Origin of the sequence: Mesorhizobium sp. M7A.F.Ca.US.011.01.1.1 (genome assembly GCF_003998295.1) — a bacterium.
Classification (GTDB): domain Bacteria; phylum Pseudomonadota; class Alphaproteobacteria; order Rhizobiales; family Rhizobiaceae; genus Mesorhizobium.
The window spans coordinates 276,505-391,109 of record NZ_RZRT01000002.1 but is presented as its reverse complement, the minus strand read 5'-3'; the positions used below and the strand labels follow the sequence as shown (position 1 = coordinate 391,109).

General features: G+C 63.2%; 101 protein-coding genes and 1 pseudogene (2 of these 102 only partly in view). 56 read left to right on the top strand and 46 right to left on the bottom strand.

The genetic code is table 11. From position 1 onward, the window contains the following. A protein-coding gene (gene mutS, locus EOA13_RS04385; RefSeq protein ID WP_127289974.1) for a DNA mismatch repair protein MutS crosses the window boundary here: on the top strand, positions 1-2,216 show its 3' portion. It extends 514 nt beyond the left edge of the window; only the last 2,216 of its 2,730 coding nucleotides appear in the window; its start codon lies beyond the left edge, outside the window; the stop codon is at positions 2,214-2,216. Here the strand turns inward: mutS and EOA13_RS04380 are convergent, their stop codons facing one another. The 3 genes from EOA13_RS04380 to EOA13_RS04370 form a co-directional block, all read right to left on the bottom strand. Beyond that, positions 2,217-3,062: an aldo/keto reductase gene (locus EOA13_RS04380; RefSeq protein WP_127289972.1), complete on the bottom strand. Its 846-nt coding sequence runs from the start codon at positions 3,060-3,062 to the stop codon at positions 2,217-2,219. A gap of 84 nt (positions 3,063-3,146) precedes the next feature. Next, positions 3,147-3,539: a DUF305 domain-containing protein gene (locus EOA13_RS04375; protein WP_023811639.1), complete on the bottom strand. Its 393-nt coding sequence runs from the start codon at positions 3,537-3,539 to the stop codon at positions 3,147-3,149. Between the two features lie 43 nt (positions 3,540-3,582). Beyond that, on the bottom strand, positions 3,583-6,087 hold the full coding sequence (locus EOA13_RS04370; RefSeq protein WP_127289970.1) for a heavy metal translocating P-type ATPase: 2,505 nt from the start codon (positions 6,085-6,087) through the stop codon (positions 3,583-3,585). Positions 6,088-6,274: 187 nt separating this feature from the next. On the opposite strand from EOA13_RS04370, the gene EOA13_RS04365 reads away from it, so the two are divergent. From EOA13_RS04365 to murJ, 3 genes are all read left to right on the top strand, one after another. Next, complete coding sequence (locus EOA13_RS04365; RefSeq protein ID WP_127290117.1) at positions 6,275-7,093, top strand: glycosyltransferase family 25 protein; 819 nt, start codon at positions 6,275-6,277, stop codon at positions 7,091-7,093. Positions 7,094-7,172: 79 nt separating this feature from the next. Continuing rightward, a complete protein-coding gene (locus EOA13_RS04360; protein WP_127289968.1) occupies positions 7,173-9,974 on the top strand; it encodes a [protein-PII] uridylyltransferase in 2,802 nt (933 codons plus the stop codon). Positions 9,975-10,020: 46 nt separating this feature from the next. Next, positions 10,021-11,619 carry a murein biosynthesis integral membrane protein MurJ gene (murJ, locus tag EOA13_RS04355; protein ID WP_127289966.1) on the top strand — a complete coding sequence of 533 codons (1,599 nt, stop codon included), beginning with the start codon at positions 10,021-10,023 and terminating at the stop codon, positions 11,617-11,619. 61 nt (positions 11,620-11,680) lie between these two features. Here murJ and EOA13_RS04350 read toward each other — a convergent pair whose 3' ends face one another. Continuing rightward, entirely contained in the window at positions 11,681-11,878 is a 198-nt protein-coding gene (locus EOA13_RS04350; protein ID WP_127289964.1) for a hypothetical protein, read from the bottom strand. 547 nt (positions 11,879-12,425) lie between these two features. Here EOA13_RS04350 and trpS point away from each other — a divergent pair. From trpS to EOA13_RS04335, 3 genes are all read left to right on the top strand, one after another. Next, positions 12,426-13,493, top strand: coding sequence for a tryptophan--tRNA ligase (gene trpS / locus EOA13_RS04345; protein WP_027039719.1), 1,068 nt, complete (start codon positions 12,426-12,428; stop codon positions 13,491-13,493). Between the two features lie 93 nt (positions 13,494-13,586). Further along, positions 13,587-14,078, top strand: coding sequence for a universal stress protein (locus EOA13_RS04340; RefSeq protein WP_013528063.1), 492 nt, complete (start codon positions 13,587-13,589; stop codon positions 14,076-14,078). 156 nt (positions 14,079-14,234) lie between these two features. Then, positions 14,235-14,804, top strand: coding sequence for a NifU family protein (locus tag EOA13_RS04335; RefSeq protein ID WP_023811631.1), 570 nt, complete (start codon positions 14,235-14,237; stop codon positions 14,802-14,804). A gap of 113 nt (positions 14,805-14,917) precedes the next feature. On the opposite strand, the gene EOA13_RS04330 is transcribed toward EOA13_RS04335, so the two are convergent. After that, complete coding sequence (locus EOA13_RS04330; protein WP_127289962.1) at positions 14,918-15,535, bottom strand: L,D-transpeptidase; 618 nt, start codon at positions 15,533-15,535, stop codon at positions 14,918-14,920. A 226-nt stretch (positions 15,536-15,761) separates the two neighbouring features. Between EOA13_RS04330 and cueR the strand changes: the two genes are divergently transcribed. Then, positions 15,762-16,184, top strand: coding sequence for a Cu(I)-responsive transcriptional regulator (gene cueR / locus EOA13_RS04325; protein WP_127289960.1), 423 nt, complete (start codon positions 15,762-15,764; stop codon positions 16,182-16,184). A 57-nt stretch (positions 16,185-16,241) separates the two neighbouring features. Beyond that, positions 16,242-16,673, top strand: coding sequence for an OsmC family protein (locus EOA13_RS04320; protein WP_127289958.1), 432 nt, complete (start codon positions 16,242-16,244; stop codon positions 16,671-16,673). Positions 16,674-16,818: 145 nt separating this feature from the next. Here EOA13_RS04320 and EOA13_RS37835 read toward each other — a convergent pair whose 3' ends face one another. Then, positions 16,819-17,037, bottom strand: a complete 219-nt coding sequence (locus EOA13_RS37835; RefSeq protein ID WP_164779968.1) for a hypothetical protein — start codon at positions 17,035-17,037, stop codon at positions 16,819-16,821. A 587-nt stretch (positions 17,038-17,624) separates the two neighbouring features. Between EOA13_RS37835 and EOA13_RS04310 the strand changes: the two genes are divergently transcribed. From EOA13_RS04310 to EOA13_RS04300, 3 genes are all read left to right on the top strand, one after another. After that, the gene (locus EOA13_RS04310; protein ID WP_127289954.1) at positions 17,625-17,957 is read left to right on the top strand and encodes an SMR family transporter; all 333 of its coding nucleotides are present in this window, start codon (positions 17,625-17,627) and stop codon (positions 17,955-17,957) included. A 325-nt stretch (positions 17,958-18,282) separates the two neighbouring features. Beyond that, on the top strand, positions 18,283-18,471 hold the full coding sequence (locus EOA13_RS04305) for a hypothetical protein (RefSeq protein ID WP_127289952.1): 189 nt from the start codon (positions 18,283-18,285) through the stop codon (positions 18,469-18,471). 89 nt (positions 18,472-18,560) lie between these two features. After that, on the top strand, positions 18,561-19,061 hold the full coding sequence (locus EOA13_RS04300; protein WP_023811626.1) for an MmcB family DNA repair protein: 501 nt from the start codon (positions 18,561-18,563) through the stop codon (positions 19,059-19,061). 25 nt (positions 19,062-19,086) lie between these two features. On the opposite strand, the gene nhaA is transcribed toward EOA13_RS04300, so the two are convergent. From nhaA to EOA13_RS04275, 5 genes are all read right to left on the bottom strand, one after another. Continuing rightward, a complete protein-coding gene (nhaA, locus tag EOA13_RS04295) occupies positions 19,087-20,283 on the bottom strand; it encodes a Na+/H+ antiporter NhaA (protein ID WP_127289950.1) in 1,197 nt (398 codons plus the stop codon). A 63-nt stretch (positions 20,284-20,346) separates the two neighbouring features. Then, positions 20,347-20,910 carry an ActR/PrrA/RegA family redox response regulator transcription factor gene (locus tag EOA13_RS04290; RefSeq protein WP_013528072.1) on the bottom strand — a complete coding sequence of 188 codons (564 nt, stop codon included), beginning with the start codon at positions 20,908-20,910 and terminating at the stop codon, positions 20,347-20,349. 85 nt (positions 20,911-20,995) lie between these two features. Next, positions 20,996-22,327, bottom strand: coding sequence for an ActS/PrrB/RegB family redox-sensitive histidine kinase (locus EOA13_RS04285; protein WP_127289948.1), 1,332 nt, complete (start codon positions 22,325-22,327; stop codon positions 20,996-20,998). Positions 22,328-22,443: 116 nt separating this feature from the next. Then, positions 22,444-25,026: an ATP-dependent helicase HrpB gene (gene hrpB, locus EOA13_RS04280; protein WP_127289946.1), complete on the bottom strand. Its 2,583-nt coding sequence runs from the start codon at positions 25,024-25,026 to the stop codon at positions 22,444-22,446. Positions 25,027-25,073: 47 nt separating this feature from the next. Beyond that, a complete protein-coding gene (locus EOA13_RS04275) occupies positions 25,074-25,964 on the bottom strand; it encodes a DMT family transporter (RefSeq protein ID WP_127289944.1) in 891 nt (296 codons plus the stop codon). Between the two features lie 27 nt (positions 25,965-25,991). Between EOA13_RS04275 and EOA13_RS04270 the strand changes: the two genes are divergently transcribed. From EOA13_RS04270 to EOA13_RS04200, 15 genes are all read left to right on the top strand, one after another. Next, positions 25,992-26,681, top strand: coding sequence for a PIG-L deacetylase family protein (locus EOA13_RS04270; RefSeq protein WP_127289942.1), 690 nt, complete (start codon positions 25,992-25,994; stop codon positions 26,679-26,681). A gap of 276 nt (positions 26,682-26,957) precedes the next feature. Continuing rightward, positions 26,958-28,289, top strand: coding sequence for an ABC transporter substrate-binding protein (locus EOA13_RS04265; protein WP_127289940.1), 1,332 nt, complete (start codon positions 26,958-26,960; stop codon positions 28,287-28,289). A gap of 110 nt (positions 28,290-28,399) precedes the next feature. After that, on the top strand, positions 28,400-29,347 hold the full coding sequence (locus EOA13_RS04260; RefSeq protein WP_127289938.1) for a sugar ABC transporter permease: 948 nt from the start codon (positions 28,400-28,402) through the stop codon (positions 29,345-29,347). Continuing rightward, a complete protein-coding gene (locus EOA13_RS04255) occupies positions 29,344-30,294 on the top strand; it encodes a carbohydrate ABC transporter permease (RefSeq protein ID WP_013528079.1) in 951 nt (316 codons plus the stop codon). The genes EOA13_RS04260 and EOA13_RS04255 overlap by 4 nt, the downstream gene beginning before the upstream one ends. A gap of 343 nt (positions 30,295-30,637) precedes the next feature. Further along, the gene (locus EOA13_RS04250) at positions 30,638-30,841 is read left to right on the top strand and encodes a hypothetical protein (protein WP_127289936.1); all 204 of its coding nucleotides are present in this window, start codon (positions 30,638-30,640) and stop codon (positions 30,839-30,841) included. A 2-nt stretch (positions 30,842-30,843) separates the two neighbouring features. After that, positions 30,844-31,956, top strand: a complete 1,113-nt coding sequence (locus EOA13_RS04245) for an ABC transporter ATP-binding protein (protein ID WP_127289934.1) — start codon at positions 30,844-30,846, stop codon at positions 31,954-31,956. After that, positions 31,949-32,962 (top strand): ABC transporter ATP-binding protein, encoded by a 1,014-nt coding sequence (locus EOA13_RS04240; protein WP_127289932.1) that lies wholly within the window; start codon positions 31,949-31,951, stop codon positions 32,960-32,962. Before EOA13_RS04245 ends, EOA13_RS04240 begins: the two co-directional genes overlap by 8 nt. 55 nt (positions 32,963-33,017) lie before the next feature. Continuing rightward, the gene (locus EOA13_RS04235; protein ID WP_127289930.1) at positions 33,018-34,661 is read left to right on the top strand and encodes a dihydroxyacetone kinase subunit DhaK; all 1,644 of its coding nucleotides are present in this window, start codon (positions 33,018-33,020) and stop codon (positions 34,659-34,661) included. Between the two features lie 72 nt (positions 34,662-34,733). Beyond that, positions 34,734-35,336, top strand: a complete 603-nt coding sequence (gene dhaL / locus EOA13_RS04230) for a dihydroxyacetone kinase subunit DhaL (protein WP_127289928.1) — start codon at positions 34,734-34,736, stop codon at positions 35,334-35,336. Continuing rightward, positions 35,333-35,722, top strand: coding sequence for a dihydroxyacetone kinase phosphoryl donor subunit DhaM (gene dhaM, locus EOA13_RS04225; protein WP_127289926.1), 390 nt, complete (start codon positions 35,333-35,335; stop codon positions 35,720-35,722). The genes dhaL and dhaM overlap by 4 nt, the downstream gene beginning before the upstream one ends. A 22-nt stretch (positions 35,723-35,744) precedes the next feature. Next, entirely contained in the window at positions 35,745-36,047 is a 303-nt protein-coding gene (locus EOA13_RS04220) for an HPr family phosphocarrier protein (protein ID WP_127289924.1), read from the top strand. Further along, positions 36,031-37,617 (top strand): phosphoenolpyruvate--protein phosphotransferase, encoded by a 1,587-nt coding sequence (ptsP, locus tag EOA13_RS04215; RefSeq protein ID WP_127289922.1) that lies wholly within the window; start codon positions 36,031-36,033, stop codon positions 37,615-37,617. Before EOA13_RS04220 ends, ptsP begins: the two co-directional genes overlap by 17 nt. A gap of 11 nt (positions 37,618-37,628) precedes the next feature. Further along, a complete protein-coding gene (locus EOA13_RS04210) occupies positions 37,629-38,051 on the top strand; it encodes a hypothetical protein (protein WP_127289920.1) in 423 nt (140 codons plus the stop codon). Positions 38,052-38,140: 89 nt separating this feature from the next. After that, positions 38,141-39,127 (top strand): dihydroxyacetone kinase subunit DhaK, encoded by a 987-nt coding sequence (dhaK, locus tag EOA13_RS04205; protein ID WP_127289918.1) that lies wholly within the window; start codon positions 38,141-38,143, stop codon positions 39,125-39,127. Between the two features lie 63 nt (positions 39,128-39,190). Then, positions 39,191-40,210 (top strand): nucleotidyltransferase family protein, encoded by a 1,020-nt coding sequence (locus EOA13_RS04200; protein ID WP_127289916.1) that lies wholly within the window; start codon positions 39,191-39,193, stop codon positions 40,208-40,210. Between the two features lie 7 nt (positions 40,211-40,217). On the opposite strand, the gene EOA13_RS04195 is transcribed toward EOA13_RS04200, so the two are convergent. The 4 genes from EOA13_RS04195 to EOA13_RS04180 all read right to left on the bottom strand — a co-directional run bounded on the left by EOA13_RS04195 (position 40,218) and on the right by EOA13_RS04180 (position 43,138). Then, entirely contained in the window at positions 40,218-41,195 is a 978-nt protein-coding gene (locus EOA13_RS04195; protein WP_127289914.1) for a serine kinase, read from the bottom strand. Continuing rightward, positions 41,192-41,626: a lasso peptide biosynthesis B2 protein gene (locus EOA13_RS04190; protein WP_127289912.1), complete on the bottom strand. Its 435-nt coding sequence runs from the start codon at positions 41,624-41,626 to the stop codon at positions 41,192-41,194. The genes EOA13_RS04195 and EOA13_RS04190 overlap by 4 nt, the downstream gene beginning before the upstream one ends. Next, positions 41,626-42,111: a PqqD family protein gene (locus tag EOA13_RS38520; RefSeq protein WP_245490296.1), complete on the bottom strand. Its 486-nt coding sequence runs from the start codon at positions 42,109-42,111 to the stop codon at positions 41,626-41,628. Before EOA13_RS38520 ends, EOA13_RS04190 begins: the two co-directional genes overlap by 1 nt. A 244-nt stretch (positions 42,112-42,355) precedes the next feature. Continuing rightward, entirely contained in the window at positions 42,356-43,138 is a 783-nt protein-coding gene (locus EOA13_RS04180; RefSeq protein ID WP_031213397.1) for a DUF2259 domain-containing protein, read from the bottom strand. Between the two features lie 210 nt (positions 43,139-43,348). Here EOA13_RS04180 and EOA13_RS04175 point away from each other — a divergent pair, with 210 nt between their 5' ends. The 3 genes from EOA13_RS04175 (at position 43,349) to EOA13_RS04165 (ending at position 47,461) form a co-directional block, all read left to right on the top strand. After that, complete coding sequence (locus tag EOA13_RS04175; RefSeq protein WP_127289910.1) at positions 43,349-45,256, top strand: propionyl-CoA synthetase; 1,908 nt, start codon at positions 43,349-43,351, stop codon at positions 45,254-45,256. Positions 45,257-45,371: 115 nt separating this feature from the next. Beyond that, positions 45,372-46,454 (top strand): acyltransferase, encoded by a 1,083-nt coding sequence (locus tag EOA13_RS04170; RefSeq protein ID WP_127289908.1) that lies wholly within the window; start codon positions 45,372-45,374, stop codon positions 46,452-46,454. Positions 46,455-46,702: 248 nt separating this feature from the next. Then, a complete protein-coding gene (locus EOA13_RS04165; protein WP_127289906.1) occupies positions 46,703-47,461 on the top strand; it encodes a metallophosphoesterase family protein in 759 nt (252 codons plus the stop codon). 74 nt (positions 47,462-47,535) lie between these two features. On the opposite strand, the gene EOA13_RS04160 is transcribed toward EOA13_RS04165, so the two are convergent. From EOA13_RS04160 to EOA13_RS04135, 6 genes are all read right to left on the bottom strand, one after another. Then, positions 47,536-49,923, bottom strand: a complete 2,388-nt coding sequence (locus tag EOA13_RS04160) for a polysaccharide biosynthesis tyrosine autokinase (protein WP_127289904.1) — start codon at positions 49,921-49,923, stop codon at positions 47,536-47,538. A gap of 226 nt (positions 49,924-50,149) precedes the next feature. After that, complete coding sequence (locus EOA13_RS04155; protein ID WP_013528099.1) at positions 50,150-51,046, bottom strand: UTP--glucose-1-phosphate uridylyltransferase; 897 nt, start codon at positions 51,044-51,046, stop codon at positions 50,150-50,152. A 74-nt stretch (positions 51,047-51,120) separates the two neighbouring features. Beyond that, entirely contained in the window at positions 51,121-52,089 is a 969-nt protein-coding gene (locus tag EOA13_RS04150) for a glycosyltransferase family 2 protein (protein WP_127289902.1), read from the bottom strand. After that, entirely contained in the window at positions 52,079-53,029 is a 951-nt protein-coding gene (locus EOA13_RS04145) for a glycosyltransferase family 2 protein (protein ID WP_127289900.1), read from the bottom strand. The genes EOA13_RS04150 and EOA13_RS04145 overlap by 11 nt, the downstream gene beginning before the upstream one ends. Continuing rightward, positions 53,029-54,024 carry a glycosyltransferase family 2 protein gene (locus tag EOA13_RS04140; protein WP_127289898.1) on the bottom strand — a complete coding sequence of 332 codons (996 nt, stop codon included), beginning with the start codon at positions 54,022-54,024 and terminating at the stop codon, positions 53,029-53,031. The genes EOA13_RS04145 and EOA13_RS04140 overlap by 1 nt, the downstream gene beginning before the upstream one ends. A gap of 40 nt (positions 54,025-54,064) precedes the next feature. After that, a complete protein-coding gene (locus tag EOA13_RS04135) occupies positions 54,065-55,237 on the bottom strand; it encodes a glycosyltransferase (RefSeq protein ID WP_127289896.1) in 1,173 nt (390 codons plus the stop codon). Between the two features lie 184 nt (positions 55,238-55,421). Here EOA13_RS04135 and EOA13_RS04130 point away from each other — a divergent pair, with 184 nt between their 5' ends. After that, positions 55,422-56,918: a lipopolysaccharide biosynthesis protein gene (locus EOA13_RS04130; protein ID WP_127289894.1), complete on the top strand. Its 1,497-nt coding sequence runs from the start codon at positions 55,422-55,424 to the stop codon at positions 56,916-56,918. Positions 56,919-56,970: 52 nt separating this feature from the next. Next, on the top strand, positions 56,971-57,993 hold the full coding sequence (locus EOA13_RS04125; protein WP_127289892.1) for a phosphoribosyltransferase family protein: 1,023 nt from the start codon (positions 56,971-56,973) through the stop codon (positions 57,991-57,993). A gap of 18 nt (positions 57,994-58,011) precedes the next feature. Here the strand turns inward: EOA13_RS04125 and EOA13_RS04120 are convergent, their stop codons facing one another. From EOA13_RS04120 to EOA13_RS04085, 8 genes are all read right to left on the bottom strand, one after another. Further along, on the bottom strand, positions 58,012-59,091 hold the full coding sequence (locus EOA13_RS04120; RefSeq protein WP_023811595.1) for a glycosyltransferase: 1,080 nt from the start codon (positions 59,089-59,091) through the stop codon (positions 58,012-58,014). Between the two features lie 75 nt (positions 59,092-59,166). Further along, positions 59,167-59,616, bottom strand: coding sequence for a hypothetical protein (locus EOA13_RS04115; RefSeq protein ID WP_023811594.1), 450 nt, complete (start codon positions 59,614-59,616; stop codon positions 59,167-59,169). 13 nt (positions 59,617-59,629) lie between these two features. Then, complete coding sequence (locus EOA13_RS04110; protein WP_127289890.1) at positions 59,630-61,072, bottom strand: GMC family oxidoreductase; 1,443 nt, start codon at positions 61,070-61,072, stop codon at positions 59,630-59,632. A gap of 92 nt (positions 61,073-61,164) precedes the next feature. Further along, complete coding sequence (locus tag EOA13_RS04105; protein ID WP_127289888.1) at positions 61,165-62,496, bottom strand: UDP-glucose/GDP-mannose dehydrogenase family protein; 1,332 nt, start codon at positions 62,494-62,496, stop codon at positions 61,165-61,167. A 67-nt stretch (positions 62,497-62,563) separates the two neighbouring features. After that, positions 62,564-63,421, bottom strand: a complete 858-nt coding sequence (locus EOA13_RS04100; protein WP_127289886.1) for a family 16 glycosylhydrolase — start codon at positions 63,419-63,421, stop codon at positions 62,564-62,566. Between the two features lie 148 nt (positions 63,422-63,569). Further along, a complete protein-coding gene (locus EOA13_RS04095; RefSeq protein ID WP_023811590.1) occupies positions 63,570-63,965 on the bottom strand; it encodes a hypothetical protein in 396 nt (131 codons plus the stop codon). A gap of 284 nt (positions 63,966-64,249) precedes the next feature. Beyond that, entirely contained in the window at positions 64,250-65,272 is a 1,023-nt protein-coding gene (locus tag EOA13_RS04090) for a glycosyltransferase (RefSeq protein WP_127289884.1), read from the bottom strand. 95 nt (positions 65,273-65,367) lie between these two features. Beyond that, positions 65,368-66,498 carry a nucleotidyltransferase family protein gene (locus EOA13_RS04085; protein ID WP_127289882.1) on the bottom strand — a complete coding sequence of 377 codons (1,131 nt, stop codon included), beginning with the start codon at positions 66,496-66,498 and terminating at the stop codon, positions 65,368-65,370. A gap of 513 nt (positions 66,499-67,011) precedes the next feature. On the opposite strand from EOA13_RS04085, the gene EOA13_RS04080 reads away from it, so the two are divergent. The 6 genes from EOA13_RS04080 (at position 67,012) to EOA13_RS04055 (ending at position 72,932) form a co-directional block, all read left to right on the top strand. Continuing rightward, positions 67,012-67,164 carry a lasso peptide gene (locus EOA13_RS04080; protein WP_013891488.1) on the top strand — a complete coding sequence of 51 codons (153 nt, stop codon included), beginning with the start codon at positions 67,012-67,014 and terminating at the stop codon, positions 67,162-67,164. Between the two features lie 136 nt (positions 67,165-67,300). Then, entirely contained in the window at positions 67,301-67,615 is a 315-nt protein-coding gene (locus EOA13_RS04075) for a PqqD family protein (RefSeq protein ID WP_127289880.1), read from the top strand. Next, a complete protein-coding gene (locus tag EOA13_RS04070) occupies positions 67,599-68,177 on the top strand; it encodes a lasso peptide biosynthesis B2 protein (protein WP_127289878.1) in 579 nt (192 codons plus the stop codon). Before EOA13_RS04075 ends, EOA13_RS04070 begins: the two co-directional genes overlap by 17 nt. Then, positions 68,174-70,096, top strand: a complete 1,923-nt coding sequence (locus EOA13_RS04065; protein ID WP_127289876.1) for a lasso peptide isopeptide bond-forming cyclase — start codon at positions 68,174-68,176, stop codon at positions 70,094-70,096. The genes EOA13_RS04070 and EOA13_RS04065 overlap by 4 nt, the downstream gene beginning before the upstream one ends. Beyond that, positions 70,093-71,079 carry a serine kinase gene (locus tag EOA13_RS04060; RefSeq protein ID WP_127289874.1) on the top strand — a complete coding sequence of 329 codons (987 nt, stop codon included), beginning with the start codon at positions 70,093-70,095 and terminating at the stop codon, positions 71,077-71,079. Before EOA13_RS04065 ends, EOA13_RS04060 begins: the two co-directional genes overlap by 4 nt. 8 nt (positions 71,080-71,087) lie before the next feature. Continuing rightward, on the top strand, positions 71,088-72,932 hold the full coding sequence (locus EOA13_RS04055) for an ABC transporter ATP-binding protein (RefSeq protein WP_127289873.1): 1,845 nt from the start codon (positions 71,088-71,090) through the stop codon (positions 72,930-72,932). Between the two features lie 90 nt (positions 72,933-73,022). Here the strand turns inward: EOA13_RS04055 and EOA13_RS04050 are convergent, their stop codons facing one another. After that, positions 73,023-73,298: a hypothetical protein gene (locus tag EOA13_RS04050; RefSeq protein ID WP_023811582.1), complete on the bottom strand. Its 276-nt coding sequence runs from the start codon at positions 73,296-73,298 to the stop codon at positions 73,023-73,025. A gap of 601 nt (positions 73,299-73,899) precedes the next feature. On the opposite strand from EOA13_RS04050, the gene EOA13_RS04045 reads away from it, so the two are divergent. After that, positions 73,900-74,577, top strand: a complete 678-nt coding sequence (locus EOA13_RS04045) for a sugar transferase (protein WP_023811581.1) — start codon at positions 73,900-73,902, stop codon at positions 74,575-74,577. Between the two features lie 100 nt (positions 74,578-74,677). Beyond that, on the top strand, positions 74,678-75,946 hold the full coding sequence (locus EOA13_RS04040) for a polysaccharide biosynthesis/export family protein (protein ID WP_164779980.1): 1,269 nt from the start codon (positions 74,678-74,680) through the stop codon (positions 75,944-75,946). 355 nt (positions 75,947-76,301) lie between these two features. Here EOA13_RS04040 and EOA13_RS04035 read toward each other — a convergent pair whose 3' ends face one another. The 5 genes from EOA13_RS04035 to EOA13_RS04015 form a co-directional block, all read right to left on the bottom strand. Next, complete coding sequence (locus tag EOA13_RS04035; protein WP_127289871.1) at positions 76,302-77,615, bottom strand: O-antigen ligase; 1,314 nt, start codon at positions 77,613-77,615, stop codon at positions 76,302-76,304. Between the two features lie 201 nt (positions 77,616-77,816). Then, positions 77,817-78,644, bottom strand: a complete 828-nt coding sequence (locus tag EOA13_RS04030) for an SDR family NAD(P)-dependent oxidoreductase (RefSeq protein ID WP_127289869.1) — start codon at positions 78,642-78,644, stop codon at positions 77,817-77,819. Between the two features lie 88 nt (positions 78,645-78,732). Further along, positions 78,733-79,227: an acetone carboxylase subunit gamma gene (locus EOA13_RS04025; RefSeq protein ID WP_127289867.1), complete on the bottom strand. Its 495-nt coding sequence runs from the start codon at positions 79,225-79,227 to the stop codon at positions 78,733-78,735. After that, on the bottom strand, positions 79,224-81,428 hold the full coding sequence (locus tag EOA13_RS04020) for a hydantoinase B/oxoprolinase family protein (protein WP_127289865.1): 2,205 nt from the start codon (positions 81,426-81,428) through the stop codon (positions 79,224-79,226). Before EOA13_RS04020 ends, EOA13_RS04025 begins: the two co-directional genes overlap by 4 nt. Before the next feature lie 13 nt (positions 81,429-81,441). Next, complete coding sequence (locus tag EOA13_RS04015; RefSeq protein ID WP_127290115.1) at positions 81,442-83,571, bottom strand: hydantoinase/oxoprolinase family protein; 2,130 nt, start codon at positions 83,569-83,571, stop codon at positions 81,442-81,444. Between the two features lie 141 nt (positions 83,572-83,712). Here EOA13_RS04015 and EOA13_RS04010 point away from each other — a divergent pair, with 141 nt between their 5' ends. After that, positions 83,713-84,492, top strand: a complete 780-nt coding sequence (locus tag EOA13_RS04010) for a LuxR C-terminal-related transcriptional regulator (RefSeq protein ID WP_127289863.1) — start codon at positions 83,713-83,715, stop codon at positions 84,490-84,492. 46 nt (positions 84,493-84,538) lie between these two features. Here EOA13_RS04010 and EOA13_RS04005 read toward each other — a convergent pair whose 3' ends face one another. Together EOA13_RS04005 and EOA13_RS04000 are read right to left on the bottom strand one after the other, a co-directional pair. Continuing rightward, positions 84,539-84,838 carry a type II toxin-antitoxin system RelE/ParE family toxin gene (locus tag EOA13_RS04005; protein WP_127289861.1) on the bottom strand — a complete coding sequence of 100 codons (300 nt, stop codon included), beginning with the start codon at positions 84,836-84,838 and terminating at the stop codon, positions 84,539-84,541. Beyond that, a complete protein-coding gene (locus tag EOA13_RS04000; RefSeq protein ID WP_127289859.1) occupies positions 84,835-85,116 on the bottom strand; it encodes a type II toxin-antitoxin system ParD family antitoxin in 282 nt (93 codons plus the stop codon). Before EOA13_RS04000 ends, EOA13_RS04005 begins: the two co-directional genes overlap by 4 nt. Positions 85,117-85,461: 345 nt before the next feature. On the opposite strand from EOA13_RS04000, the gene EOA13_RS03995 reads away from it, so the two are divergent. The 3 genes from EOA13_RS03995 to EOA13_RS03985 all read left to right on the top strand — a co-directional run bounded on the left by EOA13_RS03995 (position 85,462) and on the right by EOA13_RS03985 (position 90,632). Next, the gene (locus EOA13_RS03995; protein ID WP_127289857.1) at positions 85,462-87,636 is read left to right on the top strand and encodes an alpha-ketoacid dehydrogenase subunit alpha/beta; all 2,175 of its coding nucleotides are present in this window, start codon (positions 85,462-85,464) and stop codon (positions 87,634-87,636) included. 85 nt (positions 87,637-87,721) lie between these two features. Then, entirely contained in the window at positions 87,722-89,284 is a 1,563-nt protein-coding gene (locus EOA13_RS03990) for an ABC transporter substrate-binding protein (protein WP_164779979.1), read from the top strand. A gap of 118 nt (positions 89,285-89,402) precedes the next feature. Continuing rightward, the gene (locus EOA13_RS03985; RefSeq protein ID WP_127289853.1) at positions 89,403-90,632 is read left to right on the top strand and encodes an aminotransferase class III-fold pyridoxal phosphate-dependent enzyme; all 1,230 of its coding nucleotides are present in this window, start codon (positions 89,403-89,405) and stop codon (positions 90,630-90,632) included. A gap of 34 nt (positions 90,633-90,666) precedes the next feature. On the opposite strand, the gene EOA13_RS03980 is transcribed toward EOA13_RS03985, so the two are convergent. Beyond that, positions 90,667-91,404: a GntR family transcriptional regulator gene (locus tag EOA13_RS03980; protein ID WP_127289852.1), complete on the bottom strand. Its 738-nt coding sequence runs from the start codon at positions 91,402-91,404 to the stop codon at positions 90,667-90,669. A 131-nt stretch (positions 91,405-91,535) separates the two neighbouring features. On the opposite strand from EOA13_RS03980, the gene otnK reads away from it, so the two are divergent. Together otnK and EOA13_RS03970 are read left to right on the top strand one after the other, a co-directional pair. Beyond that, the gene (otnK, locus tag EOA13_RS03975; protein WP_127289851.1) at positions 91,536-92,912 is read left to right on the top strand and encodes a 3-oxo-tetronate kinase; all 1,377 of its coding nucleotides are present in this window, start codon (positions 91,536-91,538) and stop codon (positions 92,910-92,912) included. Then, positions 92,912-93,550, top strand: coding sequence for a class II aldolase/adducin family protein (locus EOA13_RS03970; RefSeq protein WP_127289850.1), 639 nt, complete (start codon positions 92,912-92,914; stop codon positions 93,548-93,550). Before otnK ends, EOA13_RS03970 begins: the two co-directional genes overlap by 1 nt. Before the next feature lie 143 nt (positions 93,551-93,693). Here the strand turns inward: EOA13_RS03970 and EOA13_RS03965 are convergent, their stop codons facing one another. The 5 genes from EOA13_RS03965 to EOA13_RS03945 are packed head-to-tail and all read right to left on the bottom strand — an operon-like array spanning position 93,694 to position 98,968. After that, positions 93,694-94,965 carry a CaiB/BaiF CoA-transferase family protein gene (locus EOA13_RS03965; RefSeq protein ID WP_127289849.1) on the bottom strand — a complete coding sequence of 424 codons (1,272 nt, stop codon included), beginning with the start codon at positions 94,963-94,965 and terminating at the stop codon, positions 93,694-93,696. 39 nt (positions 94,966-95,004) lie between these two features. After that, a complete protein-coding gene (locus EOA13_RS03960; protein ID WP_127289848.1) occupies positions 95,005-96,036 on the bottom strand; it encodes an oligopeptide/dipeptide ABC transporter ATP-binding protein in 1,032 nt (343 codons plus the stop codon). Next, entirely contained in the window at positions 96,033-97,109 is a 1,077-nt protein-coding gene (locus EOA13_RS03955) for an ABC transporter ATP-binding protein (RefSeq protein WP_127289847.1), read from the bottom strand. The genes EOA13_RS03960 and EOA13_RS03955 overlap by 4 nt, the downstream gene beginning before the upstream one ends. 3 nt (positions 97,110-97,112) lie before the next feature. Beyond that, positions 97,113-97,955, bottom strand: a complete 843-nt coding sequence (locus EOA13_RS03950) for an ABC transporter permease (RefSeq protein ID WP_127289846.1) — start codon at positions 97,953-97,955, stop codon at positions 97,113-97,115. Beyond that, the gene (locus EOA13_RS03945) at positions 97,955-98,968 is read right to left on the bottom strand and encodes an ABC transporter permease (RefSeq protein ID WP_127289845.1); all 1,014 of its coding nucleotides are present in this window, start codon (positions 98,966-98,968) and stop codon (positions 97,955-97,957) included. Before EOA13_RS03945 ends, EOA13_RS03950 begins: the two co-directional genes overlap by 1 nt. A gap of 185 nt (positions 98,969-99,153) precedes the next feature. On the opposite strand from EOA13_RS03945, the gene EOA13_RS03940 reads away from it, so the two are divergent. The 5 genes from EOA13_RS03940 to EOA13_RS03920 all read left to right on the top strand — a co-directional run bounded on the left by EOA13_RS03940 (position 99,154) and on the right by EOA13_RS03920 (position 105,333). After that, positions 99,154-99,963 (top strand): IclR family transcriptional regulator, encoded by an 810-nt coding sequence (locus EOA13_RS03940; protein ID WP_127289844.1) that lies wholly within the window; start codon positions 99,154-99,156, stop codon positions 99,961-99,963. A 131-nt stretch (positions 99,964-100,094) separates the two neighbouring features. Beyond that, on the top strand, positions 100,095-100,847 hold the full coding sequence (locus EOA13_RS03935; RefSeq protein ID WP_127289843.1) for an SDR family NAD(P)-dependent oxidoreductase: 753 nt from the start codon (positions 100,095-100,097) through the stop codon (positions 100,845-100,847). Positions 100,848-101,059: 212 nt separating this feature from the next. Beyond that, the gene (locus EOA13_RS03930) at positions 101,060-102,409 is read left to right on the top strand and encodes a glucoamylase family protein (RefSeq protein WP_127290114.1); all 1,350 of its coding nucleotides are present in this window, start codon (positions 101,060-101,062) and stop codon (positions 102,407-102,409) included. Further along, a complete protein-coding gene (locus EOA13_RS03925) occupies positions 102,399-103,931 on the top strand; it encodes a mercuric reductase (RefSeq protein ID WP_127289842.1) in 1,533 nt (510 codons plus the stop codon). The genes EOA13_RS03930 and EOA13_RS03925 overlap by 11 nt, the downstream gene beginning before the upstream one ends. 331 nt (positions 103,932-104,262) lie before the next feature. Next, positions 104,263-105,333, top strand: a complete 1,071-nt coding sequence (locus EOA13_RS03920; protein ID WP_245490294.1) for a glycosyltransferase family 4 protein — start codon at positions 104,263-104,265, stop codon at positions 105,331-105,333. Between the two features lie 99 nt (positions 105,334-105,432). Here the strand turns inward: EOA13_RS03920 and EOA13_RS03915 are convergent, their stop codons facing one another. The 3 genes from EOA13_RS03915 to EOA13_RS03905 form a co-directional block, all read right to left on the bottom strand. After that, positions 105,433-106,407: a hypothetical protein gene (locus tag EOA13_RS03915; protein WP_127289841.1), complete on the bottom strand. Its 975-nt coding sequence runs from the start codon at positions 106,405-106,407 to the stop codon at positions 105,433-105,435. A 235-nt stretch (positions 106,408-106,642) separates the two neighbouring features. Continuing rightward, positions 106,643-107,218 (bottom strand): DUF1349 domain-containing protein, encoded by a 576-nt coding sequence (locus tag EOA13_RS03910; RefSeq protein WP_127289840.1) that lies wholly within the window; start codon positions 107,216-107,218, stop codon positions 106,643-106,645. A gap of 64 nt (positions 107,219-107,282) precedes the next feature. Continuing rightward, positions 107,283-108,722, bottom strand: a complete 1,440-nt coding sequence (locus tag EOA13_RS03905) for an aldehyde dehydrogenase family protein (RefSeq protein ID WP_127289839.1) — start codon at positions 108,720-108,722, stop codon at positions 107,283-107,285. 268 nt (positions 108,723-108,990) lie between these two features. On the opposite strand from EOA13_RS03905, the gene EOA13_RS03900 reads away from it, so the two are divergent. The 5 genes and pseudogenes from EOA13_RS03900 to EOA13_RS03880 all read left to right on the top strand — a co-directional run. Further along, positions 108,991-109,650: a TetR/AcrR family transcriptional regulator gene (locus EOA13_RS03900; protein WP_164779967.1), complete on the top strand. Its 660-nt coding sequence runs from the start codon at positions 108,991-108,993 to the stop codon at positions 109,648-109,650. A gap of 211 nt (positions 109,651-109,861) precedes the next feature. Continuing rightward, positions 109,862-112,272, top strand: a pseudogene (locus EOA13_RS03895) (FAD-dependent oxidoreductase). Between the two features lie 82 nt (positions 112,273-112,354). Next, complete coding sequence (locus tag EOA13_RS03890; protein WP_127289837.1) at positions 112,355-113,608, top strand: sarcosine oxidase subunit beta family protein; 1,254 nt, start codon at positions 112,355-112,357, stop codon at positions 113,606-113,608. Positions 113,609-113,616: 8 nt separating this feature from the next. Then, on the top strand, positions 113,617-113,883 hold the full coding sequence (locus EOA13_RS03885; RefSeq protein WP_127289836.1) for a sarcosine oxidase subunit delta: 267 nt from the start codon (positions 113,617-113,619) through the stop codon (positions 113,881-113,883). Further along, on the top strand, positions 113,880-114,605 hold the beginning of the coding sequence (locus EOA13_RS03880; protein ID WP_127289835.1) for a sarcosine oxidase subunit alpha family protein. It continues 2,160 nt past the right edge of the window; only the first 726 of its 2,886 coding nucleotides appear in the window; its start codon is at positions 113,880-113,882; the stop codon falls past the right edge of the window. The genes EOA13_RS03885 and EOA13_RS03880 overlap by 4 nt, the downstream gene beginning before the upstream one ends.

Genomic DNA, 114,605 nt, shown 5'->3' with positions numbered 1-114,605 from the left:
TCGACATCTCGACTGGCGCCTTCCGCGTCACTGACACCACCGCCGACCGGCTGCTGGCCGACATCTTCCGTGTCGATCCGCGCGAGCTGATCGTCGCCGAGCCGGTGTTCCATGATCCGGAGCTGAAGCCGGTGTTCGACGTGCTCGGCCGCGTCGCCAGCCCGCAGCCGCCGTCGCTGTTCGATTCGGCGTCGGCCACGGGGCGCATCGCCCGTTTCTTCGACGTGGCGACACCGGACAGCTTTGGCGCCTTCTCGCGCGCCGAGCTGTCGGCGATCTCAGGCGCCATCGCTTATGTCGAAAAGACGCAAAAGGCCGAGCGGCCACCGCTGTCGCGGCCCGAGCGCGAGGAGCAGGGTTCGACCCTGTTCATCGATCCGGCGACGCGCGGCAACCTCGAACTGCTGCGCACGCTGTCGGGCAGCCGCGAAGGCTCGCTGTTCAAGGCGATCGACCGGACGGTGACGGGCGGCGGTGCAAGGCTGCTCGCCGACAGGCTGATGGCGCCTCTGACCGACCCTGCCGCGATCGACGCCAGACTGGATTCGGTGTCGTTCTTCCGTTCCGAGACGCGGCTCTGCCAGGCGGTACGGTCGAGCCTGAAGAGCGTCGCTGACATGCCGCGCGCGCTGTCCAGACTGGCGCTCAACCGCGGCGGCCCGCGCGATCTCGGCGCGCTGCGCGCCGGTTTCGAGGCGGCGGGCGCGATCGCCGAAATCTTTGCCACGACCGCCCTGCCCCTGGAACTCGCGGCCGCACTCGCCGCCATCCATGCGCTGCCTCAGGCGCTGGCTCAGCATTTGACGCAGGCGCTTGGCGAGGAACTGCCGCTACTCAAGCGCGACGGCGGCTTCGTTCGCGGCGGCTATCACGCCGAACTCGACGAGATGCGGGCGCTGCGCGACGAATCGCGAAAGGTCATCGCCGGGCTGGAGCGCTCGCTGATCGACGAGACCGGCATCCGCTCGCTGAAGATCCGCCACAACAATGTGCTCGGCTACTACATCGAGGTGACCGCCAACCATCATGCGATCATGACCGGCAGCGACGGCGCCAAGGCGCGCTTCATCCACCGCCAGACCATGGCGAACGCCATGCGTTTCACGACGACCGAGCTTGCCGAACTCGAGACCAAGATCGCCAATGCCGCCGACCGGGCGCTCAGCATCGAGCTGGCCGCCTTCGAAACGCTGACGGCGGAAGCGGTCGGCGAGGCGGAAAAGATCCGCACTGGGGCCGATGCGCTGGCCGTGCTCGACGTATCGGCGGCGCTCGCGCTTTTGTCGGAAAGCGAAGCCTGGTGCCGGCCGGTGGTGGATTCCGGCCTTGCCTTCGAGATTGCTGACGGGCGGCATCCGGTGGTCGAGCAGGCGCTGCGCCGTTCGGGCGAAGGCCCATTCGTCGCCAATGATTGCGATTTGTCGCCGGAGGGTAGCTCCAAGAACGGCGCCATCTGGCTTTTGACCGGCCCGAACATGGGCGGCAAGTCGACTTTCCTGCGGCAGAACGCGCTGATCGCCATCCTCGCCCAGACCGGCTCGTTCGTGCCGGCGACGTCAGCCCATATCGGCGTCGTCGACCGGCTGTTTTCGCGCGTCGGCGCTTCCGACGATCTGGCGCGCGGCCGCTCGACCTTCATGGTCGAGATGGTCGAGACGGCGGCGATCCTCAACCAGGCCGGCGAGCGCGCACTGGTGATCCTCGACGAGATCGGCCGCGGCACCGCGACCTTCGACGGCCTGTCGATCGCCTGGGCGGCGGTCGAATACCTGCACGAGAAGAACCGCTGCCGGGCGATCTTCGCCACCCATTTCCATGAAATGACCTCGCTCGCCGGCAAGCTGGCGCGGCTCCACAACGTCACCATGCGGGTCAAGGAATGGGAAAACGACGTCGTCTTCCTGCACGAGGTCGGCAAGGGTGCCGCCGACCGCTCTTACGGCGTGCAGGTGGCGCGGCTGGCCGGCCTGCCGGAGGCGGTGGTCGACCGGGCTAAGGAAGTGCTGCATCAGCTCGAAGAAGGCGAAGTCTCCGGCAAGACCAACCGGCTGGTGGATGACCTGCCGCTGTTTTCGGTGGCGGTGAAGCGCGAAGCGCCAAAGCCGGCGAAAAACGATGCGCTCGGCGACGCGCTCGGCGCGATCAATCCCGACGAGATGACGCCGCGCGAGGCGCTGGAAGCGCTCTACCGGCTAAAAGGGTTGGCGGGGACGTAGTCAGATCATCTCCAACCCGCGCTTGCGCGCTGGCGGCGGGAAGGCGCGGTCGAGATCGGCGAGATCCTCGCCGGTAAGCTTGATGTCGAGCGCGGCGACATTCTGGCGGACGTGCTCCTGGCTGCTTGCCTTCGGGATGGCGATGACGCCCTCCTGGTGCATCACCCAGGCCAGGGCGATCTGTGCCGCCGTGGCGTTGTGGCGGGCGGCAATGGCTTCCAGCCTGGCATTGCGCGCCAGCGCGCCCTGCTCGACCGGCGAATAGGCCATTAGCGGAATGCCGCGCTGCCGGCTCCACGGCGCCAGGTCGAATTCGAGGCCGCGCCGGACCAGATTGTAGAGCACCTGGTTGGTCTGGACATTGCCGCCATCCGACAAGCCGATCAGCTCTTCCATCTCGTCGGTGTCGAAATTGCTGACGCCCCAGTGGCGGATCTTGCCAGCCTTTTTCAGGGCCTCGAAGGCCGCGACCGTTTCCGCCAGCGGCACGCTGCCCGGCCAATGCAGCAGATAGAGATCGATGCGGTCGGTGCGCAGGCGTTTCAGGCTGTTTTCGCAGGCGCGCTGCACGCCCGCGCGCGAAGCGTTCGATGGCAGAACTTTCGAAACCAGGAAGGTCTCGTCGCGGCGCCCGGCAATAGCCTCGGCCACCACCTCCTCGGCGCCACCGCTGGCATACATTTCGGCGGTGTCGATCAGCGTGATGCCGAGGTCGAGGCCGAGCTTGAGGGCATTCACCTCATCGGCACGGCGACTGATATCCTCGCCCATCTTCCATGTGCCCTGGCCAAGCACCTGAACGGCTTCGCCTGAGGGCAGTTTGGTGGTTCTGATGGTCGGCGGCATGGCGGGCTCCATTTGGGCCGATCGCATCACAGGCTGGACGAGAAATCCAGAGGCGTTCTCGCCGCGCTGGCGATGGCTGAAGACTTACTTCACCGGATGGGCGGCGAGCCAGGCCTGCATCTGCTTGATCTCGGCTTCCTGCGCGGCGATGACGCCTTCGGCCAGCTTGCGGATTTCCGGATCCTTGCCGTTGGCAAGCTCGACCTTGGCCATGTCGATGGCACCCTGATGGTGCGGGATCATGCCCTTGACGAAATCGACATCGGCATTGCCGGTATATTCAGATGCCATCATGTCGGCATGCATCTTGTCCATCGCTGCCTTGTAGCCCTCGGTCGAGGGGCTGGTCGCGTCCGTCGCCATGGCGCCCATGTCGTGTTTCATCTCCTCACTTTGCGCCGGAACACTTTCGAGGAAGACGGCAACCAGCATTCCGGCCGCCATCAGCAGCAGCACGAGTTTTTTGGCCAAGGTCATTCATGGTCTCCTGTTGAGTGGGTTTCGTATTTGGGGGCTTGGATCAGAGTTTCAATGTTCTCAGCCGCAATGCGTTGGCGATCACCGACACCGAAGACAGGCTCATCGCCGCCGCCGCCAGCATCGGCGACAGAAGCGTGCCGGTGAGCGGATAGAGCACGCCGGCGGCGACCGGCACGCCCAGCACATTGTAGAGGAAGGCAAAGAACAGATTCTGACGGATGTTGCGGATCGTCGCCTGCGCCAGCGTGCGGGCGCGCACGATACCGTTGAGGTCGCCCTTGACCAGAGTGATACCGGCGCTTTCGACGGCGACATCGGCGCCGGTGCCCATGGCGATGCCGACATCGGCGGCGGCAAGGGCCGGTGCGTCATTGACGCCGTCGCCGGCCATGGCAACGCCGGCGCCTTTTGCGCGCAGTTCCTCGACAAGGGCTGCCTTCTGTTCCGGCAGCAGGCCGGCGCGGACCTCGTCGATGCCGAGGCTTCTGGCGATCGCGTTGGCCGTGCGTTCATTGTCGCCGGTTGCCATGATGATCCGCAAGCCGCTTTCATGCAGCGCCTTGATCGCCTCGGCCGTCGTTGCCTTGATAGGGTCGGCGACGGCGACGATGCCGGCCAGTTTTTTGTCGACAGCGACGAACATCGCCGTCTTGCCTTCGAGTTGCAACGCCTCGGCCTTGGCCGAGATGGATGCGATGTCGACGCCAAGGTCGGCCATCATCGCGGTATTGCCGAGCGCGACCGTCTTTCCCGAGACCGAACCGGACACGCCCTTGCCGGTGACCGCCTCGAAGGCGCTGGCCTCGGCAACTGTCACGCCGCGCGTAGCGGCGCCGTCGACGATGGCTTCAGCCAGCGGATGCTCCGACCCCTTCTCCAGACCGGCGGCAAGCGCCAGCAATTCGTCTTCGGAGAAGCCGTTTGCCGCAACGACATCGGTCAGTTTCGGCCGGCCTTCGGTCAGCGTCCCCGTCTTGTCGACGATCAGCGTGTCGACGGAAGCGAAGCGTTCGAGTGCTGCGGCCTCCTTGATCAGCACACCGGCGTGCGCTCCGCGCCCGGTGGCGGTCATAATCGACATCGGCGTGGCGAGGCCGAGCGCACAGGGGCAAGCGATAATCAGCACCGACACTGCCGAGACGATGGCAAAGATCAGGCTGGGCTCGGGTCCAAACACGGCCCAGGCGATGAAGGCGACAATCGCGACAAGGACGACGGCCGGGACAAAGTAGAAAGAAACGCGATCGGCCAGCCCTTGAATTGGGGCGCGTGAGCGCTGCGCCTTGGCGACGAGCTCGACGATGCGCGCCAGCGTCATCTCGGCGCCGACCTTCTCAGCGCGCATGATCAGCGCACCATTCTTGTTGAGCGTGCCGCCGGTCAGCGCATCGCCCTCGACCTTCTCGACCGGCAACGGCTCGCCCGTGATCATCGATTCGTCGATCGAGGACCGCCCTTCCAGCACCGTGCCATCGACCGGCACGGCGTCACCGGGGCGTATGCGCAGGCGATCGCCGGCCTTGACGGCGTCGAGGGGCACGTCGTTTTCGGAACCATCGGCGGCGATCAGCCGCGCTGTCTTCGGCGCCAGATCGAGCAAGGCGCGGATTGCCGAGCCGGTCTTTTCACGGGCGCGTAGCTCCAGCACCTGGCCAAGGAAGACCAGCGCAACGATGACGGCAGCAGCCTCGAAATAGACCGGCACCGCACCGCCATGGCCGCGGAACTGATGCGGAAAGATATCCGGAAACAGTGTGGCGACGACGCTGTAGAGATAGGCAGCACCAACGCCGAGCGAGATCAGCGTCCACATGTTGGGGCTGCGGTTGACCAGCGAGTCCCAGCCGCGGTGGAAGAAGGGAAAGGCGGCCCAAAGCACCACCGGACTTGCCAGGACCAGTTCGATCCAGACCTTTGTCCGGTCCTCGACCAGGCCTTCAAACATCAAGCCGATCATGGGCGCCATTGCGATGATCAGAAGGGGGACCGAAAGGACAGCGCTCACCCAGAACCGCCTGGTGAAATCGACCAGCTCGGGATTTGGCCCTTCATCGCCCGTCGGCACGCCCATCGGCTCCAGCGCCATGCCACAGATCGGGCAGGATCCTGGCTTGTCGCGGATGATTTCGGGATGCATCGGGCAGGTGTATTGCGTGCCTTTGGGCATCGGCTGCGGTGCCGGCCTGTCGCCGAGATATTTTTGCGGCTCCGCCTCGAATTTCGCCTGGCAGGCGGCCGAGCAGAAGTAAAAGCCCTGGCCTTCGTGGCGGGCAAAGTGCCTGGCTGTCGCGCGGTCGACGCTCATACCGCAGACCGGATCGGTGGCCGTCAGGAATTTTTCCGGCTCGGCGACGAATTTCGTGCGGCAGCCCTGGCTGCAGAAATGATAGGGATGGCCATCATGCTCGGTCGTCGGCTTGCCGGCGACCGGATCGACAGTCATGCCGCAGACCGGGTCGCGGACGACGCTCTTCGTGGTGGGCACGGCGCCTTTTGTCGAGCAGCAGCTACCATGCGCGTGATGATCGTGATCGGAATGCGTCATTCGAAAATGCCTTGATTTATCGGTGTGTGACGTAGAGATAGGGCTTCCAGTAACTGGAAGGTCAAGGGCTGTTTCGACTTTTCTTCTCCGGTCCACAACGCGTCCATTCTCCCCAGAAAAAGTCTCACGCGGCAACACCACGCCTGCTAGAGAGCGAGCGTCCCGGGGGGTGAGATTTTCTTTGGCAATGAAGCGTCTGGTCATCAATCTCGATCGGTCTCCCGATCGCCTTGCCCGCGTGACGGCGGAGTTTGCCCGCATCGGCGTCCCATTCGAACGCGTTCAGGCCATCGACGCACGGGATCGGCCGGACCTGGACCAGCTGCCGCAAAATGTCGGATATCGGAACAGGCTGCCATTGACTGACGGCGAGATCGCCTGCCTGCTCAGTCACCGGGCCTGCTGGACAGCCATCGCGCAAGGCGACGCTCGCTATGGGGCAATCTTCGAGGACGACATCGTCTTTGCCGCGAAAGCCGGCGCATTGCTTCGCGACAGCGACTGGATTCCAGCCGATGCCGAAGTCGTCAAGCTCGAAAGCTATTTTTGCAAGACCGTGATCCGACGCAAGCGCATTGACATCGGTCACGGCTTTTCCACATCCAAACTCGACGCTGGACATATAGGAACCGCCGGCTACATCATCTCCAGGCAAACCGCGCTCGACCTGATCAAGGCCACCGAGGAGATCGGCATCGCTGTCGACGACCTTGTCTTCAACCCCGAGTTTTCGGTTTTGCGAGGCGAGACAATCTATCAGCTTGTTCCTGCGCTCTGCGCGCAAGATCAGTTCCTTGGCGACAGAGCGCTCCAATTGCCAAGCCTGCTCAGGGAAAAGCGGGATATCCAGTGCGCCGCCGGGACCGGGAAACGCAGAAAGACAGCCATAGCGAAGCTCAAAGCCGAGGCTCGGCGGATAGGCAAGCGCATTGTCGATTTCTGTCGACTGAAGCAGAGAATGGTTATTCCATTTACTTATCCGAGCCAAAGCTCAGCCGGGTCTTGAACCGGCTTTCAACGCCCCATACCCAGCGCCACGAAAACGCGCTATAGACGCCGCCGAAACGGCAAGGCCGACTGGATATATGGCAAGAATCTCCCTGAAGCTCGACGAATTGATCGACGGCGAAGCCTTGCGCCGCGAGATGACCGCGCTGACCGCGGCCACGGCGGACGATGGCTCAGGGCAGGCCGCGCGCAATGGCGTGCTCCAACTGCTCAAGGGACGACTGGCGGAAGGGCGCGCCATTGCCGAACGAATGCTGATGGACGATGGCGGCGGCAGCGCCTGCGCGGCGCGGCTGTCGCATCTCATGGACGAGATCATCCGGGCGCTTTACGATTTCGCCGTCACCCATGTCTACCGGGTCAAGAACCCGTCCTCGGCGGAGCGCATGGCCGTCGTCGCTGTCGGCGGCTACGGCCGTGGAACGCTGGCGCCCGGATCCGACATCGACCTTCTGTTCCTGCTGCCCTACAAGCAGACGCCGTGGGGCGAACAGACAGTCGAATACATGCTCTACATGCTGTGGGACCTGGGGCTGAAGGTCGGCCACGCCACCCGTAACATCGACGAATGCCTGCGCCTGTCGCGCACCGATGTCACCATTCGCACCTCGATCCTCGAAGCACGTTTCCTGTGGGGCGAGGAAAAGCTCTATGATGAACTGATGCTGCGGTTCGACCATGAGGTGGTGCGCACGACCGGCCCCGAATATGTCCAGGCCAAGCTTGCCGAACGCGATGACCGCCATGCCAAGGCCGGCGAAAGCCGCTATCTGGTCGAGCCCAACGTCAAGGACGGCAAGGGTGGCCTGCGCGACCTGCAGACGCTGTTCTGGATCGGCAAATATTTCTATCGGGTGCGCACCGGCGAGGAACTGGTCGACAAGGGCGTCTTCACCGAGGGCGAATACCGCGAGTTCCAGAAGGCGGAGGATTTCCTGTGGGCGGTACGCTGCCACATGCATTTCCTCACCGGCAAGGCCGAAGAGCGGTTGCATTTCGACATCCAGCGCGAGATCGCCGAACGTCTCGGCTACACCACACACCCCGGCCTGTCGGCGGTCGAGCGCTTCATGAAGCACTACTTCCTCGTTGCCAAGGACGTCGGCGACCTGACCCGCATCTTCTGCGCGGCGCTCGAGGAGGAGCAGGCCAAGCACGTTCCTGGCTTCAACCGCATCTTCCTGACTTTCTCCAGGCGCAAACGCAAGCTGGCCGGCACCTCCGATTTCATTGTCGACAACCACCGCATCAACATCGCCGACGACCAGGTGTTCGAGCGCGATCCGGTCAATCTGCTCAGGCTGTTCTGGTTCGCCGACAAGCACGGTCTGGAATTCCACCCTGACGCGCTGAAGCTGCTGACCCGTTCGCTCGGCCTAGTCAACAAGTCGCTGCGGCGCGACGAGGAGGCCAACCGGCTGTTCCTCGACATATTGACCTCGGATCGCAATGCCGAACTCAATCTGCGTCGCATGAACGAAGCCGGACTGCTCGGCAGGCTGATCCCGGATTTCGGCAAGATCGTCGCCATGATGCAGTTCTCGATGTACCACCACTACACGGTGGACGAGCATCTGATCCGCTGCATCGGCGTGCTGGCCGAGATCGAGCGCGGCGACGGCGAAAAGGTCCACCCCCTCTCGCACACGCTGATGCCGGGCCTGAAGAAGAGCCGCGAGGCGCTCTATGTCGCCGTATTGCTGCACGACATTGCCAAGGGCAGGCCGGAGGACCATTCCGAGGCGGGGGCCAGGATCGCCCGTCGCATCTGCCCGCATATGGGGCTGTCGCCTGCCGATACCGAAACCGTGGCCTGGCTGGTCGAGAACCACCTCGTGATGTCGATGACGGCGCAGACCCGCGACCTCAACGACCGCAAGACCATCGAGGATTTTGCCGCGATCGTGCAGTCGGTCGAGCGGCTGAAGCTGCTTTTGATCCTCACCGTCTGCGACATCAGGGGCGTCGGACCCGGTGTCTGGAACGGCTGGAAGGGCCAGCTTCTGCGCACGCTCTACTACGAGACCGAATTGCTGTTGACCGGCGGGTTTTCGGAAGTGTCGCGCGCGCAGCGCACGGCGGCGGCGCGCGAGCGCCTGGCCGAGGCGCTTGCCGACTGGCCGGACAAGGCCCGCAAGCGCTATGTCGGCCAACACTACGAGAATTACCTTTTGACCGTCGATCTCGCAGACCAGTTGCGCCATGCCGAGTTCATCCGCGAAGCCGACGTGTCAGGCAACAAGCTTGCCACCATGGTCAAGACCCACCAGTTCGAGGCGGTGACCGAAATCACCGTGCTGGCGCAGGACCACCCCCGCCTGCTCTCGGTCATCGCCGGGGCTTGCGCCGGAGCCGGCGGCAACATTGTCGACGCGCAGATCTTCACGACGTCGGATGGCCGCGCGCTCGACACGATCCTGATCAGCAGAGAATTCGATCGCGACGAGGACGAGCGCCGGCGTGCCGAGCGTGTCGGCCGGCTGATCGAGGACGTGCTGTCGGGCAAGAGCTGGCTGCCGGAAATGATCGAGAAGCGCACCAAGCCGCGGCGCGGCTCCAAGGTGTTCAAGATCCCACCGCGTGCCGAAATCCGCAACACGCTGTCGAACCGTTTTTCGGTCATCGAGGTCGAGGGCCTCGACCGGCCGGGACTGCTGTCGGAGATCACCGGAACGCTTTCCGACCTGTCGCTCGACATCGCATCGGCCCACATCACCACCTTCGGCGAAAAGGTCATCGACACTTTCTATGTCACCGATCTCACTGGCCAGAAGATAGATAGCCCGGCCCGCATCGCCACCATCCGCAATCGGCTGATGGCAACGCTCGAAGGCATCGTGCCCGAACGCGGCGGCAAGCCCAGGGCGGCGGCCGAGTGACAACGACCATCACTTTGTCCCAATTGCGCAGGCAGTTCCCAAAAGCATGAGCCTCGTCAAGAAATTCGCAACGGTCGCTTCCGGCACGCTGATGAGCCGCGCGCTCGGTTTCGGCCGCGAGATGCTGATGGCTGCGGCACTCGGTACGGGACCGGTCGCCGATGCCTTCAACGCCGCTTTCCAGTTTCCCAACACCTTTCGCCGGCTGTTTGCCGAAGGCGCCTTCAACGCCGCCTTCGTGCCGCTGTTCGCCAAGGAGATCGAGACCCACGGAACCGAGGGCGCCAAGCGCTTTTCCGAAGAAGTGTTCGGCGTGCTGTTCACGGCGCTGCTGGCGCTGACGATCATCATGGAACTGTCGATGCCGCTGATCGTGCGCTATCTGGTGGCGCCGGGTTTTGCCGGCACGCCGGGGAAGTTCGACACCACGGTGACGCTGGCGACGATCATGTTCCCCTACCTGATCTGCATGTCGCTGGGCGCGATGATGGCGGGCATGCTGAATTCGCTGCGCCGCTATTTCGCCGCCGCGGTGGCACCGGTGTTCCTCAACATCATCCTGATCGGCGTGCTCGCCTATGCCTGGTACAAGGGCTCGGATGCCCTCACAGTCGGCTACGGGCTGTCCTGGGGCGTGCTTGCCGCCGGACTGGTGCAGTTGGCGATCGTCTGGGTGGCAGTGCGCCATGCCGGCATTTCGATCGGCTTCCGCCGTCCGAAAATGACGCCCGCTGTCAAGCGGCTGTTGATCCTGGCGCTGCCGGCGGCCATCACCGGCGGCATCACCCAGATCAACCAGCTGATCGGCACGGCAATCGCCTCGGCGCAGAACAGCGCGGTCTCCTCGCTCGCCTATGCCGACCGTATCTACCAGTTGCCGCTCGGCGTGGTCGGTGTTGCGGTCGCCATCGTGCTGTTGCCCGAGCTGTCGCGGGCGCTGAAGTCGGGCAATCTGATCGAGGCAGCCAATCTGCAGAACCGCTCGGTCGAGTTCACGCTGTTCCTGACGCTGCCGGCGGCGGCAGCGCTCTGGGTGATGTCGGAACCGATCGTGCGGCTGGTCTATGAGCGCGGGGCGTTTGCCGCCAACGGATCGACGCCGACGGTGGCGGCGATCCTGGCCATCTTCGGCCTCGGCCTGCCGGCCTTCGTGCTGATCAAGGCGTTCACCCCGGGCTATTTCGCCCGAGAGGACACGCGCACGCCAATGATCTTTGCCGCCATCTCGGTGGCGGTGAACGTCACAACGGCGCTGACGCTGTTTCCACGGATGGGCGCGCCCGGCATCGCGGTGGCCTCGGCCGTCGCCGGCTGGGTCAACGCGGTGATGCTGCTCGGCGTCTTGATCCGGCGCGGCCATTGGGGCCGCGACGTACCGCTGATGAAGCGCATTCCACGTCTGGTGCTGTCCGCCGTGGTGATGGGCGCTGCGCTCTATTTTGCCGAACACTGGTTCGCCATCAGGCTTGGGCCGGGCTCGCCGCTGGTGGTCAAGGCGGCGACGCTGCTGTCGCTGGTTGCCGGTGGGGCGCTGCTTTATTTCATCACCGCGTTTGCCACCGGCGGCGCCGATTTCGGCATGATCCGGCGCAATGTCGGACGGAAGAGATCGCCGCCTGTCAAGGAACAGTCTCCAGATCCGTGAGCCGGAATTTATTGCAATGTCCCACCCCTCATTGCGACGATAGCGGCTGCTTCGACAAACATTAGTCTTCTCCAGACAATTCGTCGTAGACGGAGGGTGGCAAGGTGTTGCGCGCCTGCCCCCTCAGTTCAATTCCGAGTTCGGCCCGAAGCCGTGCCGCGGTCTCCAGCGGCGTCTCGCGGCTGCGCCTGCGCTGCAGTGCCTCTTGCATACCGACCACGCTGGCGGGGCGCTTCTGACCTTCAGATCCGGTGGGCATTCAAGGCGTCTCCTCCAAGGTCGCTATGTAATGCACCCGGCTGCCGCTCGCGTACATGATGAAGTGCTTGTTGCCAAAGCGGTCGTTTTTGACAGTGAGCGACGTAGTGAACCGCGGAGCGTTTCGTGGTAATGGGGTCGTGGCGACGAGTGGCAGATGGCTCGCGGCTAGCCGCGATAGAAGCACGACTAATTGCCCTTCGGCCAGCGACTTCTCTGGGATGGAATCCTCCCATTGATCGGGCGCCCCGTGGCGTACAATCTTCCAAACTCGCGCCAAGTCTCCGGCCCCTGCTTTCCGCGAAGCATATAGGTGCTTTCGCATATTTCAAATTTCAAACCGAGACACTCCCGGTTTTCTTGTCCCTGTTCCTTATCGTCTGCTCCAAGGCCCAACCGCCTCTTGATCCTCTCACCGCTCTCGTCCATAAGCGCGCCGTCGCAAGACTTTCGCCGCGCGCGGTTTCCAGCCGCGTGATTGGCTCCGAAAAGTCTGCAACTTTTCGGAATCACGCTTATACGGCCCTCCACAAGCCATGAGGACAATCATGACCGCCTTCAAGCCACTCGTCTTTTCCGGTGTCCAGCCGACCGGCAATCTGCACCTCGGCAACTATCTCGGCGCCATCAAGAAATTCGTCGCCCTGCAGGACACCTCCGATTGCATCTATTGCGTCGTCGACCTGCATTCGCTGACAGCTCAACTCGTTTATGAAGACCTAGCCGACCAGACGCGGTCGATCACCGCTGCATTCCTGGCCTCGGGCATCGACCCGAAGAAGCACATCGTCTTCAACCAGTCGCGGGTCATGCAGCATGCGGAGCTTGCCTGGATCTTCAATTGCGTGGCGCGCATCGGCTGGATGAACCGTATGACGCAGTTCAAGGACAAGGCCGGCAAGGACCGCGAGAACGCGTCGCTCGGCCTGCTTGCCTATCCCTCGCTGATGGCTGCCGACATCCTGCTCTACCGTGCCACCCACGTGCCGGTGGGTGAGGACCAGAAGCAGCATCTGGAGCTCACCCGCGACATCGCGCAGAAATTCAACAACGACTTCTCCGACCGCATCGCGGCCCTTGGTGTCGGCGTCGAGATGCAGGTCGGCGAAGAGACCGTGAACGGCTATTTCCCGCTGACCGAGCCGGTCATCGGCGGGCCGGCGGCGCGCATCATGTCGCTGCGCGACGGCTCCAAGAAAATGTCCAAATCGGACCCGTCGGATCTGTCGCGCATCAACCTGACCGACGATGCCGACGACATCTCGAAGAAGATCCGCAAGGCCAAGACCGACCCGGAAGCGTTGCCGAGCGAGCTGGACGGCCTGGCCGGCCGGCCCGAGGCGGAGAACCTGGTCGGCATCTATGCGGGTCTCGCCGAGATGTCGAAGGCGGATGTACTCAAGGAATTCGCCGGCCAGCAGTTTTCCGTGTTCAAGCCGGCCTTGGCCGATCTTGCAGTGGAAAAACTGGCGCCGATCGCCAGCGAGATGCGCCGCATTTCGGATGACCGCGCCTATGTCGACGCGGTGCTCAAGGATGGCGGCGAGCGCGCCGGCGTGCTGGCCGAAGCGACGATGAAGACGGTGCGCGACATTATCGGCCTGCTGCAGGGCTGATCGCGACATCGGGTGCACTGGCACAAGGCCGGCGGCTTGCCGCCGGTCCCCCGCAGTGGCACATTGCGGCCGCAAGACACCGAGTAGATAGACATGGTTTCCAAACGCCTCAGCCGCGAAGCCGGCCATCGCAGGAAATTCCTGACGATCATCGACGACACGCCGGAATGCGAGCGCGCCGTCGCCTATGCCTCGAAACGGGCGCAGAGCACCAGCGGCACGCTGGTGCTGCTCTATGTCATCGTGCCGGACGATTTCCAGCATTGGCTGGGTGTCGAGAAGATCATGCGCGAGGAAGCCAACGCCACGGCGCGCGCCGCACTCGACAGCTATGCCAACAAGGTGCGCCAGAAGCTCGGCATCGAGCCCGAGATGGTGGTGCGCGAAGGCAAGCCGACGGAAGAGATCCATAAATTGATCGAGGAAGACCAGGACATTGCCATCCTGGTGCTGGCCGCCGGTGCGGGCAAGGAAGGTCCTGGGCCGCTTGTCGGCGCCGTGGCCGGCAAGGGGGCCGCCTTCCCGATCCCAGTGACTGTGGTGCCGCAGAACCTGTCGGACGAGGAAATAGACAGCCTGGCCTGAGATTCTGCTCTTCAGGTGATGCCGGTCCGATTTTGGGCGCGAAAAAACATTCCGCCAGCCAGCTGTTCCGGCGATGCGTTTCGCTTGAATGTCCAGCCAATTGAGCCTATTTAGAATTGTTCCAAACTAGATGCCCAAACGGGCACGGAGACGGCCATGTTCATCCAGACTGAATCGACGCCAAACCCGGCGACGCTGAAATTCCTGCCCGGCAAGGAAGTGCTTCTGGAAGGCACCGCCGATTTCCGCGATGCCGACAGCGCCGCCGTCGCCTCGCCTCTGGCCGGCCGGCTGTTCGAAATTCCTGGCGTCACCGGCGTTTTCTTCGGCTATGACTTCATCACCGTGACCAAGGATGGCCCCGACTGGCAGCATTTGAAGCCGGCGATCCTCGGCGCCATCATGGAGCATTTCATGTCCGGCGCGCCCGTCATGGCCAAGGCCGGCCCGGCCGCCGAGACCAGCCAGACCGGTGAGTTCTACGACAAGGCCGACGAGGAGTTGGTCATCACCATCAAGGAACTGCTCGATACACGGGTGCGCCCGGCGGTCGCCCAGGATGGCGGCGACATCACCTTCCGCGGCTTCGAGAACGGCACGGTGTTCCTGCACATGAAGGGCGCCTGCGCCGGCTGCCCGTCCTCGACGGCGACGCTGAAGCACGGCATCCAGAACCTTCTGCGCCATTTCGTGCCGGAAGTGCAGCAGGTCGAGCAGGTCTCGTAGAGACCTCCTTCTCGACGCATTAGAGGCAAACAACAAAAAACCGGGCCGAATTGCCCGGTTTTCTGCTTGGGACGTCCGTTGTTGCCTAGACGGTCCGCGTACGAAAACTACCTCTAGAGAACGATGACCTTGGCGCCGACCGAGGCGCGGTCATAGAGGTCGATAATGTCCTGATTCATTAGGCGGATGCAGCCAGACGACATAGCCTTGCCGATCGAATTCCACTCCGGGCTGCCATGCAGGCGATAGCCTGAATCACCGCCCTTGTTGAACAGGTACATGGCGCGCGCGCCGAGCGGGTTCTTCAGGCCCGGCTCCATGCCGCCGGCAAACTTTTCCAATTCCGGCTGGCGCTGGATCATCTGCCTCGGCGGCGTCCAGGTCGGCCATTCGCGCTTGAGCGCAATGTGGGCGGTGCCATGCCACTCGAAGCCCTCGCGGCCGACGCCGATGCCGTAGCGAATGGCCCTGCCGTCGCCCTCGACGAAGTAGAGGAACTTGTTCTGCGTATCGACGATGATCGTGCCCGGCTTTTCCGGGCTGTCGTAGTTCACTTCCTGCCGATGGTACTTCATCGGCACTTTCTCGATCGGGATGCGCGGCAGCTGATAACCGGCGTCGGTGACCGCGCCGTAGTCGTTGGAGAAGATCTGCGAGCCGATGGTGCTGCAACCGGCGATAGCAGTGGAGAGCGCCAGTGCGGCGATGATTGCAAACGACTTCATGCGCATCAGATGATCCGGTGCCCCGCCCAAATTCGGCGGCACGAGTCGGCCGCTCTCTCATCATCATTCATGCTGGCATTTGCTTTGCTTGCCAAGCGCGCGATGCCTATATGCCTGCCTTGACTTACCGGTAAGCGTATCACTATGGCATTTTGGCAACAGGACTCACAGGATTGTGAAGCAAATTCAAGGGGCCTGCTCCATGGGCTCCTGGAAATCGAGGAGAACCGTCATGAATGTCGGTGACGCCGCCCACCGCTCCGGCCTGCCGGCCAAGACTATCCGCTACTATGAAGAGATCGGCCTGATCGCCCCGGCGCGCGCCGCCAACGGCTACCGCGATTATTCCGGAGACGACATCCATCGGCTGGCCTTCCTGCGCCGCGCGCGCAATCTCGGCTTTTCCATCGACGATTGCCGCCAGTTGATGGCGCTTTACCAGGATCGCAGCCGCGCCAGCCACAACGTGCGCGAAATCGCCGCCGCCCATGTCACGACGATCGAGGAGAAAGTGCGCGAGCTGCAGTCGATGCGCTCGACCCTGCAGAAACTGATCCATGCCTGCCACGGCGACGAAAGGCCGGATTGTCCGATCCTTGATGACATGGCGGGAGCGGCGTTGCTCAGCGACAGGGGCACCTCTGCGCCTGCATAATGACCCTACGTCGACGAGGCCCGCGCCCGGTCGACTCCTGCCGGGAGGACGTCCACAATGGTCTCGATGACCGTCGAACTGCGCAATGTTGGTGACACGCAGGCGGCCATGGGCTGGGCCGGCGGTCACACGATCATCGTCGACCGGCCCGAAGGCAAGGCCGGCGGCATGGGCCTGGGCTTCAATGGCGGCCAGCTGCTCGCCCTGGCGATCGGCGGCTGCTTCTGCAACGACCTTCGCTACGTCGCCGAGGAAATGGGCGTAACGCTCAACAAAATCGCCGTGACCGTGACGCTGAACCTCGAAGGCAGGCCTTTGCTCGCGACCTCGTCAACCATGACGGTTTCCTGCACGACGCTGGACGGCTCCGACCCGGCGGAGATCATCACAAGGGCTGCGGCGATTTCCACGGTCAGCAACTCCCTGCGCCAGGGCGTGCCGGTGAGCATCGAAACGGACGCAACGGCGACCGGCTTGTCGAAGGAATGATCCCCGGGAACAGGCGATTTGGCCGCGTGGATTGTCAGAGATCGCTAAATAGGCCCACCGCCGGCACGGCAGAGCGATTGACCCAATTTTCTTCGGCATCTGGGCGCGTCAATCTGACGCGCTATGTCTTCCCTTGTTGCAATGATCAACGATGGAGATTGGCATGGATCGGCGATTGTTTCTGACTGGAATGCTTGGGCTGGCAGGGGCTGCGACCGTCGTCGCAATCGCGCGTCCTGCCACCGCCTTGGCCGGCATCCCGAATACGGGGCCCGGCATTCTCGATGAGCTCGACAAACCGTCCGACGACGTTCTCGACCCGGATGGTCCCGATGTCCAGGACGGCGTCGAGTTCGTGCGGCACCGCAGGTGGCACCGCCGCCGTCGTCGACGCGGGTGGAGGCGGGTTTGCCGTCGCTATTGGCGCCACGGTTCCTGGCGCCGCAGGTGTTTCCGCAGATCCTTCTGGATCCACTTCTGACGAGACCCTGCAACGCGAAGGTCCCGGAGTCCGCCGGCGCCTTCGCTATCGCTGCGGGCTTGAACCCAATCGGCAAAAAAGGCCCGCCGCCCCTCGGCAGCGGGCAGGTCCTGGAGTGCCGGGGGATCAACCCGGCATGGGATCAACGAGCGGGTCACCGGTTGGTTGCAGGGATCGGCCCGGTAGCCTTCCTTTGGGTGGACCGCCACCGGGCCTCACCGGAGCGGGGTGTATTGGGGGAGCCCCGGCTGCTTCGAAAATATCACCTTTCACTTATATTCGCTCTAGCTAATTAACAGGAGCGACGCAGCCCGGAGTGTAGCTGGGTGGGCCTCATCGGACAGGCGCGCGCGCTTGCAATCGACGAGACCCTGCGCCGCTCGCGGCGCGGCGCGATCACGGGAAAGTGAACGTGACGCCGTCGTAGCGTTCTGATCATTAGATGCCTCCCGCCACTGGAGGTTCATCGAATGTCTGCTTATGCCATTCTTGCCCTGGCTATTGTCGGTGAGGTCATCGCGACCAGCGCGATGAAGGCCTCGGAAGGCTTCACCAGGCTTGGCCCGTCGATGTTGGTGCTGCTCGGTTACGCTGCGGCGTTTTTCTTTCTGTCCCAGGTGCTGGACCGTATACCGGTCGGCGTTGCCTATGCAGTATGGGCGGGCGGCGGCATTGTTCTGGTCGCGCTGGTCGCTTGGATTGTCTACGGGCAACGGCCCGACGTGGCAGGTTTTGTCGGCATGGGCCTGATCTTGGCTGGAGTGCTGGTTTTAAACCTGCTGTCCAAAACGGGCGTTCATTGAGGTCCGACAACTACACGATCGCCTACATAAAGGCGGTTATGTATTTGACAGACCCAACGCCAAAATGGCCGGCACGGGTTGCCGGATGAATGATGATCCGCGCCGGCCACTGCGGCTTCTTTGAGGGGTTGCCGCCTGCCGGGAGCTAGAGCGCGCGAATTGACCGGCAATTGAGGCCCGGCCGCTTGGTTAAAAACGTACAGTGAATCCTTATTGAAGCCACCTCACAGCGTATTAAAACCCCAAGGTCACCGGCTACGGGTTAACGGCGCACCGGTGGTTGAGAGTAACGCTAAGCTCCCGCCCTTATGATGGGAGGTTGGCCATGTCCCAGTTCGATAGCTCGGTATCGGCTTTTGACTGCGATATTTTGCGCAGCGCATTCATAAAAATCGTCATCCAGAAGAACATTCCAGAGGACAAATGGCGGGCCGAGGCCGAGCTTTTGATCCGGGAGTATACGGATAGCGACGACATCGAGCCCGGCTTAGCGGAATGGATCGCGCGGAAGTAGCCCGATGAAAGAGTGGAAGCCCGACGATCCTGAAAGCGCGCACATAAAACAGGTTCAAACCGTGAACAGAATCTGGCATGGTGCCTGGCATGCCGATCATCTCCCCCATCCCCATCAATCCTCTCATCGACGGCCGCCAGTCCGAACGCGCCATGCTGGTGCGGCGCGGCGTACAGCGGCTGCTCATGGATATGGGCGCACATGTGTTGCCCGAACTGTCGCTGGCCACGGGCCGCCGCGCCGACCTCGTCGCGCTGACCCGGCAGGGCGATATCTGGATCATCGAGATCAAATCCTCGATCGAGGATTTCAGGGTCGACCGCAAATGGCCCGACTACCGGCTGCATTCCGACCGCTTCTTCTTCGCCACCCATCCCGGCGTGCCCTCGGAAATCTTTCCGCAGGAATGCGGCTTCATCCTTTCCGACGGCTATGGCGCCGAGATCCTGCGCGATGCGCCCGAGCACCGCATGGCAGCGGCAACGCGCAAGGCGCTGATGCTGCGGGTCGCGCGGGCCGGCGCTTCGCGGCTGCTGGCGGCAGAGCTTGCCGGCGTGTCGGTGCCGGCGCTGGAGGGTGAGAGCGAGTAGCGGCTGTCCCTTAGTCTATTCGACTCTACTCTTCATCGCCCTCCACGCCACCTTTGGCGGGCGCCATGAGCAGCACGGCAGCACCCAGGATGGCGGCGATGAAGGAACCTGCGAGGATGCCGACCTTGACCGCGTCCTGCAGCGCCACGTCGCCGGCGAAGGCGAGCAGGCCGATGAACAGGCTCATGGTGAAGCCGATGCCGCACAGCAGCGATATGCCGATCATGTGCGTCCAGCCGGCATTGGCGGGCAGGTCGGCAAGACCGAGCCGGATCGCAAGTGCCGAGGAGCCGAACACGCCGACCAGCTTGCCAACCACCAGGCCGGCGGCGACACCCAGCGTCAACGGCTCGATCAGCGCACTGACGCTGAGGCCGGCCAGCGAAACGCCGGCATTGGCAAAGCCGAAGATCGGGATGACGACGAAGGCCACAATCTTGTGCAGGCCGTGCTCGAGCCGGTGCAGCGGCGAATGGTCGAGATCATGGCCGATCCCGGCGGAGCGCTCAAGCGGGATGGTCAGCGCCAGCGCCACGCCGGCGAGCGTGGCATGGACGCCGGATTTCAGCACCAGCATCCACAAGATGACGCCGAGCACGAGATAGGGAACCAGCGTCATCACCCGCATGCGGTTGAGCACGACAAGCGCGGCAATGACGGCGAAGGCAGCACCCAGATAAGCCAGCGACAGGCCGCTGGTGTAGAAGATGGCGATGATGATGACGGCACCGAGGTCGTCGATGATCGCCAGTGCTGTGAGGAACACCTTCAGCGAAGCCGGCACGCGGCTGCCGAGCAGCGACAGCACGCCGAGCGCGAAAGCGATGTCGGTGGCGGTCGGGATTGCCCAGCCGGACAGGGCGGCCGCATTGTCGCGGTTGACGGCCACATAGACGAGTGCGGGAACCACCATGCCGCCGGCGGCTGCAATGCCGGGCAGCACGCGCCGGGGCCAGGTGGAGAGCTGGCCGTCCAGCATCTCGCGCTTGATCTCCAGTCCGACGAGCAGGAAGAACACCGCCATCAGCCCGTCATTGACCCAATGCGAGACGCTGAGCGGGCCGAGATAGGCGTGGAGCGCGGAGAAATAGGTTTCGGCGAGCGGCGAATTGGCGACGATCAGGGCCAGTGCCGCCGCCACCATCAGGATGATGCCGCCGGCCGCTTCACTATCGAGGAATTCGCGGAAGACGGAAACCGGCCGATGCTTCAAGTCCTGCATGTCGCCTCCGTCATGCCATCTGTTTTGGCGGGCTTCGATCCCGCAACATGGCAAACGGCGGCCTTAACGCGGCGCCCGCTTGGCCAGTATGCGCTGCAAGGTGCGGCGGTGCATGTTGAGCCGGCGCGCTGTCTCGGAGACGTTGCGCTCGCACATCTCATAGACGCGCTGGATATGTTCCCAACGGACGCGGTCGGCCGACATCGGGTTTTCCGGCGGGGCCGCGCGCTCCCCGGCGGTGCGGGTGAGTGCCGCGAAGATATCGTCGGCGTCGGCGGGCTTGGAGAGATAATCGACCGCACCGAGCTTCACCGCGGTCACCGCGGTGGCGATGTTGCCATAGCCGGTCAGGATGATGGTGCGGGAATCCTCACGCTTTTCGCGGATGGCCGCGACCACGTCGAGGCCGTTGCCGTCGCCAAGCCGCATGTCGACCACGGCGTAGGCGGGTGGATTGGCGCGCGCCTTGGCAACCGCCTCCTCGACGCTCTCGGCCGTCTCGACCACGAAGCCCCTGGCTTCCATGGCGCGGGCCAGACGCGTGAGGAACGGCTTGTCGTCATCGACGACAAGCAGCGAGGTGTCCTCGCCTTCAACCATTGCGCCAATATTCTCGTCGCCTGTCATAGTCTCAAAATTCCTGCTGCCTTAATTTTACGCAAATATAGTTCCTGAGCCTCCTTGTCCAATTTTTAGAGGTCCTTCAAGGCTCTCAGGCGGTGTCGAACATGCTGGCCGAAGTGATTTCCGGATTGAGGAACACACCACGAGGCCACGATATCTGTACCATGGCGCCCTCGCCCAGGCCGCTCGAATTGCGGAAATCGAGCACGGCACCAGAGCGTTCGAGCAGGGTCTTGGCGATGAACAGGCCGAGGCCCAGACCGCCGCCGGTTTCATTGCCTTGGCGCGTCGACATATAGGGCTCGCCGATGCGGTCGATGATCTCGGCCGGAAAGCCGGGGCCGTCATCGATGATCGAGAAGGTGACGGTGGCCTCGTCCCAGCTCCAGCGCACGGTGACGCTTTTGCGGGCGAAATCGACGGCGTTCTCGACCAGGTTGCCGAGGCCGTAGATGACGCCCGGATTGCGTCGCCCGACCGGCTCGGGGCCGATGCGTTCGCCGGGCCGAAGCTTGATCGAGATGCCGAAGTCCCGGTGCGGCGCGGTGACCTCCTCCACCAGCGAAGTCAATGGCAACCGCGAAAGATGCGCCTCGCCCTCGGAGGACAGGCTGGTCAGCCGCTTGAGAATCTCGCGGCAACGCTCGCTCTGCGAACGCAACAGCGTCACGTCTTCCCCGTATTTCGGATCCTTGCCGAGCGCCTTTTCCATCTCCTTGGCGACAAGCGCGATGGTGGCGAGCGGCGTGCCGAGCTCGTGCGCGGCCGCGGCGGCCAGCCCGTCGAGCGCCGAAAGATGCTGCTCGCGCTGCAGCACCAATTCGGTGGCGGCGAGCGCATTGGCCAGAAGCCGGGCTTCGGCAGCCACCCGGAAGGCGTATATGGCTGTGAAGGCGATCGAGGACAGCACCGCCATCCACATGCCGGCGACATAGAGAAAAGGCATCGCCAGCGGCGCGTCCTCATGCCAGGGCAGCGGCAGATGGACAAAGACCAGAAAGGTCGCCGCCGACATCACCAGCCCGCCGAGGATGGCGGTCAGGCGCAGGGGCAGCGATGTCGCCGAAATGACGACAGGCACGGTCATCAGCAGCGAGAACGGGTTGGTGAGGCCGCCGGTCATGTAGAGCAGGCCAGCAAGCTGCAGGCTGTCGAAGATGAGGATGCCGAAGGCCGCAAGCGGGGTGAGCCGGTGCGCCGCCGGAAAACGGAAGGCGAGAAACAGATTCATCCAGGCCGAACAGGCGATCAGGGCGAAGCAGAGGCTGACCGGCAGCGGAAACTTCAAGCCATAGGCAACGACGAGAACCGCAACGCTCTGACCGACGATGGCAAGCCAGCGCAGCCGGATCAGCGTGTTGAGGCGCAGTCTCTGGCTCTGCTGGAAATCGGGCGAACGCAAAACGCTGATCATGGCCATGAATTACAGCCGCGAGGCTCCAAAGGCTAGGTCCCGCCCCAATCCGAGGAGTCGGATGGGGCTCTACTTCTTGTTTGAGCATGACCTTTCCAAAAACCGGTTTCCACTTTTTGGGATCATGCTCTGGGTTTTGCGCGGGCGGTGGCGGTCGCGAGCAGCGGGTTTTCCGGCCAGACGTGCTTGGGATAACGGCCGCGCATATCGGCGCGCACATCGGCCCAGGAGCCGCGCCAGAAGCCGGGCAGGTCGCGCGTCGTCTGGATTGGCCGGTGCGCCGGCGACAGGAGTTCGAGCGTCAGCGGCACGGCGCCATTGGCGATCGAAGGATGGCGGTCGAGGCCGAACAGCTCCTGCACGCGAATCGCCAGCACCGGCCATTCGCCGTCATAGCGGATCGGCACATGGCTGCCCGACGGGGCATCGAAATGAGTTGGCGCCAGCGTATCGATCCTGCGCTGCAGATCATGCGGCACGAGGCTGGCCAGCCCGGCCGAGACAACGCCCGCATCTATGGCGGCAAACGATGCCACGCCGGCGAGGTAAGGCAGCAGCCAGTCGTCGAGGCGCTCGATGAGGGCGTCATCCGCCATATCGGGCCAGGGCGCGCCAAGGCCGCGATGCAGCCAGCCAAGCCGCTGGCGCAGCGTTTGCGCCTCCTTGCTCCAATTCAGCAGCGACAGCCCATGGTCGCGTACCGCATCTGCTATGGCGCGATCAGCGTCAGCACCGATTGGCGGCGGCAGCATGCGCTCGGCAAGCGTGATGGCGCCAAGGCGCACTGTTTCGCGGACGCGCACGGCGCGCTTGTCGCGGTCGAAGCTCGTTTCACGGCGGACCTCGATCCTGTCCGCCAGCGCAGCGCGGACATCGTCTTCGCCGATGGCCGCCGCCGCCGTGATGCGCGCATTCTGTGCCTTGCCCTGCAGGTCGGCGACGACCAGAAACGGCTCGCCCGCCAACGGGTCGGCGGCGTCGAGCATGGCGCCGGAGCCGTTGGCCAGCACGAAACGGCCACGCTCGCCACGCGCCTTCGCCACCCGATCCGGCCAGGCGTGGACGAGCAGGGGACCGGCTGACTTACCCTCCCCCTTGTGGGGAGGGTCGGCGAGCGCGCCTTGCGCAGCAAGGCGAGGGAGACGGGGTGGGGGTGCAGCGCTCGGCCTACCCCCACCCCGCTCCGCTTCGCGGATCGACCCTCCCCACAAGGGGGAGGGTGAAGAGGTGCCAGCCTGCCGCGCCAGCCGTTCGGCGAGCTGCTTGGCGGCGGTAGCGCGTGGCGATCTTTCCCCGCGAAAGCGCATCAGCCGTCGTTCCAGATCGGCACCATCGCCGCCAAGGCCGCGTTCGGTGAGCAGCACGGCAAGCATCGTCGCCTCGAAGGCATGGCCGCTCCGGGCTGCCTCGGCAACCATGTGCGCCAACCGCACCGGCAGAGCGAGCTTGCGCATCGCTGCACCCGCCTCCGTCAGGCGCCCCGTCTCGTCGATGGCGTCCAGCGCGCGCAATAGCCCCCTTGCCTCATTAAGGGCCGGAACAGGCGGCGGATCGAGAAAGGCGAGCCCCGCCGGGTCGGCAACGCCAAAGGCAGCGCAATCGAGCAGCAGACCGGACAGGTCGGCCTCCAAGATTTCGGGTGGCGTGAAGGCGGGGAGTGCTGCCGTCTGCTCGGCCCGCCACAGCCGGATGGCGACGCCGGACTGCGTGCGCCCGGCACGGCCGGCGCGCTGGTCGGCGGAAGCCTTGCTGACGCGCACGGTCTCCAACCGGGTGAGGCCGCTGGCCGGCTCATAGCGCGGCAGCCGCGAAAGGCCCGAATCGATGACGACGCGCACGCCGTCGATGGTGATCGAGGTCTCGGCGATCGAGGTGGCCAGCACCACCTTGCGGCGGCCTGAAGGCGCCGGCTTGATCGCCGCGTCCTGCGCCTTGCCGTCGAGCATGCCGTAGAGCGGCACGATGTCGGTATCGGTGCCAACCTTGCCGGCCAGCCGCTCGGCGGTGCGCTCGATCTCGCGCTGGCCGGGCAAGAAGGCGAGCACGCTGCCGCTCTCGTCGGCAAGCACCGAGCGGATCGTCTTGGCCATGGCGTCTTCGATGGCAATGCCGGTAGGGCGCTCGTCGTAGCGGATGTCGACAGGGAAGGCGCGGCCCTCGCTCTCGATCACCGGCGCGCCCGACATGAGTGTGGCGACACGCGCGCCGTCGAGCGTCGCCGACATCACAGCCAAGCGCAGATCCGGCCTGAGCGCCCCTTGCACGTCGAGCGCCAGAGCGAGACCAAAATCGCCGTCGAGCGAACGCTCGTGGAATTCGTCGAAAATGACAGCCGAAACGCCGGGCAATTCGGGATCGTCGAGGATCATGCGCGCCAGCACGCCTTCGGTGACGACTACGATCCTGGTCTTTGCCGAAATGCGGTTTTCCATGCGCATGGCATAGCCGACGGTGGCGCCAGGTTCCTCACCAAGCAATTCAGCCATCCGGCGGGCGGCGGCGCGGGCGGCGAGGCGGCGCGGTTCAAGCAGGATGATCTTGCCGGCGCCGAGCCAAGGCGCGTCAAGCAGCGCCAGCGGCACCAGCGTCGTCTTGCCGGCGCCCGGCGGCGCCACCAGCACGGCGCTGTTGCCATGGCCGAGCGCTTCCCTCAGCGCCGGCAGCACGGCGGATACAGGAAGCTCCGGCAGGGGTTTTGTGGTCATGGCGCCCGCATATCAGCGGTTACGGCCACGGCGCAACCAGAGTCGGTTCAAAGCCGGGTGCGCGAAAACGGGTTCCAGCGCACGGTGCCCAGCCGCGCCTCCTCCCGCACCATGGTCAACAGGCCGGCGCCGCCAACGACCGCCAGGCCAACCAGCGACAGTCCGTCCGGATATTCCTGGAAAAACAACGCGCCGAGGATCACCGCCCAGGCGATCTGCGAATAATGCGTCGGCGCGACGCGGTTGGCAGGCGCGTATTTCATGGCCAGCAGTTGAAGGAATTGTCCGCCCGCGGTGAAGGCACCGGCCATCACCAGCCACAGCAACTGCTTTCCGCTGGGAACAGTGAAGGCGGTGGCGGCGGCACCAATGCCGTTGAACAGCAGGCCGCAACCGACCAGCACGCCGAGCATGGTGGTGCGCTTTTCCTGCTGCGCCAGCGAGCGCATCAGGATGACGCTGGTGGCGGCGAGGAAGGCAACGCCGAAGGCGGCAAGATGGCCGAGATTGAGCTCGCGAAAGCCAGGCCGCACCACCAGCATGACGCCGGCAAAACCGGCGACCACCGCCAGCCAGCGCCAGGGGCCGACCTTCTCCTTGAGGATCACCGTGGAGAGGATGGTGACGCAGAGCGGCGCCAGGAAGATCAGCGCATAGGACTCGGCCAGCGGAATGGTGGTGAAGGCGTAGACGCTGAGCACGCCGGAAGCGATACCCGCCCAGGCGCGCGCCTGCACCGCCCATGGCCTTTTGGTGCGCCAGAAATCGCGCCAGCGTTCGCCCGCAGGTCGCGTGAAGAATAGGAAGAAGCCCGCGAACAAGGTTATGAAAAAGCCGATCTCGAAGATCGTGAGCTGACCGCCCAGGCTTTTGACAACGGCATCGCTGCCCGAATAGCTTGCGTAGGCGATCAGAGCGAGCAGGATTCCGTTCGTCACGTTGTACAGTTCCGGGGAGAGAGTGGTTTGAAAATCCTAGCGCTCGGTGCGCATCCGGACGACATCGAGATCTTCATGTTCGGTACGATGGCCGCCTATGCCGCGCAAGGCGCAGAACTCACTTTTGCAATGGCCACGGATGGTGCCAGGGGCGGCACGAGTGATCCCGCTGTTCTCGCTCGTGTCCGTCGCGATGAAGCAACGGCCGCGGCCGCGCTGGTAGGTGCAATGCCACGCTTCCTCGACTTCCCCGACGGCGAGTTGGTGGCCGATGCGGCGCTGATTGGAGCTCTGAAAGCACTGATCGGTCAAACCGGCCCGGATCTGGTGATCACGCATGCGCCCAACGACTATCACGCCGACCATCGCGCGCTGTCGGACGGCGTGCGCATCGCGGCGTCTTTCACCGTCCCGGTGCTGCATGCCGACACGATGGGCGGCACCGGTTTTTCGCCGACGCACTACGTCGACATTTCCGGGTATGCCGACGTCAAGGTTGAGGCGATCCGAATGCATCAGTCGCAGGATCCCGACCGCTTCGTCGACATCGCGCGGACACAGAACGCCTTTCGCGCCGGCCAGTGCAACAGCGCGCAAGGCTCATCGGCCGAAGCGTTCCGTTTCGAACCGTCGTTCCCGTTCGCCGATATCCGCGCGCTGCTGCCGCCGGCGCCGCCAATCTGCAAGGTGATGGTGAGCACCAGAAGGGTAGATTGAAAACCGAGGCTGCCCCACGTCCTGGTCAGAATCGGCCTGAAGAGCTTCGGTAGGCCGACCAGCGACCCGCGCTTTTCCCAACGTTTTCAGACGTCGCCATAAGCATGCTGCGGCGCAGCAACGAATTCGCTTGCCTTGTTTAGTAAAAATTGCATCACTAAACAAATTACTAAACATCTGCCGCGCTGTTGCGCCGCCATGTTTGGGCCCCTGAGGAGAGGGGTAGAAGGCTCTTGAAACCGCCATCCGGGCGCGTTTCGCAAATGGGAGGAAGGCATGAAATCGAGCTTGAAACTGGCGTTGGGACTGGCCTCGGCGATGTTGACATCGACAGCCGTCTCGAACGTCGCGCACGCTGAAGACCTGACGCTGTGCTGGGCCGCCTGGGACCCGGCAAACGCGCTTGTCGAACTGTCCAAGGATTTTACCAAGGAAACCGGCATCGGCATGAAATTCGAGTTCGTGCCGTGGACCAACTATGCCGACCGCTTCCTCAACGAGCTCAACTCGCACGGCAAGCTGTGCGACCTGATCATCGGCGACAGCCAGTGGATCGGCGGCGCCGCCGAGAACGGCCACTACGTCAAGCTGAACGACTTCTTCGACAAGGAGAAGATCAGCATGGACGATTTCGTGCCGGCAACCGTCGTCGGCTATTCGGAATGGCCGAAGAACACGCCGAACTACTGGGCGCTGCCGGCCATGGGCGACGTCGTCGGCTGGACCTACCGCAAGGACTGGTTCTCCAAGCCGGAGCTGCAGAAGGAATTCAAGGAGAAGTACGGCTGGGATCTCGGCCCGCCGACCACCTTCGACCAGTTGAAGCAGGTCGCCGAGTTCTTCCAGAAGCGCGAGATCGACGGCAAGACCGTCTACGGCGCCTCGATCTACACCGAGCGCGGCTCGGAAGGCATCACCATGGGCGCCATGGACGTGCTCTACAGCTATGGCTTCCAGTACGAAAACCCCAAGAAGCCCTACGAAATGGAAGGCTTTGTCAACTCCGACAAGTCGGTGAAGGGCCTGGAGTTCTACAAGGCGCTCTATGATTGCTGCACGCCGCCCGGCGCGTCGAACAGCTACATGGGCGAAGGCGTCGATGCCTTCAAATCCGGTCAGGTGGCGATGCACATGAACTTCGCCTTCACATGGCCGGGCCTGCAGAAGGACGAGAATGTCGGCGGCGACAAGATCGGCTACTTCGTCAACCCGAAGGGGCCTGACGGCGAGCAACTCGCGCAGCTAGGCGGCCAGGGTATCTCCGTGGTGTCCTATTCCGACAAGCAGGAGGCGGCGCTGAAATACATCAAGTGGTTCGCCAACAAGGACGTGCAGTCCAAGTGGTGGTCGCTCGGCGGTTATTCCTGCCTCAACGCGGTGGTCAAGGATCCGGGCTTCCCGGCCAGCCAGCCCTACGCGCAGACCTTCCTCGACTCGATGGCCATCGTGAAGGACTTCTGGGCCGAGCCGAGCTACGCACCGTTGCTGCAGGCTTCGCAGAAGCGTTTCCACGACTATGTCGTCGCCGGCCAGGGTTCGGCCAAGGATGCGCTAGACGGCCTGGTCAAGGACTGGACGCAGGTCTTCCAGGACGATGGCAAGATGTAATCGGCTCCTCCCGAGCTAGGGCCCTAGCGTCCCGTGCCGCCCTTGGCACGGGACGCAGTTCAGATAAATTCCATGACAGAGACGACCAAGTGACCGAAGCAGGACTCACCATGCTCAATCGGACCGCGGAGAACGTTGCTCGGGCGACCCCGGAGCCGTTGGCCCGCAAGGTCCGGGGCATCAGCGACAAGGGCCTCGCCTGGCTGTTCATCTCGCCGACGATCCTGTTGCTGCTGGCCATCAACATCTTTCCGCTGTTCTGGGCGATCTATCTGTCGTTCACCAACTACCGGGCCAACCGCCCGAACGAGGTGGTGAAGAATCTCGGGCTCGCCAACTACCAGCGCATCCTCGGCGATAAGGATATCTGGATCGCCATGCAGACGACGGCGCATTTCGTGTTCTGGACCATCCTGTTGCAGACACTGATCGGCTTCACCCTGGCTTGGCTGATCGACAGGAAGTTCCGCGGCCATGCCTTCTGGACGACACTGATCCTGGTGCCGATGATGCTGTCGCCGGCGGTGGTCGGCAATTTCTGGCGCTTCCTCTATGAGCCGCAGATCGGCCTGTTCGCCTACGCCATCTCCTTCATCACGCGGATCCCACCAACCGATATCCAGATGCTCTCCAACGTGTCGCTGGCGCCCTGGTCGATCATCATCGTCGATACCTGGATGTGGACACCCTACGTGATGCTGATCTGCCTCGCGGGCCTACGCTCCATCCCCGAATACATCTACGAGGCGGCCGAGGTCGACCGCGCCTCCAACTGGCGGCAATTCTGGTCGATCACGCTGCCGATGGCGCTGCCCTTCATCATGCTGGCTGTGCTGTTTCGCGGCATCGAGAACTTCAAGATGTTCGACATGGTCAATCTGTTGACCGGCGGCGGGCCGGGCTCGACCACCGAGGTCGCCTCGATAACGCTGAAGCGGCAGGCCTTCGAGAGCTGGCGCACGGGCTATTCCTCGGCCTTCGCCATCATCCTGTTCGTCGCGGTGTTTGGTCTGGCCAACATCTACGTCAAGGCGCTCAACAAGGTGAAGCAGAGATGAGCCTGACCACAGCCCACTCGGTCGTCGCACCGAGCAGCAACTCGAAACGGATCGCCGGCACGATCATCGTGCTTTACGCACTGATCTCGATCGTGCCGCTGCTGTGGATCTTCGCCACCAGCTTCAAGACGCCGCCGGATTCAATCGCCTATCCGCCCAAGATCCTGTTCCAGCCCAGCCTCGAGGGCTACTGCAATCTGTTCACGACGCGGACGCGGCAGACGCCGGAATACATCAACTCGCTGGGCCCGGCGACGGGCTTCTGCGACGAGACCACGCGCAAGCGCAACATGGTGATCGCCGGTCCGTCCAACTTCCTGCCGCGCTTCGTCAATTCGCTGATCATCGCCTTCGGCTCGACCTTTTGCGCCGTGTTCCTCGGCACGCTCTCGGCCTATGGCTTCTCGCGCTTCAAGGTGCCGCTCGCCGACGACCTTTTGTTCTTCATCCTGTCGACGCGCTTCATGCCGCCGATCGCCGTCGCCATTCCGATCTACCTGATGTACCGCGAGCTTGGCCTGTCCGACACCGCGCTTGGCATGATCCTGCTCTACACAGCGGTCAATGTTTCGCTGGCGGTGTGGCTGCTGAAAGGCTTCATCGACGAGATTCCGCGCGAATATGAAGAAGCGGCGATGATCGACGGCTATACGCGGCTGCAGGCCTTCTGGCGCACCGTGCTGCCGCAAGCGACGACCGGCATTGCAGCGACCGCCATCTTCTGCCTGATCTTCGCCTGGAACGAGTATGCGTTCGCGGCGCTCCTGACCTCGGGCACGGCGCAGACCGCGCCGCCCTTCATCCCGACCATCATCGGCGAAGGCGGCCAGGACTGGCCGGCGGTCGCAGCCGGCACGACGATCTTCCTGGTGCCGATCCTGGTCTTCACCATCCTGCTTCGCAAGCAATTGCTGCGCGGCATCACCTTCGGCGCGGTGCGCAAATGATTGATGTGGGAATAAGAGGCCGCCGGTGTCACCGTTTACCTTCTCCTCGTTCACGGCTACGGGATCGACACATTTGCGAACGCTTAGCATTTAGCGAGAGCGTGCATGGCAAGCAGGCACGTGTATCGTCGCGCGCCGCGTCAGGTCGACCCCCACTCCGTCGAGCTTCGCTCGACACCTCTCCCCCGATCGACGGGGTAGAGGAAGGGCGCGAACTTAATTCAGCCAGGCTCCCTTCCTCTCCCTCCGGAGGGGGGAGAGGTGGCGCTGCGAAGCAGCGACGGAGTGGGGGAACCACCTGGCAGCCATCTCTCCCTTTGGACGTGGAAAAGGAAGGCTAAGTATGACGCGCGCCGCCGTCTCCAGGAAATCATCATGGCCTCGCTGGGCACGGCGCGGGCTGATGGAAAACATCGCGACGGCGCTGATCGCCATCGGCTTCCTGATGCTGTTCCAGCCCTTCGTGCTGTCGCTCTACACCTACTCTTTCATCACCATGCTCGCCGGCACCGTGATGTTCATCATCGTCTCGAAATTCCCGGAATAATCATGGCCGAAATCCGCGTCCAGCACCTGAGAAAGGCCTTCGGCGATTTCGTCGCCGTGCAGGATTCCAACTTCGTCGTCGAAGATGGCGAATTCTTCGTCATGCTCGGGCCGTCGGGCTGCGGCAAGACGACGACCTTACGCATGATCGCGGGGCTCGAATTGCCGACCGGCGGCCAGATCCTGCTCGGCGGCGACGACGTCACTATGCTGCGGGCCCGCGAGCGCGACATCGCCTTCGTCTTCCAGCTCTTCGCGCTCTATCCGCACATGAATGTGCGCAAGAACATCGGCTTCCCGCTGCTGGCGCAAGGCATGCCTTCGGCCGAAATCCGCACCCGTGTCGAGGAGACGGCGAAGCTGCTGCGCATCGACCATCTGCTCAACAAGTCCGTCTCCGGCCTGGCCGGCGGCGACCGCCAGCGTGTGGCGCTCGGCCGCGCCATCGTGCGGCGGCCGAAGTGCTTCCTGATGGATGAGCCGCTGGGGACCCTTGATACCGAATTCCGCGATCTGATGGTCCATGAACTGCGCGAACTGCACAACCGCATCCGTGCCACGACGGTCTATGTCACGCATGATCAGATGGAAGCGATGTCGATGGCCGACAAGATCGCGGTGATGAACCATGGCGTCATCGAGCAGTTCGGAAGCCCACGCGAAATCTACGACCGCCCGGCGACCATGTTCGTTGCCGACTTCATCGGCTCGCCGCCGATGAATTTTCTGGGATTTGGCGGCGGGCTCGCCAGGGGCGCGAAGGAGATCGTCGTCCAAGGCGCGAAAGTGGCGGTGCCGGAGGTGCGCGAGGATATCGCCCCGGCCGACATGGCGCTCGGCATCCGCCCGGAACACATCCGTTTCGACGACAGCTCGAAGCTACGCGGCGCCATCTACGGCACCGAATATCTTGGCACCACGCAGATCGTCGCGGTGGAGACGACGGACGGCATCATCAAGGCACGCGTGCCGGCCGAGATTCGGCTCGCCACCGGCGATCACGTCGGCCTGACGCTGAGCAGCGCGCGGCTGTCGCTGTTCGAGAAGGGATCCGGCCGCGCGGTGAGAACCGCGATCCACGATGTCGCCTCTGAGCGGAGGGCCCAGCATGGCTGAGGTGCAGATCAAGAACGTGACCAAGAGTTTCGGAGACCATGCCGCCGTCAACGGCCTTGACCTGCATATCGCCGATGGCGAGTTCGTCGTGCTGCTCGGCCCGACCGGGGCCGGCAAGACGACGACGCTGCGGCTGATCGCCGGGCTGGAGCGGCCGGATGCCGGCACGATCGAAATCGGCGGCCACAATGCCACGACACTCTCGCCGGCCGAGCGCGACACGGCTTTCGTCTTCCAGCAATATTCGCTCTATCCGCATCTGTCGGTATTTGACAATCTCGCCTTCCCGCTGCGCTCACCGGCCCGAAAGATGCCGGAAGAGCAGATCCGCCGCCGGGTCGAGGAGGTGGCCAGGATGGTGCGCATCCATCACAAGCTCGCCAATCGCTCGACCAAGCTTTCGGGCGGCGAAATGCAGCGCGTCGCCATCGGCCGCGCGCTGGTGCGCAAGCCTTCGATCTACCTGATGGATGAGCCGCTGTCGTCGCTCGATGCCAAGCTGCGGGCGGATCTGCGGCTCGAGTTGAAGCGCATCCAGACCGAACTCGGCGCCACCATGCTCTACGTTACCCATGATCAGATCGAGGCGATGACGATGGCAGACCGCATCGGCATCCTCGCTGAGGGCGTGCTGGTGCAGATCGGTTCGCCGCGCACCATCTATTCCGAGCCGGCAAACCTGCATGTCGCGGCAAGGCTCGGCCAACCGGCGATCAATCTTCTGCCGACCGGACTGCTGCCTGATGGCGGCGCACCAGCCGGAACCAAGACGATCGGCGCGCGCACCGAACATCTTTCGATCGCGAAGGCTGCGAATGGTCATGCCGACGGCGTCGTCGACTGGGTCGAGCATCTCGGTGATCAGAACCATTTGCATGTGACGGTGGGGACCAAGAAACTGGTGACGCTGACCGATCCCGACACGGATCTGGCGCAGGGTGACAAAGTGGTGATCCGCTACCGGGCGCCGCTGTATTTCGGCGCCGACGGACAGCGATTGATGTGAGCGGTTTTCGGTGATTCAGCACCGGTTTTGACTTTGCCAATACGGGACGAATTCGATGAAGCACTTTTTCAACCGCAGGGAAACGATCGTCACCGAGGCGCTCGACGGCCTGTTAAGGACCATCGGATCGGACGATCTCGCGCGCCTCGACGGCTATCCCGAGATTAAGGTCATCCTGCGCGCCGGTTGGGACAAGACGAAAGTCAGCGTCGTCTCCGGCGGTGGCGCCGGACACGAGCCTTCACATGCCGGCTTCGTCGGTAAGGGCATGCTGACGGCGGCGGTCTCGGGCGAGATCTTTGCCTCGCCGAGCGTCGAAGCGGTGCTGGCAGCCATCCGCGCGGTCAGCGGTCCGGCCGGCTGCCTGCTGATCGTCAAGAACTACACCGGCGACCGCCTCAATTTCGGCCTGGCGGCCGAGAAGGCGCGCGCCGAAGGGTTTCGCGTCGAGATGGTGATCGTCGCCGACGACATCGCGCTGCCGGACATCAACCAGCCGCGCGGCGTTGCCGGCACTTTGTTCGTGCACAAGATCGCAGGCCATCTGTCGGAGGCCGGCCATGATCTGGCATTCGTCGCAACGGCCGCTCGCGCGGCGGCGAAGGATATCGTTTCGCTCGGCATGTCGCTGTCGTCCTGCTCGATCCCCGGCCAACCGCACGAAGACAGGTTTGGCGAGAACGATGGTGAACTCGGCCTCGGCATTCATGGCGAGCCGGGCGTTGAGCGGATTGCGGTGCAGAGCGCCGACAGGCTGGTGGCGATCATGGCGGAGCGCCTCGCGGCGCGGCTTGATCCCAAGGCCACCTACGCCTTGCTGATCAACAATCTCGGCTCCGTGCCGCCGCTCGAAATGTCTGTCGTCGCCAATGCGGTGCTTGCATCGCCGCTCGCCAAGACCGTCAAGCTGACGATCGGGCCCGGACCGCTGATGACGGCGCTCAACATGAACGGCTTCTCGCTGTCGCTGATCCGGCTCGACGCCGCGCGCGAAGCAGCCTTGCTGACGCCGGTCGGCCCGCATGCCTGGATGCCGGCAAAGCCCGTTGTGCCGCCTGCCGTCCTGCCGATGGCGAAAGCGGCCGGACAGAGCGCGCCACGCAAGCCCAGCCAGGATGCGCGGACCCGCTCTCTTCTCGTCACCATCTGCGAACGACTGATCGCGCTGGAAACCACGTTGAACGGGCTCGACGCCAAGGCGGGCGACGGCGACACGGGCTCGACGGTGGCGACCGGCGCGCGCAGCATCCTCGAGCGGCTTGATGCGCTGCCGCTTGCCGAGCCGGCGGCGACCCTTGGCGCGATGGGCGACATTCTGAGCGCCTCGATGGGCGGCTCCAGCGGCGTGCTGCTGTCGATCTTCTTCACGGCGGCGGCGCAGGCTCTGGATAGCGGCGCGAGCTTGGCCAAGGCGCTGCTTGCCGGCCTTGAGCGGATGACCTTTTATGGCGGCGCAAGGATGGGGGATCGTACGATGGTCGATGCCCTGGAGCCTGCCCTCAGAGCGCTCGATGCCAAGAGCCTGGACGAAGCGGCTATCGCGGCTCGCCATGGTGCCGAGGCCACCGCTGCCATGGACAGGGCAAAATCCGGGCGGTCCGCCTATGTCGGCAGCAAGCTGCAAGGCGTGGCCGACCCCGGCGCCTATGCAGTGGCCGAGGTTTTCGCGGCGGCGGCCGCGCTCCACGAAGCGGCCTGATTCATGCTCCAGTTGTCGAATGAGCGTTCTTTCGATACTGCGGGCGGCATGGAAACCGGGAATGCGGGTGACATGGCGGCATTGAACCTTGCCCGGCTGATCGCGGCCGCTGCGGATACCATTGCCGCTCACGCCGAGGAGTTGACGGCGCTCGACCAGGCGATCGGCGACGGCGACCACGGGCTGAACATGAAGCGCGGCTTCGAGGCCGTGCGCGCCGAAGCCGAAGCATTTTCGGCCAAACCGCTGCCCGATGCCCTGAAGGCGATCGGCACCAAGCTGGTGATGACGGTCGGCGGCGCCTCCGGCCCGCTATTTGGCACCCTGTTCCTGGCGCTCGGCAAGGAGATTTCAGCGGCGCCTGATCGCGCCAATCTGACGGCGGCGTTCGGCAAGGCGATCGAAGCGGTGGCCGCGCGGGGCAAATCGCAGATCGGACAAAAAACCCTGCTCGACGTGCTGCAGCCGGTGCATGACGCGCTGCTGCAGGGAAAGACAGCGCCGGAAATCGCCGATATCGCCGACGCGGCGGCCGAGGCGACCGTGCCTATGAAGGCCTTGCGTGGCCGGGCGTCGTTCCTCGGCGACCGTTCGATCGGCCACATGGATGCCGGTGCACGTTCGACCGCGCTTCTGGTGCGCACGATCGTCGAAACGTTGGAAGGTCAGCCATGAGCAATGTCGGCATCGTCATCGTTTCGCATTCGCCGCTGGTTGCCGAGGGCACGGCCGACATGGTGCGCCAGATGGTTGGCGACGAAGTGCCGCTTGCATGGTGCGGCGGAAACGGCCATGGCGGGCTCGGCACCAATGTCGAGGCGATCATGGGCGCCATCGACAAGGCCTGGTCGGAAGCCGGTGTCGCCATTCTGGTCGATCTCGGCGGTGCCGAGACCAACTCGGAAATGGCGGTGGAGATGATCGGCGAGCCACGCTCGCACAAGATCATCGTCTGCAACGCGCCGATCGTCGAAGGCGCGGTGATGGCGGCGACCGAGGCCTCCGGCGGCGCCTCGCTGCGGGAAGTGGCGGCGACGGCGCATGAATTGTCGCCGTCGTGAACGAACGGGAATTTTGAAAGACATGTCCGCATCCGCCGAAGCGACCGTTGTGATCACCCATGAGGTGGGTCTGCACGCGCGTCCTTCGGTGAAGTTCACCAAGCTGGCCAAGAGCTTTGCCGCCGAGGTGGAAATCGCGCTGGCTGACAACGGACCATGGTTCGACGCCAAGAGCATCGTCAAGGTGATGGCGGCCAAGGCGCCGAAGGGCACGGTGCTGCGCATCAGGGCCAGCGGTGACGGCGCCAATGATGCCGTCGACGCGCTGGTCGAACTGGTGCGGCGCGATTTCGACGAAGGCGCGGACCGTGCCCGAACCGCTTAGGATTAAAGGCATTTCGGCTTCGGCCGGTTATGCCGAAGGGCCGCTCTTCGACCTCGACCAGACTGTCCGCTCCTATGTCGGCAAAGAAACAGCCGACGATGAGAAGGCCGCGCTCGAAGCCGCAATCGGCATTGCCACGGGCCGTCTCACTGCAATGATCGGGATGGCCGAGGGCGATGCCGCCGACATCCTCGAATTCCAGATCGCCATGCTGCAAGACGATGCGCTGAGCAGCCCGGCCTTTGCCGCGATCCGCACCGGCCTGCCAGCCGACAAAGCATGGCGGCAAGCGCTTGATGCTGAGACTGCCGGCTACGATGCTTCAGACCAGGATTATTTCCGCGCGCGTGCCGCCGACATCCGCGACATCAGGGATCAGGTGCTGCGGGCGCTGTCCGAGGATGGCGACGTCCAGGCGCCAGCCGGCGCCATCCTCTATGGCGAGGACATCGCGCCGACGCGTTTTCTCGAAACCGACTGGAGCCACGGCGGCGGCATCGCACTGAAGGCGGGCAGCACCGCCAGCCACGTCGCTATGCTGGCGCGTTCGCGCGGCGTGCCTATGGTTGTCGGGTTGGGCACTTCGCTGGCTCATCTAGCCGGCACAGCGCTGCTCGACGCCGAACATGGCGGCGTCGTGCTGTCACCCTCCAAGGCTGAAATCGCTGCCTTTCGCCAATCCTCTTCATCATTCCGGGCGCGCCGCGATCGGGCCGGGACATTCCTGGCGCGGCCGGCGATCACCAAGACCGGCACAGCGGTGCGGGTGCAGGTCAACATCGCCGACCCGTCCGAGGTCGACGGCATCGATATCGCCACCTGCGACGGGGTCGGGCTGATGCGCACCGAATTCCTGTTCGGCAAGACGCTTCCCGATGAAGAGACGCAGTATCGCGCCTATCGCAAGGTACTGGAGTGGGCCGGTGAAAAACCGGTGACGATCCGCACCGTCGATGCCGGCGGCGACAAGCCGGTGCCCGGCTTCACCGTCGAGGAGAGCAATCCGTTCCTCGGCCTGCGCGGCATCAGGCTGTCGCTGGCAAGACCGGAGGTGTTTCGTGTACAGATTCGTGCGCTGCTGCGCGCCGCCGTGCATGGCAGTCTGAAAGTGATGTTCCCGATGATCGCCATTGTGGAGGAATACCGACAGGCAGCGGCGATGTTTGCCGAGGAACAGGCAGCGCTTGCCGCGCGCAGCACCGCGCACAAGATGCCGCCCCTCGGCATTATGGTCGAGGTGCCTTCGGTGGCGATCGTGCCGGAAGCCTTTACTGATGCCGCCTTCTTCTCGATCGGCTCCAACGACCTCACCCAATATGTCATGGCGGCGGCCCGCGACAACGCTGCCGTGGCACATCTCAATTCGGTCCGCCATCCGGCCGTGCTGCGGCTGATCGCTGCCGTGACTGCGTTCGGCTCGCGTGAAAATATCCCGGTCAGCCTGTGCGGCGATGCCGGTGGCGATCCCGCCTCGATCCCGTCGCTGCTCGAGGCCGGCCTGCGCGATCTTTCCGTCGCTCCGGCGCAACTCGCCATGGCCAAGGCGGCCATCGCTGATATTTCGGTCTAGGCGCGGCTGGCATGGTCGACAGGACACCCGAACCCGGTTCCGAAGAGGCGATCCGAGCCTACAAGACGATCCTGTCGCACGTCATCGACCAGCGCCCGTCCGGCATGCGCCAGCGCCTGGCCGATGCGCTCGGCAAGCACCGAAGCTTCGTCACGCAGATTTCCAGCCCGGCCTATTCGATCCCGATTCCGTCAAAACATTTGCCGGCTATATTTTCGGTGTGCCATTTCAGCCCGGCCGAGCGTGACCAGTTTCTCGCCGCCTACCATCAGGCGCATCCGGGAAAAATGTCGATCGCATCAGGCATGCGCAAGACGCGGCATGTCTCGCTGATCGTGCCGGATTTCGGCGACGACAAGCAGAACGCCGCGCTCGACAAAGCGGTAAACGACTTCATCCAAAAGATCACCAGCATCACCGGCAAGGGTAGCTGATCGAACTCTTTGTTTTACGCAATTCCGGAAAAAACGCGACACACTTTTCCTGGAATTGTTTGGAAGGCCTATTTCGGGAGGAGACGATCGTGAAGAAGTTCATGAACTCGGTGGACACGGTGCTGACCGAGAGCCTCGACGGATTCGTGGCCGCCCATGCCGACATCCTGGTGCTTGGCGACGCGCACAAATTCATCCGGCGCAAGACCTTGCGGCCGGGCAAGGTGGCGCTGATCTCGGGCGGCGGCTCCGGCCACGAGCCGCTGCATGGCGGCTTTGTCGGTCACGGCATGCTGGACGCCGCCTGCCCCGGCCAGGTGTTCACCTCGCCGACTCCGGACCAGATGCTGGCGGCGGCGGAAGCCGTCGACACCGGCGCCGGCTGCCTGTTCATCGTCAAGAATTATGAGGGCGACGTGATGAACTTCGACATGGCGGCCGAAATGTCGGAAGGCGTCCAGCAGATCGTGACCAATGACGATGTCGCCGTGGAGAATTCTTCCTATACGACCGGCCGGCGTGGCGTCGCCGGCACGCTGGTGGTGGAAAAGATCGTTGGGGCGGCGGCCGAACATGGCCTGGCGCTGGCGCCATTGAAGGCGCTGGGCGACCGCGTCAACGCTGCTACCCGCTCGATGGGCGTGGCGCTGACCAGTTGCACCGTGCCGGCGGCGGGCAAGCCGACTTTCGGCATCGGCGACGGCGAGATGGAATTCGGCGTCGGCATCCATGGCGAGCCCGGCCGCCGGCGCGACACGTTGAAAAGCGCCGATGCGATCGCGCAGGAGATCTGTGCCGCGATCCTGGGCGATCTCGGGGACAGGGCGAAAGGTCCGGCGCTGCTGTTCGTCAACGGCTTCGGCGGCACGCCGCTGATGGAACTCTATCTGATGTACAACAGCGCACGGCTGATCTTCGAGACGCATGGCGTGACGGTGGCCCGTTCGCTGGTCGGCTCCTACGTCACTTCGCTCGACATGGCCGGCTGCTCGATCACGCTGACCATGCTCGACGACGAAACGACCGGATTTTGGGATGCGCCGGTACACACGGCAGCGCTGCGCTGGGGTATGTAAAGCTGGCTTCCACCCTGCTTTTCTGCAACATCTTTCCCTTCAATCGCAACATTGTCCGGGTTGATGCTGCCACCGCTTACCCCTGCCGAAGAAAAGCTGCTGCTGCGCTACGCAGATCCGGAAGCGCCGACTGTCGACGTCGATAATTTGTCGGCAAAGACGCTGATGTCGCTGCTCGACAACGCCGAATTCCATGGCGTCCTGCCGATCATGCTGCGCAAGCTCAGCGGCGACGCGCAACTCCCATCGGATCAGGAGCTGGGAGACAAACTGGAGGACCTGCGCCAGAAAGCGACGATCGCCACCGGCCAGTCGATGCTGTTGAAGTATCATGGCGACCGCATCATGAAGGGACTGGCGGCGGACAATGTTCCGGCGCGGATCGTCAAGGGGCCGGTCTTCGCGCGAAAGCTCTACCGCAACGTCGCCGACAGGCCGTTCACCGATATCGACATCCTCGTCGAACCCGCCAATCTGGCCAGGGCAAACCGGGTGATCGCGGCATGCGGCTTCGAGCTTGGCAGCAAAGAGGCCGAATCCTACGAATTGCAGGAATTCAAATGGCTCGAAAAGGAGAATTCCAGCCTGCTGGTCGAACTGCATGGCGACCTCGTGCATGACACCGGCATGCGGCGGCGCCTGTCGCTGGGTTTCCCTGAATTGCGCGCCATCGACGGCGAGGCGACCGACACGCCGGCGGCTCTTCTGACGATCGCCATCGTTCACGCTGCCGGCGGCCACAAATTCCACCGGCTGCAGCTTTGCGTCGACGTGCTGCAAGGGGTGCGGGCGCTGCAGTCGCCGGAAGCGGAAACATGCCTGTTCGATGCTGCCCGCATGACCGGCATCGAACTCGAACTGGCTGTTGTGCTCGATGTGACGGGCCAATTGTTCAAGGAGAGCCGAGCGCTTGAACTCGCCGCCCGGATCAAGCCCGATCTCTCGATACGGCTGGCCAAGCGGTTGATCACCACGAATACGCTGCTCGGCGTCAATTCCAGGGACAGACTGGGCTCGCGCCTGCGCCGCGACGCCTTCCGGTGGATCCAGAGATTGGCCAAGGCCAGGCCGCAAGTAGCCTGACTTGACGTCAATCCAGGGTGGCGCTGATCAGCGCCGCAGCGTCGGCCGGGCGCGCACCCACCTCCAGCCGGAAGGTCGGCACCGCATTGACCAGCCCGCCGATGGTCGCCAGCCGGCGCTTCTGCATGGGCAGCAGCCCGGTCATGCCCGTGCGGACATTGTCCACTGCCAGCGCCACCATTGCGTCGGTCCCGGCCATGGCGACGAGCCGGGTCTGGCTGTCGGCGGAACGCGCCAGGTGCAGGAGGGCCGTCACCGGCCGGGCGGTCGCGTTTTCGACCCGAACGATCCCACTCAGCCTTTCAAGCGGGACGGGCTGTTCGCTGTTGCGATCCCACGTCTGGCCAAGGCATCGCGCCACCTGCGGGATCATTTCGGCAGTCTTCTGGTGGATTTTTACGGCGCGCGGCAAGCCCCAGGCGACGACCTTGCCAGAAGCGACATTCAGGATCATGGCGTCGTCGGAGCAGAGGCCAAAGCCCTGTGTTGCCAGCGCGAGCGACGTCGTGGTCTTGCCGGTGCCGCTCGGAGCATGAATCAGCACCACCGCATCGCTGTCCGGCAACGTCAAGCCGGCAGTGTGCAGCATATGCTGGCCACCGGCGTCGAGCGCGGCGTCGAGCACCAGCATTGCCGGTGTCCACGCGGCTTTCGCGCCAGGGCGGATCCGGAGTTCGGCCCAGCCCGCCACGCCATTGATGGCAACGGTCTGACGCTCGGGAAAGACCAGATGGATGATACCACCATCCTCGATCATCCGGCAGTGACCATCCTCCGGCACCTCGCCATCGAAGACGAGGGATCCGTTGGGTGCCTCGTCCAAGGTGACTGTCTCGGCGATCTCGAGACGAAAGTCCGGCTCGACGGGTTCCGCGATACGCAGGCTGCCCAGCATCCGGTCGAAATCCTGCCACAGCTCGGGGCGCTCGGCCGATATGCCCAGGATCAGGCCGTTGAGGCCATAGCAGGCTGAAGGTCTGGTCAAGCGGGGCGCGCCTTTACGGCATCGGCATGATGACGATAGATTTCGACCATGCCGGGAAGCTTGTCGCTGACCACCGGCCTGCCATCGAGGCAGACCCAGCAATGCGCTGCCAGGCGCTGCGCTTGCATCGACTGCGGATTGACGCCGAAGCGCAGGTCCGGATCGAAACCGGCTAGGCGCAGGAAACGATGACCTAGCAGACCCTCCCTCAGGCACCTGCGGTCACGCATCAGCCAGGGATGGCGGACGGCGCGGTTGACGCTCGCGACGATGTAGGCGGACGGTAGACCGCGATAGGGCGTCGACGAGGCGAGCGGCGCCCATTTGAGCACCTCCTCGAAGCTCCGGTTGGTGACAAGGACCGGCATCAGCCGCGCGCTTGCCCAGAGATGGCAGCGAAACAGAGCGCGCAGGAGCGGGCCGTCAGCCATCAAGCACCTGGCGCGGCGAGGATACCTTCAGAGATCAGACCCGTGGCCAGTGCCGCCATGTCCTGATCGAGCGTCCCCTTGTCAACCTCGAACTCCTCGCAAAGCAGGTCGACGATCTGGTCGAGGTTGCGCGCGCCGTCCACCTTGTCGAGAAAGGCTTCGGTCGTGCCGTTGCATGTATAAAGCTGGCCGCTGCGCGCCAAAAGCACGACTGCGCCATCGCCCACATGCTGCACGGAGGCATCCTCTGCTAGCCGCAGAACGGTTCCAGAGACTATTTCCACCACGCCCCTCCAAGCCACGCTCATCCCGGAAATCAGATAGCGCGGAGGTGGAGCGCTGTCTATCAGCCGATCATGGGAGCCGAGTGCACGGGACCAACGGCTTTGCTGACAGATTCTCCGCCCCAGTCGCGTTAGAACCTGCTCGGTTGCGTCTTCCCGGCCGCATTCGTCCCAGAAATAGTCATCGGTGAAATGTGACAAGCAGCGGGCCTGCCGGCAGCGGACGTTGCATTTCTTCCCCTAAGTAAGATAAAACCTGTCCGGGTATTGGGGAGATAGCGTATGCGTTACAATTGGGAGCGAGCTCCGACGAGCTTCGAACGTCACAGAAAAGCGCTGGCTACAGCCATTTTGATCGCTGGCGGCATTGGCTTCATGCTTGTGGCCCTGCCGATCTAGAAACAACCTTCAGACACAGCGGCTGCCGGCGCCTGGGCGCAACCTCTCAGCGTGGCTGCCCGGTCACCGCGAGGAAGCGACGATCGCGCCCCTCGAAACCCTGGCTGAAACGCTGGACCAGCACGACGATCACCGCCGGCTTGCCGGCCGGGGTGAATTGGTAGGATTCCGACAGGCTGTAGGAGGTCGGGCAGTTTCTTGAGCCCGGCACGGTCTTGTCCTCGTGCAGGATCTTGATCGGCTTGCCATCCTGGCCTTGCAGCGTCAGCCGGAAGCCGAGCGCCTTGCCTGCCTTCTCACCTTGAAGTGGCTTTTCCCCTTGAAGTGCCTGGTCGCCTTGCTGCGTCGCATCGAAACTCGCCGAACAATCGGTCGCGCTGGCCGCCAGGATTTCGTCGAGCTGGATGGTCGAAATGCCTGTTTCGCCATGGAGCGGCGCCAGCCATTTCCGCGACACCTGTTCGAGGCGGGAGATGTCGTTGTAGGCAACCATTTCGCCCGGGAAGGTAAACTTGTCGGAAGCGGCCTGCTCGGCCACAGATGTGATCGCATATTGGGCGAGAACGGGCGCTGCCTGAGCGGCGGCCTGCGCCCTCGCCTGCTCCAGGGTCAGTGTCGCTTCCTCCGTCTCGTCGACGACGAGGATCGGCTTGCCGCCAACCACCTGATCCGTACGGGTATCGATGATATCGATCTGCGACCAGCCGGAGTCCGAGACACCGGCGTCGAGCGTTCCATATTGCTCGAAGGCGAAATAAGCGCCATCCGGCGAAAAGCCGATGATGTGCCGTGCCGCGGCATCGCCGGCTTCAGCGGTTCCGGTGGACATAGCAAGTAGGGCGCCCGTGACCGATGATTGCGCAAAGCGCCCGATGAACCGCACAGCAGCAAACATCACCAACCCCAATCCTGTCTCGCAATTCATAGCTGCTTGCCCCCAAGCGCCAGGTCGATGCCGTCGCCACAATGGCGTGGATTTGCGGCGAAGGTTAGAGCGCGCTATCTGGAAGGAAGAAAAACTTTTCCCGGGGAGGTACCGATGGCTTCACGCTATCACGAGGTCTATGAAGGCTGGAAGCGCGACCCGGAGCGCTTCTGGGCGGACGCGGCCACCGGCATCGACTGGTATTCGCCCTGGGACAAGGTGTTCGACGCCGCGGCCGGCGTCTATGGCCGCTGGTTCACCGGCGCCACCTGCAACACCTGCTACAACGCCATCGACCGCCATGTCGCAGGCGGGCGCGCCGATCAGATCGCGCTGATCCATGACAGCGCCATCACAGGAACGGTCAGGAAGTTCACCTATGCCGAGCTGAAGCGCGAGGTGGTTGCACTCACCTCTGTGCTGAAGAACCGCGGCATCGGCAAGGGCGACCGCGTCATCATCTACATGCCGATGGTGGCCGAGGCGGCCATTGCCATGCTGGCCTGTGCGCGCATCGGCGCCGTGCATTCGGTGGTCTTCGGCGGCTTTGCCTCGCATGAGCTTGCCACCCGCATCGACGATGCCAGGCCGAAGCTGATCATTTCGGCATCCTGCGGCCTGGAGCCGGGCCGCGTCGTTGCCTACAAGCCGTTGCTCGACAAGGCGATCGAGATCTCCCGCCACAAGCCGGACGCCTGCCTGGTCCTGCAGCGCGACCAGTTGCGCTGCGAGCTGAAGGAGCATTTCGACATCGACTATGCCGACGCCGTCGCCCGCGAGCGGGCCGCGGGCGCCAATGTCGATTGCGTGCCGGTGCTGGCCACCGATCCGCTCTACATCATCTACACATCGGGCACGACCGGCCAGCCCAAGGGCATCGTGCGCGACAATGGCGGCCATATGGTCGCGCTGAAATGGACGATGGAAAACGAGTTCGGCGTCAAGCCGGGCGAGGTGTTCTGGGCGGCGTCCGATGTCGGCTGGGTGGTCGGCCATTCCTACATCGTCTACGGACCGCTGCTGCATGGCTGCACCAGCATCCTGTTCGAGGGCAAGCCTGTCGGCACGCCCGATGCCGGCACCTACTGGCGGGTGATAGCGGAGCATGGCGTGGTCGCGCTGTTCACCGCGCCGACCGCATTCCGCGCCATCAAGGGGCAGGACCCGAAGGGCGAGTTCATTGCCAAACACGACCTCTCGAAATTCCGCACGCTGTTTCTTGCCGGCGAGCGCGCCGACCCGGAAACCATCAAATGGGCGGAGCAGAAGCTAGGTGTGCCTGTGGTCGACCATTGGTGGCAGACAGAAACCGGCTCGCCGATGACGATCAATCCCGCCGGCCTTGGCCTGCTGCCGGTGAAATACGGCTCGCCCGGCGTGCCGATGCCCGGCTACGACATCCGAGTGCTCGACGATGGTGGCAATGAGGTGACGCGCGGCACGCTGGGCAATGTGGTGGTCAAGTTGCCGCTGCCGGCGGGCTGCCTGCCAACGCTGTGGAATGCCGATCAACGGTTCCGCCAAGCCTATCTCGACGAGTTCCCCGGCTTCTACAAGACGGCGGATGCCGGCATGATCGACGAGGACGGCTATCTCTACGTCATGGCTCGCACCGATGACATCATCAATGTCGCCGGCCACCGGCTCTCCACCGGCGCCATGGAAGAGGTGCTTTCGGCCCATCCCGATGTCGCCGAATGCGCGGTCATCGGCATTGCCGACGCCATGAAGGGCCAGGTTCCGCTGGGCTTCGTGGTGTTGAATGCGGGTGTGACGCGGGACGTCGGCCTGATCGAGAATGAAGTGGTCGGCCTTGTGCGCGAACGCATCGGCCCGGTTGCCGCTTTCAAGACAGTGATGACAATCAAGCGCCTGCCCAAGACGCGTTCGGGCAAGATCCTGCGCGGCACCATGCAGAAGATCGCCGACAAGGAAGAATGGACCATGCCGGCGACGATCGACGATCCGATCATCCTCGAGGAGATCACCAAGGCCCTGAAGGACCGTGGGATCGGCCTTTGAGCGGCTGAAGGCTTTGGCTTGTCGAGGCCGCTTTTCGGATCGACGAGCAATCTTTTATTGTGCAACGCAGCAATGCGCCCTACAGTGCTTGCGGGGGGCCATCGACAAAGGTCGCATGGCTCAAAAGAAGATTACATTTGGCGGCGTCGACATCCTGCGCTTTCTCGCCGCCGTCATGGTCATGGTCTACCACTATGGCTTCTGGGTGTGGGCGTATCCGGACGGTGTTTCGGCGCGCGCGACGGGCGGCGTTCCCCCGCAGCCGGCAATAGGCGCCTGGGTCGAATCCGGCTGGGTCGGCGTCCAGATCTTCTTCGTCATCAGCGGTTTCGTCATCGCCTTCAGCGCCGAAAGGTCGACACCCCTACAGTTTTTCGAAGCAAGGGTGAAACGGCTGGCGCCGGCGGTTTGGATCTGCGCACCGGTCACGGCGGTGGTGCTGCTGCTTGTCGGCCTCAGTTGGCCGACCGATGCCGTTATCAGGCTCCTACGCACCGGCCTGTTCGTTCCGTACGCGCCTTGGGTGGACAGCGTCTACTGGACGCTGGGCATCGAGATCGCCTTCTATGCTATCGTCTGGATCTTACTCAGCCTTGGCCGCTTCCATCTGATGGAGATTGTGGCCGTTGCCATCGGCTTGGTCAGCACGCTGTTCTGGTGCCTCTACTACCCGCTCGGCTGGGCCGATCTTGCCGAAACACGCACACTCGACCTGCTGCTGGTGCATCACGGCGTTTTCTTCGCCACCGGCGTCATGCTGTGGCTGATGCGCTTCAAGGCGGTGACAGGCGCCCGACTTGCCTTCTGCGCCCTGTTCCTGGCCGGTAGTGTGCTGCAGATCGCCAGTTCGGTCGACGTTCATATCCTGAAGGTCGGGCGGGATATGCCGTTCGCGCCGCCGATCCTCATCTTCCTCATCGGCATCGCGCTGATGGCATGGTCGCTGCGGCTCGACCTTTCCTGGAGCGGCTGGCGCCGGATCGGGCTGATGACCTATCCGCTCTACCTGCTGCACGATGTCGTCGGCGCGGCCCTGCTCGGCATCCTGGTCCGCGCCGGTCTGCCACATCTGTTCTCGATGGCGGTCGTCGGCGCGACGATGATCGCGGCAAGCTGGCTGGTGGCGATCGAGGCCGAACCACGCATCCGGCTGCTGCTCGACCACACCGTGTTCCGTTATCGGCTCAAGGCAGCCTGACGACGATCCGGCATTACCGGCCGGACGGCCGACGTAAAGCATGTCGCGCCTGAGCGGATTCAGGCCCGCTTCAGGCCTTTGTTTCCACAGATCGTTCTTCCAAAACCGAGCTCATTTTTGGGCGACATGCATTGGCGGTCCCGACCCGGCGCGGCTGCATTTTCCACGATTGCGGAATTCTCCGTTTCGGGCATGATATCAGGCGCTTATGCCTTCCGCATGAGAGTTCGCCTCGAGACGCCCCGCACGTGACCCTGTTCCAGCGAAAACCCCGCATCGCGGCGCGTCCGCGCCTCGATATCGACATGCAGAATGCCGTTGTCTACGCGATCGGCGACGTGCATGGCTGCTACAAGGAACTCCGCGCCCTGGAGCAGAACATCCTGCTCGATTCGCTGCGCTTCCAGAGCCGCAAGATCATTGTCATGCTTGGCGACTACATCGACCGGGGGCTCCAGTCGGCGCGGGTGCTCGATCACCTCCTGGCGCCGGCGCCGAAAGGGTTTCAGCGCATTTGTCTTGCGGGCAACCACGAAGTGGCCATGCTGAACTATCTCGACGGACATTTGTCGCGCGAGCCCTGGCTGGCGACGGGCGGCCTGCAAACCCTGTTTTCCTACGGCATTGATCCGGCGCGCCTCACCAGCCTCTACGGGAGCAGCGCGCAGATCGACAGGCGCATAAGGGAGATCATTCCAGAGGATCACGTCAGCTTCCTGCGCGGGCTGCCGATCATGGTCCGTTCGCGGAAGTTCGTGTTTGTCCACGCCGGCATCAGGCCCGGCGTCGACCTTGCGGCGCAAACCGACCACGACCTAATTACCATCCGTTCGGACTTCTTCGAGGCAACACACCTGCTCGACCGCTGGGTGGTGCACGGGCATACGCCGGTGGATGTCCCGAAGCTCGAAGGGCGCCGGCTCGGCATCGACACAGCCGCCTTCCAGAGCGGACGCCTGACCGCAGTCAGGATCGCCGACAAGCAAGGCAGGCTGATCTTCTCCTGACGCATCGATGTTCAGGTGTGCTGACCTGAAGATCGATAGACCTCAAAGTGGCCCCACGCGCGCAATGACCGATGTCAGACCGGCGCCTTGCCGCGCACTTCCGACTTTTCCAGATAGTAGCTCGAATATTTATCGAAGAACTTTTCCGAGCCACCGAACGATCCGTATTTGGCCAGTTTCTTCAAATCGACCTTGTTCAGCACCGCGCCGACGATCTTGTTGGCGACATAGGGTTCGGATTCCAGCATCGACCTGACCATCGCGCGAGGCGTGCGCCCCCACTCGGTGACCAGGACAAACCCGTCGACCAAGGGGGCGAAGGCCTTGGCGTCGACCACCGGTCCGAGCGGCGGCAGATCGACGACGATGTATTCGAACGTCTCCTTGGCGTTCTCGATGAAGCGCCGCATGCCGGCCGAGGAGAGAAGTTCGCTGGTATGCGAGAAGTGACCGCGCAGCACCGCCGGGATGATCGCCAGCTTCGTCTGCCTGTCGATTTTGCCGACAGACTGCCAAGTCTGGCCGCTGACAACCGCTTCCATCAAGCCCTGTTCGGCTTCCATGCCAAGGCCCCGGCTGAGGCCGGGATTGCGCAAGTCGCCGTCGATCAGCAGCGTCTTGGCGCCATTGGCGGCAAGCAAGCCCGCGAGATTTGCCGCGACCGTCGACTTGCCCTCGCCGGGAAGCACCGAGATGATGCCGATGACGCGGCTGCCTTGGCCTTCCATCACGACGTCGAAGGCGATCTTGGCGCTGCGCAGCGTTTCGGAGAACATCGAGGCTGGAGAATCGATGCTGACCCGCATGCGCGCCCGCCTTTCGGCCGCCGACAGCGATTGGGTGGTCTTGGCGTCTACCTGGGTCTCACCCGGCTTTTCTTCCTTGCCGAGCTTGCCGCCGATCGTCGGCAGATAGCCGAGGAATTTCAGGTTGACGCGGTCGCGCACGTCCTCGCCGGTCCTGAAGAAGCGTTCGTTGAACTCGTTCAGCCCACCAAAGCCGGCGCCCATCAGCAGGCCAAGCACCAGCGAAAGTCCGAGCACGACGATGGTGCGCGGGCTTGACGCGGCAAACGGCATCGAGGCGTCCGAGATGATGCGGATTTTGCCGACCGGGAAGGATTGCTGCTGCGCGGCTTCCTCGTAACGACCCAGGAATGTCTGATAGAGCGTGGTGAGCGCCGTCGCCTGCTGATCGAGTTCACGCAGCTTGACTTGCGTCTGGTTGTCGACGGAACTCTTGCCTTGCGCGGCCGCGACGTTGGCCCTGAGCGCGGTCTCGCGTGCCTGCGCCACCTCATATTCGTTGCGATAGCTTTCGGTCAGCTGCTTCAGCTCGCCGAAAATCTGCGTCGATATGTCGGCCTTCTCCTTGGAGAGAGCCACCGCCTGCGGGTGCTCGGGGCCGAAATTCGCCTCGACGTCCTGCAGCCGCTTGGCCACTGTGAGGTAGCGGGTCTTGAGCGCCGATATGACCGAACTGCTTGGCTGGTCGCTCGAGATGGCGGCATCCTTGAAGGCGTTTTCGGAGCCGCTGTCGACAATGGCCTTGTACTGCTGGTAGCGGGCGCTGGCGCGCGCGGTGTCGGCCTGCGCCACGATAAGCTGGGCGTTGAGGTCGGAAAGCTGCTTGTCACTCATCAGCTGGCCATCGCTGTTGGCGGCCAGCCCATGTTCGGCCCTGAATTTCTCAACCGCGAGCGAAGCTGCCTGCGAACTCTGGCGCAACTCCGTCAACCGGCCCTGCAGCCAGACCGCAGCCCGCTCGGTGGCATCGAAGCTCGCATCGAGCTGATCGGCGAGATAGGCATCGGCATAGGCCTTGGTGATGGCGTTTGCCAAGGCCGGATCCGTCGCCTGATAGCCGAGCGCGATGACGTAGCTTCGGCCGACGCGTTCCGCCCGGATCTCGTTCTGCAGCTTGAGGATAGCGTAGTCGCGGCGCGACGTGGCGATCAGCGCATCGCGGGCGGCGGGGTCGAGCTTGCTGAAGTCGGCACCACCCGGAAGGGAAGGGCTTGGGCGGACATACTGGATCACGCTGCGGATGAGGCCTATGCCTTGGGCAAGCGCCGACTGGGGCGGATTCATGAACGTGTCGTTCTGGTCGAGCTTCAGCTTGTCGACGACCACGGCGGCAAGCCGCGTCGAGGTCAGGATCTCGATCTGGCTCAGGATGGCGGAATCGGTCTGCATGGTTGTCGACGCCGCCGAGATATCGTCGACAATCTTGTTCAAGCCTTCGTCGATCAGCACGCTGGCGACCGACTGATATTTGGGCGGCGTTGTCTGCAAATAGAACAGGCCCAGGAAGAGACCGATGACGGCACACACGGCAACCACCTTGGCCTGCCGTGCGGCCATGCCAAGCAGCCGCTCGATATCGATGAAGTCTTCGCCGTCTCCTGCGTCCGAATTCGGCAATGGCATCCTCTTGTCGAGAGGAAAATTGGCATAATTCATCTTCGGTCCAATTCTAGAGCCGGTCCATCGCAATGGGCTCTATCTCACTGTTTCAACATGATCTTTTCCGGAAACCGGGACCCACTTTCCGGGGATCATGCCTTGGCTTGCAGGCGCCTCGAAGATCGGGAGCATCGCCAGAAGCGAAGCAAGCGTCGTGCCAGACGGCGAGAACCTGCCGGCCCCTCTTCGCCGGCCATCTGACCATGCTCCCGAAAGATGGGCATTATGCGGCTTCTTCCTGGCGTTCATGCGACCGGACGAACTCCTGAAGCATCTCGAAAACCGGACCCTTCATGTCGTCGCGCGCCAGCGCGAAGGCGATGTTGGCCTGGATGAACCCTTCCTTGGAGCCGCAGTCGAACATGCGGCCGAGGAAAGGCTGGGCGAAGAACGGCTGATCCTTCGACAGACGAACCATGGCGTCCGTCAACTGGATCTCGTTGCCGGCGCCGCGCTGCTGATTGCCCAGAAGAGCGAAAATCTCGGGCTGCAGGATGTAGCGGCCGTTGATGTAGAAGTTCGACGGCGCATTGGCCGGCGCCGGCTTCTCGACCATTGCCGTCACCTCGAAACCGCCGCCGATCTCGGCGCCACGGCCAACGATGCCGTATTTGTTGGTCTCGCTCGGTTCGCAACGCTCGACGGCGATCACGTTGCCGCCCGTGCGCTCATAAAGCTCGACGGTTTCGGCGAGGCATCCGCGCCCGCCGAAGGACACCATGTCCGGCAGCAGCAAGGCAAAGGGCTCGTTGCCGATAACCTCGCGCGCGCACCAGACGGCATGGCCGAGGCCTTGCGGCGATTGCTGGCGGATGAAGCTGGTGGCACCGGCCACGGGCAGCATGCTTTCGAGCGCCTCCAGCTGGGTCTTCTTGCCGGTCTGCTCCAGGGTGCCGATCAATTCCGGATGCAGGTCGAAATAGTCCTCGATCACCGCCTTGTTGCGACCGGTCACGAAGACGATGTGCTCGATGCCCGCTTCGAAGGCCTCGTCCACCGCATATTGCACGACAGGCCTGTCGACGACGGGAAGCATTTCCTTCGGCATCGACTTGGTCGCCGGCAGGAACCGTGTTCCAAGCCCCGCCACCGGTATCACGGCCTTCCTGATTTTCTTCATCGCAAATTCCTTCTGAGGAGATCGACTTCAGTCCATTCACAGGCCACGAAAAATCCCTCCATGTGCCTGCATCTTCACCTCCCCGCCCCAACGGCAAATTGTGCCGCCATTCTTCGCAACCGCACGGCGATCGGCATGCCCATATGCCTGACCGCCGCCGGGTCGCTGAGCGCTGTCCGGATCGCCTTGAGCGGGGACCGCGCCTTGATGTGCTGTACCAGTGACAGAAACGATGCCGCCTTGCGCAGGCTGCGGCCGCGCCGGGCGAACGCGGTCTGCGCGGCCTCATCCATCCGATGGGTTTGAGCGAACACGGCATCCGCCCTGCGCATCGCTTCGACGTGGTGAAGCTCGAGCACGCGCGAAATGGAGCCGCTGCGAATATGGTAGACATAGCCGATATCGGGCTCGACGACGCATTTGCCGCCCTTGGCCAGGGCTTCGGCAAACAGGACGTAGTCTTCGCCGATCCTCAGCTTTTCGTCGTAGCGAAGCCGGTTTTCGTTCAGGAACGCGCGCTGGAAGATCGGCTTGAGATAGCCGAGGTTGAACTTGGATTCGAAGACGACGTTGCCGGCGATGTAGGTGGCCAGCGAAATCTCGCGCAAGCCTTCCAGATACTGCCGCGGAAACATCGCGTCCTCGATGACGCCATCTTCGCGAACAACCTGCAGATTGTCGACGGCGATCTGGGCATCCGCGCTTTCGGCACGAGCGATCATGGCCGCGAGCCGGCCGGGAAAGACCGCGTCGTCGGAATCGAGAACCGCGATCCATCTGCCTCGGGCGGCGTCGAGGCCGGCATTCCTGGCGCCGCCGGGGCCGCGGTTGCTGGCCAGGGCGACCACACGGACGATATCCCCTGGATAGGCCCGCGCCACGTTGAGCGTCGCATCGCGCGACTTGTCGTCGACGACAATGATTTCGACGCTGACGCCCTTCTGGGCGATGGCGCTGGCAATCGCCCGATCAAGGGTCGCCTCGGCGTTGTAGGCGGCAATGACGAAGGAAACATCGGGGACAGAGCTGACGTCAGGCTGCACGTTTGCCTCCCTCCTGTGGCGACGGCTGGCCATAGAGGCGGATTTCGCGGATGCCGACGAGGCCGCTGACGACACCAACATGCATAATGCCGCGCAGCACGCTGCGGTTCCTGCGGACCGGACTGACGACAACCGGAAGTGCCGAGGCGAAGCAATAGATGGCCTTTGCCGAGGCCAGGCCGACCTGCTTGACCAGGCCGATGCCGCTGGCGCTGCTGCCCAGGAGATGGCCATGCGTCTGGCCGACGCGGAAGCGGCGGCGGCCGAGCCAGTCGAATGCCGCCCTTGAGCGCGGCACCACCTCGTCGACCCACGCCTCGGGCGCGAACGCGATGCGGCCGCCCGCCTTGTGCATCTGGTCGAAGAATTCCGTGTCCTCGCCGCCGGTCTGGCCACGCGCCAGGCTGAAGCGGCGGCCGCGCAAGCTGTCCGAGCCCATCCGCAGCAGAACATTGCAGGTGTAGCCGGTGCGGATTTCGCCGCGCACCCAGACGGGCAAAGTCGAATGGAAATCGCCGCGCCGCATCCAGTCCGGCGCATCTGGGCGATAGCGAGCCCTGACCGGGCCGAGCACGACGGCGACACCGCTTTGCTGCGCCATCGCGACCAATTCGGCGAGCCATTGAGGCGTGGCCGTCTCGTCGTCATCGATGAAGGCGACGAAATCCGCTGTGCTCGCATCGAGGCAGGCATTGCGGGCGATCGAGATGTTGCGCGCCGGGGCATGCCGATAGTGGATCGGCACCGTCAATTCCCGCGACAGCGCCGCCACCAGGTCACGGGCCGTCGGGGTGTCGTCATTGTCGGCGACGATAATGCGGATATCGAATCCCGCCGGCATCTCCATGGCGTCGAGCGAGCGCAGCGTGTCAGCCAGCTCCGGCCGGCGGAACGTGCAGACGCCGATGTCGATGCTGCGGTTCTTTGTCGACACCGCCATCAGGCCACTCCGCGTCGCGAACCGAGGCCGAGAAGCTGCAGCCAAAAGCCAACCGACCAGCCAAGATGCATGACCATGGCCGAGACACCGGCCAGCGCAACGTCAGCCTTGCGCTGGCGGATAGCCGTCACCAGTCCGTAGCCCAGGCACACCGACGCCCACAGCAGCAGCGGCACCGCCGCCAGCCAGTGCACGAAGGAGAAGGCCGCCAGCAGCACCACCGGAAACACCAGCAGCGGCACCATCTGCCTCACCTTCGGGATGACGCGGTGCTTCAGCACATTCTTGGCACGGCCGCGACCGTAGCCGAGATACTGGAAATAGAGGCCTGAGAGCGAGGCGCGCGGATAGTAGACCATCTGCGTCTTGCCGCTCATCCAGATCTTGTAGCCGGCCTTGCGCAGGCGATAATCGAGCTCAGCGTCCTCGTTGTGGCTGAACGTTTCGTCGTAGCCGCCGACGGCGCCGAACGCCGATATCCGCATCAGCGCATGATGGCCGTGATCGATCCACTGTCCCTGCGAAAGATGCCTATGCTTCGAGCCGCCGGTGCCGAGCTTGGAGTTCTGCGCCGCGGCGGCCGCCTTCTGCACGGCACCGCTGCCGCTGGTCAGCATCGAAACGACAACCGAATCCGCTGATGTAGCCAGGGCTTCCTCGACCAGCCGGTCGCAATAATCGTCGGGATAACCGCCATGCGCATCGATGCGGATGAGATAGTCGGCACCATCGCCGAAGGTACCGACGGCGAGATTGATCGCCGCGCTCTGGATGCGCCGCTTGTTGTGGAGCAGGATAACCCGCGGGTCCTTGGCAATCACGTCCTCGACGATGGAAAGCGTGCCGTCGGTGCTGCCGCCATCGGCGACGATGATCCGGGCGCCAAGCCGGGCGGCCGCGGGCCGCAATTGATCGAGCAGCGCACCGATATGGGCGGCTTCGTTCAGGCACGGAATAACGATCAGGTTGGATGAGGGTCTTTCGGTTTGCGTCATCAACCCCTGTCCATCTTGCCTCTGTCCATCCCCGGCCATCCTATGCCAATGCCTCGGCGGCAAAGGAGCCGGGCACGGCCGTCAGGCTGCGCAGCCGCTCGACAAGCGCCCGGCAATCGCTGCGATCGTAGCTCCAGGTCCTCGGATTGCGAGCCAGAACGCGCTCCTTCAGCCTGGCGAAGCGATGCTCTTCCATCTTGCCGAGCACGGCTTCGAGCGCTTCGGGCGACGCCTGCGGCAACAGCACGCCGATATCCTGCTGTTTAAGGAACCGCCCGGTCTCGGTGTTGCCCATCGAGATCGGCACCGCTCCGAAACGGCAGCCTTCGTAGAGCCGGTTGGGCAGAAGCCATTCGGAGTTCTGCCCCGCTTCGAAGAAATCGATCGCCCAGGAAAAATGGACATCATTGTAGATCGCCGCCATGTCTTCCGGATTGCGGTAGGGCCCGAGAAACGACAGCCACGGCTCGGCTTCGACAAAGCCGTGAAAGTCAGGGAATTCCGACAAAGCCGGACGTCCGCGCAGCACGATTTCAAAGCGGCCCTCCATGCGGCGGGAGAAATCGGCCAGCAGCTCGAGCGAGCGGCGGCAGCGCAGCGCACCGAACCAGCCGATCCGCCATGGCGGACCGACCGGGCTCTCCTCAGCCTCCGGAGCGCCGGGCAAGATCGTCGCGGCCTCGAAATATTTGTTTTCGACCAGCTCGATGGGTGCTGCGACCTGGCCGAACGGCTTGAAATAATTGGCTATAAAGGCAGGAGAACTGGTCACCAGCAGCTTCACATCCCTGGCCAGAAAGCGTTCGGTGGCGCGCAGCGCCTTGCCCAGGACATCGTTGCGCAGCACAAGCCGATGAATGTCGAGGCACTCGTATACGATCGGAACCGATGCACCGAAGGCTGACCTGGCGCGGCGGGCAAGCGCCAGCATTTCCAGGTTGCGCGCGATGATGAGATCCGGTTTTGGCATGCCGCCAAGCTTCGAGCCTATCGAAACGGCTGCTTTGGCGACGGCCGCGAGGCGTTGGCCGAATCGCCCGTCACGCGTCGCGCCGAGGTCGATCGGCCGCAGTCCCTCGATATCCGCAATCGGATTCGCGGTGCGACGGAAGCCGGCCAAAGTGACCTGGGCCCCACCTGCCCTGAGCATCGTGATCCGCCGGCGCACCGCCGGGTCGGAAACGTCGTGCACAAGGTACAAGACATGCAGCATAAAAACTCGACCGCTGTTGGCCCACCCGAGGGAATGCTAGTACAGCTCTTGCTGCATCGCAACATTTTTGCTGCACGCATCGACGTTTTCTGTTGCACTGCAAAATTATTGCCGTAGTTTGTGGTCGGCGGCGGTCGTGGATTTCGGGCTCGGAAATCCACGTAAAAAATCAGGAATCCTGAATTTGGAAGCCAATGCATTCGATCCGCCAGAAGGCTCCTTGCGCAAATCGGTTGGGCGCGGCGCGGTTGTCACGGCCATGGCGCAATCGGTGCGGGTCGCGACACAGATCCTGTCCGTCATCGTGCTGTCGCGGTTATTGTCGCCACAGGATTTCGGTGTCGTGGCGATGTGCGCCCCGGTGCTTGCCTTTATCGCCCTGTTCCAGGATTTCGGCCTGACCCAGGCGACGATCCAGAAGTCAGGCATCCGGCATGAGGAGGTGAACTACCTCTTCTGGATCAATGTCGCGGTCAGCGCGATCCTGGCTTGCGTGCTTGCGGGTGCGGCGCCGCTGGTTGCTGCCTTCTACGGCGAGCCGCGCGTGACGGGCCTGGTGGCTGCGTTCGGGCTGCAGATCATGGCCTATGGGCTGGGCGCCCAGCATCTGGCGCTCTTGACACGCCGCATGCAGTTCGGCCGGCTGGCCGTCATCGACGTCGTCAGCGCCATTGCCGGGCTTGCGGTGTCGATCGCCTGGACCTTCATCGATCGCTCCTATTGGGCCCTGTTTGCCGGCACGCTGACCGGTGCCGTGTTGCCGACGCTCTGCTACTGGGCGAGCTCGCGCTGGCGTCCGGGCCTGCCACGCAAGGTCGCCGGCATCAGCGAATTGATCAATTTCGGCGCCGGCATCACCGGCTTCAACTTCGCCAATTTCTTTGCCCGCAACCTCGACAATGTGCTGATCGGCAAATATTGGGGCGAGGCGCAACTCGGCCTCTATGACCGCGCCTACAAGCTGCTTCTGTTTCCGCTGAGCCAGATTACCAACCCCTTGTCGAAGGTGATGGTTCCGGCGCTTTCCAGGCTTAAGGACGAGCCGGATCGCTACCGCAGCGCCTATCTGCGCGTCATGCCGCTGATCCTGCTGGTGGCGCTTCCCGGCGTCGCCTTCGCCACCGCGATGTCGGATGTGCTGATCCCCTTCGTGCTCGGCGAGCAATGGCGCGCAAGCGCCTCGATTTTCCTGGCGCTCGGCTTTGCCGGGCTGCTGCAGCCGCTCAACAATCCGGCCGGGTGGCTTTTCGTCAGCCAGGGCCGCTCCGGCGATTTCATGCGCTGGGGCATCATAACGGCCGTGACGTCGGTGCTGGCTTTCATGCTCGGCCTGCCCTATGGCGCGCTGGGCGTGGCGATCGCCTATGCGATCAGCGAATATCTGCGGACGCCGTTCCTGTGGCTTTATGTCGGCAAGAGCGGGCCGCTGCAGGCGCACCATGTGCTTCGCGCGGCAACACCGTTCGTGCTTGGCGCCCATCTGGCGCTGGCCGCGATCTGGTTCATCAAGCCCCTGCTGCCCCAGCAGCATGTCGTCGCCCTGGCCAGCGGCGCCGTGCTCGCCTACCTCATCACCGTCGTCATCGCACTGGCATTCGCCTCCGGCCGCGAAGCCTTGCGCGAGGCCCTCAAGATGCTGCCGGCAAGGCTGCCTGCGGCGGCGGCGCGCGAAGCGCAATAATTTGGGCGTCTTCGACTGCTACGGACATCTCCTCCAGGACCAGGTCTGAACCATGCACTACCGATCGATCTCCGATATGAACGACGCCATCGTCAGGGGCCTGCACCGGCTGCCGCGCGATATCGACCTCGTGGTCGGTGTGCCGAGAAGCGGCGTTTTGGCAGCGACGCTGGTCAGCCTTGCCGCGAACATCCCGATGACCGATCTCGACAGCTTCCTGGCAGGTCGGATCTATACGTCTGGCGTCACCAAGCGCCGTGCCGCTCTCGACCGCAAGGTTTCCGAGATGCGCAAGGTGCTGGTGATCGACGACAGCGTCGCCGGCGGCAACGCCATGCGCGACGCACGCGCCCGCATCCAGGCTGCGGGCATCGAGGCGGAGTTCACCTTTGCCGCCGTGTTCGGCCTTGAGCCCCAGCACCAGGAAACCGACCTCGTCTTCGAAGTCGTGCCGCATCCGCGCATGTTCCAGTGGAATTTCATGCATCATAAATTCCTGGCGCAATGCTGCGTCGACATTGACGGCGTGCTGTGCCTCGATCCGACAGAGGCGGAAAACGACGACGGCCCGGCCTATGAGAAATTCCTCTGCGAAGCGCGGCCGCTCCATGTCGCGACCCACAGGATCGGCTGGCTGGTCACCAGCCGGCTGGAGAAATACCGCGCGCTCACCGAGGCATGGCTCGCCAAGCATGAGATCAAATACGACCAGTTGATCATGCTCGATCTGCCGAGCAAGGCGGAACGGCAACGGCTCGGCGCGCATGGCAGTTTCAAGGCCGACTTCTACCGCAAGTCCGATGCCATCCTGTTCATCGAGAGCGAGCACGAACAGGCGCTGAGGATCACCGAGCTGTCAGGCAAGCCGGTGCTGTGCGTGGAAACGCATATGGTCAGCTTTCCCAACACGCTGTCGCTGCCGGCACTTGGTCAGGCGGCCAGGAACCTGCCGGCAAGGCTGCGGCAGATCAAGTCGCAAGAGGGCCGCAAGAGCGCCGCCAAGACCATTGCCCGCGCGCTGCTCGGCGCCCGCGGCTACGAGACGCTGAAAAGCCGGGTCAAGCGCCCGGCCTGACCTGCTCAGGCGGCGCCGTCAGGCCGCCTGCCGCGCGCGCTGCTGCATGGCCCTGTCCAGTATCGAGAAGAAGGTGATGAACTGGCGATCGGGATCGAGTTCCGGGCGTCCGGCGAAGCTGCGAGCGAGGCTGGAAAGCCGGTCATATTCCTGGTTGTCGTTCCACAGCCGCCTGACGGCCGCGACCCAATCGGCAAGTGGAGCATCGTAATCCAGCACCACGCCACCGGAGCCGACAGCCTCGGGCAGACCGCCGCGCCGCGAACCGACAACCGGGATTCCGCTGCAATGGGCCTCCGAAGCGACGCGGCCCCACGCCTCTTCCCACTTGCTGGGAGCAAGCAGGATCTTCGTGCGGCCATAGACCGTCTTCATGTCGCTGGTGCGGCTCTCCAGGACGACATTGCCCAAGGGAGCGATCGTCTGTTCGATCCGCGCCCGGTGATCGTCGTCGAGCTTCCAGCTTTCGACGAACAGGAAGGGAATTTCGCGGCAGGCGCCGGCAATGCGCACCGCGAGTTCAAACCCCTTTTCCTCATAAGGGTTGATCAGCGTGACGAACTGGCCCGTCGTCGGCGTCGAGTAGTGCGCCGGGTTGATGGTTGGCGGGATCACCACCGCCTCGATGCCGAACTCCTGTCTGTAGGTACGCGCGGTGAAGTCCGAATTGGCGATGTAAAGCGCTGAATGCAATTCGCGCAGATCGCCGCCCAGTTCATGGAACTCGACATTGCGGAGATAAACGACCAGAGGCACGCCCTCCGCCTGCAGCGCCTTGCCGATCGGAACCGATTTGTGACATTGGACCACGGCGACATCGGGCTTCAGCCTGTCGACGGCATAGCCCGCCGCTTCCCAGGGAAACCAGGCCCGCACCACCGGATAGCCGGGATAGCTGTCGACAACCGCCGGCTGCCGCAACAGCTTCATCTTGGCGCGCGCCTTGAAGCCGAAGACACCATCACCGAACAGGGCGGCGAGCACAGCGGCTTCATGACCGTGCTCGATCAGCTGTTCGGCCAGATGATGCGTGCTCGACTGAACGCCGCCGCTGAACTCAGGCGGGTAGCCGTTGCCGCCTGCAAAGAGAACTTTCATGATCGGGCTCCTTGTCGCATCTCGTATTCCTTGCTCGGAGACAACAGGCAAAGTCCGCCGCCTCTCTTTTCGACGTCAGGCAAGTTTCGGCGGCTCCAGATTGGCGAAGGGATTGGTACAGGATTGCCAGCCGGTAAATCGGATCGGGTCGTTGGGCGAACTGCGCCAGGCGTAGTCCGTCAGCATATGGAATTCGGCGACGACCCAGCGGTCGAAATGCAGCAGATCTTCCCGCTTCCGCTGGGGCAGCAAGCGGCGCGCGGCCCCCAGTTTGAGCTCCTCCACCAAGGTGACGGCGTCACTCAGTTTTTCGCTCGGAAAATTCCATGGATTCCTGTCGCGGAACGCCAGCACGAACTGCTGCAGATGCTCGATGCGGATGTTCAACTTGCCAAGGTATTTTTCCAGCGTGACGCGCACCAGATCCTCGTCCGAGAACGAGGAAACGGCGGCGTAGGCGACCCCTGTCGAAACCACTCCGCCAGCCATGACGGCCAGGGCCGAGCGTCTGGAAATCTCGATCATCCCGTACCTCCTTTCACGCGATCCGGCTCGCCGCCCGCAAGGACAGCGCTGCCGCGGTCAGGCTCGGGTTGGCGCAGGAGCAGCTCGGATAGGTGCTCGTGCCGACGACGACCAGATTTCTGAGCTGGTGGTGGATCATACCGCTGTCGACCACAGAATCGGCCGGGCCGGTGCCCATCCTCAGCGTGCCCTGGACGTGCGATTCGGTCGGCCGGATGCCGCGGTCGAAGAGCTTTTCGACCGGCAGCGGCGCCAGAAGGTCAGGCAATTTCTCCAGAGCGCGCGCCATGCCCTTCACTGCGTAGTCCGATGGCGCCTTGAAGCTGACGAAGGCATTGTCATCCGCGGCAAGCGTGACGTAGTTCTCGGGGTCGAGCAGGTTCTCGGTGACCACGACAAGCGGCAGCGCCTGGCGTAACCGCCCCTTTTCGGCACGCATCCCATGCTGCCACCGGTTCTCGAAATAGACCAATGCCGCCGCATGCTCCGACCGGTGAGGACCATCATAGAGGCCGAAATTCAGGCCGGTGGTGATGGTGCTGCCGTCGAAATTGTCGACGCCGTCTAGATAGACCTCGAAATTCCAGCCGTAGGATTCATGCAGGCCGCTGCCGACGAATTCGCCGCCCAGGCCGGATCGCAGCATGATCGCCGCGCTCTGGATGGCATTGGCGCCGAGAATGAAGAGATCGCCGCTGACCTGGTATTCCTTGCCGTCATGGTTGAACGTGACCGAACGGACAGCGCCGCCGACGTGATCGAGCCAGCGCACTTCCGCCCCGAGGCAGACCGAGACGTCGGGATGCTCGAAGACGTGCATCAAGCCGTTGTTGACGGTGAATTTGGCGTCGACCGGGCACAGCCAGCAACGCAGATTGGCACAGCACGAGGTGCGTTGCGATGTCGGCAGCCGCGCCCGCGCGGTCGGCATGACGAAGTGCTGGCCGGGCTGCGCCGCCTTCATCATCCTGTCCGGTGTCGACATGCGATGCGGCGGTTGCGGAAACGGCTTCGAGCGGGGCAGCATCGCCGCCATGTCGGGGTCGCCGGAGATCGACATGATGTCTTCCGCGTCGCAGTAGAACGGCTCGACGTCGTCATAGCTGATCGGCCAGTCATTGCCGATGCCGTAGGTGCTTTTCAGCCGGAAATCATTGGGATGAAATCTTGGCGTCTGCGCGAACCAGCAGTTCGTCCCGCCACCCAGTCCGATCGTGTAGTTCCACGGCTTGTTGGAATTGGTCTTGTAGGTCGTCTCGTCTTCGATGTCGGTGTTGACGTTCTGCTCGAGCTGCCATTCATGGGTGTTGTGGCGTCCCCACTCCAGCACCAGAATGCGCGCCTTTCGGCGCTTGGCGAACTCATGCAGGAAGAAGGCCGAACCGAAGCCGGAGCCGATCGCAACGAGATCGAAATGGTCCTTGGTGATTTGCTCCGGCTTTACGTCCAGCACCATCGGCTACAACTCCACACAGAAATACGCGCTCAGTCCCAGCGCCCGCAGGCCATGTGCGGACCGGTCTTGCATCCGTCTGCCAGGACCTGGTCTCATGCCGCCATTCTGCCGATCGAGTGATATTCGATGCCGTGGCGGGCGATGACCTTGGGGTCATAGAGGTTGCGGCCGTCGAAAATGACCGGCGTGGTCAGCGCATCCTTCACCGCGTCGAAGGACGGCGCACGGAAGCTCTTCCATTCTGTGGCGATCAGCAGCGCATCGGCGCCGCGCAGCGCCGCCTCCTTGGTGCCGCACAGAAGCAGGTCGTCGCGCAGCCCGTAGATGGACTGGCATTCCTGCATCGCCTCGGGATCATAGGCCTGCACATTGGCGCCGGCCTTCCAGAGCGCTTCCATCAGGACGCGCGCCGGCGCCTCACGCATGTCGTCGGTGTTGGGCTTGAAGGCCAGGCCCCAGAGCGCAAAGGTCCTGCCTTTGAGGTTGCCCTTGAAATAGCGGTCGACCTTGTCGAAAAGAACCGATTTCTGTGCGTTGTTGCGCTCCTCCACGGCGCGCAGCAGCTTGGCATCGAACTTGACGCCTTCGGCGGTCTTGATCAGCGCCCGTACGTCCTTGGGGAAGCACGAGCCGCCATAGCCCAGGCCCGGATAGATGAAATGGTAGCCGATGCGCGGATCGCTGCCGATGCCCTTGCGGACCTCCTCGATGTCGGCGCCCAGTTGTTCGGCCAAATTGGCCATCTCGTTCATAAAGCTGATCTTGGTCGCCAGCATGCAGTTGGCGGCATATTTGGTGAATTCGGCGCTGCGCACGTCCATCACGATCATCTTCTCGTGGTTGCGGTTGAACGGCGCGTAGAGTTCGCGCATCACAGCCTCGGTATCCTCGCTGTCGGTGCCGACGATGATGCGGTCCGGCTTCATGCAGTCGGCGACCGCGGAACCTTCCTTGAGGAATTCCGGATTCGAAGCGACATCGAAAGCCAGGTCCTCGCGGCCTCTTTTTTTCAACGTGTCGGCGATCCTGGCCTTCACCTTTTCGCAGGTGCCGACCGGCACCGTCGACTTGCCGACGACGATCTTGGGTTTGTCCATTTCGCGGCCGATGGTCTCTGCGACGGCCAGCACATATTTGAGGTCGGCCGAGCCGTCCTCGCCCGGCGGCGTGCCGACCGCGATCATCTGGATCTCGCCATGCCTTACCGCGGCGGCGGCATCGGTGGTGAACTTGATGCGGCCGGCAGCATGGTTTTCCTTAACGAGGTTTTCCAAACCGGGTTCGAAAATGGGAACCAGGCCCTGGTTGAGCCGCTCGACCTTGGCGGCGTCGATGTCGACGCACACCACCTGGTGCCCGACTTCGGCAAGGACCGCAGCCTGCACGAGGCCGACATAGCCAATTCCAAACACCGTCAAATTCATTCGGTTTCATTCCCATGCAAGGCAGCGGACCGTTTTCGGTCCCGCCGGTTCAAATCGACTTTCCCAACTACTTTACACTGCATGCCAGCGATTCCGGAAATTGACAGGGTTCGCCGAGCGCCGTGAAGGCAACCCGCTCGATCTGCAGGGAAAGCTTGCGGCCCGGATCCGCGAACGCTCCCATCCAACCCTTCATCGTATCGCTGCCCCAAAAACTGAAGAATATCTTTTGTGCATGGCTGGGCAGCTTCGCCGGGTCGGTAATCGTGTTCACCAGTTGGCCGTTGACGTACCAGCGCAAGCTGTCCTTCTGCCAGACGAAGGCGTAGTCGTTGAAGGCGTTCTCCGTGCCGCCCGGCACGTCGACGAGCTTCTCGTTCTTGCCCTTGCCCGCGATATAGGCATTGACCTGCACCTTGGAGGTGTCCTTGGTCAGGACCTCGAAGTCGATCTCGTCCCAGGGCTGCTTGTCGCTGGGACCGATATAGGTGAAGAACGCCGCGTTGAGGCCAGAGCCGGTATCGGTCTTCAGCCGTGCCTCATAGGTGCCGTAGCCGAAGCGCTGCTTGGTCTGGATCTCGCCGCAGACGTAGTCGCGATCCTTCAACGTCTGCTTTTCGAAGCCGAGCGACAGCACATTATTCGACAGTCCGACCATGCCTTTCGACCAGGTGCAATTCTGATGGCTGCCGTTGTTCCAGCCGTCGGAAACATACCAGCGCGCACGATCGAAGCTTTTGAAATCATCGACGAAGGACGGCGATGTCGGAATGTCCTGGGCGTAGGAAGGGGTTGCCACGAAAGCGCCAAGAGCAGCCAGCAGCAACGCACCGAGCGACCCCAGCCGCCGCCGGGCGGCTTGCCCGGCCCGATATGAGAGAGACGGTGCGTCAATTGCTGTCGTAGGTTTCGGATTCGAATTCATACCAAACTCACCTTTGCGCTGTGTGTCCCCAACCCAAAGTCGACGTTCGAACCGCTCCTGAACGGGCCAACCTTGACCTCCCTTGTGACCCTCTCGATTGCTTCCCGCCCTGCATCAAATCTGTTGCAACAGTTCCGAGCCTTCACGTTCAACCTCTGCCTGCGCCTGCCGGCCAGGCGAATTCCGCCGAGGTGGCCGAATCGGCATTCTCGTCGAAGACCATATCCAGCGAATGACGGAGCTCTTTCATCATGCCGTCCTGGCGCGACAGCGCCGCGATGCGGCGTTCGCAATTCAGGATCGACTGTGTCAGTGCGCTGACTTCCGAAGACCGCTTGTCGGAAGCTGAGCCGTTTTCCATGGCTTCGACCAGGAAGGCGGCGTTGGTCGACGTTGTCCGGTAGCGATTCTCAAGCCCGGTTCTCTCGGCCTCGATCTCGGCCGCAATCTGCTCGAACAGCTTTGCCAGACGATCAAGACGTGAAACATCGGCCTGCCGGTCGCGGGCCGGATCCCTTGATCTGAAACCGAATATCGAGGCCATGGACTCAGGTTCCTGTCATCGCCGGCTTGTGGGCCGGGCTTCTGGCCGATCCCCGCAGCCGGGGCTCAAAAACTCGTGTTGCGTTGTCCTGCTCTGGAGAGACATCAGACCAATCCGATCGGGGGCCAGTTCGGCTGGTCGTCCACTATGCTGCACCGCAACATAGACTGCCATCGTCGGAGCCGCGAGGCAACCACCCAATTCGTAAACTCATAAATCCGGCCGAAATGGTTTCCGTGATGACGTGCCGCGAGCGGACAAATGGCAAGCACCGGGGTCCGCTCTCAGCGTTCCTTGCCCATGCTGGTTCCGGCCATCAGAAAACGCCGCGGCGGGACATGTTTTTGGCTGGACATAAGGCCGACGCGACGAAACAGCGCCTCAAGCTTGTCGGAAGCCACGCCTTGGACGATGGGGACGAGGTTGGACAGGCTGGCGAAAGCGTAAGCCGCGGCCGATGCCAGCCCCCGCTCAGCCTTGACGTCAAGGAAATTGCGCAGCCGATATTTGTCGCGCACGTGCCGTTCATGCCGCCGCAGCACCGCCTTCGAGCCTTCCGGCAGACTGTCCATCGCCAGCAGCGCCAGATCCGCATCGGCCAAACGCTTCAGGTCCTGGGTCTTGTGGCGGCCGCTCAGAGAATCGGCGCGGACGACGGCGCCGTAGCCGCAGGAGCGAATGACCTTGAACCGCGCCCCGCATGCGACCGCGCGGGCGTAGAGTTCATAGTCCTCGCCCAGCCGCAAGCTCTCGTCGTAGCTCAACCCGTGGCGGTCGAGGAAGGCACGGCTGATCACCGGCTTCAAAAAGCCCAGTTCGCCCCTCTGCACGCGGCGCCTGGAGATGTTGCCTTCGACGAAGCGCTCGAAATCGAGGAATTCCGGATCGGCGGCAAATTGCGGCGCGACGATTTTCGTCGCGTCGCCCGTCGCATCATCCCTGATCAGCATGATGTTGTCGGCTGCGAAATCCCAATCGGCGCCGGCAAACAGGTTGCGAAACCGGCCTTCGAGGAAGAAATCGTCGGCATCAAGAATGCTGATGAACGGCGATTTCGAGCCGGCGATGGCTGCGTTGCGGGCAAAGGAGGGGCCGCGATTGACATCGAGGCGCATCACGGAGAGCCGCCCGCTGCCATCATCGGCGGATCGTGCGACATCGGCGGTGTGGTCGGTGGAGGCATCATCGACAACGACGACCTCCGCCACTTCCGGTTCGCGCAACGCGGATGCGATGGCGACGGCGATTGTCGCTGCGGCGTTTTTTGCCGCGATGATCACGCAGACCTCGGATTTCGTCATCGACATGGATTTGCCTCTCGTACAGGTAATATCGACTTGCCCTCGCCCCGTACTCCTTCGATGCCCTACAGAATTGCCATCAGCACCCAATTTGCCTTCATTCAGCGCCTCCCCGGCCGCTCGAAGATGCGGCGGCTGATATCGGCGGACGCCGCCCAGCCGGCTTCGGCCAGGTAGCGGACCGGCGCGCGGCCGCACAGTTCCCAAAGCACCGTTCGCCGCTGTGGCCACCGCAGCGACGGCAGCCACGGCGCGATGACCATGCTGAGCAGATCCTCGTTGCCGATGCGCGACAGGATCCTGGTCGCGCGCTGCGACAGCAGCGTGCCAGCACCGCCGAGTAGCACATCGGCGGCGCGCAGGCCAAGCAGCAGCGTGTCGTCCAAACCTTGCACGGTTGCGGCATCGAGCAAACGCTGCTGATCCGCCTCGTCGAGCCGGCCGGCGCTGGCGCCGATATCACAGACGTAGCCCGCGCAGGGTTCCCGGTTGAAAAGTGCCTTGGCAACGCTGATGCAGGACAAAAGCAAAGTATCGGCAACCGAGGTGAACGGCACCGTCGCGCCGGCGATTTCGACCTGTCGTTTGCGCCGCAGGAACCCGTCCGCGTCGCGCGGGCTTGGCGAGCCGGGCTGCTGGAGGCGGTAGTGGAGATCTACCGTGGACGACCTCGGCCCGTCGTCCCGGGTCATGTGCTGTTCGCCGAGGAAGCGGACCCACCAGACGGAGTTCGACTTGCCTGATACCTCATAACCGATCTTGCGAAGGGCATCACGCGCCCTGAAAAATCCGAGCGGCGAAACCAGAATGTCGACATCGCCGGACGGCTTCATGAAGTGGTCGTCGTAGAGAAGCTGCTGCTGGAACGGACCCTTCAGAAAAACAAAATCGATCTCGCTGGCGCGCAGCACATCATGGACCGCCATGGAATCCATGATGCAGGACGCGTTCATCGAAACCGTTCTCCTGCGGTAGGTGTCGAGCCATCGGAAAAGCTCAGGCGGCCTCTCAAGCGCGGGTGCGCGCGAAAGGGCCTTGAGGACAAAGGTGGCGACCTTGTTCAGCCTGGCGATGTCGGCAATTTTGGCACCGTCCAGATCACGCATCGAAATGTCGCCCGCGCCGGCGTGCGGCCCGGCAAAATACAATCGCAGGCAGGCCTGCACGTAGGCCACCTCGTCGGCACAGCCGGCGGCGCGCAATCGTTCGTATGAGCCGTCAGGCAAGGCCATTTAGCGCACAATCTCCAAAGAAAGCGGTTTGCGCGAACACTTATGCTGCATGTGCGAAGCAAACATCACCAAAAACCTCGGTGCCGTAAAGCCTTTCCTTTTGCAGTGCGAATTTTTGCAACCGAGCGCCTATCGAGATCGCGTTAGAAAGAAGTGAGAACCGCGGCTGAAATATCCTTGTCAGGTCTTTTAGCCGATCCCCGGCCGAATTTTCCAAACAGAAAATTCTTTCCATTAGCGAGGCCTAAAAATAGGCACAAGGCAAACGACTTATGCAAGCAAAATCACATGCTTAAAGAATCAGCGCGGGCGCTGCCATCGCGCCCAAGGAATCGGCTAAAAAGTGACAAGTTTTAGGCATGGCCGCTCATGTCCTGACGCCAGCAACGTAATTGATTAACGGAAGGTAAAACAGTCTTGACTCATGAATGCTGCCGTGCAGCTATTGCATTGCAGCATAAAAGTGCTGACGGCACTCGACAGGCCGTTTCCAGTCCTAAATCGGAGAGTAAAATGGAACAGAATGTTGAAAAGCATGAATACGAGACACCAAGCCTGACGGTTCATGGTTCGATTGAGACCATCACCCAGGGTGGCGGCGGCAACACGGCGATCGACGCATCGTTCCCCGCGCACACGCCGATCGGCGACCTGACGTTCTCCTGAGACTTATAGCCGTTTCCAGAGTGACATTTTGGGACTCTGGATTCAAAAGCAGACGTAAGAGGGTCGGGGGGCCAGCCTCCCGACTTCTCCTGCGCCAACCGGAGATGTCGAAGCGTTTTGTCAGTGAGGTGCGGGGATGAACTGGAAGCAATCCGACCATGATCTGGCCGACCACGATAGCGTGAGTGCGACCAAGGATGCCGTGGCTTGCGAGTTCGGCGATGGCTTGGCGCTGCTCAATCTCAAATCCAATGTCTACTACAGCCTGAATGGCGTCGGCGCCTTCATCTGGGATTTGATCCAGGAGCCCCGGTCGATCGGCGACATCCGCAGCGCCGTGCTTGCGCGCTATAATGTCGACCCGGTGCGCTGCCAGGCCGATGTCGACGCATTGCTGAAGGGCCTGACTGATAATGGGCTTGCGAGACGGCATCATGAGGCACTTGTCTAAGCCGACCCAGCACAAGGCGCTGGTTTCGCAGGCCATAGTTTCGCGGACCCTGGTTTCGCGGGCCCTGGTTTCGCGGGCCACGGCTTTACGGCAGGAACCCGCGAGGGAAACAGGCCTCAAGCAGTCGAAGCGCGGCGGAAGCCGGCACGGGCTGGTCAGGATTTTCTCCCTGAGCGGCTCGGAAATGATCTTCCTTGGCCATTGCCTGCTGGTGGTGGCGACAGTTCGGCTGGGACTGACCCTGCTGTCCTACAATCGTGTACGCAGCCTGGTGACGCGGCTCGACGCGCGGCAGTGCGCCTCGATGGGCGAACTGCGGCGTGTCGCCTGGGGTGTTGCCGCCGCGGCCCGTTTCGTCCCTTACGCTACGTGCCTGACCCAGGCGCTCTCCGGCCAGTATATTCTCGCCCGCCAAGGCAATGAATCGACGATACGCATCGGCATCGAACGTGGTACGGGCGAGCAGTTGAAAGCACATGCCTGGCTGGTCAGCGACAACCATATCGTGCTTGGCGGATCGATCGACGGCTTCGCCCATCTCGTCGACCACGGCAGCCGATGAGCGGCGTCGCCGGAATCCTGCTGCGCGGAGCACACGCACCGGCGGTCGCGGCGGCAGACATTCAGCAAATGCTGGCGCGCATGCGCCATCGCGGTCCCGACGGCGGTTCATGGTGGCTGGACACCAGCATCGCCCTTGGCCAGGCCTGGCTCAACACATCGGATGAGGTCGGTCCAGGCCCTTTGACGATGGCTGGCGGCCGGCTCGCCATCACCGCCGATTGCCGGCTGGACAACCGTGACGAGTTGCTGGCCAGGCTCGGTATCCGCGACCAGTCGGTGGCCGACGCGATCGTGCTGATGCGGGCCTATCTGCGCTGGGGCGAAGCCTGTCCGGAGCATCTGCAAGGCGATTTCGCGTTCGCCATCTGGGATGACGAGCGGCAATCGCTGTTTTGCGCGCGCGATCATTTTGGCGTCAAGCCGTTCTACTACCACGCGGCGGACCGGCGTTTTGCCTTTGCGTCCGAGATCGGGCCGATCCTGGAGGTCGAAGGTATCCGCGCACGTGTCAGCGAGCGCCAGATCTCCGGCTTCCTGGCCGGGCTTCCCGACGACCCGCAGTCGACCCCCTACAGCGATATATTCAGCCTGCCGGCCCGCCACAGCCTGACCGTCACCGCGCAACAGGTGATGTTGCGTCGATACTGGCAGATCGAGCCGTCGGCGCGGCCCTTGCGGTCGGATGCATCGGAGGAATTCGCCCATCTGTTCTCGCAATCGGTGCGCAACCGTATGCGGGGGACCTCGGCAGTCGGCGCAATGCTGAGCGGCGGCCTCGATTCCTCATCTATCGCCTGTGTCGCCGGCCTGCAGAATGCCGCTGCGCGCAGGCCGAAGCTGCCGACCTTCTCGCTGATTTTCGAGAGGGGCTCGCCGATGGACGAGCGGCCCTTCATCGATGCCGTTCTCGACCAGCAGAAGGTCGACGCGACGCTGATCCCGGTCGGCAACTATGCCCCATTCGCCGAATTCGAACGCGTGCTGGAAGAACAGGAAGGAACGTTCCTGGCGCCGGGCCTGACGCTCACCCGCGGTATCTACCGGACTGCCGGCGCCAAGGGCACCAAGGTGCTGCTGGACGGCCATGGCGGCGACGAGGTCGTTTCCCAAGGCCATGGTCACCTGCACGAGCTTGCGAATGGCGGCCGATGGATGGATCTGTGGCGCGAGGTCCGCAGCGCCTCCAATACCTATGGCGACAGCACGCTTGGCCTTTATCTCCAGTTCCTGACCCTCTACGGGCCGGCCTGGCGCATCGCCAAGCTGAGGCATCTGGCCAACCGTGCCCTGAACAGGATCCGCAAGCCCGCGCACGTGCAGCGCGCACGAAGCTGGCGCGACCTGATCAATCCGGACCTTGCCAAGCGCACCGAGCTTGTCGACCGGTTTCACCGGGCCGGCTATATGCCGCCCGGCGTTCAGGCCAGCGACGCCTTGAGCCATCGCTGGATCCTGTCGAACGGCTATGTCCCGCATGCTTTCGAGGTTCTCGACAAGGCCGCCGCCAATTTCGGCGTCGAGCCGCGATACCCATTCTGGGACAAGCCGCTGGTCGAGTTCTGCCTGGCATTGCCGGGCGAGGAGAAGCTGAGCCACGGCTTTGGTCGCTATGTGCTGCGTCGCGCCATGCAAGGCGTATTGCCGGAGGCGGTGCAGTGGCGGCGCGACAAGATCGACTTCACCGCCAATCTCGTCAACGGCATGCTGCGCAACCATCGCGACCTCCTGGAACAGCTGCTGGTCTCGGATGCGAACCGCATCGCACCTTATGTCAATCTGCCGCAAGTGAGTGCTGCCTATGCGCGACTGCTGCGCCAGCCCGATCAGGCAGCCCCCCTGGATGTCCAGTATGTCTGGCGCTCGGCCTCGCTGTCGCTCTGGCTGCGGCAACTCCAGTACGGCGGGAGCCCCACGTGATGCCGCGCAACGAGCCGCTCGCTCTATACAATGATGATGCCTTTTCACATGGCCGGGCCATGCGAGAACGCCGCTTCTACCGCGCCTATGGTCTGACCATCGCGTCGGAGGTGATGTTGCCCGAACTGCAGCCGGCGCCGCCGGGGGCGGCGGATCTCGTGATCGCTGTTGGCGCGATCGACCTGCCAAAGCCGGCGCCCGAAGCCGCGACCGACTTTCGCTTCGAGCCGGACCGGCAATATCTGGCTTGGCATGCCGTGGGCGCGTTCCTGATCACCGATTTCAGCCGTATCGACATCGAACCGGCGCCCGGCGTCGACGATGCGCTGCTCGCGTTTCCGCTGCTCGGTCCGGTCATGGCGCTGCTCTTGCACCGGCGCGGCCTGCTTGTCCTGCATGCCAGTGCCATCGCCGCCGCCGGTACGAGCGCCATCTTCATGGGTGACAAGGGAGCCGGCAAGTCGACGACGGCAAGCGCGATGATCCGGGCCGGGCATCGACTGCTTACCGATGACGTGGTGGCGCTGGACCTTACCAATCCGAGTGAGCCAATGACCGTTCCGGGCTTTCCGCAGATCAAGCTGGCGGCCGACGCCGCTGCGGCGATCTCGCTCGGGGAAGCGGAAGTGCGGCCGCAAGTGCATCCGGCGATCGACAAAATGCAGCATCGCCTGAACGGTGACTTTTCGGGCGACAAGGTGCCGGCGACCAGGATCTATGTCCTCGAGCGCGGCGAAAGGGCTGACATCACGCCCTTGCCCGCCATTGCCGCCCTGCCGGCCATCATCAAATTCTCCTATGTGACGCGCTTCGGCCGTGCGGCGCTGCCCGACGACTTCGCGGCGGCGCATCTTCAGCAATGTTCATGGATTGCTAACCATATCGGCGTGTACCGGCTGGAAGTCCCGACGGGCCTGGACAGGATCGGCGAAGCCGTGGAGCTGATCGAAAAGGATCTGTCGGCTGGCAGCCGGCGGCCGTGAGCGCAACCATGTCGGAGCCCCCAATCCTTCGCCTGTCGCTGTTTCGAGAAATTGCCGCATTCGGCGCCGCCATTGCCCGGATCGGCGGCCGGCGAACATGGACGGCGCTGTTCTTCCTCATCCTCGGCAGCCTGACCGAGGGCATCTCCATCCTGCTGCTCATCCCGCTGCTGCATCTGGTCGGACGCGCCGACCAGGATTTCGCTGTTCGGCTGCCCAACAATGATTTCGTGCGCTGGCTGGTGCCTGACGGCACGCTGCAGCTGACGACCGTGCTTTGCGCGCTGGTCGGGCTTGTTGCAGCGCAGGCGGCGTTCAATCGCTTCAAGTCGGTCTACATGGCCAAATTGCTGTTCGATTTCGTCAACCGCGTTCGCATGAACCTGTTCGAAAGCATCGGCAAGGCGCGCTGGGGCGTTTTTACCCGCATGCGCAGTTCCGATCTCGATCATGCCCTGACCGGCGACATCGACCGCGTCCAGGGCGCGGCGTTCTCACTGTTGATGCTGGTGCAGATCGCCGTTCTTCTGGCTGGCTATCTCCTGGTTTCCATGTTCATCTCGCCGGTCATGACGCTGTTTGCCGTCGTCATCGGCATGCTGATGTTCGTGGCGCTGCGGCCCTTCCGGGCACGGGCCACTGCCTTCGGCCGTGTGCTGACCGCCAATCGCCAGGATCAGTACCGGACGGTCTCGGAATTTCTCGGCGGCATCAAGGTGGCCAAGAGCCTGAACGTCGAGGACAGCTATTTCGCGCAGCTTCGGTCGACGCTTGAGAGGATGAAGGCCGACAACATCGACTATGTGCGCAACAGCACCATCGGCACCGCGGTATTCCAGGTTGCGAGCGTGGTGGGCCTGAGCCTGTTCATCTATGTGGCTTTGGTCCGCTTCAACCTGTCGCTGGCCGAGATCGTCGTCCTGCTCCTGGTCTTCATGCGCATCGCGCCGCGCTTCATGGACATGCAGACGCAAGCCCAGCAAGTGCTGATCAACCTGCCCGCCTTTACGGCAATGCGCAGCCTGCAGGCACGTTTCGACGCCGAACGCGAACCAGGCCAGACCGAGTTCGCCGACGCCGGGACACTCTCCCTCAATACGGGATTGAATATTCGCGGTGTCTCCTTCGCCTACGGAGATGCTGGCGCCAAGATGGTGGTGAGCGGCATCACCTTCGGCCTGCCGGCCGGCAAGGTCACCGCCCTGATCGGCCCGTCCGGATCGGGCAAGAGCACGATCGCCGATATGCTGCTTGGCCTGCTGGAGCCTACCACCGGCATGATGCTTGTCGACGGCGTCGAGATCGATGCCAGCAATCGCCGTCGCTGGCGCGACCAGGTGGCCTATGTGCCGCAGGACGTGTTCCTCCTGCACGACACGATCGCGGCAAACCTGCGCCTTGCCGCGCCACGGGCCAGCGATGGCGACCTGTGGGCCGCGCTGCATCAGGCGCACGCCGGCGAGTTTGTCGAACGGCTCGACCTCAGGCTCGAGACGGTGGTCGGCGATCGCGGCGTGCGGCTCTCGGGCGGCGAACGCCAGCGCATCGCGCTCGCACGCGCGCTGCTGCGCAAGCCGTCGCTGCTCATCCTGGACGAGGCGACCAGCGCGCTCGACTGGCAGAACCAGTCGCTGATCGTCAGGTCGATCGACGGCTTGCGCGGCACGATGACGATCCTGACCATCGCGCACCGGCCCTCGATGATCGCCTTCGCCGACTGGGTGGTGGCGATGGAAAACGGCCGTATCGTCGAGGTCGGCCAATATCAGCGGCTGAAGGAAAAAACCGGCAGCCGGTTGTCGAGGATGCTGTCGGGGGAACAGTCAGAGAGCGAACCCGCCGATGTCGCGTGAGCCGGCGACCAAGACGCGCCGAAGCGGATTCACGCGGCGCCTAGTCTCCTGTTTCGAAGCATGCCTCCAAACCGGGGGCAGGTTTCTGCATCAATGCAGGCCGCGCCTGGCACCGCCCAGCTTCTCGCTTTCGGCGACCTCGGGTGCGTTCAGTTTGCGCTCGGCGTCACGAGCTATGTCGGCAGGCGTCGGCGCGCTCCTGGCGATCATGGTGTAGATGAGCACGAAATAGCCGGCCTGAATGATCACGGCGCAGATGATGACGCGCACCAATATTGTGCCTATCGACGCACCGCCCAGCCAGGACCAGCCGACGACGATCGCCAGAGCGAAAATCATCCCGAGGATGAATTTTGGAAGTGCCATGCCCAACAGCCCATAAACCGGCTCGGGTATTTATCACGATTGCCCCACCCGAGCGCCGTCCCTTGTCATGTGGGCTTGTTAAGGTCGCCCACCCTCGACCGGTTGCTTCCGGCCTTTTCCACCTATCGTCACCGTGACAGGTATAATTTGCAATTCTATTAAGGCGAGCAATAGGCGGCAAGGGCAACTTCGGATATTTTTGATCGAGCTTTTGCGATCGACTCTGCCATGCTGCAATGCACGCGACGGGAGCTAAGCCGATCTCCTCTCCTCGGCATTTTCAGTAAGATAGACAATATCAAGTAGTATTTTATACGGTTTTCACCATGCATCAGGGCAGGATAAAGCACTAGTTTGCAGCTTGCCCTAGCAGATAGGTAGGTCTGCCTAAAAACGGCCCCACAAAGGCCTCTATTTTTTCGGCCGTGCCCATTTATTGTCACAAATGTGCTAAATACGCCGAAATTTGTGCATGACAAGCTTATTATTTAGTCAATTCATGACGTGACTATTTCAATGGGGTGGTAAATTGTGTGTTGCGCTGCAACATTTTTTTGGTATCGTGCGCTGAACCATTCGTTCAACGCATGGAGTTTACGGCATGAGGGACGTTGCCAAGTCGGCCACGGCGAGCTTTTCGCAGGCTGACATCGATTTTCCGCCACCGATCGGCGGCTTGCTCAAACGCAGCTTCGATATCGCCGGTTCACTGATTGGATTGATCGCACTCAGCCCGCTGTTTGTCATGATAGCGCTGCTGGTCAAGTTTTCCGACGGCGGCTCGATTTTCTACGGTCACAGGCGAATTGGACGCGGCGGGCGGATTTTTCCTTGCCTGAAGTTCCGCACCATGGTTCCGGACGGCGACAGGGTATTGGCAACCTATCTCGCCACCAACCCGGACGCCAACGCGGAATGGATCGCCACCCGCAAGCTGAAGAACGATCCGCGCGTTACCCGTGTCGGAGCAGTGCTGAGGAAACTCAGCCTCGACGAGCTGCCGCAGATCATCAACATCCTGCAGGGCGACATGAGCCTTGTCGGCCCTCGTCCGGTCGTGCGCGACGAGCTGGAGATCTATGGCACGTCCGCCGTCTACTACCTGAAATCCCGCCCGGGCCTGACTGGCCTGTGGCAAGTCAGCGGCCGCAACGATGTGTCCTATGACAGCCGCGTCGCCTTCGATCGCCACTATGTCGAGAACTGGTCGCTGTTCGAGGACGTTCGCATCATCATCAAGACCGTCCCGGCCGTCTGGATGTCGCGCGGTTCTTACTGACCGGCCGGTGGCCAATGCCAGACATTGGCATCGGCCATTCGACGCAAGCTCATCGGGCGATGGGGCTATAGCGGATCGGAACGTTGAGTTGAAAACAGATTTGTTCGAAGCCTTTCGCAGCGGCCCGGATTCCGGCCGGCTGCGGCGGGCGCGTTTGCTGGCCACATGCCTTGCCATGGCGCTCGTCGTCCCGCACATCGCCGCCGCCGCCGGCGACTATCGCCTCGGCTCGCAAGACAAGCTCACCATCCGCGTCGCCGAATGGCAGACCGTCGAAGGCACATTTCGTGACTGGTCGGCGGTGAATGGCGAGTACACGGTCGGTCCATCCGGTACGCTGTCGGTGCCGTTCGCCGGCGAGTTGCCGGCATCCGGCAAGACCACGTCCGAAATCGCGGCGGCGATCGGCGAGGCTTTGCAGAAAAAGCTCGCTTTGTCAGACCGACCGGAAGCCTCGGTCGAGATGGCGCAGTTCAGGCCATTCTACATTTCGGGCGAAGTCCAGAACCCAGGCCAATTTCCTTATGTCCCAGACCTGACGGTGTTGAAGGCGATCAGCGTCGCGGGCGGCATCAGGCGCAACGCCGATTACGGCCCCCAGCTCGGCAAGGACCTTGTCACCGCCAAGGGCATGTTCGACATCTCCGACGACCAGCGCATTAGACTGATCGTCAGGCGCGCCCGCATCGATGCGGACATGGCCGGCAAGGCGAGTTTCGACGTGCCTAAGGAAGTCGAGGGCGATCCAAGGCTGCCAGCCATCGTCGCGGACGAGATGACGATCCTGACGGCCGACCAAAAGGCGCTGAAGCTGAAACTCGAGGCGCTCGACGATCTGAAAGGTGTCTTGGAGTCCGAGATCGAATCGCTGCAGAAGAAGATCGTCAATCAGCAGCAGCAGGTCGACCTGGCGCAGCAGCAACTCGCCAGCATCGGTCCGCTGGCGCAAAAGGGCCTGATCGCCAATGCCCGTCTGCTGGATTCGCGCCAGTCCGTGGCCGACCTGCAGGGCAAGATCCTGGACTACGAAACCGCCATCCTCACGGCCAAGCAGGCGATCAGCAAGGCGAAGCAGGATGCTATCGATGCCCAGAACACCTTGAGTTCAAGTCTCGCCACTGACCGGCAGCAGACCGAAGCCGACCTGAACGAGGCCGCGTTGAAGGTGAACATGCAGAAAGGCCTGATAGCCCAGGCCAGCGATCCCGCGATGGCGGCCGCTATAACAAACGATCAGCAACCTACCCTGCTCTATTCACTGGTGCGCAATCTCGATGGCAAGACCACCGAGATAGCCGCCAAGGAAGAAACCCCGGTGCTGCCTGGCGATGTGATCAAGGTCAAGCTGGCGCCGCTGGCCAGCCAGTAGACTTGCTAAGCGCTGAGCGGTTCATCATTTACAGAAATGCAGAACCGCTTCATACGCTCGTCGCCTTCTGTGAGCGGATGGTCCGCGGATATTCCCATTTGCACGTTCTGAGATTGGTTTTCGCGGCGCCGTAACTGGAAGTGCCGGCCGGACACGCTGGCGCTTCTGGAGCACGGCTTTTGGACAGTAACAGCTGCGCGCCGGACGTCCTGGTCGCTCGGAGCACGCGAGTCTGACAATCCAGCGTTTCAGTCTATTTCGCGGAGGCATGGATTTCCCGCCTCGCGCCCGGCCTGCTTGAGCCTTCGATCAGGGGAATTTGTATTGACGCGACTTCAGGTCCCGAGCCGATAGCTCACGCCTGATCGGCGACCGCCGGACGGCCGGCATGCCGAGGCCAGTCAGCCTCGCCCCCGGCCGCGTCAGCCGGCTCGGGACGCGGCGACCGCCGCCTGCGGGTAACGGGCAGCCGCGCCAGCTTGAAGAAGCTGAAATACATCAGGAAAGAACCCATGATATAGGGGTTGAGAATCTCGACCTCGACGAAGGAGCGGATCAGCAGCAGCACCATCACGCCGAAAAGGATCACCGAGTCCGCCTGCCATGCCTTGAAGATCACCGCCGAGACGTGGCCGTAGAGCGTGCGCAGCATGATCAGCGACACCAGCGTCGCTCCGACGAAGCCGAGTTCGACGAGGGCCTCGATGTAGGTGTTGTGGAAGTGAAAGCCGGTGCGGGTGGTGATGTAGAATTCGTTCCACAGCCGCTCGGCTTCAGCGAAGCCCTGCACCCAATAGGCGGCATAGCCGACGCCGAGAATCGGCGATTTCTGCACCGTGTTCCAGCCTTGCTCCCAAAGATAGGTTCGCCCGGTGAGCGTCGAATCCTTGCCGAAGAGGCCGAGGACGAAGTCCATCAGCCCGAGATTCAAGGCAACGAAGGCCGTCACGACCAGCAGGCCGGCGCCGATCAGGAAGATGACCCGGCGATAGCGGCGTGACAGAAGTTTGCTCATCGCAAGAAGCGCCACCAGCGCCAGAACCGCGGGTATCGAGGCCATCGAGGTGGCGGAATGCGAGGCGACCAGTACATAGGCCGACAGCAGCACGACGGGCACCGCCAGTATGAAGCTCAGCCGGCCGCGTCTGTAGAATGCAAGGAAGACAACGCAAAAATAGATGCCAAGCGAGCCGACAAAGCCGATCTGATTCTTGGAGGCGAAGGCGCCGACGAAGTTCACGGTGCCGTCGAGGACATCCTCGGAATAATTCCCGACCTTCACAGAATAGAGAAGGACGACGAATATCCCGACCAGCGCCCCTATGGTCAACGTGCGCACGCTGACGGTGCGCGCAGCTATGTAGGCGCAGGCAATATGGGAAAAATACTGGACCGACGTCCTTGCGGTGACGCCGGGAGCCTGCGACCAGAAAACCGAGAAGCAGACATAGGCCGCAAACAGCAGCGGCAGCCAGGCGCTGGACAGATGTCGCAAAAACCGCCGGTAGTCGACCAGGATGAGCGGAAGCCAGACCGCATAGTAGGCCAGGATCAGCACCTGGCCGAAAATGACCGAATAGGAAAACGCCCAGATCGAGACGACTACGGCAAAGGCGCCATAGACCGAATTCTTCTCGGGATCGATCAGCAGGGACTTTGGAATCTTCATCTCAGAGTCCCGCCGACACGACCCAGGGCCGGCAAGCCATGAGCCGGCCGGAATCTTCGCAAATATGGGCGTGCAATAAACGGCGTCTCCATTGTGCAGTGCAATATAACCTATTGCGCCCGGCGCTCAATGGCAAATCCGGTCACCTTGTCTTACAGCGAGGCATCTGCGGAGAGATCAGCTGGTTGCGCGTCCGAGACGCTACCAAAGCGCTCCGCCGGTGATCTGGATGTTCTCCATGGTGATGCCCTTGGCGAGATCCGAGCACAGGAATACCGCCAGAGCCGCAATCTCCTGCGGCTGCAGCATGCGCTGCTGCGGGTTGCCTTTGGCGATCTCGGCCATCGCTTCCTCAGCGGTGCGCCCCTTGCCTTCGCGCTCGACGACCTGCGCCACATTGCGGCGCATCAGTTCGGTCTCGACCCAGGTCGGGCTGATCATGACGCAGGTGACGCCATGGGCTGCCCCTTCCAGCGCCACGCAGCGTGTGAGGCCGAGAAGGCCGGCCTTGGACGCGCAGTAGGCTGGGTTGTCCTTCCAGCCGACCGAGGCGGCGGTTGAGCCGATGTTGACGATGCGGCCCCAGCCGCGTTCGATCATGCCCGGCAGTACCGCACGCGTGACGCGGAAGGCGCCCGTCAGGTTGGTATCGACGATCTTGTCCCATAACGCATCGGAATGACCGCAGACCGGCTGCTCCGCGGTCGTCCCAGCGGCATTGACCAGGATGTCGGCGGGGCCGATGGCCGCCTCGGCGTCAGCCGCGAATCGATTGGTGACGTCGCTGTCGCGCACGTCGAGATGAGCGGCGTGAACCCTCGTTCCGTGGGCGGCAAGGGCCGCACGCACGCGCTCGATTTCGTCCGCGCCGGGATAGTAAGCGGCGTCGGACCTGTCGGCGCCGGACGGCGCGATGTAGGAGCCGACGGCAACGTTGGCGCCGGCTTCAGCCAAAGCCGTGGCAATGGCAAAGCCCATGCCCGAGAACCCACCGGTAACGATGGCGCTACGGCCGGAAAGGTTGTTCATGGCGCACGGTCTCCACTTCGTTCCGGGCAGGCAATCAGGCCTGACCGGATTTGGCAATCACACCGGCGCAGCCTCCATCGCCAGCGTTTCATGTTTGCTGGAGCGGTTTACCTAACCATTCGCGATAGAAGCCTTCGAGGTCGGGCTCGAAATCGTGGACGATGGGATAACCGGGGGCCGCCGCTTCCACCTCGTGCAGCGTGCCGCATTGCGGACAGATGAACTCGCGGATTTCCATCCATTCGGGATCGGGGAGATCGCTGTTCGGGTAGATTTCGCGCAAAGCCTCCTCGGTGTTGCGGACGTTGATCGCAGCCTTCAGCTTCCAGCTCTTGCGATAGTCGCCGAAGGAGTGGCCGCATTCGCAGCGGGTAATGCGCTCATCGCCGCTCTGGCAGATGAACAGATGGTCCGAGACCGGCAGCAGGATCGGGTCGGTCCAGGCAACGCGATCCTGATAGACGGCAACCATCTTGAAGAAACGGTCATCGTCCTTGTAGGCACTCATGATCCGCCTTGTCTGTGGCCAAGGCAGCTTGCCTGCGGCCAGATCGCCCAGGACTTCCTTGCTGTACGAGGTCATGGTTTTGCTCCCGGCATGAAGATCGATCTGGCATCGACGTTCCAGAACTCGCTGAATTCGCTGGTGAAGCGCGGCGACAGCTTGATCGCGCTGGCGTACATTTTCTTCACCTCGGGGGCGAAATCGGCCTTTTCGACGCGGCCGCGCTCCTTGGCGATCCAATCCGCCACCGGTACTGCTTTCGCCAGACGCTGCTTGCGCATGGCGGCGCGGCGCTCGACCGTGGCGTCGATATCGGCGATGGGATAACCGTCCTCATCGTCCTTCAGCACGATGCCGAACACCTGGTCCGCCGCTTGCCGGGTGAGAAAGCCGTTCTCGACATCCCAGGCCGTCTTGATCGGATCGCGCTCTAGAACGTCGCCGTAACCGCCGCCGCCATTGTAGGAATGGCTGAAGATGTCGCCGGACTTGTGCGGCGAGGTGATGTAGGGGCCCTCGACCACGACATGGTCGCCACCGATGTTCCGCTCGTAGTCGGAGACATGCGGATCGATGCCGGGCGTATGCGCCAGCGGTTCGCCTTTTGCCGCCAGTTCGTGAATGTCTGAGTTGCGCACGGCGCGATGCTTCTGGCAGGTCGGCGCCGGATAACCGCCGCACATGCCGCCATTGTCGAACACGCGCGAAGAATGTTCGGAGGTGTGGAGCCGCAGATGCGACGTCTTGTTGATCAGCCAGGTCGAGACGAAGGAACAGCCGCCGCGATATTTGCCGGCGCCGCCGGAGTTGGGCACGATCGAGCGGCCGATATAGACCATCGGCATCGACTGTTCCCAGACCTCGATGTTGCCCATGTCGGATTCCGGATTCCAGCCGACATAGGCGGTGTCGAGACCATCCTTGATGGCGAGCGCGCCGGAGCCGGCGGCGGCGCATTCGAAATGCGCCATGCCGAAAGGCGTGCCGTATTGGCTTTCGCCCCCCATCTCGATCATCGGGCTGTTGACCTGACCGACAAAGGCCTCCTCGACAAAGCCGCGCGCGACAAAACTGCGCGACAAAAGCCGCTGGAAGACGCCATAGGCCGGCAGCAGCAAAGCCCATGAGGTGGCGGTCGCCACCATCTCGTTGTCGGGGTTGGTCCAGGTGCCGTGCGGCAGTTTCAGTTCGGTCGCCATCCAGGCGCCGTCATTGACCAGCCCTTCGAAATTCATGTGCTGGGTCAGCGTCACGAACATGCCGCCATCCATGCCGGCCGGCGTGCAGTTCATCGAATGGTAGCCCCAGGGCTGCGTGCCCTCGAAGTCCATGGTGATCTTGCCGTCGGTGGTGATCTCCATCTCGATCGGGATGTTGTAGAGCCAGTCGGGGTCGCCGAGTAGCTGGAAGCCGGGCTTTCCCGCCGTGACGTGGCCGTAAAAAGTGTGGCCGCGATAGATGCCGGGCACGGTGAGCTGGCGGGTGCGGGCGAGCTGGGCGCGACGGCCCTCCTCGATGAACTCCTTCGACACCTTCATCCAGTAGTCGAGGCCGATCTCGGAGATGAGCTGCTTGACGCTTTCGCGCATGTCGATGCAGGAGGCGACCTTGGCCTTTTCGTCGAGCACCCAGTAGATCGGCATGCGCAGATTGCGCTCGCAGCGGATGACGTAGTCGCGGCGGATCTCGTCGTTCTCGCCGATCTTCTCGGCGCAGACGAACAGACCCTCGGTGAAGCGCTCCTGCGCCAGACACACGTCGCCGCCAGGGGTGATGCCGCCGGCTTCCAACTCGTGGCAGACAGCGCCGGCCCAGCCGACCAGCGTGCCTTCATGGAAGATCGGCACGACGTCCATCACGTCGGGCACCTGCACGGTGCCTATGAAGGCATCGTTGTTGGCGAAGATGTCGCCTTCGCGGATGCGCGGGTTTTCCTCGTAATTGTTCTTGATCATCCATTTGATGAAGCGGCTCATCGTATGGACGTGCACCATGATGCCGTTGGAGAGCGCGATGGCGTCGCCCTCGGGCGTGTAGATGGCGACCACCATTTCGCCGACCTCTCGCACGCCGGGCGAAGCCGAGATGCGGCGGGCCATTTCGCGTGCCGAGACGCAATAGGCGCGCAGCTTGGTGTGCAGCGTCTCGAATTTCAGCGGATCCTGGTTGCGCAGCGTGAGTTCGGTGATGCCGTCATAGCAACCGGTCTCCTCCATCAGCCGCTCGGAATCGAGCAACCTTTCGCGAAGGCGCAGGGCCGAGGCAGGTTTGTCCAACATGGCGGTCGCCCTCTCAAGCGTGGGTGTAGTGCAGCAACGTCCATTCATCGACATGGACGCGGTCCTGCGGATGAACGACGAGCGTGGTGGCGGGATGTTCGATGATGGCCGGGCCGATGACTTCATGGCCGGGCTGCAAAAGGTCCATCTCGTAGAGATTGGCCTTGTGCCAGCGCCCACCGATATACGCCTCGCGCACACCCTTGTGGGCGGAAGCAGGATTGGAAGCGCCGAGGGGTCGCTTGAGCAGCACCGGCTTGACCTTGTCAGCGGTGGCGATCAGCCCGAGTTCGGTGATGGTGAAGCCGGCTTCGCCATAGCGCGACACGCGATGGTTGACCTTGGCATAGACCGCCTCGAACTCGTCGAGAACCCTGCGCATGTCGTCGGCCGAATCGACCTTGGCAAGCGGCGCCATGACCTCGACGTCCTCGAGCTGGCCGGTGTAGCGCATCATCAGGAACGGCACGGTCCTGATCTTCTCCCTGGCATGGCCGTCGGCGATCATCTCGTCGACCGCGGCCCTGGTCAGGTCGTCCCAGACAGTGGCGACCTTGGCGCCGAATGCGGCAAGCGTCGCCTCGTTGGCGCGTGGCGGGATGTCGTGCTGCGTCGAGACGGAATGCCGGCGCATGAAATCGGCCGTGGTGCAGCCGAAGGCGGAGAAGGCGGCCGCGAACTGGAAGGTGATGATGTCCTTGAAGCCGATGCCCCTGGAGCAGCCGGCCAGATGCAACGGGCCGGAGCCGCCATAGGACAGCAGCGTGAACTCAGAGGGGTGGATGCCTTGACCCGAGATGACCCGGCGCAACGCGTTGTTGGCATCGGACTCCAGCATGTCGATCATGCCTTCGGCGGCTTCCTCCAGCCCGACGCCAAGGATGTCGGAGCATTTCTCCTGGAAGGCGCGGCGGGCCTTTTCGACCTGCAGCACGACCTTGCCGCCAAGGAAATAGTGCGGGTTCAGCCGGCCGAGAATGGCGTCGCAATCGGCGATGGTCGGTTCGGTGCCGCCGCGATCGAAGCAGATCGGGCCGGGATCGGAGCCGGCGCTTTCCGGCCCAAGCGAGACCTTCCTGGTCAGGGGATCGACCTTGAGGATCATGCCGGCGCCGGCGCCGATCGTGTCGAGATGCAACGTCGGCACGTTGAGCTTGAAACGGTCCATCAGCGGCTCGTTCTCGATCCGCGTCTGGCCGCGCGTGATGACGCCCATGTCGAAGGAGGTACCGCCCATATCCGAGCAGATCAGCGAATCATTGCCGATCAGCTTGCCCACATAGGCAGCGCCCAGAATGCCGCCAATCGGGCCGGAGATCATGGTTTCATGCAGGCGCGGATGGTTGATCGAGGTCAGGCCGCCGAAGGAGAGCAGCGTCTGCACGCCATATTTGAAGCCGTATTTCTTCGAGACGTCCTCGATACCCCTAAGCTGCTTGCGGCCACGCGAGGTGGCGTAGGCTTCGATCAGCACGGAGTTCAGCCGCGACTGCTCGCGGATGACCGGGCGGACCTCATGGCTGGTGTAGACGATGATGTCGGCGCCGGCCTTGTCGACCTCCGCGCGGCAGATCTCGGCGATGCGCTTCTCGTGCACCGGATTGACGTGCGAGAAGATGGTCATGATGCAGATCGCCTCGACCTTGTCGGCGATCAGTTTTTTCGCGGCGGCGGAGACCTCGTGTTCGTAGAGCGGCAGCACGATGTCGCCGAACTGGTCGATTCGCTCGGTGACGCCATGCGTGCGGCGGCGCGGCACCAGCGGATCGGGGTGATGATGGGTGACCGCATGCAGCCGGTCGGCGTAGGAATAGTCGGCCCAGGCCTGCAGCCCTCGGCCCATCAGGATCATGTCCTCGAGGCCCTTGGTGGTGATCAGGCCGAGCCTGCGGCCGGTGCGCGACAACAGTGTGTTGAGCATGCCGGTGCCGGAATAGAGCACGACGTTGACGCCGGAAAACAATGATTCCAGCGAGATGCCCCAGGCATCCGCCGCATCCTCGGCAGACGCGAGAAAACCTTCGGCTTCGTTCTTCGGCGTGGTCGCCGACTTGCCGATCTTGAAGTGGCCGTCCTGATCGACAAGGATCGTGTCGGTCATGGTGCCGCCGGCGTCGATACCGATGACGATTGGATTGCCAATGATTGGACTGGTCAGGTTTGGCTGGGTCACGGTCGCCTCGGATCTGGTCTAGGTTGACGCAAGGCTAGATTCGATGGGCGGCCTCGCGCCATATGCCTAAAGACACAATGACGGCTGGGCTGACATCGCCGAGAAAAGGGCATGCGCATGGGCAATATTTGGGCGCCGCTCGCCAGGGCGATCGCCGCCACCGGCACCGACAGGCATGTCGACTGCCTGATCGACCTGATCGGCGCGGATATCGAGCACGATCTCGTTACGGTGACGCGCTATTCGGCGACGCAGACGCCGGAATTCATCAAGCACCGACGCTTCTCGGATGAAATGGTCCGGCGCTATCTCGACAACTACTACGTCTTCGACCCGTTCTATGCCTCGTGGCGGCGCGAGCGAAGGCTGGGCATCATGCCGCTGAAACGGCTCGCCGGCGACGAGGCCAAACGCGGCCAGTACATAGCCGGCTTCCTGGCGCAGTCGGAAATCTGCGACGAGGTCGGCATCATGCTGGCTGATGGCGGCGACTGGTGCCTCGGCATCTTCCTCGACCGCTCGACCACGTCATTCAAGGATAGCGAGATTGCCCTGCTGGATGAGCGGCTGCCGGTATTTGCAGCGCTGCATGCGCTCGACATCAAAGCGCGGGGAGCCGAGTTCTCCCGCACGTCGGCGCCGACCGGCCCCGGCGCCTCGCCCCGGCAGGAGCCGACGATCCCGGCCAGCCTGTGGCCGGAGCTGTCGCTGCGCGAGCGAGAGTTGGTCCAACTGATCCTCGCCGGTCACCCGACGGCCAACATCGCCGAACGCCTCGGCATCACCGTCGGCACGGTCAAGAACCATCGCCGGCGCATCTACGAGAAGCTCGACATCACCACGGAGCGTGAATTGTTTTTGCAGTTTTTTCAACACCGAGCGGAGCGGTAGGTGGGGTTCGGACAGCCAAGCGGTTACTGTTCTCTCCCGCTGCGGATTAGAGCTCATCCTCCCAATTGGCGCCGCCATAGAACACGCGCAAAATCACCACTTGGTCGGATTCCACGGTAAAGGTCACCGTCACACGGCGCTCGAAACCGATGATCCGAAGCCCTGGCCGCAGATCGTCACGGCGTGTTCCGCGCTTCGATGCGTAATCGAGACCCAAGCAGTAGGCCTCGAGCCGTTCGATATAGCGTATGGCTGTGACGTTGCCGGCAGCGATCTCAATGGTGTCGTATATCCATCGTAAGTCCGCTAGGGCTTCCGGCAACAGAACAACATGCCGGCGCTTCACACATCCCCCTTGAGACGGGCAGCGTGATGAGCGCGGATACTGTCAAAACCCTGGTCGGCTGGGATCACTTGAGAAGGATCTGCCTTCCATCTGTCATAAGTCGGCACGACTTCGTCGCGGAGCCAGCGCTCTACGGCTGCGTCGCGCTCCTGCAGGGCGCGAAGCCCGGCGCGGATCACTTCGCTGCTGGTCGCATAGGTTCCCGATTTCACGAGATGGTCGATGAAAGCAGCCTGCTCTGCTGGCAGGCTGAAGGTGCGTTTTTCGGTAGCGGCCATGATTTCTCCTATAACGTCGGTGTGATTATATCATACCGACGCAGAGTCGCACCTGAAATCTGACGCCGTCATCCGGCGAGGATGCCGACATGCTTGCTTAAGGATGTTGCTTTCACCGCAATCTGGCATTCGGTTTCAAGAGTTAGAATGACCCGAAAGCGCGCCTCAAAATTCCTCTTGCGGAGCCGCGCCGTCCCGGCTTAGTCTCTGCTTCGCAGAAAATGAAATTTAATTCCATTTGTTCAGAGCGTCCAAAGCTAGGTCCGTGTTCAGGAAAAAAATGGCCGGCCGCAATCGACTGAAAAAATATTTGATATATCATCTACCAGAACGGAAATAGCTGACATGGTCCAGCAGACATCGATCCAGCCATCGGCGCCTTGGTTGCGGCTAGACGTCGATGATTCGGACTGGAACGACGCCGAGGTTTCGGGCCTGGTGCGCTGGTATCACCAGATGCTGCTCATCCGCCGTTTCGAGGAAAAGGTGCTAGATCTCGCCAATGCCGGGCTGGTGCATGGTCCGGCGCATGCCAGCATCGGCCAGGAGGCGACGGCGGTGGGCGCCATGTCCGTGCTCGGCACCGGCGACCGCATCAACGGCACCCACCGTGCCCATCATCAGGTGCTGGCCAAGCTCGTCAACGCGCAGACGCCCGGCGGATTCGACCCGCTGCATGACGCTTTCAACCCGGACATGCAGGGCTCGGTGCGCGGCCTGATGGCCGAGATCATGGGCCTCAAGTCAGGCTATTGCGGCGGCCGTGGCGGCTCGATGCATATGCGCGACGATGGCTCGGGGATTCCAGGCACCAGCGCCATCATCGGTGGCAACCTGCCGCATGCGGCGGGCTATGCGCTCGCCGACAAGCTGCTCGGCACCGGCACCGTCTCGGTTGCCTTCTTCGGTGACGGCACGATGATGGCGGGGCCGGCCTATGAGGCGATGAACATCGCCGCGCTCTACCGGCTGCCGGTGATCTTCTTTGCCGAAAACAATCTCTATGCGGTCTCGACGCACATCAATGAGCAGACGCGCGAGACGCGGCTGGCCTCGCGCGGACCTATGCTCGGCTTTCGCGGCATCGAATGCGACGGCATGGATGTGGTGGCGGTCCATCACGCCATGCGCGAGGCGCGCCGGGCGATCGAGGAAGACGGCGGCCCAGTGCTGGTCGAGGCGCTTTGCTACCGGTTTTTACACCAGAGCGGCGCCCGCCCGGGCAGCGAATTCGGCTACCGCACGCGGGCCGAAGAAGACGCCTGGAAGGCGCGCGATCCACTGGTCACGATGGCCACTCGCCTGAAGACGATGGGCATCCTGAACGCTTCGGACCTCGGCACACTCGACCAGCGCGTCATGGAGGTGGTCAACACCGCTGCCGATTCCCTGACCGAGATGAGCGGCAACGCGCTGCGCATTCCTGACCATCTGTGGCCGGACCCAAGCGACGTCGACAACCAGATCCGCGGCGATCTTTCCGAACTGAAGGGCGAGCGTTTCCTCGAGATCGAGGACGTGCCGCCGGCCGACACCAGGCCGGTCAAGTTCATGGTTGCCGCGTCCGAGGTGATTGCGCGCGCCATGGAGCAGGACCCGCGCATCATTATCATGGGCGAGGATGTACACCGGCTGCGCGGCGGCGTTTCGGGCGCCACAAAGGGTGCGCTGGAACGCTGGCCGGAGCGCGTGCTGGCGATGCCGATCGCCGAGAACGGTTTTGTCGGCGTGGCGCTGGGTGCAGCGCTTTGCGGCTTGCGGCCGATCGTCGAGATCATGTTCGGCGACTTCTGCCTGGTTGCCGCCGATCAGTTGTTCAACGCGGTCAGCAAGGTGCGGCACATGTTCGGCGGCGGCTTTCCGGTGCCGATCGTGGTCAGGGTGCGCATCTCGCCGCACACCGGCTACGGCTCGCAGCATTCGGGCGATCCGTCCGGCCTGTTCGCCCTGTTTCCCGGCTGGCGCATCGTCGCGCCGACGACGCCCTTCGACTATATCGGCCTGATGAATTCAGCGCTGAAATGCGACGATCCGGTCGTCGTCATCGAGCATGTCGAGCTGTTCCCGAGCGAAGGCCCTGTGCCTGCGGAAGACCGCGACTATTGCGTGCGGCTCGGCAAGGCGAAGATCGTCAGGCCGGGCAGCGCCTGCACACTGCTCACCAGTGCCAGCATGGTTGCCGTCGCCAGCCAGGCGGTCGAGGAGACCGGCATCGATGCCGAGATTATCGACCTGCGCAGCCTCGATCCTACCGGGCTCGACTGGCCACTGGTGGAAGCCTCTGTCCGCAAGACCAATCGGGTGGCCGTCATCGAACAGGTGCAGCGTGGGCTGTCGCTTGGCGGACGACTGACACAAGAGATTCAGGATCGCGCGTTCGATTATCTCGATCACGAGATCCTGCATGTGACGGGAAGCCTCTCAGCTCCCGTCGTATCGGCACCGCTCAACCGCGCCGCACTGGGCGGCGCTGAAAAGCTCAAGGCCGCGCTTCAATCCCTCACTGCCGTGGGTGGATAGAGCGAACGCATTTGCCACAACGATCCGACAAGAAAATGGGAGAACCGACATGACCATCCTACCGAGAAACAAGACCAGGGCGACGATGCTGACAGCGGTGCTGCTGGCCACCAGCGCCTTCTGGGCACCGGCCACCTTCGCGCAGGACAGCAAGCCGCTGGTCATCGCGCGCAACATCGACCTCAACTCGCTCGATCCGCACCGCGCCTTCTGCGACACCTGCCAGATCTACAATTCCAGCGTCTATGAATCGCTGCTGACGCTGGACAAGGACAACAAGCTGATCCCGTTGCTCGCTTCCAAATGGGAAGGCAATGCCGACCAGAGCAGCTTCACCTTCACGCTCGACCCGGCCGCCAAATTCTCGGACGGTTCGCCGGTCGAAGCCAAGGACGTGAAATGGTCCTGGGAGCGGCTGAAGAACCTCAAGGGGAGCGCCTCGTTCCTGATGGACAATGTCGCCTCGATCGAGACGCCGGACGCGCATACGGTCGTCGTCAAGATGGTCGCGCCAAGCTCCGAATTCCTCAACATCGCGGCGGCTCCCTACGCAGCGGTCGTCAACAGCAAGGTCGCTTCCGAAGCCGGCGCCAAGGCCGATGCGGACGCCGCGACGACAGACAATGCCGAGGCCTGGTTCCTGGCGCATTCGGCGGGCAGCGCACCGTTCGTGCTGAAATCCTATGAGCCCAATTCGGAGCTGCGGCTGGCGCGCAACCACAAATACTGGCGCACGGCCCCGGCGCTGAGCGAAGTCGTCATCCGCCAGACCAAGGATGCGGTAGCGCAGGCGCAGATGCTGCAGAGCGGCACCGCCGACATCGCCATGCAGATCGACCCGGATACGGCCAAGACGATGACCGGCAGCGACGTGAAGATCGAGACCGTGCCGTCCTACAACTTCATCTATGTGGCGCTGTCGCCCGGCGCCAAGGCCAACAAGGTGCCACTGACGCCCGAAGTGCGCGAGGCCATCTCGCTCGGCCTCGACCGTCCGAGCATCCTGGATTTCACCATCGGCTCCGAAGGCCAGTTGATCAGCGCGCCGATCCCGCTCGGCTTCCCCGGCGGCTCGGGCTTCGAGGCGCAGCCCTATGACGTTGCCAAGGCAAAGGGACTTCTGGCCAAGGCCGGCCATGCCGACGGCTTCGAGATGGAAGCGGCGTTTCCCGGCATGAACGTTTATGGCGTCGATCTCTCGCTGTTGATGCAGAAGGTCCAGCAGGATCTGGCCAAGATCAACATCAAGCTCGATCTGCAGCCGATCCCCTTCGCCAACTGGCGCGAACGCGTCAATGGCGACGGCATCCCGATGACGGCGGTGTTCTACGCGCCGGACTATTACGGCACGTCGCAATACATCGATTATTTCGCCATGACCAAGGGCAGCCCGTGGGCGCGCCGCGCCGGCGCGGAGCGCGACCCGTCGGTACTCAATCCGAAGGAAGCGGATATCTACAAGGCAGCCCTTGCGGCAAGCGGCGACGAGGCCGCCAAGCTGTGGCACCAGGCCGGCGAGGAGATGATCAAGGACAGGATCATCCTGCCGTTGATCAGCCCGAACCTGATCCTGGCCTACAAGTCGGACGTCAAGGGCGTGCGTTATAGCGCCTGCTGCAACTTGCCGCTGGCGGAACTCAGCCACTGAGCGAAAAGATGCGGGAGGCGGCCAGCCGTCTTCCGCTTCTTCATTCTGGACGATCAGCAATCCTGTTCTTCCAGCACCAAAACAAATATATGATATATCAACGCGTGGAGACCTCGTTATGCCTTCCCTGATCAACTCCAAGGACCAGTTGCTGCGCGAGCGTGCGGCCTCGGTCATTCCGGGCGGCATGTGGGGACACATGGCGACGCGCTATCTCGGCTCCGCCTATCCGCAATTCTTCGAACGCGCCGACGGCTGCCGGGTCTGGGATGTCGATGGGCACGAATACATCGACCTGATGTGCAGCTGGGGCCCCAACATTCTCGGCCACCATCATCAGGCGGTTGAGGCAGCGGCCGAGCGGCAGCGTCGCCTCGGCGATGCGATGAACGGCCCGGGCGAGGTGCTGGTCGAGCTGGCCGAGCTGCTGGTCAAGACGGTCGCGCATGCCGACTGGGCGATACTGCAGAAGAACGGCACCGATGCCACCACCGCCTGCGTGACGATCGCGCGTGCCGGCACCGGCCGGCGCAAGGTGCTGGTCGCGCGCGGCTCCTATCACGGCGCCGTGCCGTGGTGCACGCCATCGCTGGCCGGCGTTACCGCCGAGGACCGCGCCCATCTGATCCATTTCGACTACAATGACGTTGCCAGCCTCGAGGCAGCCGTCGAGCAGGCCGGGGATGATCTCGCTGCTGTCGTCGTCACCGCCTTCCGGCACGACATCGCCCGCGACCAGGAATTGCCGACAGCCGCCTTCGCCAGACGGGCGCGCGAACTCACCACCGCCGCCGACGCGGCGCTGATCGTCGACGATGTCAGGGCCGGCTTCCGCATCGATCTCGCCGGCAGCTGGGAGCCGCTCGGCGTGCGGCCGGACCTGTCCGCCTTCTCGAAGGCTATCGCCAATGGGTATCCGCTGGCCGCCATCACCGGCACCGACCGGTTTCGCGAGGCCGCGACCAAGATCTATGTGACGGGTTCCTTCTGGTATGGCGCCGTCGCCATGGCGGCCGCGATCGGCACCATCAGCACGCTGCGCGATACCGACGCCATTGCCCGCATGACCGAAGCCGGCGACAGGCTGCGCTCAGGCCTCGACGCGGCAGCGAAGAAGCATGGCCTGTCGCTGCGACAGACCGGTCCGGTGTCGATGCCGATGGTGCTTTTCGACGGCGATGCCGAGTTCAAGCTGGCCAATGCCTTCTGCTCGGCCGCCTTGCGCGAAGGCGCCTATTTCCATCCCCGGCACAACATGTTCCTGAGCGCGGCGCATACCGCAAAAGATATAGATCTCGCCCTGCAGGCTGCCGATGCCGGCATGGCCGCAGCCGCGCAGATGGCGTGAACCGGCGCCGATGCGGTGGAGGGAGAAAGTTCGCTCAGCCGGCGGCCGACACCAGTCGGCCGTTCTGCGCCGCGCGGCGCAGTTCCTCCGGCGTGACAGCGCCGTCGTTCAGCCGTTCGAGCACCTTGACCAGCAGGCGCCCGCCTTCGATCATGTCCTGCTGAATACCCTTGCGCACGCCGTTCTCGTCACGCGCCCGCAGCGCGTCGAGGATGTCGAGATGCCGGTGGCGGCCGTCATAGGTCGGCCTGGCGTGCGGGTATTGATAGTTCACCAGCGGTCCGTTGCGCAGCCAGATGCCCTCGATGATGGCCAGCAGCTCCGGCATTTGCGCCGCCTGGTAGATCGAGTGATGGAATTCCCAATTGTCGCGGACGGCTTCGAACCAGCGGCCATTGTCCTCGTTGGCAATCAGCTTGTCATGCACCGCGGCCAGACGGTCGATCTCGCGCGGCTCGATGCGCGTCGTTGCCGCGGCACCCGCCATGCCTTCGAGATGCAGCCGGATGCTGCGCAGTTCCAGATACTGGGCCAGCGACAACTGGGCGACGGTGATCGAGCGGCCCGCCTCCATCTCAAGGCCTTTTTCACGCACCAGCTGCATCAGAGCCTCGCGCACCGGCGTTTCGGACACCTGAAGGCTGGCGGCAAGGTCGCGGATCTTGAAGCGATGGCCCGGCCAGAAACGGCCTTCCATCATGGCGCGGCGAAGCTCCTCGTAGACACGCGTCGTCAGATTGTCGCGCGCGATCGGCGCGATAGAAGCAGTCACATCCGCTCTCCGTTCTTGCAACAGCGCAGGCGTCGCCTGCGTCGCGTGGGCTGTGTATATGATACCACGAATGGCCTGACCACCGACATGAGACAAGCCGCCCCGAAACCGGCAGACATGAGACGGGTAGCATGACCAGGTCGACGCCTTCACTCCTGTTTGGCGCCATAGCCGACGATCTGACCGGCGGCACCGAGCTGGCGTCAATGCTGGTGGCGCGCGGCATTCCAACGGGATGCACGGTCGGACTGAGTGCGCCGATCCCACCAGGCAATCTTGCCCATGTGATCCTGCTCAAGACACGCGTCATCGCGGCCAGCGATGCGGTGCGCCAGGTTCTGGAGGCGGCGGACCGGTTGCTTGAAGCTGGTGCCCGGCAGATCTTCTTCAAATATTGCGCCACTTTCGATTCGACACCTGCCGGCAACATCGGTCCTTGCGCCGAGGCGCTGCTCGAGCGGCTTGGCGGCGGCGTCACGCTGTTCACCCCGGCCCTGTGTGAGACCGGCCGCACCGTCTATCAGGGACACATGTTCGGCGGCGCCCAGTTGCTGGGTGAATCGCCCAAGCGCTTCGATCCGCTGACGCCGATGACCGATTCCAATCTGGTTCGCGTGCTGCAGGCGCAGAGCAAAGGCAAGGTCGGGCTGGTGCCCTATCTCGTCGTCGATGCCGGGTCGGAGGCCATCCGCAACGCCATACGAGAGCACAGCGCGGGCGGCGAGATACTGCTGATCACCGATACGATCCGCGAGCGCGACCTGGTTGCGATCGCGGAAGCGACCTTCGACCTGCCGCTGATGACCGGCAATTCCTCGGTCGCCGCGCATCTGCCGCCGGCCTGGCTCACGCATGGGCTGCTGAATTCAGGCGATCTCGTTGCCGCCAGCCTGCCGGCCGTCGAAGGGCCGGCGGCGGTGCTGGCCGGCAGCGTCGCCGATCGCACCATCGAACAACTCGAACGTTTTGCGCAAAACAATCCACTGCTGACGATCGATCTGGCCCGCGCCTTTGCCGGCGCCGACGTCATGGCCGAAGCGCGTGCCTTCGCCCAGCGGCATTTGCCCGGTGCGATGATCGCCATTGCCACGACAGCGCCGCAAGCGACGGTCGAAGCGCTGCAGCAGGCGCACGGCCGCAATGTGGTGGCGGCAAGGGCGGAAGAGATCCTAGCCGGGATTGCAGAGATTCTGGTGCGTGAACTCGGCGTACGCCGGCTCGTCGTCGCCGGCGGCGAGACCGCCGGTTCGGTGGTCAAGGCGCTCGGCATCCACCGGATCGCCATGGGCGCCTATGAGGGCCCGGGATTGTCGCGCGCCATCGCCCACCTCCCCGACCTGCCATCCGATCCTCTGGCGCTGATGCTGAAATCGGGAAAGCTCGGCGGCCCGGATATTTTCGCCGACGTCCTGCAAGGCATGACACGGGCGACCACCGTCGCGCCGGCGATCGATATATGGCCACCGGCAAAACCTGTCATGCGGCCAACCACAGGGAAAGCATCGTGATGGACACCGAGACTGCACGCGCCAGCCTGATCACCGCGACGCAGACGCTGGACGCCAGCGGGATGAATGTCGGCACCACCGGCAATATCAGTGTGCGCACGACCGGCGGCATGCTGATCACGCCGACGGGAATAGCCACGAGCGCCTTGCGGCCGGAGCAGATGGTGGCGATGCAGCTCGATGGAGCCTGGGACGGTGCGTTCAGGCCATCGAGCGAATGGGAAATGCACGCCGAGATCTACAAGGCCTTTCCCGAGGCCGGCGCCGTCGTCCATGCCCATCCCGACCATTGCGTGGCGCTATCGTGCCTGCGCGAGGGACTGCCGCTGTTCCATTACATGGTCGCGGGTTTCGGTGGCGATGATGTGCGCTGTTCGGACTATGCGCTGTTCGCGTCAAGCGACCTGGCCAAGGTTGCCGTCGTCGCGCTCAAGGACAGGTCGGCCTGCCTGCTCGCCAATCATGGCATGATCGCTTTCGGCGGCGATCTCGACATGGCGCTCATCCGCACCATCAAGCTCGAGACCCTGGCTCGGCAATACCTTTTGGCGCGCAGCGCCGGCACACCGGTGCTCATCGAGGGCAGCGAGATACCCGCCATTCGCGGGCGCTACAAGAATTACGGTCAGCAGAAATAACCGGCCGAGCAATTCCAGGAAAAGTGGGAAGCGCTTTCCCTTGGGAATAGCGCCAAAACAAGGAACGGCTCTTCGCGCTCTTGATGTAGAGAACCACTCAGTCGACCGCAAATGCGACGAGGGCTGTCACGCTCCGTGAAAGATCAGGCGGGGATCGGTTCGGCGGCAGGCGCATAGACGCTGACAGCCCCAGTGCCGACCAACTGGTCGATGGTCTCGGCGCTGTAGCCGAGCACGTCGGCCAGCACGGCAGCTGTGTCCTGGCCCAGCATCGGTGGCGCGGTGAAGTCGGCGGTCAACTGCGCGGCAAGTCCCTGCGCCGGGCGCACCATGGCGACGGAACCGAGATGCGGATGCGGCAAGGTCTGGACGAGGCCGCGCTCGCGCACATTGGGACTGTCGAAGACTTCCGGTATCGATTTTACGGTGCCGGCCGGCACGCTGGCGGCGGCGCAAGCCGACATCCAGTGGTCTCGCGTTTTGGTCCTGAAGGCAGCCGCCAGCTGCGGAATCAGCGCCTCGCGGTTGGTGGCGCGCGCGCCTGCCTTGATGAAGCGCGCATCCCCAGCCAAATGTGGCAAGTCCACGACCTGCTCGCACAGGGCTGCGAACTGACGATCGTTGCCGACGGCCAGCGCGAAGCCGCCGTCGGACGCCTCGAATATCTGATAGGGGACAACCGTCGGATGCGCATTGCCGTAGCGGGCGACCTCGCGGCCGGTGTTGAGGTAACCGCTGCCGACATTGATCAGCAGGCTGAGCGCGCAGTCGATCAGCGACAGGTCGAGGAACTGCCCCTTGCCGGTCGTCGCGCGTTCGAAAAGCGCCGCCAGGATCGACTGCGTGGCGACCATGCCGCAGACGATGTCGGTGATGGCGACGCCGACACGCATCGGTTCGCCATCGCTCTCACCGGTGATGGCCATCAGGCCGCTCTCGGCCTGCATGACGAAGTCATAGCCGGGCCGTCCGGCATCTGGGCCGGTCTGGCCGTAACCGGAGATCGAGCAATAGATCAGCCGTGGGTTTGAGGCACTGAGCTCCTTGAAACCAACGCCAAGGCGATCGGCGGTGCCGGAGCGGAAATTCTCGACGACGATGTCGGCCTTCGCCGCCAGCTCGCGCACGATGGCCAGCCCCTGCGGGCTCTTCATGTCGAGCGCGATGCTCTGCTTGCCGCGATTGGCGCAGAGATAGTAGGTCGAGACACCCTTGTAGCTCGGCACCGACCACGCCCTGGTGTCGTCGCCGCCGTCGATGTTCTCGATCTTCCAGACTTCGGCGCCGAGATCGGCCAAGCTCATCGTCGCCCACGGACCGGCCAGCACGCGCGAAAGATCGAGAACCTTGATGCCTTCGAGCGGCAGGCGCCCGCGGCCCGCCGTGCTGGCATCGTCGGTTTGAGCTTCAGTCACGATAATATCCTTCGTGGGTACAGCAATCGTGAGGACCGGTCAGACAGTCTTGAAGGTGTTGACCGGCTCCGGGAAATGACAGGCGACCCGATGCGAAACGCCAGGCGGATCGAGCGGCGGTTCGACGGCAGCGCAGATCGCCTGCGCCTTGAAGCAGCGCGTGCGGAAGCGGCAGCCTGACGGCGGGTTGAGCGGACTCGGCACGTCACCGGTCAGCACGATGCGCTCGCGCTTGCGCTCCTTCTCGGGATTGGCGAGCGGCACCGCCGACAGCAGCGCCTGCGTATAGGGATGCAACGCCCTCGAATAGAGCTCGGCCGCGGGTGCGATCTCGACGAGCTTACCGAGATACATCACCGCGACCTGGTGCGAGATGTGGCGCACGACCGAAAGATCATGTGCGATGAACAGATAGGATGTGCCGAAGGACTGCTGAATATCCCTAAGCAAATTGAGCACGCCGGCCTGCACCGAAACGTCGAGCGCCGAAACCGGTTCGTCGAGGATCACCACTTGCGGGTTGAGCGCAAGCGCGCGGGCGATGACGACGCGCTGGCGCTGGCCGCCGGACAGTTCATGCGGATAGCGCTTGCCGTGATCGGGATTGAGCCGCACGAGTTCGAGCAATTCGGCGACGCGCGCCCGGCGGTCGGCCGCCGACATGTCGCTCATGCGCAAAGGCTCGGCGATGTTGTCGGCGATGCGCATGCGCGGATGCAGCGACCCGTACGGATCCTGGAAGACCAGCTGGATGTAGCGCCGCATCAGGCGCATGTCTTCGTGATTGAGCGCGAGCAGGTTCTGGCCCCGGAACCAGCTTTCGCCGCTGGTCGGCTCGATCAGCCGCATCAGGCAGCGCCCGAGGGTCGACTTGCCGCAACCGGATTCACCGACAAGGCCCAGCGTTTCGCCGGGGGCTACGTCGAACGAGACATCAGCGACCGCACGGACATGGGCAACGGCACGGTCGAAGACGAGGCCGCCGCGAACCGGGAAGTCCTTGACGAGATGTCGTACCGAAAGCGCTGCCGCCGGCTTGGTTTCGACTTGAATTTGCTCCGCTACGCTCATGGGCTCACGCTTCCATTGTCCAGGCTGGCCGCCGCCAGCGCAGCGCTGTGGAAGGGCGGCAAGGTCGTCGCGAAATGGCAAGCCGAGAACCGGCCGCCAATATCGTGCAAAGGCGGATCCTCGGTCCGGCAGCGTGCCTCGGCATAGATGCAGCGCGGATGGAAGGCGCAGCCGCCCGGCAAGCGGCCAAGTGCGGGCGGCGAACCGTCGATCGAGAACAGCCGCTCGCGGCTTTCCTCGAGGTTGGGGATCGAGGCAATCAGGCCGCGCGTGTAGGGATGGCGCGGGTCGTCGAACAGCTCGGACACGCCAGCCTGTTCGACGACGCGGCCGGAATAGACGACCGCGACGCGGTCGGCATGACCGGCGACGACGCCGAGATCATGGGTGATCAGCACCAGGCCAAGGCCAAGCCGTTCCTGCAGCGAACGCAGCACGGCCAATATCTGCGCCTGCACCGTGACATCGAGCGCCGTGGTCGGTTCGTCGGCGATTAGCAAATCGGGATCGTTGGCGACGGCCATGGCTATGACCGCGCGCTGGCGCATGCCGCCGGAGAATTCATGCGGATACTGGTTCACCCGGCGCTCCGGCTGCGGGATCGCCACCAGATTCAGCAATTCCACCGCGCGCGCCATGGCCTGCTTGCGGGTGACGCGCTGATGCAGCCTGACCGCCTCGGCGATCTGGGCGCCGACGGTCATCACCGGGTTTAGCGAGGACAACGGGTCCTGAAAAATCATGGCTATGCGCGCGCCCCTGATCTTGCGCATTTCGCGTGACGATTTGCCCACCAGTTCGTCGCCGTTGAAGCGGACCGAACCGGTGACCACCGCATTCTTCGACGTCAGGCCGAGCGCGGCGAGCATGCCAACGGACTTGCCCGAGCCGGACTCCCCGACAATGCCGACCACTTCGCCCTTGGCGACGTCGAGGTCGATGCCGCGCACCGCTTCGAACTGATCGCCTGCCCGTCGGAAGCCTACCCGCAGGCCGCGTATGGACAGCAGCGGCTCGCGCTCGGCTGCCTTGTCGACTGCGCCCGGTGGCGCTGTAGGTATCTGTGCGCTCATCGCTTAATCCGACCTTGGATCGAGAATGTCGCGCAGGCCGTCGCCGATGAAGTTGAAGCCGAGCACGATGGTGAGGATGGCGACGCCGGGACCGAAGGCGATCCACCATTGGTAGAAATGGACGGCGCCATCGGAGATCATCGAGCCCCATTCAGGCGTCGGCGGTGTGGCGCCGAGACCGATGAAGCTGAGCGACGCGGCAAGCAGCACGACCTGGCCAAGATCCATGGTCGCGCTGATCAGCACCGGGGTCCAGCAAAGCGGCAATATGTGCGTGAACAGCACGCGCAGAGGCCTGGCGCCGGCGGCGATTGCCGCCTCGACATGCTCGCGCTCCTTCACCTCCAGCACCTGCGCCCGCATCAGCCGGGCGTAGACCGGCCACCAGACCAGCACCATGGCGATGGCGGCATTGCCGAGGCCGGGTCCGAGCGACGCCGCGACGGCCATGGCGAGCAGCATCGGCGGGAACGACAAAGTCACGTCGACAAGCCGCATGATCGCCGCGCCGGTCAGGCCGCCGACGAAGCCGGAAATGGCGCCGAGCAGCGAGCCGATCACCACAGCCGAGACGACGACCAGTACCGCGATAGGCAGCGAATGCGCGGCCCCGTGCAGAGTGCGGGCCAGCACATCGCGCCCGAGTGCGTCGGTGCCCAGCCAGTGCGCCCAGCTCGGCGGCTGCAGCCGGCGCGCCACCATTTCGAGCGAATCGAACTGCACGACCAGATTGGCGAACACGGTCATGAACAGCCAGAACAGGATGACGATCGTGCCGATGACCAAAGGCGCGGTCAGCCATTCGGGAACAGCGGTGGAACGGGATCTGGTTTCGACCGCCGACATCAGCTCAATCTCACGCGCGGATTGGCCACGACATAGAGTATGTCGGTGATGAGATTGGTGACCAAGAAGGCGAGGCCGCCGACGATGGTAACGCCGATGATTGCCGGGAAGTCGAGCGCGCGCGCCGCCTCGACGGCATAGGAACCCATGCCCGGCCAGGAGAAGATGGTCTCGGTCAGCACCGCGCCGGTGATCAGATAGGCGAAGGAATAGCCGATGACGGTTAAGGTCGGCACCATGGTGTTGCGCAGCGCGTGGACAATGATGACGCGGAATTCGCTCGCCCCCTTGGCGCGCGCGGTGAGCACGAACTCGCGGCTCATCACATCCAGCATGTTGGCGCGCACCAGCCGCGATATGGTGCCGGAAACCGTCCAGCCGAGCACGAAGGCCGGCAGCAGCAGGTGCCAGAGCGCGTCCTTGAGGACGGTCCAGTCGCCAGCCAGAAGCGAATCGATGGTCAGGAAGCCGGTGATGCCGGGCGGCAATGCCAAGCGGGCATCGACCCTGCCCGGCCCCGGCAGCCAGTTCAGCATGACGGAGAAGATGAACAACAGGCCGAGCCCCGACCAGAACACCGGCAGCGAAGAGCCGAACAAGGCGAACAGCCGCGCGCCATGGTCAATCAGGCTGTTGCGGAAATAGGCGGCCAGCACACCAAGCACGATGCCGAGCGTGGTGCCGAAGATCATCGCAGCGAAAACCAGTTCGAGCGTTGCCGGCAAGCGGTAGAGAATGTCGGTGCCGACATTGCGCTTGGTGATGAACGAGGTGCCAAGATCGCCGCTCAGCAGATTCCCAAGATATATCATATAGCGTTCCGGCAAAGGACGATCGAGCCCCCAGCGCGCCTTGGCGGCGGCCACCACTTCGGGATTGCTCATCTGCTGTTCGGCGACAATCGCGGTCAGCGGATCGCCCTTGGTCACCGTGGTGATCAGGAAGGCAATGGTGACGATGCCGAGCACCAGAAACGGCATGGCGATAAGCCGGCGCAAAATATAGCGAGACACGTGGCTACCTTCACAAGGAGGGGCTTCGTAAGATGGCACAAGGCGCTTGGAGATGCCATCAAGGGAAGCATATTGACAGTGGGGGAAAGCGCCTGTCAATATAAATGGAATTTAATTTCATTTTTGAGACAGCGCCGGCGACACCGGCCCGACAGGCGGACGACGACGCCAGAAAAGACCTCAGCGTGCGCAAGCGAGCCACCAGGGACGAGACGGAGCTTGAAGTCGAAGGCGCGCAGCTTTCGTCGTCGCTGGTGCGCGGGCTCGGCATCCTGCGCGCTTTCCGCCCGGGCGATGCCTCACTCGGCAATCAGGACATCATTGCCCGCACCGGCCTGCCCAAGGCCACGGTTTCGCGCATCACCTATACGCTAAGCGCGCTCGGCTATCTCCTCTACGACAAGGACCTCGGCCGCTACAGCCTGGGACCAGCCACCGTGGCGCTGGGTTATTCGGCACTGAGTTCCAGTGCGGTTGTCCACGTAGCCCGGCCGCTGATGCAGCCGCTGGCCGATTTGACGGGGGCGGCGGTGGCGCTCGGCACCCGCGACAGCCTCAACATGGTCTATCTCGCCAACTGCCGGTCGGAGAGCCTTGTCACGCTGCGCCTCAACCCGGGCTCCTATCTGCCTATCTGGAAGACATCGATGGGGCTGGCCTATGCGGCGGCACTTTCATCCGAGGAGCGTGCCCGCCTTGTGGGGGCTTTGCAGGAGACCGAGCCGGACAGGGCGGCGATGATCGCGGCGGCGATCGACGATGCGATCGCCCAGTATGCCGACAAGGGCTATGTGACGTCGTTCGGCGCCTGGCACAGCTACATCCATGCAGTCGGCGTGCCGTTCCGTCCGCGTGACGGCTCGCCGCTGGTTGCCATCACCTGCGGCGGCATCGGCGAGATCATCACGGAAGAGCGCGCGCATGCCGAGATCGGACCGGCGCTGGTGGCGATGGTGAAGGCGCTGGGCAGAGAGCTCGAGGGAAATCCCGGGTAACGGGATTGGCCCAGACGATCGGCCTCGCATGCCGGCTTGAACTTGCCTGATCGTGACCGCACAGTCGCCGTCGATGGTATGGCGGTTGCGCGCCGTCATCGCCATCGGGTTGAGATGATGGGGAAAATCGGATGCCGATGAATTTTACAGGGCGGTTCAGCGGTCGAGCGGCGGTGATCACCGGCGGCGCATCGGGCATCGGTCTGGCAGTGGCTCAGAGGATTGTCGAAGAGGGCGGACGGGTTTCAGTCTGGGATCGCGATCCTGCTCAGATCGAACAGGCCAAGGCTACCCTTCCCGGCCTCCACGGTGTTGCTATCGACGTCGCCGATGCGGCCGGCGTGGAACGCGCCAAGCAGTCGGCGATCGAAGCGCTTGGCGGTGTCGACATCCTGGTCACCAGTGCGGCGATCACCGGACCCAACATGACGACCTGGAATTACTCGGTCGAAGATTGGCAGAAGGTCATCGACATCAACATCAATGGCGTCTTCTATTGCAACAAGGCGCTTGTCCCGCACATGCTCGAGCGCAACTATGGCCGCATCGTCAACATCGCTTCGATCGCCGGCAAGGAAGGCAATGCCAACGCGTCGGCCTACAGCACCTCGAAGGCCGCGGTGATCGGCCTGACCAAGTCGCTCGGCAAGGAGTTGGCCAAGACCAAGGTGACGGTCAATTGCGTCACACCGGCGGCCGTGCGCACCGCGATCTTCAGGCAGATGAGCCAAGAGCACATCGACTTCATGCTGTCCAAGATACCGATGGCGCGCTTCGGCGAGGTCGACGAGGTGGCGGCGCTGATCTGCTGGATCGCCTCGGAAGAGTGTTCGTTCACGACCGCCGCCGTATTCGACGTTTCCGGCGGCCGCGCCACCTACTGAGGCAGGACGCATCTCAATTCCGCGTGACGACGCAACGAACTGGAGCGTAGGGGCGTATAGTCCCAGACGTCGAATCGACGTTGACGCAACAAAGCTATGCGGGAAAGCTATGACGCGGCATGACAGTTCAGCATGCGTGATGACCTGCCGGCGCGGGGCAACTGGTTGGCGGTTGACGGACGCTGCAGCCATCCGGCGGGAGCTTGCTTCTTTTGCTTAGAGCCGAGCCTGCCGCACTGTCCGATGACGAGCTTCTGGACCGCTATCAGCGCGCCGCCTTCGACTATTTCATCGAGAACGTGAACCCCGAAAACGGACTGGTCGCCGACACCTCGCGGCCGAATTCGCCGGCCAGCATCGCTGTCGTCGGCTTCGCGCTGTCCAGCTATCCGGTCGGCGTCGAGCGCGGCTGGATGGCGCGCGATGCCGCCGCGAAGCTGACGCTGGCCGCGTTGCGTTTCTTCTCGGCCGGCTCGCAAGGCAATGGCGAGGAGGTCACCGGCCACAAGGGCTTCTACTACCATTTCCTCGACATGCGGACCGGCCTGCGCGTCTGGCGCTGCGAACTGTCGATGGTGGATACGGCATTGCTGATATCGGGCATGCTGGTGGCGGGCGCCTATTTCTCCGGTGACGATGACGAGGAAGCCGAAATCCGCCAACTGGCCGAGGCGCTCTACCGGCGCGTCGACTGGCGGTGGGCACAAGGCTCAAGCCCGACCTTGCGACAAGGCTGGAAGCCGAGGAGCGGCTTTCTCCACTATGGCTGGGAGGGCTACAACGAAGCCACGATCCTCTACGTCCTGTCGATGGCCTCGCCCGACAGCCCGACCTCGGACAACAGCTACGAGGGCTGGACGGCGACCTATCAGTGGGAGAACATTTACGGCTACGACGTGCTGTATGGCGGTCCGCTGTTCATGCACCAGTTCTCGCATGCCTGGATCGATTTCGCCGGCATCCGCGACGCCTTCATGCGCGAGAAGAACTCGGACTATTTCGAAAACAGCCGCCGCTCGACCTATCTGCATCGCGACTATGCACGCCACAACCCTTACGGCTATGGCGGCTACGACGAGAACCTTTGGGGTCTTTCGGCGGGCGACGGGCCAGGCGGTTTTCGCACCAGCGTGGAGCGACAGCGCCGGCGGTTTTCCGGCTATGCCGCGCGCGGCGCGCCGTTCGGGCCCGATGACGGGACGATCGCGCCTTGGTCCTATCCGGCATCACTGCCTTTCGCCCCGGAGATCTGCCTGGCGGCGTTGCGCCATCTCGGTGATCGCTACCCCGAGGTGATCGACAATTTTCGACTGCCTAGCGGTTTCAATCCGACACTGGCGAACCGGCGTAAATTCGGGGGGCACGGCTGGGTGTCGGAAGGCCACTATGGGCTGGATCAAGGCATCGTGGTGATGATGATCGAGAACCATCGGTCAGGGTTGATCTGGAGACTGATGCGGTCAAATCAACACATCCGCAACGGCTTGCGCAAGGCCGGATTCAATGGCGGCTGGCTGTCTCAGCCGGCAAGCCCGGCGTCGGGTGGCGGCGATGTCGCGTGACCGGACCAGGGCTGCCGCCTTTCCTGTCGATCACAACGACATTGAGCTGATCAAGGGCGCCCATCCGCCGCACTGGAAGAACCCGCAGCCGGACGGTCCCTACAACCTCGTCGTCATCGGTGCCGGACCGGCTGGACTGACCGCCGCCTACGAAGCGGCCGGCCTCGGCGCAAAGGTCGCGCTCATCGAGCGCCACCTAATCGGCGGAACTTGCGTCAATGTCGGCTGCATCCCGTCGAAGTCGATCATCCGCACCGCAAGGCTTTATGCCGACATGCGCGACGCCGAGAATTTCGGCGGCGACATGCCGGACCGTCTTCACGTCAACTTTCAGCGCGCCATGACGCGGATGCGGCAGATCCGGCAGCGGATCAGCCGCGCCGATGCCGCCGATAGCCTGATTTCCGAAGGCATCGACCTTTATTTCGGCGAAGCGCGGTTTTCCGGAAGGGACGCTGTCACGGTCGCCGGACAAACCTTGCGTTTCAGAAAGGCGCTGATCGCGACAGGCGCGCGCCCGAGGCTGCCGACGATCTCGGGGCTTGCCGACGCCGGCTATCTCAGCAACGAGACCATGTTCGATCTCACGGAGTGCCCGAAGCGGCTTCTGGTCATCGGCGGCGGACCACTCGGTTGCGAAGCGGCGCAGGCCTTCTGCCTGCTGGGCGCGAAGGTCATCCAGGCGCAGCGCGAACCGATGTTCCTGCCCGGTGAGGAACGCGATGCCGCCCAAATTCTTTCGGACGCGCTGGCGCGCGAAGGTGTCGAAGTTCGCCTCAACACCGAGGTGGTGGCGGTGCGGACGGAAGGCGGCAAGAAGCTCGCCGACCTGGTGTGCGACGACGTCACGACGACGATTTCCGTCGACGAGATCATCACCGGCATCGGCCGATCGCCCAATGTCGACGGCCTCGACCTGGAAAACGCCGGGGTGGCATATGATGCCGACGGTATCAAGGTAGACGACTGTCTCCGCACCACAAATCCGCGCATCTATGCGGCGGGCGATGTCTGCCTCGCCTACAAATTCACCCACACCGCCGAGGCGACAGCCCGCATGGTCGTGCGCAATGCCCTGTTTCTCGGACGCAGGAAACTGAGCGAACTGGTCATTCCGTGGTGCACCTATACCGATCCGGAGATCGCCCATGTCGGCCTCTATCCGGCGGAGGCGCGCCAGAGCGGCATTCCGGTCAAGACCTATACGGTGCTGATGCACGATGTCGCCCGTGCGGTGATGGACGGCGAGGAGGAGGGTTTTGTCAAAATCCACGTCAGGGAGGGGTCCGACCGCATCCTGGGCGCCACGGTCGTCGCCAGCCATGCCGGCGAGATGATCAATGCGGTGTCGCTGGCGATCAAATCGGGCATGGGACTGCGGGCGCTGGCCGACGTCATCCATCCATTCCCGACGCAGGCGCAAGGCATCAAGATGGCCGGTGACGCCTATCGGCGGACAAGGCTCACCTCATCGTGGAAGCGTCTGGCGGGCCGCTGGTTGGCGTGGTCCAGGCGATGGTGACATTCGGCAGGCCGCGCAGCTGGTGCATCTGACATTCAGCGACGATGCGGCGCTTGACGAAAGCGGCGTTCGGCTGAACAAGTCGAAGCCGATTGTTGTGGTTTTGGGGCCGTCGCGCATGTCGTCTGGAATGAAAGCCTCCGGCGCAAAGCCCAGAGCGCCCGCTTTGAATCCCGCGGGCGCACAACCGCTCGACGCTGTCTCCGCGGCGAAAGCCGGGCGACGTGTGCTGGTTGTGTCCCACGATCCGGCCTTTCCGCCGATCTCCGGCGCGGATTTGCGGAACTACCGCAATGCTGAGTCTGCTACGCAATTCGGCCCGGTCTGCCTGGTGTCTGTGCTGCCGCAGGCGACGGAAACAACCGATCCGTCGATCCGCACCGAAGCCTTGTCGATCAAGGGAGAGGCCCGCTCCGCCTCGATCGGGTGGTGGCGCATAAGGGCGGAGCGTCGCATCTCGCGCGTCGCCTTGACGCGGCTGGAGGCACTGGTTCGGGACTTCCGCCCCGAAACGGTGCTGATCGAGGGCATCGGCCTGTTCAAGCTGCTGCGGCCTTTGCGGGCACTGACGAAACATCTCATCCTCGACATGCACAACGTCGAGTCCGACTTGGCGGGGCAGTTGCGGCACGTCGATGTGAAGCGGCCTGCGGTGGCGACGATCAGCGCGGGCCTTGGCATCAGGCGTCTCGAGAGAAAAGCGATTGCCCTTGTCGACCGGGTCTGGGTCTGCTCGAGCCAGGATCGAGAGCGGTTGATGGCGCTTTCCCGGCATAAGTTGCCGATCGATGTCGTTCCAAACGGAATTCCGCACGCCGGGCACAGCCCCGAAACGCTGCCCGCCGAGCCCGGATCCGGCGAAAGCTTTCCGGTGATCCTGTTCGTCGGCCATCTCGGCTATCCGCCAAACGTCGACGCCGTCCAGAGATTAGCCGGCTCCATACTTACGCGCATCCGACTGGCCTTGCCGACCGCGACACTGATTCTCGCTGGGCGCAACCCGACAACGGCCGTGCAAGCGCTGGCAGGATTGCGGGGCGTGGAGCTCGTCGAAGACCCCGAAGACATGGCGCCGCTTCTGTCGAGAGCGCATCTCACCATCATCCCGCTTGCGGCAGGCGGCGGCACCCGCATCAAGATTTTGGAGGCGATGGCGTGGGGCGTGCCGGTGATTGCCACGCCTCTGGCGGCCGAGGGCCTGGATCTGGTCGACGGGGAGGAGCTGCTGCTGTCGGATACCGATGAAGGGCTTGCCGGAATGGCTGTCGGACTCTGCCTGGATGGCGACCGCAGGGCACGGCAGCGCATCCGCGCGCATCAAGCGGTTTGGGCAAGGTTCGGCCCAGAAGCCATCCGCAATGCTGTCCGCGGCGGGCTGGGGCTGGACGAGGCTGGCACATGATCCGTCCCTCCAGCAGATATGGAGGAGCCACATCGTTCCACATCGCTTGCAGGAGCCCGCTTCGCACGACGTCCAGCCGGAATTTCGTGGTCTGCCCTATCAGGATGCGTGCTGAAGCTCTTGCCGAATGGGGCCGAGATAGGTTTGCGGATGCAAGCGTCCCCAAACATGGCCCCGGTCGGTCAGATGCGCGACCTGCTCTATCCAGCGTCTCGGCGCATCGGGGTCCCTCACCTCATGCCAGTCGTCGACGATAATGACAGGCAGGCCCTGGTAGAGCGGGTCGAGCGGCGAGGTCCTGGTGACGACGATGCAGCCGAGATAAAACAGCTCCCATGTCCTATGGCAGTCCAGGCCATTGCCTTCGGTGGACAGCACGAGCGGGTATTGCGAGTATAGTTGCCAGATCGAGCGCTGCGAGACCCGTTTCGTCAGGAAATCGACATGCGGACATCCGCCCAGGGCATCAAGCAGTTCCCGGCGCTGCCTCGAGCCATTGCTGATGCTGAAATCAGAGAACAGCCTGGGCGGGCGGCGGTCCACATGATCCTGCCGGGCGCGTATGATTTCCAGTTGCTTCACAAGCCCTGCCGGCGTGGCAAGGGACCGAGGCGTGTGAAGATCGAGCCCGATCGGGAAAGGCTTCACTCTGGGGTGAGTGCCGTCACAATTCTGGCTGTACCAGGAGACCAGGAAAGGGTTGGCGAGAAGTTGGTCGACGGTGTCCTTCGCCAGATCCGACGGCACCGAAGCATCTCCGTCGGTCGTCAGCAGCGTGAACGGTGCCGTGATCGTCGGCAGCACGATCCTGACGAACGTGTCGAGGTCGCAGGTTTGCGCATCCCTGGACAAGGTGCTCAGGCGCAGCCAGACGATGCCATGCGCGCCGCTGTAATGTTGGCGGAAAAATGCCTCGCTCTGCGTCGATGCAGTTGGCGCGTTGCGATACCAGCGCGGCCCGGCGAAATCGCAGAAATGCCCGATGCCCTGCGACCACAGCACGGGTGGAACGTCAAGAAACCTTAGCGCCCTGGAATAGACGGCTCTTTTGACAGCCCTTCGAAACCTGCCCATCGGCAACTCCTAGCGCGGATGCCAATAGCGTTGCAACGTCCTGCCTGGCATATTCGCCTTGAGCCGAACCCGGGCCAAAAATTTCGAGCCGTCTGGCGGCGTCGCAACTGGCTGACGATCTCGCCGGCTGCAGTGCCGCGACCAACTCCCGGCACGGCCGGAGGCACGCGGCGGTCTACAGACTTGATCGTGGCAAAGGTCGAAGTGCTTGCGGTTCAGCGCAAGACCGCACGTCTCAATCGTGCAATTCCCGCGATATCGGCGGACCGAGGGAGAAATCGGAGAACGTTACCTCAAAGCCCTCGCGTTGCGGCGAACAGCACATCATGCCGATATCGACCGTCTTCGAGGTCGGGAAATAGGCAAGCCGCACAGGCTTCCAGTGGCCGTCGGAAGCATCGAGGTACTGGACGCGGATCGCCTCGGCGTGACGGGTCAACCGGATCCTGACGCCGTTCGGATCGGCATGAATGGCGACCAGCGACCAGTCTGACGTGTCGTTGGTGACGACAACGGAGAAATAGGCAAGGCCGTCGGTGTACTCGATACCGGCCTTGATCCAGTGCGTTTCGCTGAGCCGGACCATCAGCCCGGCCTGATCATAGAGGACCTCGTAGTCGCCTTTGACCGTGACTTCGGCGCTGAAATCGCCTTCGACCGGCCGGTGCAGGAAGTGGCCGTTGTCGCGCCAGAAACCGTAGAAGGTCTCGCGCCAGAAATCGGTCTCCTTACCGGTGCGCACACGAACGCTGTCGCCGTCGATAGAATGGTGCGGCGGCGGGTTAAGCCAGGCCAGATCTTGCACTGTCATCCTTTCGCGCCGCTCCAATCCAGATGTGCATGGCGGTGTTGCCGGCATGGTCGGCAGTGACCGATCAGCCAGCGAATGTATAGGCCGTCTTCACCGTGGTGTAGAACTCCGCCGCATAGTGGCCCTGCTCGCGCGGCCCATAGCTCGAACCCTTGCGGCCGCCGAAGGGAACATGGAAATCGACGCCCGCCGTCGGCAGGTTGACCATCACCATTCCGGCCTCCGAATTGCGCTTGAAGTGCGTGGCATGCTTGAGGCTCGAGGTGCAGATGCCGGAGGTCAAGCCGAAGGGCGTGTCGTTGGCGACGGAAAGCGCCTCGTCATAGTCCTTGACGCGAATGACGCTGGCGACAGGTCCGAAAATCTCCTCGCGCGAACTGCGCATGGCATTGGTGGCCTCGGTCAGCAATGCCGGCTGCAGATAGAAGCCTGGCGTCTTGCGGTCGAGCCGCTCGCCGCCGAAGGCGAGCGTGGCACCTTCCCTGACGCCGATGGCGATATAGTCCTCGTCCTGCTTCAGCTGCGTCGCGTCGACGACAGGACCGATCTGGGTCTGCGCGTCGAGCGCATCGCCGATGACCAGTTTGCTCATGCGATCCTTGAGGGCATCGACGAAACGGTCATGGATGGCCTCGGTCACGATCAGCCTGGACGACGCGGTGCAGCGCTGGCCGGTCGAGAAGAAGGCGCCATTGAGCGCGCAATCGACGGCGATCGCAAGATCGGCATCGTCGAGCACGACCAGTGGGTTCTTGCCGCCCATTTCAAGCTGGAACTTGCGCATGTGTTCGATGCTTGCCGCGGCAACGCGCTTGCCGGTACCGACCGAGCCGGTGAAGCTGATGGCGTTGACGTCGGGACTGTCGAGCATCGCCTGACCGACCACCGAACCCTTGCCCATGACGAGATTGAGCACGCCCTTTGGCAGGCCGGCGCGATGCAGGATGTCGACAATGGTCCAGGCGCTCTCGGGAACCAGCTCCGCCGGCTTGAAGACGACGGTGTTGCCGTGGGTTAATGCCGGGGCGATCTTCCAGGCCGGAATGGCGATCGGAAAATTCCACGGCGTGATGATGCCGACCACGCCGACCGCCTCGCGCGTCATCTCGACGCCGACGCCCGGTCGCACGCTCGGCACGACCTCTCCGGTCAAACGCAACGTTTCGCCGGCAAAGAAATCGAAAATCTGGGCGGCGCGAATGGTCTCGCCGATGCCTTCGGCCAGCGTCTTGCCTTCCTCACGCGCAAGGTTGCGGCCAATCTCGTCCTTGCGCGCCAAAATCTCGTCGGAGGCCCTTTTCAGCACCGCGTGACGCGCCAGCGGACCGGAGCGGGACCAAGCCGGGAACGCTGCCTTGGCCGCGGCGATCGCCTGCTTGGCCTGTTCGACCCCCGCCGAGGCATAATCGCCGACGATGTCACCGGTATCCGAGGGGTTGATGTTGCGCGAACCGGCGTCGCCGACCCACTCGCCATCGATGAGGTTCTTTCGAAACAGCGTCATATCGTATGTTCCTGCTTGTTGGCCGCGCGGGCATCTGTCTGAACTGGTATTTGCCAGACAATTGCCTCGCGGGAAAGCAAACAGTGAACCAGCAGCCGCGACAAAAATCCCCGCTTGCGCCGCGCGGATGGCGGGCGACGACAATGCCCCATCGAGCCTCGATGCAGCCAACAGCCACGATGCATCGTTCGGCTTGGGGCCGATTTGGTCTGTACACGAATGTCCATAGCCTTGATTTGCCTGAGGCAGCGTGTCATGCGTCGTGTCGATGGCAGCTCTCGAAACGACGATTCAGCGCGCCGGCGCCACCGGCAATATCAAGGCCACTCGCGAAGACTGGCTGAAGCTTGCGCTTGAAACGTTGATCTCTGACGGGGTCGAACGCGTCCGCGTGCTGACGCTTGGACAGAAGCTCGATGTGTCGCGTTCCAGCTTCTACTGGTATTTCAAGAGCCGACAGGATCTGCTCGATCAATTGCTGGATTACTGGCGGCAGACCAACACCAGGTTCATCGTCGAACGGGCCAGGCGGCCTTCCGCGACCGTCATCCGCGGAGTGATGAGCATTTTCGAATGCTGGGTGGACGAAAAACTGTTCGATCCGCAGCTGGATTTCGCGATCAGGGCCTGGGCCCGCCGCTCGCCCGCCATCAGGCGCGCGCTCGACGAGGCCGACGAGGAGCGCGTCAATGCCATCCGCGACATGTTCATGCGCCACGGCTATGAGGAAGAAGACGCGTTCGTGCGAGCCCGCGTGCTGTACTTCATGCAGATCGGCTATTACTCGCTTGAGCTCAACGAGCCGATGAGCAGCCGCCTGCCTCACGTCGCCGGTTATCTGCGCAGCTTCACCGGCCAGGAGCCTCCGGCGGAGGATGTCGAAGACTTCTCGCGCTATGTCGAGAAAACACTTTCGCGCAACCGATAGTACGCCCCGTTCGGCCCCCGCGGCTGGCGACTTCGCGGGCGCATCGGCCCAAATAGCAACCACGTTTGCTGCCGACAGCAGCGGAGGCGCCCCCTGCCGCATCGACGCAAAGCGACGTCATGGACCGTTCATTCCGTCCTCCGCCAAGCTCTAGACACATATGTACAATACCGATAGGGTACGCCACACTGACTGGGTGGAGTGCGACAGGATGAAATCCCAATACAGGGCGATCGTCATCGGCGGCGGCGTGGTTGGAGCCTCGGTGCTCTATCACCTAGCGAAGTTCGGCTGGAGCGACGTCGCGCTTATCGAACGCGAGGTACTGACAGCGGGATCGAGCTGGCATGCGGCCGGCGGGTTCCATGCGCTGAACGCCGATCCCAACATCGCCGCCCTGCAGGCCTATACGATCGACCTGCTCTCCGAGGTCGAGAAGGAATCGGGCCAGAGCATCGGCATGCACATGACCGGCGGCATCTCGGTCGCCTCGGCGCCCGAGCGCTGGGAATGGCTCAAGGCCTCCTACCGCATCTTCCAGACCATGGGCATCGACGATGTCCATCTGGTCGGCGTCGACGAAATCCGGCAGCGCTGCCCGATCCTCAACACCGACGGCATGCTGGGAGGCCTCTATGCCGCGCGCGAGGGCCATATCGATCCCTCAGGCGTCGTGCACGCCTATGCCAAGGCAGCCAGGCTGCGCGGCGCCGACATCATCGAGCACAACCGGGTGCTGGAACTGAACCGCCGCGCCGATGGCGGCTGGGACGTGGTCACCGAGAAGGGCACGGTGATTGCCGAGCACGTCGTCAATGCCGGCGGACTGTGGGCCAAGCAGGTCGGCAGGATGGCCGGCATCGACCTGCCGGTATCGCCGATGGAACACCATTATCTCGTCACCGAGGCATTGCCCGAAATCCAGGCGCTGGACATGGAATTGCCGCTGATCGTCGATCTCGAAGGCTTCACCTACATGCGCCAGGAGCAGAAAGGCCTTCTGCTTGGTATCTATGAGGTCAACCACAAGCACTGAACATGGACGGGGCGCCCTGGGACTACGGCATCGAACTGATCCAGGAAGATACCGACCGCATCGCCGACGAGCTGGCGCTCGGCTTCAGCCGTTACCCCTGCCTGGAGACAGCCGGCATCAAGCGCTGGGTAAACGGCGCCTTCACCTTCTCACCGGACGGCAATCCGCTGGTCGGCCCGGTGCGCGGCGTGCCCAATTACTGGGTGGCGTGCGGCGTCATGGCCGGCTTCCTGCAAGGCGGCGGCGTCGGCAAGTCGCTTGCCGAATGGATGATCCATGGCGAGCCGGAAGCCGATGTCTACGGCATGGACATCGCCCGCTACGGCGACTTCGCCTCCAACCGCGAATACATCAGGCAGACCACCGGGCAGTTCTATTCGCGCCGCTTCGTCATGAGCTATCCCAACGAGCAGCTGCCGGCGGGACGGCCCTTGAAGACAGCCGGCGCGCATGACGCGATGGATGCCGCCGGCGCGCGCTGGGGCAATTCATGGGGCATGGAAGTGCCGCTCTATTTCGCGCCGCAAGGCTTCGTCGAGACACCGACGCTGAAGCGCTCCAACGCCTTCGACATTGTCGCACAGGAATGCCGCAAAGTGCGCGAAGGTGTCGGCCTGCTCGATATATCAGCTTTCTCGCGCTACGAGATCACCGGTCCGCGGGCCGAGGCTTGGCTCGACCGGCTGCTTGCCTGTGCGCTGCCCAAGCCGGGACGCGCCAAGCTCGCGCCGATGCTGGGCGAAAACGGCAAACTCAAGGGCGATCTCACCGTCTTCAACTGGGGCGATGGCTCCTGGTGGATCATGGGATCCTACTATCTGCGCCAGTGGCATATGCGCTGGTTCGAGCAGCATATGAGCGACGGCGTCACCGTCCGCGACATTTCGGACGCCATTGTTGGTTTCTCGCTCGCCGGTCCCAATGCGCGAATGCTGCTTGAGCGCCTCACACATCAGGACGTTTCGCACCAGGCCTTCGGCTTTCTCGCCTGCAGGACGCTCGATGTCGGGCTGGTGCGGGCCAAGGTCGGGCGACTGTCGGTCATCGGCGAACTCGGCTACGAGATCCATTGTCAAGCCAATGAGCACGCGGGGCTGCGCCGTGCGCTGCTGTCGGCAGGCAAGGAACTTGATGTGACCGAATATGGCTTCGGCGCGGTCAATTCGCTGCGGCTCGAAAAGAGCTTTGGCATCTGGTCACGCGAGTTCACGCAGGACTATACGCCGGCCGAGACCGGAATGGGCCGCTGGATCGCTTTCGACAAGGGCGATTTCATCGGCCGCGAGGCGGCGCTGAAGGAGCGGCAGGTTGAATCCCGGCGCACGCTGGTGACGCTCGAAATCGACGCGGCGGATGCCGATGCCAGCGGCTACGAACCCATCTGGAACAAAGGCGGGCTCACCGGCTTCGTCACCTCCGGCGGCTATGGCCATACGGTCGGCAAGAGCCTCGCCATGGCGCTGGTCGAGCGCGAGGCGGCCGAGATCGATACGCAGTTGACAACCCACATCGTCGGCGTCGAAAGAGGTGCGCGCGTCATCGCTTCGTCGCCATACGATCCACTGGGCAAGGCAATGCGGGCATGACCGATCGAACCGACGACGTCGGTGCGGAAGACCATTCGATGATCCACATTTCTTTCCGAAAATCAGGCCTGTCCGGCACGTCATGACCACACGCTATTCCGCCTTTTCGCTGTTCAAGGAGGGCTTGGCCGGCCAGACCGGTTGGCAACCGGCGTGGCGATCGCCCGAGCCGAAGCCAGCCTACGACGCGATCGTCATCGGCGGCGGCGGCCATGGGCTGGCGACGGCCTACTACCTGGCAAAGAACCACAACATCACCAGGGTCGCTGTGCTGGAAAAGGGCTGGATCGGCGGCGGCAACACCGGCCGCAACACCACCGTGGTGCGCTCCAACTACTATTACCCGGAAAGCGTTGAGCTCTACGGGCTGGCGCACCGCCTTTACGAAGGGCTGGGCAAGGACCTGAACTACAATGTCATGCTGTCGCAGCGCGGCATGGTCAATCTGTGCCACTCGATCGCGGAGATGGAGATCGGGGCGCGCACCGTCAACGCTATGCAGATCAACGGCATCGATGCCGAATTGTTTTCTCCCGAGGATGTGCGCCGGGTGGCGCCGATCTACAATTTTTCGCCGGACGCGCGCTTCCCGGTGTTCGGCGGCATCTGGCAAGGCAGGGCCGGCACGGCGCGCCATGACGCCGTCGCCTGGGGCTACGCGCGGGCGGCGAGCCGGCTCGGCGTCGATATCATCCAGAACTGCGAGATCACTGATTTCATCATCGAAGGCGGCCGCTGTCGCGGCGTCCAGACTTCGCGTGGCGCGATCCGTGCCGACCGCATCGGCATGGCGGTGGCAGGTCACTCGTCGGTGCTGGCGGCAAAGGCCGGCTTCCGGCTGCCGATCAATTCCTATGCGCTGCAAGCCGGCGTGTCCGAGCCGGTCAAGCCGATCCTCGACACGGTGGTGCTGTCGCCCGGCTGCGGCGTCTATGTCAGCCAGTCGGACAAGGGCGAGATCGTCATCGGCGGCGGCCTTGACCGCATCCCTTCCTATGCGCAGCGCGGCAATCTGCCGACGCTGGAGGGGGTGATTGCCGGCCTTTTGGAAATGTTTCCGATCTTCGGCCAGCTCAAGCTGATGCGGCAATGGGCCGGGATCGTCGATGTCGTGCCGGACTCCTCGCCGATCATAGGCGAATCACCGCTGCCCGGCCTGTTCCTCAATTGCGGCTGGGGCACGGGCGGCTTCAAGGCCATTCCCGCTGGCGGCACGCTGCTGGCGCAGTTGCTGGCGACCGGCAAGCACAACGACATCAGCCGCCCCTTCGACCTCGATCGCTTCGCCAGCGGGCGGCTGATCGACGAAGCGGCCGGCTCCGGCATCGCGCATTAGAGGCAATCATGCAGTTGTTCCCTTGCCCATTTTGCGGCCCGCGTGACGAGACCGAATTCCACTATGGCGGCGATGCCGGCAACATCAGGCCTGACGGTGCCGACGTGCCGATCGATCGCTGGGCTGAGTACCTCTATCTGCGCGGCAATCCGAAAGGCACGGCGCGCGAGATCTGGGTTCACATGATTTGCAGCGAGTTCTTCGTCATGGAGCGGGACACCATCACCCACAAGGTGCTGTCTTCGGCCGCTCTCGACGGGGAGCATGCCGCGTGACCGCCTCGCGTCTTGCCACCGGCGGCAGCGCTATCGACCGCTCGCGCCCGATCCGCTTCAGCTTCGACGGCGCCACCGTGCATGGCTTTGCCGGCGACACCATCGCCTCGGCGCTGCTGGCCGGCGACGTCGCGGTCGTCGGCCGCAGCTTCAAATATCACCGGCCGCGCGGCATCTGGGGTGCCGGCGTCGAGGAGCCGAACGCGCTGGTCGATCTCGGCGGCAGCGTGCCGGCGAAGCCCAACACGCGCGCCACGACCGAGCCGGCGCGCGACGGGCTGGTGGCGAAAAGCGTCAACGCCACGCCCAGCGCGCTGGCCGACCGCAACGCCTTTCTCGACCGTTTCGCGCGCTTCATACCGGCGGCGTTCTACTACAAGACTTTCATGTGGCCGGACTGGCACAGGTTCGAGCCACGCATCCGCGCCATGGCGGGATTGGGCACAGTCGACGCCGACTGGATCTCGCCGGGCACGGCGGACCAGATCAACCATCATTGCGATGTGCTGGTTGTAGGCGCGGGACCGGCAGGGCTGGCGGCGGCAAGGCTGGCGTCTGGTGCTGGCCTGACCGTCACACTGGTCGACGACCAGCATAGCCCTGGCGGATCGCTCGGCCACCGCGCCGGTGAGATCGACGAGAAATCAGCGGCCGTGTGGGTCGAGGGGACGGTTGCCGAGCTTGCCGCTGGCGGTCACCTCATCCTGCCTTCGACCACCGCC

What these genes read in the sequence shown, in the direction of transcription:
- EOA13_RS03935 (WP_127289843.1), top strand. Translation starts at nt 100,095, where the DNA reads ATGCCGATGAATTTTACAGGGCGGTTCAGCGGTCGAGCGGCGGTGATC.
- EOA13_RS04360 (WP_127289968.1), top strand. Translation starts at nt 7,173, where the DNA reads ATGGCAAGAATCTCCCTGAAGCTCGACGAATTGATCGACGGCGAAGCC.
- EOA13_RS04160 (WP_127289904.1), bottom strand. Translation starts at nt 49,923, where the DNA reads ATGAATTATGCCAATTTTCCTCTCGACAAGAGGATGCCATTGCCGAAT.
- EOA13_RS04310 (WP_127289954.1), top strand. Translation starts at nt 17,625, where the DNA reads ATGTCTGCTTATGCCATTCTTGCCCTGGCTATTGTCGGTGAGGTCATC.
- EOA13_RS03915 (WP_127289841.1), bottom strand. Translation starts at nt 106,407, where the DNA reads ATGGGCAGGTTTCGAAGGGCTGTCAAAAGAGCCGTCTATTCCAGGGCG.
- trpS (WP_027039719.1), top strand. Translation starts at nt 12,426, where the DNA reads ATGACCGCCTTCAAGCCACTCGTCTTTTCCGGTGTCCAGCCGACCGGC.
- EOA13_RS04075 (WP_127289880.1), top strand. Translation starts at nt 67,301, where the DNA reads ATGAACTGGAAGCAATCCGACCATGATCTGGCCGACCACGATAGCGTG.
- EOA13_RS04210 (WP_127289920.1), top strand. Translation starts at nt 37,629, where the DNA reads ATGGTCGACAGGACACCCGAACCCGGTTCCGAAGAGGCGATCCGAGCC.
- EOA13_RS04070 (WP_127289878.1), top strand. Translation starts at nt 67,599, where the DNA reads ATGAGGCACTTGTCTAAGCCGACCCAGCACAAGGCGCTGGTTTCGCAG.
- EOA13_RS04080 (WP_013891488.1), top strand. Translation starts at nt 67,012, where the DNA reads ATGGAACAGAATGTTGAAAAGCATGAATACGAGACACCAAGCCTGACG.
- EOA13_RS04285 (WP_127289948.1), bottom strand. Translation starts at nt 22,327, where the DNA reads ATGGCCATGATCAGCGTTTTGCGTTCGCCCGATTTCCAGCAGAGCCAG.
- EOA13_RS04235 (WP_127289930.1), top strand. Translation starts at nt 33,018, where the DNA reads ATGAAGCACTTTTTCAACCGCAGGGAAACGATCGTCACCGAGGCGCTC.
- EOA13_RS04020 (WP_127289865.1), bottom strand. Translation starts at nt 81,428, where the DNA reads ATGTTGGACAAACCTGCCTCGGCCCTGCGCCTTCGCGAAAGGTTGCTC.
- EOA13_RS04090 (WP_127289884.1), bottom strand. Translation starts at nt 65,272, where the DNA reads ATGTCGATGACGAAATCCGAGGTCTGCGTGATCATCGCGGCAAAAAAC.
- EOA13_RS04380 (WP_127289972.1), bottom strand. Translation starts at nt 3,062, where the DNA reads ATGCCGCCGACCATCAGAACCACCAAACTGCCCTCAGGCGAAGCCGTT.
- cueR (WP_127289960.1), top strand. Translation starts at nt 15,762, where the DNA reads ATGAATGTCGGTGACGCCGCCCACCGCTCCGGCCTGCCGGCCAAGACT.
- EOA13_RS04365 (WP_127290117.1), top strand. Translation starts at nt 6,275, where the DNA reads ATGAAGCGTCTGGTCATCAATCTCGATCGGTCTCCCGATCGCCTTGCC.
- EOA13_RS03885 (WP_127289836.1), top strand. Translation starts at nt 113,617, where the DNA reads ATGCAGTTGTTCCCTTGCCCATTTTGCGGCCCGCGTGACGAGACCGAA.
- EOA13_RS04155 (WP_013528099.1), bottom strand. Translation starts at nt 51,046, where the DNA reads ATGAAGAAAATCAGGAAGGCCGTGATACCGGTGGCGGGGCTTGGAACA.
- EOA13_RS04140 (WP_127289898.1), bottom strand. Translation starts at nt 54,024, where the DNA reads ATGACGCAAACCGAAAGACCCTCATCCAACCTGATCGTTATTCCGTGC.
- nhaA (WP_127289950.1), bottom strand. Translation starts at nt 20,283, where the DNA reads ATGCAGGACTTGAAGCATCGGCCGGTTTCCGTCTTCCGCGAATTCCTC.
- EOA13_RS04125 (WP_127289892.1), top strand. Translation starts at nt 56,971, where the DNA reads ATGCACTACCGATCGATCTCCGATATGAACGACGCCATCGTCAGGGGC.
- EOA13_RS04340 (WP_013528063.1), top strand. Translation starts at nt 13,587, where the DNA reads ATGGTTTCCAAACGCCTCAGCCGCGAAGCCGGCCATCGCAGGAAATTC.
- EOA13_RS03970 (WP_127289850.1), top strand. Translation starts at nt 92,912, where the DNA reads ATGGACACCGAGACTGCACGCGCCAGCCTGATCACCGCGACGCAGACG.
- EOA13_RS04170 (WP_127289908.1), top strand. Translation starts at nt 45,372, where the DNA reads ATGGCTCAAAAGAAGATTACATTTGGCGGCGTCGACATCCTGCGCTTT.
- EOA13_RS04025 (WP_127289867.1), bottom strand. Translation starts at nt 79,227, where the DNA reads ATGACCTCGTACAGCAAGGAAGTCCTGGGCGATCTGGCCGCAGGCAAG.
- EOA13_RS04035 (WP_127289871.1), bottom strand. Translation starts at nt 77,615, where the DNA reads ATGAAGATTCCAAAGTCCCTGCTGATCGATCCCGAGAAGAATTCGGTC.
- EOA13_RS04145 (WP_127289900.1), bottom strand. Translation starts at nt 53,029, where the DNA reads ATGGCGGTGTCGACAAAGAACCGCAGCATCGACATCGGCGTCTGCACG.
- EOA13_RS04300 (WP_023811626.1), top strand. Translation starts at nt 18,561, where the DNA reads ATGCCGATCATCTCCCCCATCCCCATCAATCCTCTCATCGACGGCCGC.
- EOA13_RS04320 (WP_127289958.1), top strand. Translation starts at nt 16,242, where the DNA reads ATGGTCTCGATGACCGTCGAACTGCGCAATGTTGGTGACACGCAGGCG.
- EOA13_RS04175 (WP_127289910.1), top strand. Translation starts at nt 43,349, where the DNA reads ATGGCTTCACGCTATCACGAGGTCTATGAAGGCTGGAAGCGCGACCCG.
- EOA13_RS04305 (WP_127289952.1), top strand. Translation starts at nt 18,283, where the DNA reads ATGTCCCAGTTCGATAGCTCGGTATCGGCTTTTGACTGCGATATTTTG.
- hrpB (WP_127289946.1), bottom strand. Translation starts at nt 25,026, where the DNA reads ATGACCACAAAACCCCTGCCGGAGCTTCCTGTATCCGCCGTGCTGCCG.
- EOA13_RS04260 (WP_127289938.1), top strand. Translation starts at nt 28,400, where the DNA reads ATGCTCAATCGGACCGCGGAGAACGTTGCTCGGGCGACCCCGGAGCCG.
- EOA13_RS04110 (WP_127289890.1), bottom strand. Translation starts at nt 61,072, where the DNA reads ATGGTGCTGGACGTAAAGCCGGAGCAAATCACCAAGGACCATTTCGAT.
- EOA13_RS04180 (WP_031213397.1), bottom strand. Translation starts at nt 43,138, where the DNA reads ATGTCCACCGGAACCGCTGAAGCCGGCGATGCCGCGGCACGGCACATC.
- EOA13_RS04055 (WP_127289873.1), top strand. Translation starts at nt 71,088, where the DNA reads ATGTCGGAGCCCCCAATCCTTCGCCTGTCGCTGTTTCGAGAAATTGCC.
- EOA13_RS04370 (WP_127289970.1), bottom strand. Translation starts at nt 6,087, where the DNA reads ATGACGCATTCCGATCACGATCATCACGCGCATGGTAGCTGCTGCTCG.
- dhaL (WP_127289928.1), top strand. Translation starts at nt 34,734, where the DNA reads ATGGCGGCATTGAACCTTGCCCGGCTGATCGCGGCCGCTGCGGATACC.
- EOA13_RS04250 (WP_127289936.1), top strand. Translation starts at nt 30,638, where the DNA reads ATGACGCGCGCCGCCGTCTCCAGGAAATCATCATGGCCTCGCTGGGCA.
- EOA13_RS04030 (WP_127289869.1), bottom strand. Translation starts at nt 78,644, where the DNA reads ATGAACAACCTTTCCGGCCGTAGCGCCATCGTTACCGGTGGGTTCTCG.
- EOA13_RS03910 (WP_127289840.1), bottom strand. Translation starts at nt 107,218, where the DNA reads ATGACAGTGCAAGATCTGGCCTGGCTTAACCCGCCGCCGCACCATTCT.
- EOA13_RS03955 (WP_127289847.1), bottom strand. Translation starts at nt 97,109, where the DNA reads ATGAGCGCACAGATACCTACAGCGCCACCGGGCGCAGTCGACAAGGCA.
- EOA13_RS03925 (WP_127289842.1), top strand. Translation starts at nt 102,399, where the DNA reads ATGTCGCGTGACCGGACCAGGGCTGCCGCCTTTCCTGTCGATCACAAC.
- EOA13_RS04350 (WP_127289964.1), bottom strand. Translation starts at nt 11,878, where the DNA reads ATGCCCACCGGATCTGAAGGTCAGAAGCGCCCCGCCAGCGTGGTCGGT.
- EOA13_RS04240 (WP_127289932.1), top strand. Translation starts at nt 31,949, where the DNA reads ATGGCTGAGGTGCAGATCAAGAACGTGACCAAGAGTTTCGGAGACCAT.
- EOA13_RS04120 (WP_023811595.1), bottom strand. Translation starts at nt 59,091, where the DNA reads ATGAAAGTTCTCTTTGCAGGCGGCAACGGCTACCCGCCTGAGTTCAGC.
- EOA13_RS03995 (WP_127289857.1), top strand. Translation starts at nt 85,462, where the DNA reads ATGGTCCAGCAGACATCGATCCAGCCATCGGCGCCTTGGTTGCGGCTA.
- EOA13_RS04220 (WP_127289924.1), top strand. Translation starts at nt 35,745, where the DNA reads ATGTCCGCATCCGCCGAAGCGACCGTTGTGATCACCCATGAGGTGGGT.
- EOA13_RS04045 (WP_023811581.1), top strand. Translation starts at nt 73,900, where the DNA reads ATGAGGGACGTTGCCAAGTCGGCCACGGCGAGCTTTTCGCAGGCTGAC.
- EOA13_RS04105 (WP_127289888.1), bottom strand. Translation starts at nt 62,496, where the DNA reads ATGAATTTGACGGTGTTTGGAATTGGCTATGTCGGCCTCGTGCAGGCT.
- murJ (WP_127289966.1), top strand. Translation starts at nt 10,021, where the DNA reads ATGAGCCTCGTCAAGAAATTCGCAACGGTCGCTTCCGGCACGCTGATG.
- EOA13_RS04335 (WP_023811631.1), top strand. Translation starts at nt 14,235, where the DNA reads ATGTTCATCCAGACTGAATCGACGCCAAACCCGGCGACGCTGAAATTC.
- EOA13_RS04095 (WP_023811590.1), bottom strand. Translation starts at nt 63,965, where the DNA reads ATGGCCTCGATATTCGGTTTCAGATCAAGGGATCCGGCCCGCGACCGG.
- EOA13_RS04135 (WP_127289896.1), bottom strand. Translation starts at nt 55,237, where the DNA reads ATGCTGCATGTCTTGTACCTTGTGCACGACGTTTCCGACCCGGCGGTG.
- EOA13_RS03905 (WP_127289839.1), bottom strand. Translation starts at nt 108,722, where the DNA reads ATGACGCTGTTTCGAAAGAACCTCATCGATGGCGAGTGGGTCGGCGAC.
- EOA13_RS03960 (WP_127289848.1), bottom strand. Translation starts at nt 96,036, where the DNA reads ATGAGCGTAGCGGAGCAAATTCAAGTCGAAACCAAGCCGGCGGCAGCG.
- EOA13_RS03985 (WP_127289853.1), top strand. Translation starts at nt 89,403, where the DNA reads ATGCCTTCCCTGATCAACTCCAAGGACCAGTTGCTGCGCGAGCGTGCG.
- EOA13_RS04085 (WP_127289882.1), bottom strand. Translation starts at nt 66,498, where the DNA reads ATGGCCTTGCCTGACGGCTCATACGAACGATTGCGCGCCGCCGGCTGT.
- EOA13_RS04100 (WP_127289886.1), bottom strand. Translation starts at nt 63,421, where the DNA reads ATGAATTCGAATCCGAAACCTACGACAGCAATTGACGCACCGTCTCTC.
- dhaM (WP_127289926.1), top strand. Translation starts at nt 35,333, where the DNA reads ATGAGCAATGTCGGCATCGTCATCGTTTCGCATTCGCCGCTGGTTGCC.
- EOA13_RS04115 (WP_023811594.1), bottom strand. Translation starts at nt 59,616, where the DNA reads ATGATCGAGATTTCCAGACGCTCGGCCCTGGCCGTCATGGCTGGCGGA.
- EOA13_RS04375 (WP_023811639.1), bottom strand. Translation starts at nt 3,539, where the DNA reads ATGACCTTGGCCAAAAAACTCGTGCTGCTGCTGATGGCGGCCGGAATG.
- EOA13_RS04000 (WP_127289859.1), bottom strand. Translation starts at nt 85,116, where the DNA reads ATGGCCGCTACCGAAAAACGCACCTTCAGCCTGCCAGCAGAGCAGGCT.
- EOA13_RS04255 (WP_013528079.1), top strand. Translation starts at nt 29,344, where the DNA reads ATGAGCCTGACCACAGCCCACTCGGTCGTCGCACCGAGCAGCAACTCG.
- EOA13_RS03900 (WP_164779967.1), top strand. Translation starts at nt 108,991, where the DNA reads ATGGCAGCTCTCGAAACGACGATTCAGCGCGCCGGCGCCACCGGCAAT.
- otnK (WP_127289851.1), top strand. Translation starts at nt 91,536, where the DNA reads ATGACCAGGTCGACGCCTTCACTCCTGTTTGGCGCCATAGCCGACGAT.
- EOA13_RS04330 (WP_127289962.1), bottom strand. Translation starts at nt 15,535, where the DNA reads ATGCGCATGAAGTCGTTTGCAATCATCGCCGCACTGGCGCTCTCCACT.
- EOA13_RS03890 (WP_127289837.1), top strand. Translation starts at nt 112,355, where the DNA reads ATGACCACACGCTATTCCGCCTTTTCGCTGTTCAAGGAGGGCTTGGCC.
- EOA13_RS04200 (WP_127289916.1), top strand. Translation starts at nt 39,191, where the DNA reads ATGCTGCCACCGCTTACCCCTGCCGAAGAAAAGCTGCTGCTGCGCTAC.
- EOA13_RS04065 (WP_127289876.1), top strand. Translation starts at nt 68,174, where the DNA reads ATGAGCGGCGTCGCCGGAATCCTGCTGCGCGGAGCACACGCACCGGCG.
- EOA13_RS03990 (WP_164779979.1), top strand. Translation starts at nt 87,722, where the DNA reads ATGCTGACAGCGGTGCTGCTGGCCACCAGCGCCTTCTGGGCACCGGCC.
- EOA13_RS04190 (WP_127289912.1), bottom strand. Translation starts at nt 41,626, where the DNA reads ATGGCTGACGGCCCGCTCCTGCGCGCTCTGTTTCGCTGCCATCTCTGG.
- EOA13_RS04290 (WP_013528072.1), bottom strand. Translation starts at nt 20,910, where the DNA reads ATGACAGGCGACGAGAATATTGGCGCAATGGTTGAAGGCGAGGACACC.
- EOA13_RS03950 (WP_127289846.1), bottom strand. Translation starts at nt 97,955, where the DNA reads ATGTCGGCGGTCGAAACCAGATCCCGTTCCACCGCTGTTCCCGAATGG.
- EOA13_RS04245 (WP_127289934.1), top strand. Translation starts at nt 30,844, where the DNA reads ATGGCCGAAATCCGCGTCCAGCACCTGAGAAAGGCCTTCGGCGATTTC.
- EOA13_RS04010 (WP_127289863.1), top strand. Translation starts at nt 83,713, where the DNA reads ATGCGCATGGGCAATATTTGGGCGCCGCTCGCCAGGGCGATCGCCGCC.
- EOA13_RS04050 (WP_023811582.1), bottom strand. Translation starts at nt 73,298, where the DNA reads ATGGCACTTCCAAAATTCATCCTCGGGATGATTTTCGCTCTGGCGATC.
- EOA13_RS04265 (WP_127289940.1), top strand. Translation starts at nt 26,958, where the DNA reads ATGAAATCGAGCTTGAAACTGGCGTTGGGACTGGCCTCGGCGATGTTG.